The sequence below is a fragment of the Epilithonimonas tenax DSM 16811 genome (genome assembly GCF_000428485.1).
GTDB lineage: Bacteria > Bacteroidota > Bacteroidia > Flavobacteriales > Weeksellaceae > Epilithonimonas > Epilithonimonas tenax.
On record NZ_AUAA01000008.1, the window covers coordinates 1 to 115343 of the forward strand.

A 115343-nucleotide genomic window follows, 5' to 3' on the forward strand; every position below is an offset into this window, starting at 1 on the left:
ATTTAAATCTTTCTCAGTACTCAGGAAAACCATAATGATCCATTACAAAGACATTCTCAATTATTTTGAGAGAAGAAGTACCAATGCTTCCGCCGAGTCATTCAATGCTAAAATAAAAAACTTCAGATTACAATTAAGAGGTGTACGCGATAAAGCATTTTTCCTGTTCAGGTTGTATAAACTTTTTGCTTAGTCCCCAAGTTTTGGGATTGATCCCTGAAATTTCCATTTCCAATCATTTTTACATTTAAAAGGCATACAAAAAAGGAACACCATTGTTAGCCTCATCAATTCTCTTACAAATGAATTCTATTAAAATAGTATTTGTATTAGATATAGCAAAGTCTAATATCAAAGGTTTAGCTCCTTTAAGATGTAGGATGACATTGATGCGAGCAATAAACCTCTTTCTTTTCTGATGGTTTCTGCTCCGCAATCCTTATCCATCACTCTTCATAATTAGGTCGGGAATCACGTATTAAATGGGGTCGTAAAAACCTCTTTAAAAAGTGCGCAAAAGCATTGAAAAAGTCAAATTTCTAGACATCTATACCTACACTTTTATCCCAAACTTCTTCAGCTTCAACAAAGACTCAAAAGCTTTCATCAAAGATTGCTCTTTTATTTGGTCATTTTTCGCCAAGACTAATTGTATTGATTTTACATTGCCCAATTCCGGTATGGTGAAAATTCTGGTTTGATTGGCCAAGTCGATTATTTTTTTCCAATCGTCTTTTGAAAGGAGTTTTAATCTATCAAACATAAATTTAATTTCTACAGATTCTTGGTTTTCAAATTTAGATAAAGCTTTTGTTTCCTCTAAAAACGAAGGATTTTCGGCAACATACTGAATCACTTTTTTGCCGACAGTAATATCTCGAGGCAATAGATTTTTATTTTTCTGAATAGCCTTTAAAACTTCTTCCACCGAATGTCTACTAAAATCTTCAAGCGAATATTTGGCTAGATAAATACAAAAGCCATCCCAGAATTTCAATCCAAACTTGTGAATTTCACTGATGATGAAAAGACGGTTTTTTTCATTATTAGTGTCAATTTCCTTTTCATTTTCTCGGTTTTCTTTTTCTTCGCTAGAAATTAAATAGGTTGCTACAACTTCCTGTACATCTTCACTGTAAGGCGATTCTTTCAGTTTGTTCCAAGAAGATTCTCTTTTGGCATATTCGGAAATCAAACTGTTGTTGGCCTCTTTTACCAAATGATCGTACACAAAAACTAAAAGCTTTTTGAAATGATTCGTCAGTGCATCATCTATTTTTTGGTGTTCATAGATTTTCCATAAATCCAATCGATTATCTGTCAAATAATGAAAATAGGAAAGTGTGTAAGCAACGGCAAATGATTTTAAGTTGGTATCGCCTATGGCATCTACATTTTTGCGTCCGAATAATTTATCTATCGACTTGAATAAAATGGCATTGGCAATCAATTTTTTGTAGAGATTTTCGCCAGGCAACTTATTTTTACTTACTAAAATATTAATTTTTTTAGTGAAATGAATGAAATTTTTCTGCGAACCTTGCGACACAAAATGCGGCTCCAATTCCCAAAGATTAATAAACTTAGCAACGTCTGACTTTACAAATTTAAGATGAGAAGGATTTTGTTCCTTGAATTTTTTCTGCAGACTTGGTGTTTGTTTGTTTAGCGTTTCTCGGTATTGTCCGTTTGCACGTTCAAAAAACCAAAGCAATGATTGGTTTTTATTTTCCGGATTTACTACATATTTCTTTCTAGAAAGATTTTCTATTTGTGCAAAATATGGATTATTGGAAGACAAATCCAATTCGGAAACTTTATTTTGACTATTTGCAAAGCGTGAAATATTGGGAACTTCAATGTTTTTCTGCTCTTTGTCTTTGATAACCGTGAGTTTCATCTGAACAAAAATTTTGCTCAAATCTGCTTCTTTGTATTTTTTCTGCGTGTGATAAAGCGAAGCCGTAGTTTGTCCGCCATTCACGATTTGAAAATCATTCAGTCTTGTGATAACCAGTTGCCCGTCTACAGATTTTGTTTCAACGCTTTCGGCGGTTGCAGTGATTCCGTTGTTGTAAGGCAAAAACATTTGCGGTTTTGTACGAATAGTATCCCGAATTCCCTTATTAAATTTTCCAGCCTGACCGAGAAATGCACGAACGTTGCTTTCTAGTAATTCGTTAGAAAAGACGTTATTTAAATAGAAAAGACGAGACTTTTGCATCCATCCAATTAAAATAGCTTATAAATAATTTAAAATTTTCTTTGTTTGGAATTAATGCTTTTGGAATTATATCTTGGTGGGTTTGGGATTTTGTTCAATGGTTTGTTATAACTATATAGTTTTAAATCCAATACTTCTCAAATACTCAAAAGTGGGATCATAAAAATCAGGATGTCTCGTATGATCTTCCGTATTACCTTCAGGGATCACGATGATCATTCCTTGTCGCGCCCTTGTCAACAAAACACGATAAGCGTTGAGAAGATATTTTTTTCTTACTTCTTTATGAATATTTTGCCATTTGCTTCCGACAAAAGAGTAAGATTTCCATTCATTATTAACATACCTTAAATCCCCATCCCAAATTACGCAAGCCCAGTCCAATTCAAGCCCTTGTACTTGGAACTCTGTTGCAACATCTTCTAAGAAATAGCTTGATCTAATGTCATCTTTACCATCTAAAAACCAATTTACGTGATTAATTTGTGATTTTACATCGATAGCTAAAGGCTTTAAGCGATAAGCTTGTGATGAAACTACTAATCCATATCGTTCAGAACCCCTGGCTTTTTCTTTCAACCATTTTTTTGCTTTGATTAAATCTCGCGTTAAAATGACGGGGTATTTATCCTGAAGTTCAATTAATGTTTGTTTCGCATCTTGGTCAATGTCAAGGATTTGCTTTACAAGTTTTGATAAGTGCTCTGCTCGAAAAGAGCGCATTGAAACAGAAAGATGCAAATCCGGGTTATAAACAATCGAGTTCGATTGACTCAATAATTCAATTGCTGATTGTGCTGAATATTCGTGATCGAAAAGATTTGGAGAAATACGAGTTTCCCAATATGGAAATTTGTTTTTGACAGCATTAAGCCATTCTGAAATTCCTGCTTCCCCAGTATTAATTTCTTGCCCTCCCCCAACAAGACAAATTACAACCGCCCAATCCTCGTGCCTATTTAAACAAGAAATTAAAAATTCAGGCTCAGAATATTGAAAATCATAAATTCCTTTTTTCTGTTGCATAAACTTCACTGTTTGTTCTTTGGTCCAAGCTCGTTGAGCCTCATCAAAAATTGCAACGTGATCGTATGGCGCCTTTTGATCTCTTAAATATTCGTCTCTATAATGGTGAATGATTTGAATAAATGTTTTTACACTTTCTCTTACTTGTTTTTTTATTATTTTATTTCCTTTCAGCTTTTCCTGAATTACTCTATCTCTAGTAAGCGCTTCTTGTAAAATATCAACTAACGGTTTGTTTCCTGAAAGAAAAACGCTTGAATTTCCTTTTTCTTTATCTAAGTGTTCCGCAGCTACTTTTAATCCAACAAGAGTTTTACCAGCGCCAGGAACTCCAGTGACAAAACATATAATTTTTTTGCCATTATTTTTTGCAAATTCAATTGTTTCAGATATGTAACCTGTAGTTATTCTTAAATTCTTTGCATCAGCATCGCTTCTTGTGATATTTTCAACATTGTGATTATTATATAAACTAACTGCTGCTTCAATAATAGTCGGTGTTGGTGAATAACTTCCATTAACATACTTATCACTATCGACAAAGTCATTTGAAGAAAAGAAATTCAAAACTAAATCTATTGTCTTTTTTAAATCTACCGCATTTGTTCTTAATGGATTTACAAGATTATCTTGATGGCTGTTGCTGATGATTTCAATATTAGAAGAATTAGCTTGTGTAGCTACTAAAACGGGAACAAGAAGTAATTGATGACTTGGTTGGTGAAAGTTCTTCAAATCTAAAGCATAATCCCATACTTGTTCAATATTGTGATTTAAAAATTCTTTTTCGCCAACTTTAAACTCAATTATAAAAACTATATTTTTGATTATTAATAAACAATCAACTCTCTTTCCCATTCTAGGGATCGAAAACTCGAAGAATAACTGGCCTTCGTAATCTGCAAGAATTTCTTGTAGTAAATTAATCTGAAATTCCCAAGCAAAAAGTTCTGTGTTAATATGTCCCAATCGTCCGTTTACTGAAATTTCTCCAATTATAGTAGGTAAAGACTTTTGAATAAAATTATGGATGGAGTCCGAGTAGTAATAATTGAGCATAATAAAGGTAAAAATAAATTTATGTTAAGCAGCTATCGAGCGGTTTTGATGAATATCTGGATGTATATAATAATGTCCATCTGCACAAATATGTGCCACCACGGTATGCGAAACACCTTCGTGATTCACAACTTGAAAACGGTTGGTAAAAGTTTTCACATTATTATGTTTTATAAGACGTTCTGGTAATTCCCCATAGTTTAAGCGTTTACCTTGGTTAACCCATTTATCAACAGCAATTCTGTAAATCTCCAGATCGTTTTCGTTATTAAAACGAGAAATGTGTTGTGTAGTAAAATCAATTTCCTTGCGAATTCCAGAAAATTCTAAGTATTCATTGGTTCGTTTTGTATATTTTGATACACCCCAATTTCCTTGTCCACTTTTAATTTTAGGTAAGTCCGAAAAAAGATGTTTTGCGATCTGAAACTGCATTTCCATTTTTTTAAACTCTGGATATTCTAAATTCAAATCATTTCGCCAACCGATAATAATAACTCTTTTCCTGTCTTGCAATACTCCAAAATCTCTTGCGTTTAAAACCTGTTTATCCAGTTTATATCCTGCCTCTCGTACTGCATCAAAAATCAATTGTAAATACTCACCATTTTTGGCAGAAAGAATTCCAGGCACGTTTTCAAAGACAAACATTTTGGGTTGGTACTTTTTCAAAAACTCAACATAATGTTTGTATAAGTGGTTTCGTGGGTCATTCGTCATATCTTTTCTCACTCTTCCCGCTACAGAATACGCTTGGCAAGGCGGACCTCCAATCACTAAATCGACTTTCTTTGTCCCCAATTCTGCATCAATTTGCTCAAAAATTATGGGCAAAGTGTCTTCAGAAATTTCTTTATTGATGACCGATTTTATGAGATGATCTGGGATTTTATTCCAAAGTTCGTCTCTGGTGATTGTTCCTTTCAGGTAATCATAATATTCTTCCTCCCGACCTTTCTCTTTCAACCAATGAAAAGCGGTTCGTGTTCTTAAAGTATCGCAAGCATCTTTATTCATTTCCACGTGTGCAACAGGCGTAAAACCTGCTTTCACAAACCCTTCCGAGAGTCCGCCAGCACCTGCAAATAAGTCGATGAATTTTATTTTTGGCATAAAAATATTTTGTGAAATCAGCATCCATTACGATGCTATATCCTAGTTTACTGTTTTCAAAAATACAGATTCCATAATTTTATTAATCATAAAATCTATATAATGATTGAAATACTTTCCTTCGGTAAAGTTAGGCATAGTCATTTATTAAAAAATACGGGTTTCCGTAAAAACAAAATTTAAGTATAAATGACTGATAGACATACGTAATCTTCCGAAAACAAGATCATTTAAAATCAGTATACCAAAATCACCACCCTATTTAAACCTTTGACCTGATTGCCCTTAGTCGCTTATTTCTTATTCTTTTCCTCAATCCAGCGGCTCATATATTTTGTCGAATTCAGTTGATGGTGCTGAAGGATTTTCCCAAGATGATTTTCGGTTCTATGATGATCCAGGTTTTCAGAAATTTCCCAGACTTTATTGATGAAAGATTTCGCGAACAGATCTTTTCTAAAAACCGAATCCACAATCTCATAGCCGTTTTCCTGCGCCTGATCCCAAAGATTTTCTTCCTGATAAAGATCAACAGCCCTCTGGACAAACTCCGCGTCAGAATCAGTTACAAATCCATTCCAGGGCAAACCGCCGTGCATCGCTTCTGCACCAATTGAGCTTGTAACATTGGGCAATCCAAACTTCATACTTTCCCAGAGTTTTCCCTTCAAGCCCGCACCAAAAGGAATAGGCGCCAGCAAAACCTTATATCTGCGAAAGAGCTCTTCCACAGAATCCGCTCTTCCCTTCACCAGAAAACTTTCTTTCTCGTTATTGAGTTCCAACACCTTTTGGCCCGCATAAGCGCCATAAATATGAAGTTCGGCTTCCGGAAGTTTCTTTTTGATGGATTTCCAAATCTGTTTCAATTTCACCACCGTCTGCCAATTTGGTTCGTGCAGGAAGTTTCCGATGCTGACAAAATGTTTTCTATCCTCGAATGGTGTTTTGCTTTCCTCAAAATGATCGGTCAGAAAAGGAATATAAAACAACAGATTAGGATCGATCTTAAAATCATTGACCAACAGTCCAAATTCGAATTCCGAAATAATCAGGGACAGATCACAACGCAGAATGGCCGCCATTTCTCGCACAAAAACACCATTAATCAAATCTCGCTTCTCAGCAGTTCTCTTTTCAACAAAAGCTTTCCTTCTCGCTTCTCTCAGAAAATGAAGATCTTCTGTATCGATAATTTTCACAGCGTCCGGACAGTTTTCAGACACACGCCAGCCAAATTGTTCCTCGGTCACATAACGGTCAAAAAGAACCACATCAGGCTTCAGATCTCTGATCTTTTCATCAAAACGCTCATTGTTAATTTCAATTTTTTCAACCGCTATCTTCTCAGAAAATTCCACATTATGAGAAGCCGTCAAAAAAGTAATACTGTAATCGTTTTCAGAAAAAAGCCGGATCAACTGCATCATCCGATGGCCAGCCGCAGTAGAAGCTGGCTCGGGAATCACGAGACCGATAATAACAAGATGTTTCACAGAAACAAAAATAGAAATTCTTATTTGAATAGGTTGGGCAGCTTTTTCCGCCCTCCGTTCCCGCTATTTTTTTATGGCGAACAAGATGAGACACCAAAATGAACATTCCCACAATCGCAATAAAAAAATGAGCTCCACTCAGGTCGGGCTGCAGACTCAACATCAGAACAAGGTTTGGTCTCAAATCAAATTTTTAAGCCAAAACACCGCCTTTTTCAAAAAAAATTACATTAATTTTGAAGTATGCGAATAGAAAACGAAATCAAGTTAGGGTTCAAAGATGTGATGTTTCGTCCAAAACGATCCACACTCAAATCCCGGTCAGAAGTAACGATAGAAAGAGAATTCACTTTTCTGCACACCCAGAAAAAATGGAGCGGCGTTCCATTGATTGCTGCCAACATGGACACTGTGGGAACTTTCGAAATGGCAGAAGCCCTGTCCAAAGAAAAAATAATTACAGCCATTCACAAGCATTATTCTGTAGAACAATGGAACCAATTCCTGAGCGGAAGATCAGATGAATTCTACCAATACATCGCGCTCAGCACCGGAACAGGAAAAACGGACGAAGAAAAAATACAAACCATTCTGGATGCCAATCCAAAGATCCAGTTTCTTTGCATAGACGTTGCCAACGGCTATTCTGAGCATTTTGTTCAATTTGTAAAGAAGGCCAGAGAGCATTTCCCAGATAAAATCATCATCGCAGGAAACGTTGTCACCGGCGAAATGGTGGAAGAATTGATTTTGGCAGGAGCCGACATCATCAAAGTGGGAATTGGGCCAGGCTCGGTTTGTACCACGCGTGTAAAAACCGGCGTTGGCTATCCACAGCTTTCTGCCATCATAGAATGTGCAGATGCAGCGCACGGACTGGGCGGACAGATCATTGGCGACGGCGGCTGCAAAGTTCCTGGCGATGTGGCAAAAGCCTTTGGTGGTGGTTCAGATTTTGTAATGCTCGGCGGTATGTTTGCCGGACACGACGAAAGTGGCGGCGAAATTGTGGAGGAAAATGGCAAAACTTTCAGATTATTCTACGGAATGAGTTCTCAAACTGCAATGGATAAACATGCCGGCGGCGTTGCAGAATACCGCGCTTCCGAAGGGAAAACCGTGAAAGTAGCCTACAAAGGTCCCGTTTCTGATACTGTGAAAGATATTCTAGGTGGTGTAAGATCAACTTGTACTTATGTTGGCGCTTCAAAACTGAAAGAACTTTCCAAGAGAACAACTTTTATACGAGTTCAGGAGCAGGAAAATCAGGTTTTTGGCGGATAATTTCACTTCAATAAATGAAGAAAGTCATCTCCTTTTTTTGTGAGACGGTTTTTTTTGCGTGAAAGATGGTAGAAAAACCTCAACATAGCCCCGATAGTAGCGGCATCCTTTTTTGGCATTGCGATTGGGTAAAAGTTGAATGGATCACTTCGCGCCTGTCGCAATGGCAAAAAAGATACAGCGGATAGCGGGTTGGACTGTTGAAAAGAACTCGAATCTTGATGCTCCTAAAATCCTTAAAATAAAACTTTATCATCTTTCCTCAGTTCTTCCAGATGTTTGATCTGATCGTCTCTGTAGAACAGATTCATCGTCTCGAAAGGGATCATTTTCAGGTCTTTGTTGACGATGTGAACGCAGGATTTTTTGACCGCCCGGACATCGAAATCGTGCGCGTCCATAAAATTCATAATGATGATCCGGAACAGATTGTCATAGTCCAGATTGGGCGCAGAAACCTCTGGAAGACAACACAATAACTGATTAACTTTTGGCTGAACCTTATCTACTGAAATTCCTGTGCTGAAGATATCCAACAGCTGCATCTGAACGCCTTTATCTTGCTCGTAAACGATGGTGTTTTTGGTTTCGTTGTTGAGAAGATCGGCTGGATTGATGTATCTCGTCAAAGGAATAATTTCGTTTTCTAATTTCAGAATATAGCCCATCGCCAAAGAATCCGGATTGCAGGGAACGGGAATGATATCGTCGCCATTCAGAAGTGGAAACTGGTTGAGGATCTCCTGACGAACTTCCGTCAATGTAATCTTCTCGTGCGCAGAGTCGTCTCTGTTTCTGCCGGCGATCTCCACTGGCTGAAATGTGATACCTCGGACGCATTTCTGCTTCAGAGCAAACGCGATGATTTTTCCAATCTCATCTATGTTTTTGTCTTTTTGAAGGACAATGACGAGCGTTGTGGAAAGATTCAGTTCATTGAGTTTTTCCAGGGCTTTCATCCTTACATTGGTCAGATCTTTTCCTCGGAAATCTGCCAAGACTTCTGGTTTGAAAGAATCGAACTGAAGATAAATTTCAAATTCTGGGGCGTAAGTAGCGAGTTTTTCTGCAAAACCGGGATCATTGGCAATGCGGATTCCGTTGGTATTCAGCATCAGATGTTTGATGGGTTTGGACTTCGCAATATCCATTATTTTGAAAAATTCCGGATGGATTGTAGGTTCGCCTCCACTGATTTGTACCACATCTGGCTCGCCTTCGTTATGGACAATCGTATCAAACATGGCCTCGATCTCTTCCAGAGTTCTGTGACTTCCGTAATGCGGTGATGACATTGCATAACAAGTAGGACAGGTCAAATTGCAGCGATCTGTGACTTCTACGATAGAAAGACAGCTGTGCTGCTCGTGATCTACACAAAGTCCGCAATCATAAGGACAGCCATACTCTACATCTGTGCCGAAATGAACTGGCGTTTCCGAAGCTTTGTTGTAGTTTCTGATGTTTTTATAATAAGGAACATCGGTCGCAATTTTGGTCTTGAAAAAGCCGTGATCTGGACATCTTTTGGTCATAAAAACCGCATCATTTTCGATGATGATTTTGGCCCCAACTCTCTTCAGACATTCGGGGCAAAGGCTGATGGTATAATCGTAGTAGGTGTAATCTCTAACTGGCATAATTTTTATTTATAACATTCCGCCACACATCATTCCACTGATCAGTCCGCAAAGAAGAAGCGAAATCAGCACTGTCTGCCAAAACTGTTTGCTTGTGAATTTTCTATTGTCTTTGGATTCATAAACTGCTTTTATGATCATACTGATCACTAAAGATATAACAAGGGATCCTACGACCATAATTCCTATAATCATAGCAACCAGTCCTCCCAAATTTCCGACTTCTAAAAAGGTTAATGGTTTCATACAAGGATTGTCTTTTTAATATCTATCCAATTTCATCCACACAACATTCCCAATACTAGTGCGCACAGCAGGATAAAAAGAAGTGCACCCAGCGAAAAGACGGCAAACAAATTCAAAAATATAGATTGTGTAGAATTTTCTTTTTTCTTTTTTAAAACATTAAAAAGACTTAAAATACTAATTACTATAAAAATAATTAGAACCACTATTCCAAATAATAAAATCATTGAAATACCATTATCCATAATTTCCGGTAAAATTTTTCATCATTGTGACAGATCTTTTAATTTTATAAATATAGTAAAAAATCATTAGTAGACTTACAATCTGAATAGTGCCTAATTCTAAAATCAATTTTTCGTGCGGTTTTATAAAATCTAAAAAAAAACGAAACAGAAAATAATTCAGCATAAAAAATTGGAACAAAAATCCGGAAACATATTTTTTTGTTTCCTTCATCCTGAAAATTACAAAGCCTAATATAATTAAAAACACAATTTCGTAGAGTGCTACAGGATGCCTTAAGTAATTATCACCCAAATACATACCAAAAATTGAATGGGTTGGAAGTCCGTACGTTTCTTCATAAACACCTGTAAAAAAACAGCCGACTCTTCCTATACACATTGCGGTAATTAATGGGAAAATCATCAGATCACCTGTACTTTCTTTATGAACAACAATTTTTTTCGCAAGTTCTACACCTATCAAACCAAAAGCTAGTCCTCCAACAATTGTATTAGAAGTCCAGAACTTTAAAAATGTAAAATCGGGCGAAAAAATGTGGTTTGGATTTTCTAAGTTTCCTATTAGTTTCGAGCCCAGCAAAGCTCCTGCTGTAGCCCCGATGAGTATTGATAAGGAATTTACCAACGTCGTTTCGTCTTTGCTTTTTCTCTTCAAAAAGTAATACATCCTCATAGCTATAAAAATCCCGACGGATTCTAAAACAGGATGCAGGAGTACTTGGTTACCAAAAAAATCAAAAGTTACAGGAAAATGGATTGGCATATGATGAAACAAAAAATGCAGCTCTCACTGCATTTTATTTATTTTAAATTTTGATTAAGTCAACATTCCGCCGTCTACATTCAGGACTTGGCCGGAAACGTAGGATGACATATTACTTCCGAAGAACACGCAAGCGTTGGCTACATCTTCCGGTTGTCCGCCACGTTTCAATGGAATCCCGTCTCTCCAGCTTTGTACGGTTTTTTCGTCCAGTGCAGCGGTCATTTCGGTTTCTATAAAACCAGGTGCGATGGCATTGCAACGGATGTTTCTGGAACCTAACTCCAAAGCGATAGATTTAGTAAAACCTATAACACCAGCCTTGGAAGCGGCATAATTGGCTTGGCCGGCATTTCCTTTTACGCCAACCACGGAAGTCATATTGATGATGGAACCGGATTTTGCTTTCATCATTGGTTTGATCACCGCTTTGGTCAGGTTGAAAACGGAGTCCAAATTCACTTTGATGATCGTGTCCCAATCATCTTTTGACATTCTCATTAGCAAGTTATCACGTGTAATTCCGGCGTTGTTTACCAAAATATCAATCGCTCCGAATTCTGCCAAAACATCGTCTACCAATTTTTGAGCAGCATCATAATCTGACGCATCGGACTGATAACCTTTGATTTGAGTCGTCTTGCTCAATTCTGTTTCCAATTCTTTGGCTTTCTCAACAGAGCCGGCGTAAGTGAACGCAATCTTTGCTCCTTCTTTGGCAAAAACTTCAGCAATTCCTCTTCCGATTCCTCGGGTTGCACCTGTGATGATTGCAACTTTTCCTTCTAATAGTCCCATATAGTTGTATCGTATTTTCTATTTGTTATGGCAAAAATAGTATTTTAAGAATTATTCACAATCTTTTGGTTTCGTTTCTACGTGTTTTTGAAGCTCATCATTCCATTTATAGCAATGCGCTTTTACCAACTTCATCCGATTTTTTTCTACTTTGTAAATATTCTTGATGATGGATGCACCTGCGCAACATTGGTTGGTTTCGATGATTTCCTTTTTTTGAGAATCGAATTCTAAAGAAGTTCCGTAGAAATCACTTGCAAAAAATTGGTTCTTTTTTGAGTCGAATAAAAAATAAGTTTTGCTAGTATTGGGACCTGCGTAAGATTGTGTACAACTTGAAAAATCCTCGTAACCATCGAAATTATAATCATCCACCGCAACGTCATAAATGCCATCAAAACCACACTCCTCCATCTTCATTTTTTGAAAAACCTGATTGTCTTTTTTATTGATAATCAGAAGATAAGATTGTTCGTCTTCCTGAATTCCCCTGAAATAAAACTGCCTGGTACTTTCAGCCTGCAAGAAAGATTTTTGGTTTTCCTTTTTCTTTAAATGGATATTCAGCTTTGTTTTCGTTTTGAGATTTGTCCAAGTTCCAAAATATTTTTCTTTTGAGTCTTCGAAGTTTTCAAAAACGAATTTTCCTGTTTTAGTTTTTCCTTTAGATTCAAACAAAACAAGATTTCTATTTTTGAGTTTTCCTGCGATAGAAATTGGTTGATTATATTTTGAATACATATAAACTCCATTTGTAGAATTCTCTTCAACATTCAAAACCATTTCGACGGGATAATCTCCAATTTTCCCTTCGTAGCTAATTTGAGCAAGGAAAAAGGTAGGAATCAACAGAAAAAAGAATCTTAGCAAATTCATCTTTAGATAGAATTATTCACAATCAAAACAATCTCGCCTTTCAAAGTTTTGCTTTTTGAGAATGCAATCAACTCATCAATATTGCCGCGTTTTGTTTCCTCGAATTTTTTGGAAATCTCTCTGCTCAGGCTCACTTTGGTTGCATCGCCAAAGAATTCTTTGATTTGTTCCAAAGTTGTATTGATTTTATGCGGACTTTCGTAAAGAATAATCGTTTTCTTCTCTTCTGCCAGTTGTTTCAGTTTGGTTTGTCGTCCTTTTTTCTGTGGAAGAAAACCTGCAAAATAGAAATCGTGATTCGGCAATCCTGAAACTACAAGCGCCGGAACAAAGGCTGTTGCGCCTGGTAAACATATCATTTCCAAATCTTTATCTGCACAAGCTTTCGCCAAAAGATAACCTGGGTCAGAAATTCCTGGCGTTCCAGCATCCGTGATGATCGCAATCGTTTGGCCGTTTTCCAAATCATTAATGACTTTCTCCGTCATATTATGCTCATTGTGCAAATGATAGGACTTCAAAGGTTTTGAAATCTCGTAATGCTTCAGAAGAAATCCCGAAGTTCTGGTGTCTTCGCACAAAATATAATCTACTTCTTTCAGCACTTTGACCGCACGGAAGGTCATATCTTCCAGATTCCCGATTGGTGTTGGTACGAAATATAAAATTCCACTCATTTATAAAAATCTATTTTCAACCAAAGTCCACAATCTCTGCGCATAGCTATCCACTTTTTTCCAATCTCTTTCGTAATAGATATCACTCAGGAATTCCTGCGCTTTATCAAGAGAGGTAAAGGAATTAAGAACTGTAACCACTTGATTTAACTCACTTTGACTGCCATCAAAAAGATGCTGAGAAAACGCAATCCTGTCATTCAAATCAAGTTTGAATTCTGGTTTTGGTTTCGGCGCTTCCATATAATCTGTCGGCACATTATTTTTCAAAAGACTTCCTGAGTCTTGTTTTGGATGATGTTGTTCCATAGCTTCCAAATGATCGTCATCAAAAAGTGATTTGGCAATTTTTAATCCTTTGATATTTGCCAATTTGAATTTCTTATCGTGAAGATCCTCATTTTGAGATAGATACTGTTCTTTTGGCTTTTCGTGAGTTGTTGTATTTTCTCTGGACAATTCTACAATTTGTCTTCTTTTTTCTTCAAGCTCTTTTAGCTTGGCTTCCTTTTCTGCAAGTCTTGCTTCATAGTCATCTTCTTTCGGCGCTTGAATTTCTTCTCTATCCATCGCGAAAGAAAACTGGCTGTCCTGCATTGGTTCTAATTTCTGAGAACTGTCTTGCAGTAGGTGTTCCTCGATTTCAGAAACAAATTCGTTTTCTTCAATTTTTTCCTCCACTTTATTTTCTTCAGAATTAATTTCGTTAAAATTCGAAACAGATTCTTTTTCCACGATTTGAGAATCTTCAGCTTGAATTTCTTCCTCAATCTGCTCTTCTTCAGAGTCGATTTCAGCGAAGTTTGAAACTTCTTCTACAAATTCACTTTCGTCAGAGTCAATTTCATCAAAACTGGAAACTTCCGCTACAGATTCATCTTCTGAAACTAAAATTTCTTCAGACTGAAATTCCTCTTCAACTTGATTTTCTTCTGATTCAATGGCGGCAAAATCAGAAACTTCGTCGATCACATTTTCCTGAGAATGCTCTTGCGCATCAATGTCCTTAAATGAATGAACCTCTTCCACCTCCGGAACATCATCAAAAATATCGTGAACTTCACTTTCTTCAACAATAATCTCTTCTACCTTGCTTCCATCCTTATATTCCTCAACATCAATCAAATTAGAATCAATGTTTGTCTCCTGACTTTCAATCACTTCTAAAGCTTCAACAGTGGTTGACGACAAACCAAATTCATTAGAAATTTTCAAGAAAGAGAATTTTTGATAAAGCTGATTGAGCTGATTTTCCTTGGTTAAGAGATTTTCATAAGAGTCAGAATTCGACAATTCTGACAAAATAATCTTAATATCATCGAAAATTTCTCCGTACGAATGTTGCAAGTTTTGCATAATAAATCTTATTAATTTTTACTTAAATTTGATGTTTATAAATTTAAGAACAATTTTGTTCTGTCAATGGTTTTGCTACAATTATTTTATTTGGATGAATGTTGTAAAATTTAAAACGCAAAGTCGCCTATTATTTATAATTAATGCGCTTTAAGTCGCAAAAGTTTGATAAACCCAGTGTCCATTTGCGACTTACGATGTGTTTGTAGAAAGTAACTTTTTACCTTTGCGTTAGGAACAACAATTTTAAAACAATTTTTTGCTAAATTAATAATGTTTTTAGAAAATACAATCAATCATTCCAAACAAAGTGGTTGGATGGAGGTTATTTGTGGGTCGATGTTTTCCGGCAAAACGGAGGAACTCATCCGAAGGCTTCGCCGTGCCGAAATGGCTGGTCAAATTGTGGAAATCTTCAAGCCGAAAATAGACACACGATATTCTGACGAAGACGTGGTCTCTCACAACCAGAACAAAATCAGAAGTACGGCGGTCGAAAGTCCTTCAGAGATTCTCTTATTGGGTTCCAATTGTCACGTGGTGGCGATTGATGAAGCTCAGTTTTTTGACGACAGTATTGTGGAGGTTGCTAATCAATTGGCAAACAATGGCATAAGAGTTGTGATTGCCGGTTTGGACATGGATTTCCTGGGACGACCTTTTGGACCAATGCCGAATCTGATGGCAACCGCGGAATATGTGACCAAAGTTCACGCGATTTGCCGACGAACAGGTAATTTAGCCAATTACTCTATGAGAACTTCTGCTGGGCAAGATCTTGTAGAATTGGGCGAAACGGAAGCTTATGATGCCGTGAGCAGACGTGTGTTTGTGGAAGAAGTTTTAGAAAAAAATAAATAGTTTATTCTTTGTCAAACAATGAATTATACCATCAAAGAAATTGCAGATCTTACCAATTCCAAAGTGATCGGAAATGGTGATATCAAAATCAAAAATATTGCTTTTGACAGTAGAACGATTTACTCTACGAAGCATACTGCGTTTCTTGCCATCAACACCAAGAAAAATTCGGGTCAGAAATATATTGATTCTGTTATCGAAAAGGGAATTGCTACGATTGTTACTGAACATCAGATTGAAAATTCTTCTGTCAATCAAATCATAACAGACAATTGTGTCCAGTTTTTGCAGACTTTAGCCAAATACCATTTTGAACATTCTGATATCAATTCGATTGGTATTACGGGAAGCAATGGTAAAACGATCCTGAAAGAATGGCTGTATCAATGTCTGGCTAATGAGTTCGTGACTGTAAAAAGTCCGAAGAGTTTTAATTCTCAAATCGGTTTGCCCTTATCATTACTTCAAATCGATAAAAAACACGAGTTGGGAATCTTTGAAGTTGGAATTTCCAAACCTCTGGAAATGGACAATCAAGAACATATTTTCCATCCAAAGATTGGTTTGTTGACGCATATGGGCTCGGCGCACTCGGCGAATTTTGCTTCAGAAGAGGAACTGATCCGTGAAAAATTAAAGCTTTTTAAAAATGCTGATGTTATCTTTTACAATGCCGACAATGCATTGACAGATCATACCATCAAGCACTTATACGCCAGTAAAAAATTAACATCATACGGCCTGAAAAACAATAATGACATTCATATCATTTCTGACGTTTATGATCGAAAAAAAGACATTTCGATCCAGTATTTTGATGAAGTGATCGTCCTTCCTATCAGTCAAAGAGATGAGGCCACGCTTACTAATGTTTTGGCTCTTATTGGAATTTTAAAAGAACTGAAAATCTCCAATTCTGACATCAAAGAAAAAATTGATGCGCTAAAGGCCATAGAAATGCGTCTTGAAAGTATAGAAGGCATCAAAAACAATCTGATTATCAATGATTCATATAATTTGGATTTGGACTCTTTGAAGATCGCTTTTCAGTTTGTTGGGGAATACAACAAGCCAAAAAAATCTTTGATCCTAACGGATATTCTTGATTCAAATGAAAATTCGGGTGAATTATATTCCGAAGTTGCTGAGTTAGTCAATGAACAAAAATTCGATAAAGTTTTTTTAATTGGCGAAGAAATCAGTTCGTTTTATGAACTGTTTACATCTGAAACTTATACTTTTAATAATACAAATCAATTGATTGATAGTAAGACTATTAATGAAATTGAAAATCAAGTGATCCTTCTCAAAGGCGCAAGAAAATTTGAGATTGAAAAGGTAAAGGAGATCCTAGAACTCAGAAAACACGATACTGTTCTTGAAATCAATCTGAACGCCATTCTTCATAACATCAACTTCCATAAATCACTGCTAAAACCAGAAACTAAAATGATGGCCATGGTGAAAGCAAATGCCTATGGACTGGGCAGCTATGAGATATCCGAATTTCTACAGTTGCACCACATTGATTATCTTGGTGTTGCATTTGCAGATGAAGGTGTAGAATTGAGAAAGAAAGGAATCACCACGCCCATCATTGTGATGAATCCCGAACAACACAGCTACGACAGCATTATCGCGTATAATTTGGAGCCAGAAATCTACAGTTTACGCGTTTTAGAATTGTTTTATGAACAATTGATCAAATCTGGGAATCAGGAGAAATATCCGATTCACGTCAAACTGGAAACAGGAATGCATCGTCTTGGTTTTAAGGATTTTGAATTGGATCAATTAACTGATAAGTTGAATACGATGGATGTTAAAGTTCAGAGTATTTTCAGTCATTTATCTTCTTCTGATGTTCCAGATGAACAAGAATTTACATTGAATCAGATTAAAATTTTTGAGAAAAATTCAAGGTACCTCATTAATCAACTTGGTTACCAACCTTTGAGACATATTTTGAACTCAGCTGGTATTACGAATTTCGCTGCGCATCAATATGATATGGTAAGAATTGGCATTGGCATGATTGGTGAATCTTCTAATAAAAATATCAAAAAGCAACTTCAGGATTCTGTCAGTTTCAAGACAGTTGTATCTCAAATTTCTGAGGTGGAACAAGGAGAATCTGTTGGTTACAGTAGAAAATTCAGGGCAGAACATCACACCAAAATTGCGACAATTCCCGTAGGTTACGCAGATGGAATCCCGAGAATGTTGGGCAATAAGGTAGGAAGTGTTGGCATCAATAATACGCTTTGTCCCATCGTAGGAAATGTGTGTATGGATATGATGATGATCAATGTTGATAATGCGAATGTAAAGGAGGGCGATTCTGTTGTGATTTTCAATTCACATCCCACACTGGAAGAATTTGCAACCTATTGCAATACCATTACATATGAAGTTTTAACATCTATTTCTCCTAGAGTAAAAAGAATTTATATAAAAAATTAAAATGATTAAGAAACTCTTTTATCTTGTTACTTTTTTGGCTTATTTGATGGTTCATTCACAGATAAAGGACAATCTGATCATCCCTAAAAACCCGCGAATTGGCCTTTCGCTTTCAGGCGGCGGTGCCAAGGGATTTTCGCACGTTGGTGTGTTAAAAGTGATAGACTCATTGGGCATCAAGATCGATTATATCTCTGGTACCAGTATGGGCGCTATTGTCGGCGGTCTGTATGCATCGGGATATACGGGCAAAGACATTGAAAAAATCGTGATGGATACCGATTTCTATTCTTTGATCACTGACCCAAAAACCAGACAGGAAACCAGTTTTTTTAATAAAAGCGTGGACAAATATCTGTTGACAATCCCACTTAAAAATGGTAAAGTTTCTTTCCCATCATCCATTAGTACAGGTCAAAGAAATATTTATCTTCTTAAAGAGCTGATGAAGAACGTCTCTAACATTGATGATTTTTCCAAATTACCAATTCCTTTCCTCTGCGTTGCTACTAATATTGAAAGTGGTGAGATGAAGGTTTTTGAAAAAGGCGATTTGGTTTCCTCAATCTTGGCAAGTTCTGCTTTTCCTTCGCTTCTTGAGCCTGTTAAAATCGGCGACAGTATTTATGTGGATGGCGCTATGAGTGTCAATTATCCTTCGAAACCGCTTAAAGATAAAGGGATTGATATTGTAATTGGTGTTGATCTCAATCAGCCACTAACAAAGCGTGATAACCTGAACAGTGTTATTTCAATTCTAAATCAAGTCATTGACTTTGGCATACAGAAAGAAACAAAAAATCAGTACAAATACACAGATATCAACATCAAACCAGATCTTACCGGAATCACATCAACAAGCTATGACAACAAACGTCAAATCCTGGACAGTGGTTATGTGGAAGCGCTGAAATATGCGGATATCATGAAAGAACTGCCCAAAAGAAACTTTGAAAGGGTGCGATCTTCCATCAATCCCATTTTCTCTAATGTCTACAAAATAGACAGCCTCGTGGTAGAGAATGCCAAAATATACAGATCGAACTATATCCGTGGAAAAATGGGGCTCAAAATCCCTTCTATGCAGACCTATGGCAGCGTGAACAAAATGCTGGATAAGCTGTATGCAACCAACAATTACAAATTTCTCAATTACGACATCATTCAGGAAAACAATACCAACTATCTCAAGTTATATGTGACAGAAGATGATACAAGGCACTTCCTCAAGCTTGGATTGCATTATGATGAGATTTTCAAAACCGGATTGCTACTGAATTATTCTGCTAAGCGACTCTTATTCCAGAACTCAAGTTTATCATTAGATGTAGTCGTAGGTGATAGTCCGAGATATTATTTCAACTATTTTGTGGACAACGGTTACATCCCGGGCGTTGGATTATATTCATCAGGAATGAGTTTTGACCTCAAAAGTTCTGACAACAATACACTACAATCATGGGATTGGTTCAGAAACGAGATTTTTCTGCAATCTGTATGGAAAGATAAATTCGCAATGGGAGGAGGCCTTAGCTATGATTATTTTGAAAGTGACAGAAATGGAGCCGATAAAAAGAACGCCAAATATATGAACCCGTATATTTTCCTCAAAAGCGATACACAGAATGACAAGGATTTTCCTACAAAAGGATTCTATCTGAATGCCGAAGGGAAGATCATAGACCTTTTCAGCGATGAACTGGAAAAGAAACCGATCCTGATCAAGGCAGATATCAAAATGAACTTTTACATATCCAAACTTTTCACATACCGACTTAATTTGTATGGCGGTATCACTGTTGGCGATGTATTACCATCTTTCTACCAATACAGAATCGGGGGAATTTTTGAACAGAACATCGTCAACTTCAAAAGATTTGCAGGCTTTCAATTTGGTCTGCTCAATGACAACAATATTTTTCTTGCTTCCAATGACTTCCAGTTGCGATTCAACAAGAATTATTTTTTGACAGGTAACTTTAGTTTTGCCAATCTTTTCGACTCTATCAAATTTGAGGACGCTGTTAAATTAAATTACAGCTCCATCGGCTTAACGGCAGGTTACAAATCACCTTTCGGTCAGGTGAAACTCAATCTAAGCAAATCTCTTAATAACCACAAAGCCCTATTCAGTGTCATTTTAGGACATTGGTTTTAAACCTATGATAAACTACTTTTTCGAAAATATAGAAAAAAAAGACATCCAGCCCCAGACTTCTGACTGGCTAGAAAATCTGATCATTTCTGAGAACAAAAGACCAGGTGATATCAATTACATCTTTTGTGATGATGCCTATTTGCTGAAAATAAATCAGGATTATCTCTCGCACGATTACTATACAGACATCATCACGTTTGACTATGTTAAGGGTAAAACCATTTCGGGAGATATTTTCGTATCTTTGCCGCGCATTTTGGACAACGCTTCTACCCTATCCCAGGATTTTGAATCAGAATTTAGAAGAGTTTTGGCGCACGGGATTCTACACCTTTGCGGATACAAGGACAAAACAAACGAGGACGAATCTACAATGCGACAAAAAGAAGATTTTTATATCAATCGGTATTCAAATTTTTAGGAGCTTATTCCCGCTTTCCACTGCAATCTTTTTGCAAGTCCTTGGTTTTTCCCATCGCTTCTTACAAAAAGGATTTCCGTTGCAATCGGGGCTAATTACATCTCCATTTTTTTGAATTAAGTTTTGACAATGTTTCACGTGGAACATTCAATTAAATAAATAAAATGATTACAGAAACATATGACGTTATCGTCGTTGGTGCAGGTCACGCAGGTTGCGAAGCAGCAGCTGCAGCAGCCAACCTGGGTTCTAAAACCCTTCTGGTTACCATGAATATGCAGACCATTGGACAAATGAGCTGCAACCCGGCAATGGGCGGTATTGCAAAAGGACAGATCGTAAGAGAAATAGATGCAATGGGCGGATATTCCGGAATCATTGCAGACAAATCTGCGATCCAATTTAAGATGTTGAATCTTTCTAAAGGTCCAGCAATGTGGTCACCCAGAACACAAAATGACAGAATGCTATTTGCAGAAGAATGGCGATACGCATTGGAAAACACACCCAATCTAGACTTCTTTCAGGATATGGTAAAAAGCCTTATTATAGAAAATCATCAGGTTGTAGGCGTGATCACTTCTCTAGGGATCGAAATCAAATCAAAATCTGTTGTACTTACCAACGGAACATTCCTTAATGGTCTAATCCACGTTGGAGACAAACAATTAGGCGGCGGTAGAATGGGCGAACCAAGAGCATTCGGTATTACAGAACAACTGGTTTCTGTAGGTTTCGAATCGGGCAGAATGAAAACTGGAACACCGCCAAGAGTAGACGGTAGAAGTCTGGATTATTCTAAAATGGAAGAACAAAAAGGTGATGAAAATCCGCAGAAATTTAGTTACTTAGATACACCTAAGTTAACCAAACAATTAAGCTGCCATATCGTTTATACCAACGAAACTGTACACGATATTTTACGTGAAGGTTTTGATAGAAGCCCCATGTTCAACGGCACTATTCAAAGTACAGGACCAAGATATTGTCCAAGTATCGAGGATAAAATCAACCGTTTTGCCGAGCGAAACAGACATCAGCTCTTCGTAGAACCTGAAGGTTGGAAAACCGTGGAAATCTATGTAAATGGTTTCAGTTCTTCTCTTCCGGAAGATGTGCAAATCAAAGCGATGAGACATATTCCAGGCTTTGAAAATGTAAAAGTTTTCCGTCCTGGTTACGCCATAGAGTATGACTACTTCCCTCCTACCCAGCTTTACCACACCTTAGAAACTAAACTCATACAAAACCTTTATTTCGCTGGTCAAATCAACGGAACGACTGGTTATGAGGAAGCAGCCGGCCAAGGCTTAATGGCTGGTATTAATGCACACAATAAGGTCCACGACAGAGGTGAGTTTATCCTTAACAGAGATGAGGCTTACATCGGCGTTTTGATAGATGATTTGATAACAAAAGGTACTGAAGAACCTTACAGAATGTTCACCTCCCGTGCAGAATACCGATTACTCCTAAGACAAGACAATGCAGACATTCGATTAACCGAAAAGGCTTATAAATTAGGTCTAGCGAAAGAGGAAAGATTGATAAACGTGACGGAAAAAATCACCAAGAGCGATGAATTGGAAGCTTATTTGAAGGAAACTTCTATCAAACCTGGTGCAATCAATCCTATACTAGAATCTATAGAATCTTCACCAGTGGATCAGGCTTACAGAGCTTCTCATTACTTAACACGCCCGAATATGACGCTAGAGAAATTAGAAGAAATCCAGGCAATCAAAGATATCACTGCAACTTACAAAGACGAGGTAAGAGAACAGGCAGAAATCAACATCAAATACAAGGGTTACATAGAAAAAGAAAAGGAAAATGTGGCTAAACTCAACCGTTTGGAAACATTTAAAATCCCAGCAGATTTTGATTATTCCAAAATAGCATCTTTATCTACAGAAGCGAGACAGAAAATGACCAAAGTAAAACCCGTTACTATTGCACAAGCTGGCAGAATAAGTGGTGTTTCACCTTCAGATATCAATGTTTTACTCATCTACCTTGGAAGATAATATCTAATGTTCCACGTGGAACATCTAATACTAAAAGTCCAAGATTTAAAGTTGATTACAATGAATTTTGGACTTCAAACTTTTAATTAATATATGAAAATAAAAGACCATTTTCTTTCGCAGGAGGAATTCGAACTTATAGATACCGACACACAAGGTGTTCTAAAAACCTCTCCTATCCCGTCCAATATTTCAAAATATTACGAGAGTGAAAAATATATTTCGCATCACCAGGACACTGGAAGTTTGAAAGAAAAAGTGTACAAATTCCTACAAACATTCAACCTTCAGTACAAGAAAACAATCCTTCTGGACAGAGTAAAAAAGAATTCTAAAGTTTTAGATTACGGATGCGGCGCCGGCGAATTTGCAAAATATATTGAAAATGATTTCGAAACTTTTGGTTATGAACCAAATTTTGCTGCCAGAAATGCAGCCAAAAGTAAGACTTCCAAAGCTACAATCATTGATGATATAAGTTCAATAGCACCTCAAAGCCTGGACGCCATTACGCTATGGCACGTCTTCGAACATATCGAAAATCAAAAAGAAATGTTGGATCTATTTCATTCCAAATTAACAGAAAAAGGTTTGTTAATTATTGCAGTCCCAAATCCTACTTCTTACGATGCAAAGCATTACAAGGAATTTTGGGCAGCTTACGATGTACCAAGGCACATCTATCATTTTTCAAAAAACGGAATGGAAAATCTGATTGCTAAAAATCCAGATTGGAAACTAAGAAAAATCAAACCGCTTCTACTCGATTCATTTTATATCTCGATGTTGAGTGAAAAATACAAAAAATCTCCGCTTTTTTGGCTCAAAGCAGTACTTCATGGAACGATTTCTAACGTAAAAGCGCTTTTTAACACCGAATTTTCTAGTTTGATATATATTATCGAAAAAAGATAGAAGATCGATTTTTGAGCGCTTTATGAAGGTCGATTTTTGGCATTTTTGCTCAAAAATTGTTGATAACTACAAAATTTTTACAATTTGAGTCGAATTATAATTCTACACCAAGCTGTTTGAGAATCGCTTAAAAATTTCAATTGAGGAATAATTCAGGTACACGCAAAAATAAAACCGACAAATCACTTCGTCGGTTTTTATCATTAAAAATAAAATTACTTACTATTTATTGATTGCTGCAACCCCTGGAAGTTCCAAACCTTCCAAACTTTCCAACATTGCTCCACCACCTGTGGAAACATAGCTTACTTTGTCAGAATATCCAAATTGTTTTACAAAAGCCACACTGTCTCCACCTCCTACTAATGAGAATGCTCCAAGCTTGGTAGCTTCAGCAATACTTTCACCTAAAGCAATAGTTCCAGCTGCAAAATTTGGCATTTCAAAAACACCTATCGGGCCATTCCAAAGAATCGTTCTAGAATTCAATAAAACATCATTAAAGATCGCTCTTGACTTTGGACCTGCATCCAAACCTTGCCAATCTTCAGGGATTTCTCTGATGTCGCATTCTTTTCTATCCGCTTCATTGTTGAAATCATCTGCAATGATGACATCTGTAGGCAGGTAAACTTCTACATTATGTTCTTTTGCTTTCTCCAATATCTCAAGAGCAAGGCTCAATTTATCATCTTCAACAATAGACTTTCCAATTTTTCCGCCCAATGCTTTTATGAAGGTGAAAGACATCCCACCACCAATAATCAAGTTGTCAATTGCCGGAAGAATATTTTCTATAATTGTAATTTTTGTAGAAACTTTAGAACCTCCAAGTATCGCAGTGACAGGCTTTTCACCGGATTTTAAAACTTTATCGATGGCAATTAATTCATTTTCCATCAGTAAACCGAAAAATTTAGTAGAAGGAAAAAATTCAGCAATAACAGCTGTAGAAGCGTGCGCTCTGTGTGCAGTTCCGAAGGCATCATTCACATAAGCATCACCTAATTTTGATAACTTCTCAGCAAAAGCCTCATCACCTTTTTCTTCCTCATTATGAAAACGAAGATTCTCCAACAAAAGAATTTCACCAGGTTGAAGTTCAGCAGAAGCTTGCTCAGCCTTCTCTCCTATTGATTCATCCACAAATTTCACTTCTCTGCCAAGAACTGAAGAAACTTCATCCAGAATATTTTTAAGAGAATATTTGTCGTTTACTTCGCCTTTTGGTCTTCCAAGGTGCGTCATTAGGATTACAGAACCGCCATCAGCAAGGATTTTATCAACAGTTGGTTTTACAGAAACAATTCTGGTATTGTCCGTCACTTTCAGATTTTCGTCCTGAGGAACATTGAAGTCAACGCGTACTAAGGCTTTTTTGTTTTTAAAATCGAAATCTTTTATAGTTTTCATTAAATAATATTTTTAAAGTTTTTATTAAAAAGAACAGAAAAAATCCTGCCCTCTTTGTTTCACAAATTTAAAACTAATTCTTCCCTTTCAAAAATTTAATTTGCAAAAAGAATCCACAAATCTTCATTACAATATGATACATCTCTTTTTCTTTTTATAAAAAAATAATATTGTAGTGTATTGTTGTAGTGCGGTAGTATGCGGAGAAATAAAAACCAATTATTTCATCACACGAAATGTGGATTAATGAGTAGGTTTTTAACATTAATTTAATATTGATAATCAAATAATTAAGATTGTTATCAACAAATGTTTGTAATTATTCAGAACGATCAATATTCAAAACCTTTCTGGGGATAAAGTTGGGTGAAGTGAACCAAAAGTAATTTGAAATAAAGAATTGGACTGGTCAGGAAATAGTCCATTACTAAAAATAATCAGTTATAAAAAGAAATACTTGACAGAAGTTATCCACAGGTTTTCTAACAATTTCTAACATTCTATTATCTTTTTATTAATGGTTGAATCATTTGATTATTGATTATATTACAACAATGTTATATCATTGATATGTAAATAATTAAATTGGGATATTATTAGTAATTTTATTAAGATCCTGTGTCAACATTAATAAAATATGTATTAATTTTATCAATGAAATCAATCAATCAATTAAAAGTAATGAAAAAGATAGCTATAGCCGCAGATCATGCTGGTTTTGAGTATAAAGAACTAATCAAAAAATACCTTGAAGGTAAGTATGATGTGCAGGATTTTGGGACCTACTCTACTGATTCTGTTGATTATCCGGACTTTGTGCATCCAGCTGCAACGTCTGTGGAAAACGGAGAAAATGAATTGGGAATTCTCATCTGCGGCAGTGGAAACGGCGTTCAAATCACCGCTAACAAACACCACAAGATAAGATGCGCGCTATGCTGGATGCCGGAAATAGCATCATTGGCAAGACAACACAACGATGCGAATATGATTGCGATTCCTGCGAGATTCATTTCTAAAGAATTGGCTTTCGAGATTGTAGATAAGTTCCTGACGACGGATTTTGAAGGCGGAAGACATCAGAACAGAGTCGATAAAATCGTATTTTGCTAAACATCAAAAGCCTGTAATGTTATCAATTACAGGCTTTATTTTTAAAGTTATATCTTTGCAACGCATTTCACAGAGAAAGTTCTTTCTCACGAAACCATAAATTAATACAAAGGTTTCCCAAACTCTCCTATTTTATTTTATCTTTATTAAAAATTAAATCCACATTTTTGGATTAATTAAAACAATGCAAGAAATATCTTTACTAATTTCCAAAATTGGAGAAACTCAAATTTTCTTCAAAAACCAGGCTCAAAGACAGGTGAATGTAGCACTGACTTTGAGAAACTGGTTAATTGGTTTTTATATTTCTGAGTATGAGCTTAATGGAAATGACAGAGCGGAATATGGCAAGAATTTGTACAAGGAAATTGCAAAAAAATGTAAGAATATTGCTGGATTATCGGAAAGAAATCTTTATTGGTTTTCCACATTTTATAAAACCTACCAAAACATTTTGCATACACCGACCGCAAAATTATATTTACCTGAAAATCAGTACACTGAAATTCTGCAGACACTGTGTGCAAAATCAGTAGAGTTTGAAAATTCTAATGATGTAAATGATATATGGAAGATAGAATCTAACAAATTAATCAAACACTTAAGCTTCTCGCATATTGTAGAATTTCTAAAGCTAGATGATTTAACCAAAAGAACTTTCTACGAAACAGAATCTATCAGAAATAATTGGTCTGTCCGGGAATTGCAGAGAGCCATCAATTCTATGCTTTTTGAAAGAACAGGTCTCAGCAAAAACAAGCAAAAAGTCTTGGAGGAACATCAAAAATCAGAGAAACCCATAGCAGAAAACTTTTTCAGAAGCCCTTATATTTTGGAATTTTTGGGTCTGAAAGAAGAAACCTCTTACTCCGAAAATCAATTAGAACTCAGTATTATCAATCATTTGCAAACTTTTCTTTTAGAAATGGGCAAAGGTTTTTGTTTCGAAGCACGGCAGAAAAGAATCACGTTTGATAACACGCATTATTATATAGATTTGGTTTTTTATCACAGGATTTTGCGCTGTAATATTTTGATAGACTTAAAGTTGGGCGAGTTTTCTCACGCCGATGCGGGACAAATGAATGTTTATCTCAATTATTACAATGAAAACGAGAAAAACGAAGGCGATAATCCACCTATAGGAATTACTCTTTGCGCCAACAAGAACGAATCTTTAGTAAAATATGCTACCACAGGACTTTCTCAGCAGATTTTTGTGAACAAATATTTGGTAAGCCTTCCAAAAGAAGAAGACCTGAAAAGGATTATTGATGAGGAACAGGAAAAATTTTAGATGAATTTAAAACATCTTAACAAACAATTAAAATTAAAATGAAAAACAAAAAAAATACATCTCATAAAAACGAACAGAAACTTCTGGATCTCGGAAGAACAATCCTTCGTTTTATGAATCAGAAAACATCCAAAATTTATAATTACAAACAGATTTCGGATGGCATAGATTACAAGAATCCAAGACAAAGAGAGCTTGTAATCCAGGCGCTTCACAGATTGCAGGCGCTACAGAAAATTAAAGAAACCGAGAAAGGTAAATACATCGTCAATGTCAATATAGAAGGGACATTGACTGGTGTGATAGACTTCAACCAGTCCGGAAATGCTTACGTAAAAGTAGAAGGGATGCCGGATGATATCTTTATACACCAGAAAAATGTGAAAGATGCTCTGCAAGGCGACAAAGTGCTTTTGGTTACCTATAATTTCAAAGGTAAAAAAGTAGAAGGCTCTGTTGTAGAGGTTTTGGAACGTGCAAAAGACACTTTTGTAGGGATTTTCCAAAAGATTGCAGACAAAGATTTCGGATTTGTGGTTTTTGAAAAGAGAACGATGAACACAGATATGTTCATTTCTAAAAATCACTTCAACCAGGCAGAAGATGGCGATAAGGTCATCGTCAAAATGCGCGAATGGCGACCGGGAAGTAAGAATCCAGAAGGCGAGATCATCCAGGTTCTTGGAACGCCGGGCGACCACGAAACAGAAATCCATGCGATTCTAGCAGAATACGGTTTGCCTTACAACTTCGAACCAGAAGTGGAGCACGACGCTGACCAAATCGACCGAAGCATCAACACCGAAGAAGTCGCCAAACGTTGGGATATGCGTGATATTTGCACCTTCACGATTGACCCGAAAGATGCGAAAGATTTCGATGATGCCTTATCCATTCAGAAATTAGAAAACGGATTGTGGCAAATTGGCGTTCACATCGCAGACGTTTCGCATTACGTGAAACCGGGAACTATTCTGGACGATGAAGCGTACAAAAGAGCAACGTCGGTGTATCTCGTCGATAGAGTAGTGCCGATGCTTCCGGAGGTTTTGAGTAATGACGTTTGTTCACTGCGACCAAATGAAGATAAATTCACATTCTCAGCCGTTTTTGAACTGGATGAAGATGCGAAAATACATAAACAATGGTTCGGAAGAACGGTAATCCATTCCGACAGAAGATTCTCTTACGAAGAAGCACAGGAAAGAATCGAAACTCAGGAAGGCGATTTGACGACAGAAATCCTTCAATTAGATAAATTAGCCAAAATCCTAAGAGCCGAAAGAATCCGAAATGGTGCGATTACATTTGACAGAAGCGAAGTAAGATTCAACCTAGATGAGAACAGCAAACCTATTGGCGTTTACTTCAAAGTCAGCAAAGATTCCAACCATTTGATTGAGGAATTTATGCTCTTGGCCAACAAAAAAGTATCCGAATTTATTTCATTAAACAAAAGAAACGAGCCAACAGGAAACACTTTCATTTACCGTATTCACGATGATCCGGATCCAGCAAAATTGACCGCTTTAAGGGATTTCGTAGGAACTTTCGGTTACAAAATGGACTTGGCAAATACGCAAACCGTTGCGCAATCATTAAACAGATTATTGAGCGATGTCAAAGGCAAAGGCGAAGAAAATATGATTGAAACCCTGGCAATGCGAAGTATGAGCAAGGCTGTTTATTCCACAAACCCTATTGGACATTACGGACTTGGCTTCGAATATTATTCACATTTCACATCGCCCATCCGCCGTTATCCCGATCTCATTGCGCACAGATTGCTTCAGCATTATTTAGACGGTGGAAAATCGCCTAACAAAGAAGAAGTGGAAACGCAGTCCAAACATTGTTCAGCAATGGAAAGACTGGCTTCTGAAGCGGAAAGAGAAAGTATCAAATTTATGCAGGTCAAATTTATGGAAGAACACGTGGGCGAAGTTTTCACAGGCGTTATTTCCGGCGTTTCCGACTACGGTTTCTGGGTAGAAATCCCTGAAAATGGAGCAGAAGGAATGATCAAACTCCGCGATTTGGTCGATGATTCTTATTCTCTGGATGCCAAGAATTATGCGATTATAGGTTCACGAACAGGCAATACTTTCCAACTGGGAGACCAGGTTAAGATCAAAGTGGTGAAGGCCAATCTGATTGCCAAACAACTCGATTTTAAAATTGTGGAATAACTATATAGAAACATAAAATTAAAAGCTAAAGTAGACTCTCTATTTTAGCTTTTTCATTTTAAAATATGTCCTATATGGTTGAAGATTTTAAGTTTATATAGTCAGATAACATTAATTAAAAAGTAAAATGTATTTTTGTCTTCGTCTTTTAAGTAGAAATTCATCATTAAAAACATTGATTTGATGTTATTTGATTGATAATAAAATAAATAGCCAAAAGCTAACTGCAATAAGCTACTTACAAGATACATTTTGCTTTTCACAAAAAACTAAGAATGTTAGAACTCATTTTATACGCAGTCGGCCTAGGAATTATGCTGAGTTTGGTGTTCATCGGACCCATATTTTTCCTGCTCATAGAAACCAGTTTTTCCAGAGGTCCCAGACACGCGATTGCCTTGGATATTGGCGTGGTGACTGCGGATTTACTTTGCATAGTTGTCAGTTATTATGCGAGTGCAGACCTCGTTAGCCTCATCGATAAACATCCTGGATTTTACCGGATTTCCGCTTTTCTGATTCTCATTTATGCCATTTATATGCTCCTTTCGAGGACCAAAATGCACATCGAAGGCGAAGAAAAACTCATCGACCAAAATTATATCAAGACCTTTCTCAACGGATTTTTACTCAATTTACTGAATATCGGTGTCGTTCTTTTCTGGCTCGTAACGGTCGTTTCCGTCCGAAATGCCTATCCAAGAGTGGAGGATTTCGTTCTTTACATTGGGATTGTGATTGGAACTTATTTATTGATAGATTTGTCAAAAATCATCTTAGCAAAACAATTTCACGACAGACTCAACCAGCGTATTGCCAACAAGATTAGAAAAGCAGTTGGTTGTATCTTGATGCTTTTCAGTATCTTTATATTTATGCAAAGCTTCAAAAAGTTCAATAAGTTTGAAGAAAAATTGGAAAAAGCAGAGAAACAGAAACCGAAGATTAAGTAATGTTTTTTTGGCCGCCTTTATCCGCCTGTAGTTTATCCTGAGCTTGTCGAAGGGTTCCCGCTTTTTTGTGCCAATGCTTTTCCAATGCTTACAAAAAGAGCTCCACTCAGGTCGGGGCGCGCTTCGCAAAGTTGAAGATTTGTCATCAATCGACACTTACTACAAATATTCAATTTTGTTAATCATTAAAATCAACACAAATTTGTCATTCCGCAGGAATCTAGGCTGTTGAGATTCCTACGGAATGACAAAATTCTTTACAGTCACATTTCTTTGATGAGTTTTACGTCTTTGCGAATCTTAAAATATTTTCAATAAAATAAAAAAAATCTTTGCGACCTTTGCGTTAAAATAAAGCCCACACAAATGCAAAACACCATTTTTCCAAAATCCCTAAAAAAAGGAGACAAAATCGCTATTATTTCCCCAGCTGGTTCTGTTGAAGAAACTCAATTAGAGAAAACTTTAGCATTAATTAGAAGCAAAGGTTACGAAGCTGTTTTAGGCGAAAATCTCTACACAAAATTCCAAAATGGCTATTCATATGCCGGAACAGAAGAACAAAGGATTAAGGACCTGAATTGGGCTCTGAACGATCCTGAGATTTCTGCAATCTGGGCTTCGAGAGGTGGTTATGGTTGCCAACATTTGGTTCAGCATTTGGATTTGAAAGCATTCAAGAAAAATCCAAAATGGTACATCGGATATTCTGACAATACGGTAATCCAAAGTTATCTGTTGAAAAAAGGTTTTGCATCCATCCAAGGACAGACGATTAAAACGTCAAGCTTTGGCGTAAACGAAGAAAGTTATGACTTAACCTTCGATATTCTGAAAGGGAAATTCCCAAACTATAAAATAGAATCTACAGAACACAATAGAGTAGGAGAGGCTTTCGGAACTTTGGTTGGTGGAAATCTGGCGCTGATCTACGCGCTTTTGGGAACCAAATATTCATTCGGTTTTCAGGATAAGATTTTATTCATAGAAGACATTGGTGAGAATTTCTACGCGCTGGACCGAATGATTATGAGTCTGGAACTTGCAGGCGTTTTCAAGAAAATTAAAGGACTCATCATTGGCGGAATGACCAATATGGGAAAAGAAGGCGAGAACAAAAGCTACGAAGAATCCTTCGACCCATTCGTCAACCAACAGATTGCAAACAGAGTTTCTAAATATGATTTTCCAACAGCTTTCAATTTCCCAAACGGACATATTTTCGACAACAGGCCTTTGATTATCGGTTCAGAAATGACGATGAAAGTCGGCAAAGATGTGATTATTAAGTTTTAAATAATATTTGAGATGGCAGACCACAACGACTTTGGAAAAATAGCAGAAGACTTGGCGGTAGATTTTTTGATGAAGGCAAATTATAAAATTCTTGCCCGCAATTTCCGATATCTGAAGGCCGAAGTTGATATCATCGCCGAGTTTGAAAATCAAATTATTATAATTGAAGTCAAAGCGAGACACACAGATGCATTTTTAGAACCTCAGGAAGCAGTTAATAAAAAGAAAATCAAGTTGTTAATATCAGCCACCAACTATTACATCGAAGAAAATAACATCGATAAAGAAGTGCGTTTCGACATCATTTCTGTCCTTCCCAACAAAGAAAAAACTTTGGAAATCACTCATATTATTGATGCTTTCCAAAGTTTTGAAATATGATTTTTTTTGAGTAGGAAATCATACACTGATAGATCATAAGCATAGCATGCAGAACCGGTGATCATTTGAAAACACTAAGATCCATTTCGACTTTTCCATTTTTCTCAGTAAAATTAGCAGTTTTCTGTGTTTTTGTGTGAGACTTTGGAGGCACCATTTATTGTTTAGAAACCGTTTGACAAGATGCAATAGTAAAGTCCTGAAAGACCAAGACGTCTTAGATTTTTCATAGGTAAAGTTGATTAAACTATTTTTGAGCTTGATGTGCAATCGTGGCTTTATAGATGTAAGCTGGTAGCGGATTGCTATTCCACAGATTTAAAGGTATTTGATTGTATTGGTTTCTAACAATTTTAAATCCAGTGCGATAAAAAAAATGTTTTACGTGAAACATCCAACGATTGAGTGGTGAAAAATTACATTTCAGTCAAATTAAATTTAATTTTACAATTCGCTAAAATACCTTTGGATAAAATTAAACTATATGAAACTTCAACGCAGAATATTAGGATTATTAGCAATTTTGATGAGCATCAGTATTTGGTCACAGATTACCATTTCCGGGAAAGTCACTTTCAGAAACAAATCTTTAAAAGATATCAATATCACATTAAAAGATACATATGATGGCGCAACTTCTGATGAAAACGGAAATTATTCTTTTACAACCACAGAATCTGGAGACAAAATTCTGGTTTTTTCGGGAAGCAATTATGAAGAAGTAGAAATTCCCGTAAAACTGGAAGGGAAGGATCTCAACGTTCCCGCAAGTGTCAAAGCTCAGATCAATGAGATCAATGCGGTCGTAATCACCGCCGGAAGCATAGAAGCAAGTGATAAAAAACGCGCTGCAGCTTTGCTCTCTCCATTAGATATTTATACTACAGCTGGCGCAAACGGACAAATAACTTCAGCGTTGGGTTATTTGCCAGGCGTTCAGAAAGTGGGAGAGAGCGAAGGTTTGTTTGTAAGAGGCGGAACTGGTGCAGAAACCAAGATCTTTATGGATGGAAATCTCATTAATAATTATTTTAGCAGTTCTGTTCCGGGCATTGCGGGTAGAGATAGATTCAATACGTCTTTGTTTAAAGGAAATATATTTTCAAGCGGTGGATATTCTGCAGTTTATGGTCAGGCTTTGTCATCTGTTTTGATTTTGGAAAGTGTAGATCTGCCGGAAACGACTTCTTTTGATTTCGGTGTTTCCCCGATTTTCCTGAGTGCCAATTATCAGAAACTGAATAAAGAGAAAACAGCATCTTGGGGTGTGGCAGGAAGTTATTCTAATCTTGGACTCATGGGAAAACTACTTAATTTTAATACAGATTTTGGAAAATATCCGCAAGGTTACGGATTTGACGGAAATTTCAGAATTAAAACCAAAAAAGGAGGATTCATCAAGTATTACGGCAGCATAGATCAAAACGAAATGTCTGTAGGATCGCAAAGCTTGGAGGCAAATTATGACCGAAACCAAGTGGATCTGAAGGGTAATAACACCTATCACAATTTGTCTTATAGAGAAAAGTTCGGTAAATATCTGGTGAATATGGGTGCTTCTTCTTCCTATAATTCTAACAATCTTGACTTTTCAAATCTCAAAAATGATATTGTAATTAATAATACCAAAATCCACAGCATTTCCAATTATATCAATGGAAAATTGGTTGTTGAAAGAAAAGTGGGGAGAAACACGGTTAGAGGTGGATTAGAAATTAATCATTCTGATGAAAATATGAAGTACGGCACTTCCGAAAGACATTATAAAGATCTTATTTCATCTGCTTTTGCAGAAACCGATTTGATTTTCACTAATGACTTATCTGCAAAAATAGGCGCAAGAACAGAACATTCATCTTATCTCGACCAATGGAATTTTTCGCCCAGAGCGGCCTTAGCTTATCGGATCTCAAAAGAATGGACAACATCTCTGGCATACGGCATATTTTACCAAAATCCGGAAAGCAAATACCTGATGTCTAACAATTTTGATTTTCAAAGAGCGGATCATTATATTTTTCAGGTTCAGAAAAACGCAGAAGGGAGAAATCTAAGATTCGAAGCGTTTTACAAAAAATACGATCAACTGATTAAAACTTCTTCTGCCGGAGGTTCCTCTACAAGTAATTCATATTCTCAGTTTGCAGACAATAGTAACGGAAGTGGTTTTACCAAGGGACTAGAGCTATTCTGGAGAGACAAAAAGACCTTCAAAAACATAGATTATTGGGTGACTTATTCTTATCTGGATTCCAAAAGGGATTTTTTAAACTATCCTTTTAGTTTAACGCCTAATTTTGCTTCGAAACATACCATCAATGCTGTTGCCAAAAAATTTGTGATGGATTGGAAAACCGGGTTTAATCTTTCTTATACTTATGCAAAGGGCCGTCCTTATTATGATATTATTTCCCAGAATGGGCAAAACGCTTTCCGCCAGGAGGGTGGAAGGCTCAAAGATTACAGCGGACTCAACTTCAGCGTGAATTATGTGCCTAGTATTGGTAAAAAAGACTCAAAATCCTTCACCGTGTTCGTTCTCAGCATCAATAATATCTTGGGAAATAAGAACATCTATGGATACAATTTTTCATCAGACCCAGGCAATTTTTCCAGATCTGCGGTACGACCACCGGTTAATACCTTTGTGTTCGTGGGAGCTTTCATAAGCTTTGGCGTTGATAAGACAGATGATGCGATTAATAATAATTTATAACCTTTCAGTTACCAAAAATGACAACTCAGCAGAATAAAATTTAATTCAATTACAAGTCATTCTATCTTTGAATCAGAAATTAAAACAAACAAATAAACAACTCCTATGAAAAAATTAATCTTAACCTTCGGCCTTTCTTTATTAGGTTTCGCAGCATTTGCTCAAACTGCTTATGAGAAGACAATGACAGAGAAAATAAGCAAGATAGAAGCTTCCAAAACAACTGAAGAATTAACAGCGCTGGCCAACGATTTTGATAGGATCGGAACCAAAGAAAATGCGCAGTGGTTGCCTTATTATTATGCCGCTTATGCCACGATACAGAAAGGAAGAGTGCTAATGAGATCTGGAAAAACCACGGAACTGGATCCGGTTGCAGAACAGGCAGAAAAATACATTGCGAAGGCAGAAACACTGAGCCCGAACAATGCCGAGATCTTCATCCTGAAAAAGATCACCAGTGGATTCAGGATGATGGTAGATCCAATGTCCCGTTATATGCAGGAATCACCAATTGCTCAGAATGCATTGGCAAAAGCTATAGAACTGGATCCGGAAAATCCTAGGATCACGGTGCTCTTGGCAGAAGATGCATATTTCACACCAGAACAATACGGCGGCAGCAAGCCAAAAGGTGTAGAATTATTCAAAAAATCTTTGGAACAATTTGCAGTTTATAAATCGAAAACGGCCTTGGATCCGAATTGGGGAAAAGCCGAGGCTGAATATTTCATTAGTCAGAAATAAAACACAAACATTCACGTTTCATATTGTTCCTTCGTCTTTGGCGAGGGAATTTTTTTTGGTCCGAACAAGTTGTAGGAAGCAAAAGCATTTTGTGTTTTAGTCTAAACAAGTTGTTTAGAGAAAAAACAACTTGTGATTTGGTCCAAACAAGTTGCGGGAGACCAAACAACTACAAACACACTTGCGACAGACTTTGGAAGTTTTTATTTTTTTGTATTTTTGAGAAAACCTTTATCAATGAATATTAAACTGCTATGTATAACGGCTGGAGTCTTATTTTCAGCCACTATCTATTCTCAAAAAATGAAGTATCCTGAAGCTGAAAAAGATGATCACGTTGACACATATTTTGGTGTTAAAGTTCCAGATCCATATCGTTATTTAGAAAATGATGTTGATGCAACCAAAGTTTGGATTGATGATCAGGTTGAATTCAGTCAAAATTATCTTTCAAAAATCCCTTTCAGAGAGCAGATCAAAGATCAACTGAGAACGATCTGGAACTATGAAAAAATCTCCGCGCCGTTCAAAGAAGGCGACTATACCTATTTCTATAAAAACAACGGTCTGCAGGCACAATCTGTGATTTACAGAACCGGACCTAAAACCAAAAACATCGAGGTTTTCTTGGATCCAAATCTTTTCTCAGACAAAGGAACCACCTCGCTTTCCAATCTTTCATTCAACAAAAAAGGAAATCTTGCCGCTTATTCTATCTCCGAAGGCGGAAGTGACTGGAACAAGATCATCATCATTGATGCCATTACAAAAAAACAAATCGATGAGACGATTGTGGATGTGAAATTCAGTGGGATCTCGTGGCAGGGCGACGATGGTTTCTATTACTCCAGCTACGACAAACCTAAGGAAGGAACCGTTCTTTCCGGAATGACAGACAAACACAAAGTGTATTACCACAAATTAGGCACAAAGCAATCGGAGGATCAATTGATCTTCGGAGGTGAAAAAACACCTAGAAGATATCTTTCTGCAGGCGTTTCAGAAGATCAGAGATTCCTGATCATTTCAGGCGCCAATGCGACCAACGGAAATGAACTTTATATTAAAGATCTGAAGAACGGAGGTGATTTTGTCCAGATCAACAAAGGATTTGACATCAATGCCGATATTGTGGACACGCAAGGTGATGACCTTTTCATCTTCACAGACAAAGACGCTCCCAATATGCGATTGGTAAAGGTGAACATTCAAAATCCAAGTCCAGAAAACTGGAAAGATGTGATCCCGCAAAGTGAAAATGTGTTGGGAATCTCAAACGGTGGCGGTTATTTTTTTGCTACATATATGAAAGATGCGATAGATATTGTTAAGCAATTTGATAAAACAGGAAAACTCATCAGAGAAATTTCGCTTCCGGGCAAAGGAAACATTTCGGGATTCAATGGGAAGGAACAAGAGAAAGACCTCTACTATTCTTTCACCAATTATATTACACCAGGAACCACTTACAAGTTTAATGTAGATTCCGGAAAATCTGAAGTTTATCAGAAACCAAATGTGAAATTCAATCCCGGAGATTACGTCTCTGAGCAGGTTTTCTACACCTCAAAAGATGGTACGAAAATTCCAATGATGATCAATTATAAAAAAGGAACGAAACTCAACGGTAAAAACCCAACAATCCTTTATTCTTACGGCGGCTTCAACATCAGTTTACAGCCTGCATTTTCTGTAGTGAATGCCATCTGGATGGAGAATGGCGGCATCTACGCAGTTCCTAACATCCGTGGCGGTGGAGAATATGGAAAGAAGTGGCACGATGCCGGAACAAAACAGCAGAAGAAAAACGTGTTTGAAGACTTCATAGCGGCTGGAGAATATCTACAGTCAAAAGGTTACACTTCCAAGGAATTTATGGCGCTTTCTGGCCGTTCCAATGGTGGACTTCTGGTTGGCGCAACAATGACGATGCGTCCGGATCTGGCAAAAGTAGCTTTCCCCGGTGTTGGTGTTTTGGATATGCTGAGGTATAACAAATTTACGGCTGGTGCAGGCTGGTCTTACGACTACGGAACAGCTGAAGACAGCAAAGAAATGTTCGAGTATTTGAAGTCGTATTCGCCGGTTCACCAGGTGAAAGCAGGCACTTGTTATCCATCGACAATGATCATCACCAGTGATCACGATGATAGAGTAGTACCGGCGCATTCATTCAAATTCGGGGCAGAATTGCAGGAGAAACAAAGCTGTAACAACCCGATTTTGTTAAGAATCGAGAAAAATGCCGGTCACGGCGCAGGACGTTCTACAGAACAAGTGATTGGCGAAAATGCCGATCTCTTAAGTTTTGCCTTGTTCGAAATGGGCATCAAAGCTTTGAAGAAATAATTTAATAAATTTTATAATTAAAATCCTGAAATTCGTTTCGGGATTTTTTGTATTTGGAAAACTATTTGATAGATTAAAACGTTATAATTTAAAACTCTTTTAACGATGAAAACAAATATTCTAATTTTCGGATCCATTGCTGTTGCTTTGGTATGCTGCAAGAAAAATGAAGACAGCAAAATGATGAAGCAGACCTATTCCACAGACACGACAATCGTGGACAACAATGGAACAATAGACAGCGCAACCACGACTTCAATGGAAAAAGAAGTGAACGGTAAAAAGACAACGATGGTTTCCTATCCTTACAAAGCGAGCGACGGAAGCCGTGCAAAAGCCACATTCATAGAGAATGACCAGTCAAAAACCATCACCATAGAAGCAAATAATATGAAGTATGTTCTGGACTTCAAAAAAGCAACAACAGCCGGTGAACTTTACGAAAGAAACAGTATTTCTGCAGAGACAACAACCGATTCATTATTTATTTCGCAAGGTGATAATGTCATCCATTTGGGAAAAGTGAAGTAACATACTATAAAATTTTATAAAAAACCCGACAATTATTTGCCGGGTTTTTATGGGATACTTTATTTTCAAACCAAGTATCTGTAAGAATTTAAGGAAGTCTTTGTATATTTAAGATATAGATGCAAAGCTAATCGCTACTTAAATCAATTATTTTTTGATGAATTTTCTGGAAACCACCTTGTTATTAACTTTTGCTTTCAGAAAATAAACACCAGATTTAAGCTTACTAACGTCTATTTTTTTACTTAGAGAAGGAAGCTTAACTACTTTACCATCTGCAGTATAAATTTCCACAGCATTAAGTACGTATTTTGTTTCTAAATTTATAAAGTCATTTGCCATTGTGGGAAAAATAGTGAAGTCATTTTCTTTGACTTCATCTGTAGCCAATGCGTCAAGTGAAATTTTGACAACTTTCCCATTGGAAACCACAGCACAGTATAAATTGTTATTATAGACAGCAAGCCCATTCGTATAATTTAAACCTGACACAAAGACATCTGCTGCCATATCTGTTTCACCAGCGCCATATTTGTAAATTTCGCCTCTGTAATCTGTTGATATGTATAAATTACCAATTGCATCAAATGCAAGATATTGTGGATTTGGAATATTATCAACAAAAGTAGTGATGACTCCAGCGGGAGTTATCTTAACAACTTCATTAGCAGTTCCGGCTGTGGCAATATAAATATTTCCGGCTGCATCTTTCGCCATTCCTTTCGGACTTGTAAGGACATAAGGAAGTTCTGTCATACTTACTGTGGTTTTGTCGTACCGAACAAGCTTTCCGTTTGACTGGGTGAAAAATATAAAATTGGTGCCACTGTCCAAAATTCCAAATGGTGATGTTGCAGGAAATGAAGTTGATACACCAGTAGAAGGATTGATTTCTTTTATACTAGATAAAGCCTGAAAAGATCCCCATAACTTGTTGTTACTATCTAAAATAATTTGTCTCGGCTGTCCGTTCATTCCTGTTTTGACTGTGGAGAGTGTTCCAGAGGAGAATTTTTTAATCGCATAATTGCTTTCATCTCCAATAAAAAGGTTTCCTGCGGAATCAAAAACGATTCCAGTTGGGTTTCCTGCTCCTGTAACGTAATCTGTAACCGTTTGCGCTTGTACCATACTACAAGCAAACGCCAAAGCGAATAAAGTTTTTTTCATTTTAAAAATTTATGTTTTTTTTTGCAAAAATAAGTATATTGTGTGTTGTTTCCTAATATTACATTACAAAAAAAACGCAGTAAAACAATTACTGCGTTTTTTATACTGAAGATAGTTAATTTAAATCTTTGCAAGCAAATTCCTAAAACTTGTTTTCTCATCAATAATTCTTCGAAGATCTGCCACAGCAACTCTCTCCTGTTTCATTGTATCACGATCTCTGATGGTTACAGTATTGTCCACCAAACTGTCGTGATCGATCGTGATACAAAGTGGCGTTCCGATGGCATCTTGTCTTCTGTAACGTTTTCCGATCGCATCTTTTTCTTCGTAGAACAAGTTGAAATCATACTTCAGGTCATTGAAGATCGTTTCAGCGTATTCTGCCAGACCATCTTTTTTCATTAATGGAAGAATCGCTGCTTTTACCGGCGCCAAGGCTGGAGGTAAACTTAGAACAGTTCTTTCAGAGCCATCTTCCAAAACTTCATCCTTAAGACAAGTGGAGAACAAGGCAAGGAACAATCTGTCCAAACCAACCGAAGTTTCTACCACGTAAGGCACATAATTCTCGTTTCTTTCCGGATCAAAATACTGTAATTTTCTACCAGAATGTTTCTCGTGAGCCTTCAAATCAAAGTCAGTTCTGGAATGGATTCCTTCCAATTCTTTGAATCCAAATGGGAAATTAAACTCAATATCAGACGCTGCATTCGCATAATGCGCCAATTTCTCGTGATCGTGGAAACGGTAATTTTCAGAACCCAATCCAAGAGCCAAATGCCAGTTAAGACGTTTTGTTTTCCATTGTTCGTAGAACTCTAACTCCGTTCCTGGCGCCACAAAATATTGCATTTCCATCTGCTCAAATTCTCTCATTCGGAAGATGAACTGTCTCGCAACAATCTCATTTCTAAATGCTTTTCCAATCTGCGCAATCCCGAAAGGTAATTTATGTCTTGACGTTTTTTGAACGTTAAGATAATTCACAAAAATCCCCTGAGCCGTTTCTGGTCTCAAATAGAGGTCGGTCGCTGTATCAGCAGAAGCACCCAATTTGGTCCCAAACATCAGGTTGAATTGTCTCACTTCCGTCCAGTTTTTAGAACCAGTATCAGGATCAGCAATTTCCAGTTCCTCGATTAGTGCTTTTACATCAGCTAGGTTTTCTGTCTCCAGAGATTTTGCCAATCTTGTAAGAATTGCCGCTCTTTTCGCACGATATTCCAGCACTTTTGGATTCGTAGCTTCAAATTCAGCTTTATTGAAAGCGTCACCAAATCGCTTGGCCGCTTTTTCTATTTCTTTATTTTCTTTATCTTCAATTTTCAGGCAGTAATCTTCTACCAAAACATCCGCGCGGAATCTTTTTTTAGAATCCTTATTGTCAATCAATGGATCGTTGAACGCGTCCACGTGTCCGGAAGCTTTCCAGATCGTTGGGTGCATAAAGATGGCAGAGTCGATGCCCACGATGTTTTCGTTCAGCTGAACCATCGCTTTCCACCAGTATTGTTTGATGTTGTTTTTCAGTTCCGCACCGTTTTGTCCGTAATCGTAGATCGCCGAAAGTCCGTCATAGATCTCAGAACTTGGGAAAATAAAACCATATTCCTTCGCGTGAGAAATCACTTTCTTGAAAACATCTTCTTGCTTTGCCATATTTCGTTTAATTGAAGTGCAAAAATAAGGAAAATACAGGAAGTTGGAAGCCGGAACACGCAACTTTTTAAAAACCACGGAAAATTTTACATTGATTTGGAATTTAATCAAATCATCAGGAGCCGGGAACCTGCTGTCCGTTGCAATCTTTTTTGCATTACGTTTGTCAGGCTGAGGTTCTCGAAGCCAACGCAAAAAAGGATTTCCACTACCATCAGGGCTAGTTACGTTTTCAGTTTTGAAGAACGTTTCCTTAATTGTTCAGGTCTTTCTCAATCAATTCCAAAGAGTCAATGACTTTTGAGATTTTCGCATTCTGTTTTTTGATCTGTCTCGGTCTTAGAAAAAACCACGCAATGGCGAGCCACAAAAATGTTAATCCATAGGCCATTGTTGCTCCTAGTGTGGACATTCTGAGCGCAAATTCATAGAAATAAAAAGCAAAACCAGCAGTTAATAAAACATAATAAATACTGATTCCCTTGGTCTGCATATAAATTTGCTGATGCTGTAATTTTTTCAGAGAAGCCAAATATGCCTGATTGCTGATGGACGGATTGATCTTCCGGATCACATTGATATTCTGAGAATAAAGATAAATGTAAAGTGCTAATGCAATCAGAATCAAAATAATTCCTAAACTGGTTGTCAACATTTTAAAATCAATGACACACCATATAAAAATAATTCCGAAAGCAGTACCAAGAAGACAAAACATCTGACAAACTGTTGCAGCCAATTGTTTTTTTCTGTATTTGTCTGCGGCGGATTTAATCTCTTGGATGTTAGGAATATCTGCACTTTTCTTGTTCCAGATGTCTTGGAAATTAATATGTTTAGTTGGCATAATTCTTAAATTTTTCAGTTAACTTTTCTTTGATTCTGTGTATTTTGACTCTCACATTGGCTGGCGAGATTCCAACGACTTCAGCAATGTCTGCCTGCTTCATTTCTTCCAGTTCAAGGGAAATAATGATCCTCTCCAGTTCCGGTAATTCTGAGATGCATTGGTAAAGAAAGTCTGTCATTTTATCCTGCTCCAGCTTGTATTCTTTCTCGGAATGATCTTTTATTTGATAAGGCAACTCACTTTTAGGCATTCGCTTTTCAATGTGGATCTGCCTTAGACAAATATTGGTCGCAATTCTGTAAATCCAGGTTCCGACTGCAGCTTCCTGCCGGAACTTTGGCAGTTGCCGGAAAACCGCAACAAAGGTTTCCTGACAAAGATCCTTAGCCAGATCATCGTCATTCACATAACCCATACACAGACGAAAGATCCGTTTCCAGTAATCGTGGTATATTGCTTCGAAGTTTAAAACCTGCATGTCTGTTTTTAGAATTTAGAGTGTAAGTAACAGAAAATGTTACATATTTAAAACAAAAAAAGCGTCTCAAAATTGACGGACGCGTTTCAAATCATGAAAAGACTTTGGCAAATGGTTTTTATTTTCAGAAAGCACCGATTGACGAATAGTGATATCCACCATTGGTAAAATTGAAATGGGGTTGTCTGTTATTACGCATCATGCCGATTTTTAACACCAGGTTCACACTGTTTTTTTTAAACTACCAACCGTTTGATGACCCACAAAGGCGTAAACTTAGCGAAGAATACAAAGGGTTTTCATTGAGGGCGGATTTGCGGACAATCATTAAATCCAAAAACACAAAAACAAAACGTATTACTTAAAAATAGTTTTCAGGCTAGGAAAACGCTGTGATTTTTCAAAGTGGATTGCCTTAAAAAAATGGGTGCTTTTAGAATTGATTATGATGTCCTGCTATTTTTCGAAATTTTATTTGATCATTGTGTAATAGGTTATCATTACAAAAACTTAAATTTGTAAAACTTTTCTCCGATGTACAAACGCATTATTCGCCCCATTCTTTTCAAATTCGATCCAGAAGAAATCCACTACTTTAGCTTTGCGGCTCTCAGGAATTTTGGTTTTCTGACCAAATTATTTTTACCAAAACCAATGGTTGATAAACGTCTGGAACGGGAAGTTTTCGGACTGAAATTCAAAAATCCAGTTGGTCTCGCTGCTGGTTTTGATAAGGACGCCAAGTGCTTCAATGAGCTTTCTGAGCTTGGATTTGGTTTCATAGAAATTGGAACTTTGACACCGAAACCTCAAGCTGGAAACGATAAAAAAAGATTGTTCCGATTGAAGGAAGATGAGGCAATCATCAACAGAATGGGTTTCAATAATGGCGGCGTGGACGACGCGATTGAAAGATTAAAGAACAATAAAAACGTTCTCATCGGCGGAAACATTGGCAAGAACAAAGGGACGCCCAACGAAGAAGCCGTCAACGATTACAAAATCTGTTTCGAGAAATTGTTTCCGCACGTGGATTATTTTGTCGTGAATGTCAGCTCGCCAAATACACCCAATCTAAGAGAACTTCAGGACAAAAAACCTTTGACAGAATTGTTATCAACACTTCAAAAACTCAATCTCAAAAGGCCAAAACAAAAGCCAATTCTTCTGAAAATCGCACCAGATTTGACAGATGAGCAACTTTTGGATATTATTGATATCGTAAAAGAAACGCAGATTGCAGGCGTCATCGCAACCAATACGACTTTGTCAAGAGAAAATTTGGTCTCAGAGAACAAAACCGAAACTGGCGGACTGTCCGGAAAACCATTGACAAAACGTTCGACAGAAGTTATCAGATTTCTCTCCGAAGAAAGTGGAAAAGCATTCCCAATTATCGGCGTTGGCGGAATTCACACCGCAGAAGATGCCATTGAAAAATTAGAAGCTGGCGCGAGTCTTGTTCAGCTCTACACAGGATTCATCTACGAAGGACCGGAATTGATTAATGAAATCAATCAGGCAATTCTCAAACAATTATAGGAATGGAATTAATTACACTCAAAATATTCAACACAGAAATAGAAGCGGAAATGCTCAAGATTTTCTTAGAAACCAACGAAGTTGAAGCTTTTGTCTTCGGCAATATTTTAGCCAATACTTATAATTTATTCAATACAACAAGTGGCGGCGTTCAGCTGAAAGTTTCAGAAAATGACTTGGAAAAGGCCAATGAACTGATGACCGAATTTTATCATAAAGACAGTCAATAAAAACAAAAAACCTCGCCAAACACTTAATTTGGCGAGGTTTTATAGTCATATCCCGGAAGGATTTAAAACTTAAAATCCACACCAATGTAGAAATTCTGCTGCATCACCGGCGCATAAACCATTCCGCCATCAAAGTCATTTCCGAATGGATTGGCAGCGTCCAAAATCGCAATTTTCTGCTGATAACCAGTCAAGTTCTCGCCACCCAAATAAACCCGGATCTTCTCAGAAAAGTTTCTTGAAATCTGGGCGTTCAAAGTAGAATAACTCGGCGAATAATCTCCAATTTGGAATTCCGCAGGATTTGATTTTGTGCTTGGAAGTCTTTGTTTTCCAACTAAATTTAAAGTTGTGTCGAAGCTCCAAAACGCGCCTTTATCGGTTTTGTTGGTAGAATAAGCCACGTTTGCAAATCCACGATGTTTTGCCATAAACGGTACTTTTTTCAGTCCGCTCAAGTAATCCAAAGCTACATCGTAATATTTGTAAGCAACGCGGAACTCCAGATTTTTCACCGGCTGAAAATCCCATTGTGTCTGGAAACTGTTCGCAAACGATTTTCCCTCAAGATTATAAAACAATATTTTCTGCGCAGATTCATCCAAATCTGTGACCACTTGATTTTGGAAATCGGTTCTGAAAAAGTCTGCTAAAACAGTCGATTTTCTTCCAAACAATTTGAATTCCTGCTGAAGGCTGATACCGTAGTTCCACGCAATTTCTGGTTTCAAACCGTAGATTTTGCCACCATTATTCAGTATTTCAATTTTTCGGTTGGAAGCAAAATAGGCCTGACTTTCCGCAAAAACATTCGCAGTTCTGAAACCTTTTCCGGCCGAGATTCTTAAAATCGTTGTCGGCGTCAAATCATATTTGAAGTTCATTCTCGGCGTAAACTGTGTTCCTGCCAGGTTATGAAAATCCACACGAGCGCCAGTCACCAAAGTGAATTTTTCGCCTGTTAAAGTGTATTCCGCAAACAAGCCTGGAACGGTTTCGGTTCTTTTGTAATTGTCCAAAAGGTAATCTTCGTCGTATTTATCATAAAGGAAACTCGCGCCCACTTTATATTTGTTGTTCGTATTTCCGATGATGCTTTCAAAAATCAAATTCGAATAATAAGAAGTTTCTTTTCCAAAATAATTTCTCAATCCGAAAAAGCTATCTTGCTGATGGTAAGTCAGTTGGTTCATCCAGCCCAAACTCTGATAGGGTTTCCCCTCGAAAACATAACCCGTTTTGTTCCACAGTTGCAATCTCGAAATGTCAATCCCAACGCCATAAAGCGATTGGTCTTTCTGCGGCATCTTTTTATTAAATCCGATTTGTCCTGCAGTTCGCTCATCTTTCAAGAAATTAATCCCGAAATGCGAACCGAATCCAGAACCTTGCAAATCATTGTAATTCAATAAATAAGCGACATTTAATTGATTCCCTTTTGGTCTGTCGAGGAAACCGTCATCATTCATATCTGTATCACCGAAAGTTCCGTTTCCGTGAAGCAATACACTTTGAGTCCATTTGTCAGAAATGGGAGAAGTGCTTGTCACATTCGCTTCCACACGACCATTGTTATCAGAGAACAGATTAATTTCTGTCTCTGTTTTTTTTGCGTCGTCTTTGGTTTTCAGAAGTTCTGTGTTGATCTGTCCTGTGATGCTTTCGTAGCCGTTCACCACGGTGCTTCCGCCTTTCGTCAATTGGATTCCGCCAATCCATTTTCCGGGAATGAAGTTCAAACCATAAGCCGAAGCCAAACCACGGATTTCAGGCAGTTGTTCTTTTGTAAGAAGGGTGTATTTTTGGTCAAGTCCCAGCATCTTCAGTTGCTTGGTTCCAGTCACCGCATTACTGAACGAAACGTCCACGGTTGCATTGGTTTCAAAGCTTTCGGAAAGGTTGCAGCACGCGGCTTTCAGCAATTCTTTGGAACTGATATTGAAAATTAATCCTGCTTCTTTTTTGCTGATGGCAGTTGCTTCTTTTTCTCTCGTCAGTTTTACACCTTCAATCTGATTCGTTTTTTGATCAGAATCAGAATCTTCGTGATTGTTTTCATTTTTATCTGAACCTCTCGTGTACAAGCAACAAGCTGGTAGGGCTTTGTAAACGCCGTCTGGTGCTTTAAATTTCTCGTTGTCGTGTCCGGCTTCTGCCACTTGTTTTAGAATCGTGTCGCAAGTGACTTTGGATTCGTCCAAAACCATTGTCAAGGTTTGGTTTTCTGCGCTCCAGTTGGCAGAGATTGCGCCAGCTTTTACAGCAGTTGTTTCTATTCTGGCTTTGCACATATTGCAGTTTCCTTTGACCAAAAACTGTTCTGTCACAGCTTGTGCAAATGAAAAAACAGACGTCAGCAACAGCACAAAAAACATCAGTTTTTTACTTAAATTGTTCATCGTTAAAAATTGAAGTTAATTACTTAAGCTCGCAAACTTGTTTGGTGTCGGTATTTTTCCCCATCTTTTTGCTGTTGTCCGGACGGTCATACTGGCAGCAAGAGTCCAAATCGTCATAGACTTTGTCTGATGCACGGAACATCTCGTTGTCATGTCCTGCTTCGGCTACGCTTTTAAGGATGGCTTTCTTGTCCGTTTTAGAAGTGTCATAACTTACGGTCAGGACTTTTTTTGTCATACTCCAGTGGGCTGACTTTACGTGTTTGTCTGCTTTTACAGCCGTTTCGATGCGTTCTTTGCACATTCCACAATTACCTTCTACTTTGGCTTTGAAGGTTTTTGTCTGCGCAGAAAAATTGGAAAATAGAAATATAGAGAGGAATAAAATGCCTGATTTTATGATTGTATTCATTTTGATTAATTTTAATTTGTTTGATGAGAAGCTCTTCGACTCCGCTAAGAGTGACATCTCAAAAATTGTACTTGTCAGTCCCGAGTTTGAAGCTATCAACTTGTCAGTCTGAGGCTCTCGAAGACTATATAAAGATAAAATTCAATAAAAATTAACCAAGTTTAGGCGGTTGCCAAATGATGAATGCTCGTGCTAATGGCGATTGAGAATCATAAGAATATTGATTTTCGATTTGGAAAATTGGCGTTCTCAATTTGTTATCGAAGTTATTCAAAACAACCGAAAATACGAATCCGGAACTGCAGGTTTTGCAAGTGTTACAATTGTCTTTACAATCTTTTTCGTTTTTGGAATCGTGATTGCAGGATTTTGATGATGCATCTTCTTTCGCACAACAGTCAGAAGTTTGAGTCTGATATTCACAGCAAGAACTCTGAGCAACTTGCGCATTGAAATTCTGCTTCGGAAATACAAAAATCCCCAAACAGAAAATCACCATCAAAAGTTGCAGTTTTCTCAACATCGTTTTGCAAAATTATGAAATTTAAATTACTCAAACGCAAAGGCGCAATTATTTTATTCTGACACTGATAAAAGTAGCAAAGTTTTAATTTGCGACTTTTAAACGCCAAATATTAAATTTTACTGCGCCTTTGCGATGTAAAACTTATTTCTCAGTTTTTACAAAAGGTTTTCTTCTCCAAAAATAAAAAACCAATCCTCCAAACAAAACAAGTGGCCAAATCGAAATCAGAAAAACAAAAATCTGCTGAATCAGATAAAATCCTTCTACAATAGCATTTTTCGCATCGAAGAAGAAATTGTATTTGTACTCGTTATCAACATTTTTTGTGTTCGCCACTGGGATTTTTGCGACACTTGTTTTTGGCTCTTTGATGGCAAGATCAACGGTTGAAAACTTGAGATGATCATCAAGAATTTCATCAGCGTATTTCTGAATATTCGCTTCAGAACTATGGCTGTCGTCAAGATTGATCTTATCTTTCCCTAATTTCATCTGCGAGATTTGAGCTTTCGTTTTTGCCTGTCTTTCAGATTCCAGTTTGGCTAATCGAATGCCGGCCGAAACGTCTTCTGCAGAGATGACTCTGGAATTGAGGAACACTTTTTTATCATTAATAAAACCCAAAAATTCGCCCAGTTTTTCAGTCGGAACCCGCACCTGCATACGGTTCTGATTCTGAAATTTTCTGATCAACATCGCAGATTCATCAGAAATGTTAAAAGTTTTTTCCGACAAAGTTTGCGCTTCCATCCTGCTTTGCGTTACAAATCCACCTAAAGAAACTAAATGTTTTTCTATGGAGATGGTGGCATCATAGACATTTTTAACTTCCATATCCACCTCTGCTGTTCTTACAAATTGTCTGTCTTTGATGTTTTGCGTCGCAACCATAGAAATGCTATCGGAAACAACTGCTGAGCTGTCAGGAGCATAGTTGGTGGTGGCATAGGCAGATTCTATCATTTCAGATTTTTTGCAGGCAACTAGAGTCAAAGCAATTAAGCTTATGGATAACCATTTTGTTTTCATAATAGATGATTGTTTGGGGTTAAGATTCCAAAATTGATCATTAAAATAAAAGTTATTCTGCAAATCGAAGTGATATTACTTGTAAATCTAATTTTCAGTTTTAAATAGTTGATAATGAGTATTTTGTAAAATTAATCTTATGTCAGTATTTGGGTTGAATCAATTTTAAGATTTAATATTTGATGAAAATCGTTAAATTCGATAAATTTTTTTTTATGAACACGTATCGTTGTGTAATTGTGGATGACAATGAATTGGATCGACTGACGATAACGAGTTATCTGTCCAGATTTGATGATCTGGAAATCGTAAAAGTGTGTTCAAACGCCACAGATGCGCTCGTCGCAACTGATAATAATGAAGTGGATATTTTGTTTCTCGACATCGATATGCCCAATATGAGCGGATTGGAACTTCGAAAAAAAGCGAAACAAGTCCCGATCTGTATTTTTGCAACAGATCATCCGGAATTTGCTTTGGAAAGTTTTGAGCTGGAAACTTTGGATTATTTGCTGAAACCGTACTCTTTTGAGCGTTTTTCTTTGTGCGTAAATAGAATCCGAGAATATATGCGGATCCGGACAAAAGCTATTCAATACGAATTTGAAGAAGAAAGAAATGTTTTCTACGTCAAAGAAGGTCACAAAAAAGTGAAAATTTTTCTGAATGATGTTTTATACCTGAATGCTTTTCAAAATTATACATTGATAGTGACTTTAACGGATAAACATTACGTTTTAATGAGCCTTGGATCTCTCCTGAAGGAAGTGAACTTTCAAGAATTTTTGCGTGTCCACAAAAGTTACGCGGTAAATCCGGATTATATAACTTCTATCAAGACAAAGGAAATTATTTTAAAATCTGAAACACCAATTCCAATTGGAAGATCTTACAAAGAAAATCTAAATCATTTTAAATGAAAAACTGCCCAATCATATTGGACAGTTTAACTTTAAAATTAAAAAATGAAGAAATTATTTTTTGATAATTTTATGGGTCGTGGATTTGTTCTCTTTATCATAAACTCTGAGAATATAATTTCCTGGAGTTAAGTTTTTTAGATCTACGGATTTTTTTTTAGATGTTTCTATATTTACTAATTTTCCGGCAATATCATATAGTTCTACTTTCTTAATCTCGTTCTTAGCACTTTGAATATATAGAATGTCAGTTGTTGGATTGGGATAGACGCTGACTTTAAGCTTGCTGCTCTCTGTGGTGCTTAAAATTTTATCTTCAAGTTTTACAAGCCATAAATCTCCTAGACCGTAATTGTCCGTAACATCGTTGCCTGCTGCTGTGTTGTGTCCAAAAACTAAAATATTTTCGTTATCAAGATATAATGCATCTCTGCTGCTTTCGGTGCCAGAACTACCAAGATTTTTTTGCCATATCATGTTACCCTGCTGATTGATTTTAACAATCCAGATGTCAAAATTTCCATAGTTGTTGGTAACATCATTGTCATTGGATATGCTGCTTCCAATAAGTAAAAAATTATTATCTGGCGTAGCGATCATATTAAACAAATTATCATTAGCTGTTCCGCCATATTTTTTCTGCCATTGTATATTACGTTGGGCATCCAGTTTCACTACATAAAAATCTACTACGCCAAAAGTGGTGGGAGTCACGGTTCCGTTATTTCCTAGAGCCACACCTCCGACTAACAGTCCGCCATCACCGGTAGGCAATACTTTCCATGCATTATCGTTGGAAGAGCTGCCGTAAGATTTTTGCCAAACGATATCGCCAGCCGGATTGAATTCTACCAGCCAAATGTCAGAATCCATGCCTGGTGTGCCATTATGATTGGTTACATCGCCGTCGCCGGAATAGGTTCTTCCGGACACAATGTAATTCCAGTTTGGTAACATTTGTATACTGTACGCCTCATCCAGAGAGCTTCCTCCATAAGTTCTTGAAGATAATAAATTTCCGGCATTATCCATTTTTACAACCCAAAGATCAGAATTTCCTTTTAATGGTGTAGTGATATCACCATCTTCAGAATTGGTAGTACCAACCATTATAAGATTACCATTTTGATCTTTCGTAATGCTTCTCAGAAATTCACCTTTCAATCCACCAACTGCTCTTGCCCATTGTTTGTTTCCATCCTTATCTACTTTTACTACCCAAGCATCACCATAATAATCATTGGGATCACCGTGATTATCGGTAACGTCAAAATCATATGAATCTGTATAGGCAATCATTACATATCCGCCATCTGTAGTTTGAGTCATATCATAAAAATCATCAAAGCCAGTTCCTCCAAAAGTTTTTGCCCAAGTAATATTGTAGTTTGCATCAAGCTTTACAAGCCAAAGATCATTAATTGGTGTTTCTGGGTTTCCTGCATGAGTACCAACAACATCACCGTCTAGGGAAGATGATTGCCCTCCCAAAATATATCCACCATCTGCGGTTTTTTCAATTCTGTAGCCTATATCATCATCACTTCCTCCAAAATGTTTATCCCAAATTTTTGTAGGAGCAGTTTGCGCATCTATAAAAGATAACCCCGAGCAGAGTGCCAAACCTAAAAGTAGAATTTTTTTCATAAAATCAATATTTATTTAATGTAATATTAGATGGTGATTTTTGATTGACAAAATATAATTGACAAACGACTTTTATAATTGATGAACAACAAAAGAAATGATATCATATTACTCATATAAAACTATATTTCTGACTATTAATAAGTATTTTTACAAGTAAATGATAAAAACTCTAAGATTATAACAAAATGTATTATCTAATGATTAATAAAATTTTGATCTTGTTTTTTCTAACGGCATTTTTTTTTTCTGATGCTCAGGATTGGGAAAAAATGACCCAATCTTTACAGTTAAAACTAAGTCAGAGCAAGTCGGAAAAGGAAAAAGTCGATTTGATGAATAAAATTGCTGGTAATCTTAGATATAATCAGATAGAAAAAGGATTAGGATACGGAAAACAAGCATTGTCATCTGCCAATAGAATTGCTTACAAGGAAGGCGCTGCAAAAGCATTGCATAATATTGGTCTTTTATATTATTATAAAGGAGATTACATAATGGCTTTGGAATATTATCTCCGAGCAAAAAATGTTTTTGATCAAATAAAAAATATAAATGGAACTTCTGATACAGAGTCTTCCATTGGATCTGTTTATTTTAGTCTCGGTCAGTACAAAAAAGCGTTGGAAATTTACAATTCTGCTTTAAAAAAATATGAAGAGAGTGGGAACTTAATTGGCACTGCACAAGTAAAAGATAATATTGGAACACTTCATTATTATCTTAATGACAAAAAGAAATCATTGAAATATAATCTGGAAGCCATCACTTTATTTCAGGAAGCTGCTTACACAGAAAATACGTCTTATTCTACATCTTTAACTAATCTTGGGGTCAATTATTTTGAAAATGGTGATCTGAAAAATGCTGAAAAATATTATAAAAAGTCAATGCTCATCAATCAAAAAATAGGAAACCAATACTTGTTGGCAAAAAACTATTGTAGTTTGGGAGATATTTTCTTCAAACTAAAAAATACAGAAAAGTCAGAGTCCTATCATCGTTCTGCATTAGAACTTGGAAAAAAAATTGGTAACCAGGAAGTGATCGCATATTCCAATGGGGACTTGGGAAAAACCTATCTGTTAAAAAGCCAGCAAGAATCTATTCAGCAAAAGAGAGAATTATTTGGAACAATAGCCATAGATTTCTTGGAAAAATCTGTCGCAGTCTTCAAAAAAACAAAAAACCTTCAGGCTTATCAGGAATATATGAAAGACTTGTCGGAAGCTTATACGGAACAAGGTCTTTACAAAACGGCGCTGAAGGCTTTTAAAGAACATTCTTTTTACAAGGATAGTTTATTCAACCAAGAAAAACTGAAAGAGTTCACCCGCAAAGAAATGGGTTTCGAATTTACAAAAAGAGAAGACTCTCTCAAGATGCTCAATGACAAAAAGATAGCAGTGAAAGATGCCACGCTAAAGGAGAATAAGAAGAAAATTTGGTTGTACATATCCGGAATATTTTTGTTATCGATTATTGGCGGAATGTTGATTTTTCAGAATAGAAATCAAAAGAAAAACAACCAAAAATTATCAAAATTAAATAAAGATCTACAAGCTGCCAATGACGTTAAAAATAAGTTTTTCAATATCCTGAATCACGATTTACGAGCACCAATCTCTAACGTTATCAAATTGTTGAAACTGTCGCAAAATCAAGAATTTGCTTTGGATAAAAAGACAAAATTACGATTGGAATCTCAAACGGTAGATGTCGCAGAAAATCTCCTTGTCACAATGGAAGATCTTCTTTTGTGGAGTAAAGGACAAATGCAGAATTTCAAATTGGATATTGATAAAGTGAGGCTTAATCTACTTTTTGCAGACTTGATGCAACATTACAACATAGAAGGCGAAGAAAAAATCGTTGTAGATATTCCGGATGATATCTCATTAATGACCGATGAAAATTATCTGAAAACAATCATTAGAAATCTAACTTCCAATGCCATAAAAGCGACCAATAATATTGAAAATTCAAATATTAGATGGACCGCTTTTTGCACCGAAAAATCTGTTATTCTAAAAATTATGGATAATGGAAAAGGGGCGGAAAAGTCAGATTTCAATGCCCTGTTTTCAGATGAGAAAGATTTGAGCGTGAAGTCCGGATTAGGATTGAGGCTTGTAAGAGAAATGGCGCTTGCAATTGATTGCAGAATAAAAGTAAATACAACTCTTAATCAAGGAACAGAAATAGTTTTGGAGTTTCCTAAAGCTGTGTAAAACCTTTTTTTTAGGAATATTAATTGCATTCTACAGAAAAACAAAATCTATGAACAGCACCATCTCCAAGATTAAAGGAATTTTCAAGCTTTTGAAACATATCGATATTGATCAGATTGCGAAGATCTCACAAAAAGTGGATCTTCCAAAACTGATGAATCAGTTCTCCAAACTGGATGAAAATCAAATCAATGGTTTGACGAAAATGCTGGATTCATCAGGTAAGAAAAAAGAATTGCCGCCCATCAATGGCGATTTTTATGAGCTACATTTGAAATTAACAGATGAACAAAGAGCCATCCAGCTTAAGGTGCGTGAGTTTATGGAAAAAGAGGCAAAGCCGCTGGTCAACGACTATTGGCTGCACGATGATTTCCCACACGAACTCATCCCGAAATTCAAAAAACTGAATCTTTGCGGTGTAACCTACGATGGGTACGGTTGCCCGAATTTACCATTCCTGATGGAAGGCATCATCGCAATGGAAATTGCCAGAGTTGATGCTTCATTGGCTACATTTTTCGGTGTTCAATCCGGTTTGTCAATGGGCTCCATTTATATGTGCGGTTCCGAGGAACAAAAACAAAAATACCTCCCAGGAATGCAGCAATTTGATTTGATTGGCGCATTTGGACTCACAGAGCCAGAGGTTGGTTCCGGAGCAGCAGGCGGACTCACCACAACCTGCAAAAAAGTTGAAGGCGGATGGATTCTTAATGGGCAAAAAAAGTGGATTGGAAATGCCACGTTCGCTGACGTTATTATCATTTGGGCAAGAGATGTAGACGATAATCAGGTGAAGGGTTTTATTGTAGAAAAAAATACGCCCGGATTTTCCGTTGAGAAGATCAGAGGAAAAATGGCACTCAGAATTGTCCAAAACGGATTGATCACAATGACAGAGTGTTTCATCGCAGATTCCCAGAAAATGGAGCACGCCAACAGTTTCAAAGACACCGCAAAAGTCCTGCAAATGACGAGAGCCGGCGTTGCGTGGATGGCTACTGGTTGCGCAAGAGGTGCTTATGAAAGTGCTTTGGACTACACCAGAAAACGAGAACAGTTCGGAAAACCGATTGCTTCTTTCCAGCTCATCCAAGGACATTTGGTAGAAATGCTGTCCAATCTTACGGCGATGCAGACTTTGGTTTTCAGATTGTCGGAAATGCAAGACCAAGATATGCTGAAAGATGAGCACGCTTCATTAGCAAAAGTCTTTTGTAGCCTTAGAACGCGTGACGTTGTAGCCCAGGCACGGGAAGTGATGGGCGGAAACGGCATTCTTCTGGAACATGATGTGGCCAGGTTTGTCGCCGATGCAGAAGCCATCTATTCCTATGAAGGAACGAAAGAAATCAATTCTTTGATTGTCGGCCGTTCGATTACGGGAATGAGTGCGTTTGTTTAACTAACTTATGATAATGGAATCTAATATTAGATTTCGTAAATTTACTCAGATGAAAAAATTAGTTTTTTTAATATTAATGACCTTATTTTTGCAGCAATGTGCGCAGAAAAAAGTGGACTTAACCAAACAACCAGAACAGAAAACAATGGAAGATCACACACACCAAAACAATCCTTACTACTCAAGAACCGATAAAACCAAACTCACGGTCTCTAATGAAGAATGGAAAAAAATCCTTCCGGCAGAGGTTTACGCCATCTCAAGAGAAGCCAATACAGAATATCCATTCACCGGAAAATACAACGAGTTTGATGAACTCGGCGAATATTACTGCGCTGTTTGTGGTAATCACTTGTTCAGATCCAGCTCCAAATTTGCAAGCACTTGTGGCTGGCCAAGTTTCTTTGAAGCGGACAAGGAAGGCGTGAGCTACAAACGAGATTCCACCCACGGAATGGAAAGAATCGAAGTTCTTTGCAAACGCTGCGATTCGCATTTAGGGCACGTCTTCAATGATGGTCCGCCACCGACTGGAACTAGATTCTGTATGAATTCTGTAAGTTTGGATTTTCAGCCAGATAGTAAAAAGTAGAATTATTTTGGTAGCTATTGACTTTGTCGAAAGCAATCTTAATTTTTTTATGGCAGCTTTTCCGCCTTCCACTCCCAATCTTTTTTGCAGACGATTTTCAGTTTAATAGAACTTGTTACCACGCAAAAAAGGATTTCCGCTCAAGTCGGGCTGCGAATCATTCGACATTTTAAAAGACTAAAAATCCTGAAACTATTTCGGGATTTTTTATTTGACAATGAACCCAAAATTTGCTCAATCTGCGAGAAAATTATCACCAAGAAATTAGCTGAATTAAACTTAATCATCCTTAATTTTGTACTTCTAAATCTTAATAAAATTGAAAACAATATTCATCACCGGAGCCACTTCCGGAATAGGAAAAGCAACCGCCATTCTCTTGGCAAAACAAAAAAACAGAATCATTCTCTGCGGAAGAAACAAAACCGTTCTCGAGGAATTGAAAACTGAATTATCAAAAGAAACGGAAGTGTACACTTTAAGTTTTGACGTCAGAAATTCTGATGAGGTTTTTGAAGCCATCAACGCACTACCCGAAGATTGGAAAAATATTGATGTTCTCATCAACAACGCAGGAAATGCCCACGGATTAGATTCTATCGCAGACGGAAATCCCGACGACTGGAATGCAATGATGGACGGAAATGTGAAAGGTCTGCTCTACGTTTCCCAGCCAATCATTAAATTAATGAAAGAAAAGCAAAACGGACAGATCATCAATATCAGTTCGGTGGCAGCAAGGCAGACTTACGCCAACGGTGTGGTTTATTGTGCTTCGAAAAGAGCCGTCGATGTGATCTCGGAAGGGATGAGACTGGAGCTGACAGAATTCGGGATCCGTGTGACCAACATCCAACCTGGCGCTGTGGAAACTGATTTTTCCAAAGTACGATTCAAAGGAGATGATGACAGAGCTGCTACTGTTTATGCAGGTTACGAACCATTAATTGCGGAAGATATTGCTGATGCGATTGCATATTGCATCAATGTTCCGGAACGTGTTTCGATTGCAGAATTTACTATCTATCCAAAAGCGCAGGCAGAACCAAGAACGATTTACAGGAAATAATGAAAGCATTTTTCAGTTTTCTATTTCTCGTTTGTTTCGTCTTCGGATTTTCTCAAAATAATTCAAAGCAGGTAAAAGCATTATTAAGTCAAGTTTCAAAGCTTGATGCGCTGATGCAGAATAATGATTCCCAAATTCTGGATTTGTTTTCTGAAGATGTTTCGTTCGGGCATTCCAACGGCTGGGTTCAAAATTACCAGAATTTCAAAGCAGATTTCGAGTCCGGAAAAGTGAAATATCAGTCTGTCAATCAATCCGAATTAAAGGAATTTAAAATCAAGAATAAATTCGCAAACGTCAGAAGAATCATCGCTGTAAAAGGACTTTACAAAAATGAAATCTTCGAAATGAAACTTTCCGTTCTGGAATTCTGGATCCACCAAAAAGGAATCTGGAAATTGTGGAGCAGGCAAAGTGTGACAATTAAAGTTTAGATTTTATATTGATACATTTCTAAATTGTTAAATTAGCGGAATGAAAATTCTCCACATAGAAACCTCCTCCAAAAACTGCTCCGTTGCCATTTCCGATGGTGAAAAATTGTTGTGTCTTTGCGAAGAAGTTTCCGATAATTACAAACAGTCAGAAAGTCTTCACAGTTTTGTAGAATGGGCTTTGGAAGGCGCAGAGATTTCTCTGAAGGATTTGGATGCGATTTCTCTTGGGAAAGGTCCGGGCTCTTACACAGGTCTTAGGATTGGTGCTGCTTCGGCAAAAGGGTTTTGCTATGGTTTAAAACTTCCGTTGATTGCGATTAATTCCTTGGATTCTATGGTAGAAGAATTTGTAAATCAAGGTTTCGAATTGATTATTCCGTTGATTGATGCCAGAAGAATGGAAGTGTACACCGCATTTTTTGATGGAACTTCCGGCGAAATGATAAAGGAAACGGAGGCTAAAGTCCTGGACGAAAATTCGTTTTCAGAATTGTCTGAGAAGAAAGTGCTGTTCATCGGCGACGGCGCAAAAAAAGCACAAGAAATTCTTAATCTTCCAAATGCAGCATTCAAATCCGATATTTTCCCTTCTGCAAAAGGATTAATTAAAAAATCAGTAGAGAAATTCAATCAAAAATATTTTGAAGATACCGCTTATTTTGAACCGTTTTATTTGAAAGATTTCCAAGGGATTAAGAAGGCAGACCGCATAAAAAAATCCTGATTGGGTCAGGATTTTTAAGTTTATTTCTTAGAAACTTTATAGAGTTTGCCACTGTCGGTTATTCCATAAAGATTCCCATCCATTCCGTTCAAAACATCCCGGAATCTTTCGTTTTGATCCAGAAGCAAACGTTCTTCGCCCACTACTTTATTGTCTTTGATGACGATTCTGTTGATGTGCTCGCCACTAAGGCAACCAATGAATAGGTTGTTCTTCCATTCCTCAATATTTCCTGTGTAGAAAGTCACACCGCTTGGCGAAACCACAGGATCCCAATAGTAAACGGGCTGTTCTGTTCCGGCTTTCTGTGTGGTTCCGTTGTTGATTTTTCCGCCGGTATATTCGATTCCGTAAGATACATCGCCCCAACCGTAATTTTTCCCAGGTTGGATCAGGTTGATTTCGTCGCCACCTCTTGGCCCCATTTCGATATCCCAAAGCTGTCCTTTTTCATCAAGAGCCATTCCTTGTGGATTTCGGATTCCGTAAGCATAGATCTCAGGTTTATATCCTTCTTTTCCGATGAATGGATTTCCGGGTGCCGGTTTTCCGTCTTTTGTTATTTTTAAAATTTTGCCGAGATAGTTATCCGTTTTCTGAGCGTAAACTCTCGTTTGTTTGTCTGATCTTTCGCCAGTACTCACGAAAATATTTCCGTCTTTATCAAAAACCAGACGGCTTCCGTAATGTTTGTCTCCGTCATACGTTGGCGTGGCGCGGAAAATTACTTTGACTTCAGCAATGCTTGTGAGATCCGAAGATAATTTTCCCTTGGCAACAGCTGTATGATTGCCATCCTGATAGGGTTCTGAAAAGCTAAAATAGATGATTTTATTCGTTTTGAAATCCGGATCCAGAGCCACATCCAACATGCCGCCTTGACCCTTGTCGTCCACTTTTGGAAATCCATTGATTTTGAAAACTTGTTTTCCGTCTGCTGAAACCACGTTCATAAAACCGGATTTTTCTGTGATTAAGAATCTTCCATCCGGCAAATTAATAATTCCCCATGGTTTGCCGAGTGCGGTACTCAGGACTTCTACATCGTAAGGCGTTACCGTTTTGACAGGTGCACTTCTGGTTTGACCAGCAAAAGCCGGTTTGTAATTTGTGTTGGGCTTTTCTTCCTGTGCAGTTGGTTTACTAGGCTGTCCTTTCCATTGGCAAGAATACAAAAGGAAGAAACAGGAAAAAAGTGTTGGTAATGTTGATTTTAGCATAAGATTTATTTTGTTGAAGAAGATGAAAAAATAATGCCACCAAATGGGAAGTGCAGTCAAATCTCTTTGCGTTCTCATTATAATGGATAAAGTAGCTTTTCTCTGGATCATTAGATTATCGATATTTGTTATAAATTAGACATATCGTTGTGTTTTGTTTATTTTTTTAATAAAAAAAATATATTTTTGATTAAAATTTGACAGATGAATAAAGGAATTAAAAAAATAAGCGTGATTTTCTTTTTAGGAGCTACGACACTTTATTTTGCACAAACTACAAAAGATAGCCTTTCTGGAGAGACATCAGTGGATGAAGTTACCATTATAGGATCCCGTAATAAAAAGAGAACGGTTACCAATACTGCTGTTCCTGTAGACGTGATAGATGTGAAGCAGATCAGCCAATCTACGGGTCAGGTAGATGTCAATCAACTTTTGCAGTTTGCTGCACCATCTTTCAACTCCAACAAACAGTCAGGATCCGATGGAGCAGACGCGGTAGATCCCGCAACTTTAAGAGGTTTGGGCCCAGATCAAACCTTGCTATTACTGAATGGAAAAAGATACCATCAGTCATCATTAGTCAATATTTTTGGAACTAGAGGTCGCGGAAATAGTGGTTCGGATCTCAACACAATTCCTGTGGGTGCCATAAAAAGAGTAGAGATTCTAAGAGACGGTGCTTCTGCACAATATGGTTCTGATGCGATTGCCGGTGTGATCAATGTGGTTCTGAATGATAGAAACCACGGTTTTGAAGGTAGCGCTTTCTATGGCGCCAATCTTTTTAAAAGTCCAGGAGATAATGATGTTGTTTCTGATAAAAAAATAGATGGCAATACCTTTGATTTCAGCGGAAACCTTGGAACAAAAATAGGAACCAAAGGCGGTTTTGGAAACTTTACGCTAGAACTTATCAATAAAGATTATGCCATCAGAAATGCCAATCCTGAAAAACATGACGCACCCAGACAACGCTTTGGTGATGCAAAATCAAACAACATCTACTTCTTTGGAAATGTAGAAGTTCCAGTAACAGATGGCGTGACATTCTATTCACAGCCCGGATTTTCTTACCGTAATACCAAAGCTTACGCCTGGACAAGAACGGCAGATGCAGATGGCAATATTCCTGAAATATATCCTGATGGATTCAACCCGATCCAGAATACTAAGATCTCAGATTTTACTTTTGACAATGGTTTGAAGTTCAAATGGGGCGATTGGGATTTTGATTTTTATAATGCATTTGGTAATAACAGATTTATCTACCAGATTGATAATACCATCAATGCGACTCTTGGGGTAAAATCACCGACGAGTTTTGACGCAGGTGGGCACTCGCTTTCTCAAAACGTGACAGGACTTAGTACCACCAAAGCATTTGATTTTTTAGAAGGGTTTAACCTTGCAATGGGAACAGAATTCCGCTCTGAGAAATTCAATATCATAAAAGGACAGGAGAGTTCTTACGCCAGTTATGACATCAATGGAAATGTGGCCACAGCAAATACGCCTAAAAATCTTCTGGTACAAGTTCCTGGAAGTGGGACAGATCCGGATACCAACCCTGTCCGATATCGGCCTGGTGGTTCTCAGGGTTTTCCCGGCTATTCTACCGAGTTAGGCAAAAGCAGGAATAACTTTGCCGCTTATGTAGACACCGAACTTGATATCACAAAAAACTGGATGATTAGCGCAGCCGTTAGGTTCGAGAATTACAGTGATTTTGGAAGTACTTTGAACGGAAAGTTTGCAACCAGATATAACATAACCCCACAATTTGCACTCAGAGGTTCTGTTTCTACAGGATTCCGGGCGCCTTCTCTGGTTCAGAAATATTACAGTTTACAGTTTACGAACTTTCAGGGCGGAAACCTAGTGACCGTTCAGCTGGCTTCCAATGACAGCGAATTAGCACAAAAGGCATACATTCCCCAACTGAAACAGGAGACTTCTCTTAATGGAAGCGCCGGATTTACCTTTAATACAGGAAAATTTACCGCTACAGTGGATGGATATTACATCAAAGTAAAAGACAGAATTGTTTTAACAGGAACATTTGATACCGACGATGATGTTATTGGCGAAACGCTTACAGAGATGAAAGTAGACCAAGCTCAGTTTTTCAGCAACGCTGTGGATACAAAATCCCAAGGTGTCGATGTTATTCTGACATATACCACAGATTTAGGTCCGGGCAAATTATCCACAACATTGGCCGGCAATTACAACAAAATGGAAATTACCGATGTTCATACACCGCCGCAATTGGCAGGAAAAGAAGATGTATTTCTTAGTCCAAGGGAAAGGGCTTTTATTTTGGCATCTGCCCCGAAAACGAAAATCAACCTGAATCTAAATTATAAAATTAAAAAATTCAATGCCAATCTGCAATTGGTAAGGTTTGATAAAGTGACTTTGGTAGGCTACAATGGTCCGGATGATTTCCAAATTTATACACCAAGAGTGACCACAGATTTTTCCGTAGGTTATGAATTTACAAAAAATCTATCTTGGACCATCGGAGGCAAAAACGTCTTCAACAGATATGCAACATTGCAGTATGGTGCTGTTTCTGATGGAAATACAGAGTCTGGAGGTATTTTTGATCCAGTTCAGATGGGCTTCTCCGGAAGACAGATCTTCACGCGAGTGAATTTTAAATTTTAATACAACGAACTAACTACTTCTTGGAAAGGATTCAATTTTTATTGAGTCCTTTTTTGATATTAATGCTATCCGTTTTGTTACTGTCTTTGTAATAAGTTTTGATGTATTCCAATTTCCCATTATCATCATAAAATTTCCATTTCCCGTGATAATACCAAAGTATTGACTGATGATCTTCTATCGTTTTGGAAACGCCTTTTTTTAGAATTTTACCATTTGGATAATAGAATTTTGTGCGTGTGATGCTGTCTTTGAATTTGTCTTTTTGATAAAGCGCACCATTAAGATAAACTTTCCAAACTCCGGTTTTTTCTCCCTTTTTATATTTTCCGATACTCACATACTTTTGATCAGGATAATCGTCTTTTTCCACCCACTTTCCAGTTTTCAACTTAACATTTTTTCTGACGGTTTGGTATTGATTCACTTCGTTTTTACAGGAAATTAGAGTCAAAAAAAAGAACATAAATAATTTTTTCATCAATTTTTTTTCAAAGATAACATAATTTCAAATTTTAATTCTACATTTGTAGAACAAAATACATATTTGTAGAATGAACGAGCAAAAACTGACAGACACCGAAATCATCTTAATGGAAATCCTCTGGAAAAAAGAAAAGGTTTTTATGAAAGATATTTTGGAAGATTATGCAGACCCGAAACCTGCCTCAACAACCATCGCAACCTTGTTGAAAAGAATGCAGAACAAAGATCTGGTAGGCTACAAACTTTACGGAAATTCAAGAGAATATTTCCCAAAAGTGAAGAAAGAAGATTATTTCCAAGGCGAAATGACTTCTATGATTGACCGTTTTTTCAACAGTTCCGTGAGCCAGTTTGCATCATTTTTCACATCCAATTCCAAACTTTCTCAGAAACAACTGAAAGAACTTAGAGATATTATCGACAAAGAAATAGAACCGTAATGGAAACTGTTGTTTTAAAAATGATTCTTTGTTCATCGTTATTGATTGCGATTTACTTTTTGTTTTTACAAAGAGAAAAGATGTTCCGTTTCAATCGGTTTTACCTTTTGTTTGCCGTGATTTTTTCTTACACAATTCCTTTTGTTAAGATCACTTTGCCTGCGATTTCAGAAAAGAAGAATCAATTAATTTTCGAAGAAATCACAACGCAGCAATTGATTCAGAAAACAAATCAAGCTTCGGATTTTAACTGGATGAATTTGATCTTAATAGCTTACATTTTTGTTTCAATTGTTTTGATTATCAGATTATTATTGTCAATTCGTAAAATTATCAAATTAAAAGGAACTGATTTGAATTATCAAAATCAAAAAGTAAAATTAATTGAAAAAGATCTACCGCCATTCAGTTTTTGGGACAAGATCTATCTTAATAAGAAACATTTTAAGGATCGGATAGACCACCGGATTTTCTTACACGAGAAAACGCATTTGATTCAAAAACACTCTTTGGATTTGATATTTATAGAAATCCTTCAGGTGATTTCTTGGTTCAATCCCGCCCTTTATTTTTACAAAAAAGCCATCAAAGACAACCACGAATTCCTGGCTGATGAGGTTATCGTCGAGACACAATTCAATATCAAAGATTATCAGAATCTGATTCTGTCTGAGGTTTTGACTGCTCAGAATCAATCATTAATCAACCAATTTAATTTTAGCAACACCAAAAAACGATTTATTATGATGACCACCAAAAGATCAAAATTAGAAAAGTTCAAAAAGCTGTTTGCCATTTCTGCCTTTGCAGGACTGAGTATTCTGTTTGTCCAAAAAGTGTATGCATCAGAAGTTACAGAGCAGAAAGAAAATGAGAAGCCAGACGTTGCAACTCTTGTTGATGAGAAAGATTACACTGAAAGTGACAGAAGAATGATGGAGATGTATAAGAGTGAGCTTAAAAAAGAAAGAATACCTCGTGCCGAGACTGTTGCAGAAGTAGTTGTAATGGATACAATTCCAGCCAATAAAACATCGAAAACAAGAAAACTTAAAGAAAACGAATTACCAATTCCACCACCTCCACCGCCGGCAAGCAAGAGTATAGCGGCTCAATTTCCGGAAGGAATCAATAGCCTTAGAATGAGTTTTTCGAATATTTTTGATTCATCAACATTTAAGGGAAAAGAAACGCTGAAAACTCACATTTATATAACAATCGATGAAAACGGCAAAACAACTGACATCAAAGCGGAAGGACCTAATCAAGCTTTCAATGATGAAGCTGTCAGAAGTATGAAAATTTCTACCGCTGACAAAGTTTGGAAACCAGCAATGGAAGATGAAAAACCCGTTGCCACAGTTTTCCAGCTTCCGATCACAATGAGTTTTCAATAAGTTAAAAGAAATACTTACGGTACTAAAACGTTCCTGATTTGGAACGTTTTTTCGTATTTTTGTGTTATGCAATTCAAACTTCAATCAGAATATCAACCCACTGGAGATCAGCCAAAAGCCATCGAGAAATTGGTGGAAGGCATTAATATTGGGGAAAAATATCAGACGCTTTTAGGTGTTACTGGTTCCGGAAAAACTTTTACGGTGGCTAATGTTGTGAATCAGGTTCAAAAACCGACTTTGGTTTTGGCGCACAATAAAACTTTGGCTGCCCAGCTTTTTATGGAGTTCAAGGAGTTTTTTCCGGACAACGCGGTGGAATATTTTGTGAGTTATTACGACTATTATCAGCCGGAGGCCTTCATCGCTTCGACTAACACTTATATCGAGAAAGATCTCAGCATCAATGAAGAAGTGGAGAAACTGAGACTATCGGCCTCAGCCAGTTTGCTTTCCGGAAGAAGGGATGTTTTGATTGTGGCTTCGGTTTCCTGTATCTATGGTGTGGGAAATCCGAAGGAGTTCGAAAAATCACTGATTACGATTACGAAAAGCGAAAAAATCTCCAGAACCAGATTGCTTAATTCATTGGTCAGTGCTCTGTATTCCAGAGCTCTGAATGAATTCCAAAGAGGAACTTTCCGCGTAAAAGGCGACGTCATCGATGTTTATCCGGCTTATGCGGACACTGCTATCAGACTTCAGTTTTTTGGTGATGAGATAGAAACGATCCAGAGTTTTGATCCGGTTTCCGGAAACGTGACTTCTAATTTTGATACCATTAATATTTATCCGGCCAATCTTTTCGTAACCACGCCTGAGACGATGCAAGGTGCGATCCGTCAGATTCAGGACGATATGGTAAAACAAGTGGATTTTTTCAGGGAAATCGAAAAGCCTTTGGAGGCCAAACGTCTGGAAGAAAGAACAGAGCTGGATCTCGAAATGATCCGTGAATTGGGATATTGCTCCGGAATCGAAAATTATTCCCGGTATATGGACGGCCGTTTGCCGGGTTCCAGGCCTTTCTGTCTGTTGGATTATTTCCCGAAAGATTATCTGATGGTGATTGATGAAAGTCACGTGACGATTCCGCAGGTCCACGCGATGTATGGAGGCGACAGAAGCCGTAAAGAAGTCTTGGTAGAACACGGTTTCCGTTTGCCAGCAGCGATGGACAACAGACCGCTGAAATTTCCTGAGTTTGAGGATATGCAGAATCAGGTGATCTATGTTTCCGCAACGCCTGCAGATTATGAATTGGAGAAATCCGGTGGGACATATATTGAGCAGATTATCCGTCCCACAGGTCTCTTGGATCCAGTTATAGAAGTGCGTCCAACGATGAATCAGATTGATGATTTGATTGAGGAAATCCATAAAAGAGAGGAAGCAGATGAGCGTGTGCTGATCACGACATTAACCAAAAAAATGGCGGAAGAGCTGACCAAATATTTTACGAAAGTGGGCATCCGTACAAGATACATCCACTCCGATGTGGAGACTTTGGAAAGAATCCAGATTATGCAGGATCTACGTCTTGGTCTGTTTGATGTTTTGGTAGGTGTCAATCTTTTGAGAGAAGGTCTTGATCTACCAGAAGTGTCTCTCGTAGCGATCCTAGATGCAGACAAAGAAGGAATGTTGCGTTCCCGAAGATCGATGATCCAAACGGTGGGCAGAGCGGCGAGAAACCTGAACGGAAGAGCTATTTTGTATGCCGACAAGATGACAAAATCTATGCAGGCTGCGATAGACGAAACGCTTTATCGCCGAGAAAAACAGATGCAGTATAATACAGATCACGGCAAAGTACCAATGGCGCTGAACAAGAAAATCAGTGAAAATCTGGTAGGACGCAGCAAAGATTTTCCGGACGAAAAATACACACAAAAAGTTTTGATGAAGGAAGTGGCAGAGACCAAAGCCAACTACGGAAGCGAAGATATCGAGAAAATAGTGGTCGCCAAACAGAAAGAGATGGAAGCCGCTGCAAAAAACCTGGATTTCATAAAAGCAGCAAAATTACGAGACGAAATTGCGGCGTTGAAAGCTTAGTTTTTCAGAAAGAATTTATAAAATTTCAACATATTTTTAGCTTTGCGTTTAAAGGCTTTTTTGTTGGTAAAATCAACGATCTTTTTCAGACAGAATTGATACGTATTTCCTGATAAGCGGGCATATTCTGCGCTGATGATCTTGATGATTTCCAGATCATTGGTGAGTCTTTCAAAATTGATAAGTCTTTTGCTAATGTCGATTTCTTCGTAAAAATTCATCCGGTTGAGGTCCACCAGATAAAAGCGGTAATTGCCATTTACCTTTTTGATGAGGAAGTTTCCGGAAGCATTATCAATAAAGATGATTCCGTTCTCGTGCAGCTGGAAAATCAGTTGCGTGTAGAGTCTGATGATCTCTTCCCGGTCTGTGAAATTAGGGTTGTAGAGCGCGTCGCCTAAGGTAAAAACATCTTCTAATTGCTCGCTGACATAATAGCTGGAGGTGACACCAATCAAATCGTGATTCTCAACAAAGGCGATTGGTTTGGGTGTGTGGAAACCTTTTTCAATCAGCATCTGAGCATATTCGTACGAACGCCTTGACTTGGATTTTCTGTAGTATTTGTAAACGTGACGGTTGATAATATTATGCTGTTTGAATGATTTAAAATTAAATTTCAAACCGTTGATAATGAAATATTTAACTACATTTCTGTTTCCGTGACCAACTACAACACCTTCATTTTTAAAATGTTTTAAAATATTTAAAATATCGTTTTTATATTGAGAATAATCTCCAGAAAGAACAAAGTTCATAGTGATGGTATTGTCGTTTGTAAGAAAGCAGAGTGGTATTATGGTAAAGACGTTTTGATAAGGTCTATTACTTTATCCAGATCTACATTATTTGTATTGATAGAGAAACTTTTGTCGTTGTAGGGGCCATAAACCGTTTCGTCCGTGACTTGGAAAAGTCCTACTGTTGGTACATTTACAGCGCTGGCTAGATGCATTACGCCATTATCTGCAGCAATGAACAGTGCACAATTTGCTAAAAATCCGCCCATTTCCCGGATGTCTGTACTGTAGAAATTCGGAATTTTAAAATTTAATTTTGAAATATTTTCTACGGGCAAAAGTTCTATGATGTTGTACTCTGGGAAGGCTGTTTTGAGTCTGTCATAGAAAGTATGCCACCATTCTTCGGAATAGATTTTGGCGCCGGTGGCATTGGTAAAAAGACAGATCGTTTTTTTATCGTTTTGGACGATTTTCTGAAGGTTCTGTTTGCCAGTTGCGAGTTCCTGTTGGTCTAAAATGATCTTTAATGACGGGATTTTAGATGTATTTTCAGGAAAATCTAATTCTGTCAAAAATTGCCTCAAATTGTAAATGGTTTTTTTTGCATCGTGGTTGTAATCCGGGTATTTTTCATTAAGTTCTTCATCGTGTTCTCCAAAAAACTTGTAAGTAGAGTTGGTTGCAAGAATGGATAATCGGCCAGAAGATGAGCCTGGGTTGGAATTGATCGCCAGATCGTATTTCCGAAACTTGAGCCGAAACCAACCTTTGATATATTGACCCAAACTGCTGAACGGCTTTTTGGGAAGCTGGTTATATCGATGGATGTTTTTGTAGTTTTTATAGATAATTGGTGTCACGCCGCCTTTTACAAAAAGATCAATTTTACTGTCCGGAAAAGTGTTGATAACTTCCTGAACCAGTGGTGTTAAAAGCAGAAGATTCCCTAATCTGTGGTTGGGTCTGGATATGAGAATTCTTTGAATTTTAACATCTTTTTTTTGCTTGAAGTCTGCAGACGATTTACCAATGTTTTTGGTCAGTCTTCGCATCAGTGATCTTCTGGCAGTATTTATTTTTTTCTTAATTTTCATAACAATATTTGCTAATTAGCTATCTTATAAATAAATGAAATTATGCCAAAAAGCCCCACAAAAATAATAAAAATTGAAAGAATTCTTAAGATAAAGACAGTTGTATATTTTGCGAGAAACCGTCTTAAAAAATTATTAGCGTCTTCTTTTTCACGATCTAAGATTTCGGGAGAATATTTAAATAATCCAACTCCAAGCAGAATAATTATTATACTATAAACCAGCATTATAATTTAAAACTTATAAACCTTATTTGCAGGCTTCTGATTTTTAATTTGTCCACGGATTGGAATCAATAATTCCATCAGACCATTGATTTTGATTTCGTAGATCGTAGACAGCTGCATTCCCAGCTTTCCTTTCGGCATTCCCTGGCTTTGAAACCATTCTAGGTAGCTGATTGGAAGATCTGCGAGAATCATATCTTTATGTTTTCCAAATGGCATTCTGACTTCGCAGATTTCCTTCAGGATGTCAGGATTCAAACCTTCCATTTTATACGATTAAATTTATTTTTTGATCAAGCTCTTCATTATCATTTGGTATCTGTAATGGTGGCGGTGTATCTTCATCAGAAAACTCATCACGGTAAACCTGTATCAGTAGTACTGTAATGGACATCAAAATAGGACCGAAAATCAATCCCATAAACCCGAAAATATTCATCCCCAATATAATCCCAAAAACGGTAACCAAAGGGTGGATGTCTTCCAATTTTTTCAGTAATGTGAATCTCAGCAGATTATCCGTAAGTCCTACGACCACAAGTCCATAGATCAAAACGCCAATCCCAGGTCCGGAATTGCCTTCTGCGATCATAAATATCCCAACAGGAACATACACTATGGCGGCCCCAACAACCGGAAGCATAGATGCGACGGCAGTCAGCGCAAAGAGAAGCATTGCACTTGGTGCTCCAAATATCCAGTAACCAATCAGTGCGACAACGCCTTGTCCTAGTGCTACCACAGGAATCCCGATGGCGTTTGCCAGTACCAGCTTTCTGAATTTGTCACCCAGCATTTTGGTATTGGCTCTTTTGAAAGGGATTGCTTTCGAGACGATTTTTTCAAATAATCTCGCTTTTACAAACATAAAGTAGAGAATAAAATACATCGATACAATCACGGTAAAAGTATTGACAGTGGTGCTCAAAGCTTTGGTGGACAGTGTTCCGGCAAAATTGGTCACCTTTGTGATGTTCTCTTTGCTTAGGATGTCAAATCCAACTTTGGAATAGATGAACTGATGGATCTTTTCCAGAAATATATTGAATTTCTCCATATAAGCCTGCGCGTTTCCAGCTTTGGCAACCAGCATATCTACGATAAAGTAAACTGGGAGAATGAGAATAATCAATGAGGCCAGCATCAGAACCAATGCCGCCAACCAGGGTTTCCAGTTTTTTTCTTCAACCAGATAATGATTGTATTTTCTACAGACGATATACAGCGTGACTGCTCCTAGAACCGAAGGGAGAAACAATGCTAGATTCCAACAAATCAAGCCGACTAAAACACATATTAATATAATTAGAGCGATCTGCTTTATTACTACAGAATCTATTGGTTTTCCGGAATCTGACATATTTTAATTGTAAGTTTTTATTTATAATTGCCTTGGAGCTCCCAGATAAGCGCAGTAAGCAGAATACATTGCAATGTAAAAAAACGGAATAGTAAGGTAAATTCCAACACAACATACGACAATGCCTGCAATACTTATAAGAGCTGCTAAAAGTGCAGTAAGCAAAAGCGTGCCATAATTTTCTTGAGCGATGTTAAACGATTTTTTGAGCGCATCAATTGCACCGGCATTTTCGAAAATCAAAATTGGATAACCCAAAAAGAAAAACGGAAGAACCAGTATAGCAGGCAAAAAACACATCAAAAAGGCAATCGTAAGAACAATCTGTGTGATTATGCATAAATGAAAATATGGACAAAATTTTGTCTGTAAGCAAAAAATAAATCAGATACCGTGATGGTCTTACGGAAATTCGATTTGTTGGCGATGTAAATCAATCCTACAAATATTGGTGCCAGCAGTAATCCCACAAAAAAAGATACGCCACCATAAGCTACGACGCCGGGCGTTGCTATCAGATCGTTGTAACTGTAACCGTTTCCTCTTTCTTTTATCTCTTCCATCAGCATCGTCGAGTTAAAACCGGTCACAGGCTGGATGAGATAACTTAATAAGAAATAGATGACAACGGCAAGGAAACAATACAAAAATGTATTCTTGAAAATTTCTAATGCGTGGGAAATGATGCTACCTGCTTCCTTCGAGGGAATATTGGCAGGGGTTTCGAATTCAGTAAAATTGTCCATAGTGATTTAAGTTTGAAGTTTATAATCAAATCTACATAAAAAAAATTTGACATAAATTAACTCATCATCAATTATTCCTCAAAATCAGCGATTAAGTGTTTGTAAAGCACATAGATCATCGCATTCCAAAACGGAAAAGTCAGGAAGATTCCAAAGAAAAACAGCACAAATCCACAGTACGAAAATAGGATAGAAACCATTGTTGCGATGAAGATCAAAATAAAATGCTTCTGAAAAGTCTGAACACTGATCTGAAACGACTGAAAATAATTAAACCCTTTGAAAAACATCAATGCCGGAATAAAAAGCATCATCGGAATCCAGATCAAAGTAAAAACCGAAAGAAAATTATTGATCATACTCCAAGCCAAAGAATAGATCACAAACAGAAAGAAATAGTGACCCTGGAAACCCGCAAAAAGATCACCCGTTTCCGGTTTCTCTCCAAGATCCAGTTTTCTGTAGATTTTCAGAAAACCAATATTCAGCGGGAAAATTACTGCTTTTATGACGATCATCACCTGCAAAAACAAAACCGCATTATCGGTCTGCATGAGTGCTGTATATTTGGTCAAAAAAGCTTGACTATCAGAATAGAACAAACCCTGAAACTTCTGGATCTCTTCAAAAAGTCCGTAATACCGGAAAGCAAAAGAGCCCGCAAACATGGTCACAGAAAAATAAATCACCGTAAACAAAAACTGAAAAGGCAAAGTTCTCATCCAATATTGATAGGCTTCTGTCAGTAATTTCCCGATCTCTGGTTTTGGCATTGTCATTCTAAAAATTTTTGCAAAAATAGAGGATTGCAACAGATAATCCATATTTTAAGTCTTTTATCTTTTCTCTATCATCTTTTCTCTACTTTTGTTTTATGTTTCAGAATTCGCAGTTTCAAAGAATGGATGACTTATCAGAAAGAAAAGAACCCTTTTTTTTTCTGATCAGTTTTTTGATGGATGAGGTTCGTATTTTTACTCAAAACGAAATTGAAAATAATAGGTTGTTGATTGATTTTCCGAGTGTTACAAATGTGAGTAATGGCCACGCAATAACTCCAAACTTCGATTGGAAATCATTTCCCGAAACTTTGGAAGATTATCAAAAAGGATTCGACATAGTTCAAGGAAATTTAAAAAAAGGAAACTCCTATCTCACGAATTATACCAGAAAAACCAACATCGAAACCAGCCTGACTTTGGACGAGATCTTCCGGCTGTCAAACGCCAAATATAAAATTCTGCTTCCAGATGAATTCGTCTGTTTCTCACCGGAAACCTTCGTAGAGATCGTGGATCATAAGATCTTCACACATCCAATGAAGGGCACAATTGATGCGGAAATTGTAGATGCAGAGAACATCCTGAAAAATGATGTGAAAGAAAAAGCGGAACATTATACAGTTGTCGATTTGTTGAGAAACGATCTCAGCATGGTTGCCAATCAAGTGAAAGTCAAGGATTTCCAAAGGATTGATTATCTTAAAACCAAACAGAAAAATCTACTCGCTATGAGTTCTGAGGTCGAAGGCGAGATAAAACCGGAATTCCAGAACAAAGTAGGATCTATTCTTCAAAAATTATTGCCAGCGGGATCTATTCTCGGTGCTCCCAAACCAAAAACTTTGGAGATCATCTTGCAAGCTGAACAATACGACCGTGGTTTTTACACCGGAGTTGCAGGTTATTTTGATGGTGAGAATCTGGATTCCTGCGTGATGATCAGATTTATTGAAAATGAAAACGGTAAGCTTTTTTTCAAAAGTGGCGGCGGAATCACACATCAAAGCGAGCTAAGCAGTGAATACGAAGAAATGAAAAACAAAATCTATGTCCCGATTTATTGAAAGCATCAAGGTTGAAGATCAGAAGATCTTCCTGACAGAACTTCATCAGAAAAGAATGAATGCCACTTTTTCCAATTTCGGAAAGCTGTGTCAAATTGATATTCACAGCCTGTTCCTCAACTTGGAACACGATGAAGACGGTCTTTACAAATTCCGGATAGAATATGATTTGGAAAACAGTTTCAAAACGCAGATTATGCCTTACGCTATTTCTGATCACGATGATTTCGAATTGGTTATTGGTAATGAAATTGATTATGCTTTTAAATCTGCAGACAGAACTGAGTTCCAGAAAATGAAAAAAAATAGTGATGCAGACGAGATTATTATTGTGAAACAAAACCAGATGACAGACAGCTCTTATTCCAATCTTCTGTTCCTGAAAGATAAAACCTGGTTCACACCCAAAACTTATCTTTTGAATGGCGTGATGCGACAAAGTCTATTAGCCTCGAAAAAAATCAAAGAAACCGACATTACAATGGGTAATATCAAAGAATTTTCGCATTTTCAATTGATTAATGCACTGAATGATTTTGATGAAATGTTCATTTATCCTATCGAGAAAATCATCAATCTACCGAAAGATGAATCGGATTTGGATTTTTGAGTTCGTGCCCGCAAAGGCCGCAGAATTTGATGAAAAAACAACAAAAAAGCAACTCACTTCTTGCAACGGTACTCATTTTTACGACTAAATGCCTTTAGCGACTTTTCGATAAAAATCACTTCAACGCTGCAAAATACTGCTTCAGAATATCCGCATTATTACATTCGGACGTCATGACTTCCAAAATTTTCGGTTTCGGATTGGACTTGAAAAAGTTGGGTAAAACCCGATCCAACGTAATTTCATCTTCCACTTTCGTGTAATCAAAACCGAAATTCTTTGCCAATAATTCTGCGTTTCTGTGATGCGTGGTGGCGATAAACTCGTCCAAGGCATTGGTGCCACTTGGTCCGGGAATGATTTTAAAAATGTTGCCTTCACCATTATTAAAGATCACAATCCTCGTGTAAGGCGGTATGTATTGATTCCAAAGTCCATTAATGTCATAGAAAAATGACAAATCTCCGGTAATCAAAATCGTAGGTTCATCTTCCATCATCGCAAATCCCATCGCCGTAGAAGTACAGCCGTCTATGCCGCTGGTTCCGCGGTTACAATAAACATCATGGGTTTGAAAAACAAATAATTGTGCATATCGGATGGCAGAACTGTTGGAGAAATGAATTCTGTAATTCTCTGGAGTATGATTTGATAATTGGCGGAAAAGATAAAAGTCTGAAAAAGGTGCTTTGTTCAGATACTCCTCGTGTTTCGCGTCTTTTTTGTCCTTCAGAACATCCCAAAGATTGAAGAAAGGTCTTGGCTCCAGATTGATGGATTTCAATAACTTGGAGAAAAAAATCTCCGCTTTTGTTTCAATTTTTTGGGTTAAAGCAAAATAAGTATCTGGCTGCCAATATTCATCGATGTGCCAGTGCTGTGCAGGTTTTGCTTTTCGGAGGAATTGTTTCACCCTTTTGGAAACGACATTCTGTCCGATGGTAATCAGCAAATCTGGCGCATATGTTCTGTAATCTTCCTCGGTAAAATCTGTAATATAACGATCAATATGAGCAAAGAATTTCTCGTGCTGGAGATTGGAGCCCATTTCTGTTAAAACTACAACTGTATGGTTTTTAACCAATTGGGCAAGTTGTGCATCCAACTCTGCGTTGGGTGCTAATGTGCCAGTAAGGATGAGTATTCTTTTGGAAATGTGCCAGTCTGCAATCAGGTTGGATGGGATTTCGTACGCTTTTTTCTGAATTGTCTTTTCGACAGCCGGCAAAACAGGCAATTCATCTACCAGATTGTAAAGAGGCTCATTCAGAGGAATATTGATGTGAACAGGGCCGCTTTTTTCGATGCAAAGTTCGACCGCTTTTTTAATCGTTTCAAAATTATGGTCTTCTGCACCATCTTTTTCGTCTTCCAACAGTTCAAAGTCACCATAAGAATGCTGTTGGAAAAGGTTTTTTTGGCGAATCGTTTGTCCGTCAAAAATATCCACAAAATCCGCAGGTCTGTCCGCAGTCAAGACCAGTAGCGGCACATTCTGATAAAATGCCTCTACAACTGCAGGATAATAATTGGTGGCCGCAGAACCACTTGTACAGGTAATGGCAACAGGCTTTTTGATCGATTTTGAAATGCCCAATGCTACAAAAGCCGCCGCTCTCTCGTCCACAATACTGTAACACTGGAACGCATCGATCTCTGAAAAATGGATTGACAAAGGCGCATTTCTAGAACCTGGCGAAATGATAATCTTATGGATGCCGTATTGTTCAAGAATATGGGCTAGAATCTGGATGCTGCGTTTTGCGGAATATTGCTTCATTGTAAAAATTTACTGAGAAATAAATCAGTTTGCAAATTTAATAAAAACCTTTGGGCAAGGTGTTGTAATTTATCGCAAAGGTGCAATTTAAAATTTAATTCGGTTCTTATGAAGTCGCAAAATTTGATACTTATAAGCGTTAAAATTTCGGAATGTAATTCACAAAAAAATCCGGCTCTTGAGAACCGGAAATTTGTATAATTAAATAGGGTGTGTCATAAAAATGCGTCTAACTCTACGCCGTCATCCGCAGCTGCATAGGGATTTCTCTTGGCGTTCCCGAATAAGTGATGGTGGTCAGCATAATCGCTGTTATAAACTCTGTTTCTTACATATTTTCTTACCACCAAAACGCCCAGAACAGCTGCTGTCCCAAAGATTCCGGCAAAGATGATTTCTACGTTTCTCTTCATATCATTAAAGATTAATATTTTTTCCTCAGCAAAAGATGTTCCTTTTTGAATAGGAAACCTCAATCTTATCAAAAATTTAAGATTCTGAAGGACACTTTTTACAGTTCAGTCGGTTTTTTTAACAATTCGGTCATATATAATTGCAGAAGCTTAGTAGGTAAGCTAATTTTGGACTCAGAAATTATTATAATGCAAAAGAAAAACATCATATCACTATTTTGGGTCGGTTTTGGCGTCAATATCTTTTTTTTCATCATTACTACAGATGACAAAACGATAGAGAATTTTTTCTACGGACTTTTAATTTGTCTTGTGTATTCTTTTTTTCTGGGGATTGGAAACGCGATGACGAATGAGCTTTTGAATAAAAAATTCTCCTGGACAGAGCAAACCAGAGCGAGAACAATTTTTGGGATTATTGCACTTGTTTTCATTAATGTTATCATCAGTTATCTATGCGGATATCTCAATTTTGTGGTCATTCAGCAAAAAGCAACAACGGCAGCGTTCTTTTCAGAAAAATACAATATGGTTAATTGGTTTACAATTAATATCTCTTTGATGATTTCGGCTTTCCTTCACGCCAAAGGCTTTATGGAAGAGTTGAAAAAAAATACCAAAAAAGAAGTGGTAGAGCAGAAACTGATTGCAAAATCTGCCAATGCCCAATTCGAATCTCTGAAGAACCAATTGGATCCGCATTTTCTCTTCAACTCTTTGAATGTCTTAACCGCTTTGATTGATGAGAATCCTGAACAGGCGCAGAAATTCACCACATCGATGTCAAAAATCTACCGTTACGTTTTGGAGCAAAAAGACAAAGAAATAGTGAAAGTGGAAGATGAGATAGAGTTTGCCAAGATATATTGCAACTTATTGAAAACCAGATTTGAAGACAGTGTCAGTTTTAATTTTGATATCAATCCTGATGATCTGCAAAAACTGGTAGTGCCACTCTCCTTACAATTGTTACTGGAAAACTGCATCAAACACAACTTTGCAACATCATCCAAACCGTTGAATGTCAGAATCTTCACAGAAGGAAAATTTCTCTGTATCGAAAATAACCTCCAGGTGCGGGAACAACTCAAAGAAAGTGCGGGAATAGGTTTGTCAAATATCGTTCAGCGTTATGCGCTGCTTACCAGGGATCATGTTTTTATAGAAAAATCAGAACAGACTTTCAAAGTGAAAATACCAATACTAACGGAAAAAATTGCTAAAAAAATGGATACCTACACAGCACCAGACACAGAAAATATCGCTTACCATAGAGCGGCAAAAAGAGTAAAAGAACTCAAAAGTTTTTATGGAAATCTGATCTCCTATTGCATTGTTATTCCATTTCTGACGATCTTTAATCTGCTTACCTCGCCAGGACAACTGTGGTTTTATTGGCCGATGCTGGGCTGGGGAATTGGTCTGACAGCACACGCGATGAACGTTTTCGCGATAGGAAAAAATTGGGAAGAAAAGAAAATACAGGAAATACTTAATAAAGAAAATCAAAAATAATCATGGAAAATAACAACAGCAGGATCCACTACGAGATAGCGGTGGAAAGAGTAAAAAACATCAGAAAATTTTATACCAGTGTAGTGGTCTTTATCATCATATTTGGAGTCATCTATGGCATCAGATTTTTCAAATACGGGTTTTCAAACTTAGATCACATTCAGGTTTCATGGATCTTCATTATCTGGGGATTGCTACTGGCTATAAGAGGTTTCAAGTTATTTTTCCTGAACTCGGATTGGGAAAAAGAGATGATTAATAAAGAACTTAAAAAACAAAACAATGGAAATTATTCAAGATAAAAACGGTATCGAATATCGCGAAGCCGTAAAAAAAGTAAAACGCCTCAAAGGTTTTTACACCCATTTGACCATCTATACCTTGGTCAATCTATTCCTTATTTTTGCCAACTGGAGCGAGATCCGCGAAGAACACAGCTTCTGGAGCTGGGAGATTTGGGCAACACCAGTTTTCTGGGGAATAGGATTGGTAGCGCACGGCGCGGGTGTTTTTTGTCCCGGATATTTTTTAGGAAAAGATTGGGAAGATAGAAAAACGAAAGAATTAATGGAAAAGTATAAATAATACGACTAAAATTTAGTCAATGGAAAATCGAAAGTTAGAAAATAACTCAGATGAAAAACTTCGTTATCTGAATGCGCAAAAAAGAGTCAGAGAAATTAGAGGCTTCTATGCTCATTTAATTGCTTACGTTGCTGTAAATGTTGTAGTGATAATTTTCAATATTCTTTATCACGAGCTAGGCTATATGAGGATAAAAGTAAATCAATTTTACAGCCTTATAATTTGGGGAATATTAATTATGATTCACGCTGGATTTGTTTTCTTAGGCAAGGAATGGGAAGAAAGGAAAATTCGCAAATTAATGGACAAAGAAAAATAATATTTTACCTAATTTCGAATTCAATAAAATAAACTATAAAAATGATAAGAACGATAATCATCGAAGACGAAAAACCGGCAGTCAGACGACTTGAGAAATTATTGGGTTTGTTTTCTGATTTAGAAGTAGTTGCGAGCCTCAATTCTGTGGAGGAATCAGTCGATTGGTTTCAAGAAAATGAACATCCGCAACTGATTTTTTCGGACATCGTTCTTGGTGACGGATTGTCATTTGATATTTTTGATAAAGTTGCTACCAAGGCATTTATCATTTATACCACCGCTTTTGACCAATATACTTTGAAAGCCTTCAAGCTCAATAGCATCGATTACCTTTTGAAACCAATCGAAGCGGAAGATCTGGCAAAGGCGATAGAAAAATTCAAATCGTTCTTACCCGAACAAGGTGCTGTCAACTCGCAGGAAATCAGACAAATCGTTAAAAAAGAACAAGCAACACTTTCCCGGATTTTGGTGAAAATAGGGTATAATCTGAAAGTCGTTTCCATCAATGAGGTCAGCTGTTTCTACAGTGAGAATAAGATCGTCTATCTGCAAACCAAGGAAAGGAATTTCCCAACAGATTTTACGCTAGACGAACTGGAAAATGTCTTGGAAGAGAGCAAATTTTTCCGTGTCAACAGACAATTCATCATCAGCTCAGATTACATCAAAAACATTCACACTTCGCCCAATTATAAAGTTGATTTGGAATTCCAGCCGGATGAAGAAATTACGGTGAGTAGGGATAGAGTGAAGGATTTTAAGGATTGGCTGGCTGGAAACTAAAACAAAACAGGCTTTACGAAATCTTCGCAAAGCCTGTTCATTTATTTAATTTCAGTTTATTTTTAAGCAATCACGCCGCTTCCAATCAATTCATCCTCCAAATACCAAGCCGCAAATTGCCCTTCAGCAATCGCAGACTGCGGGTTTTCAAACTCCATATAAAATCCACTTTCAAATTGATGAATCGTAGCTTTTTCCAAAGTTTGTCTGTAACGGATTCTCGCCATCACTTCCATAGATTCGCCGTTTTTCAATCTCAAATCCTCACGAACCCAATGTAGTTCAGCATTTTCAATTTTCAAAGCTTTGCGGAAAAGTCCAGGGAAATGTTTGCCTTCGCCCACAAAAATAATGTTGTTTTCCATCTCTCTGCAAATGATGAAACAAGATTCCTTGTGACCACCAATGCCCAAACCTTTACTCTGACCGATGGTGAAAAACTGCGCACCTTGGTGCTTACCAATCACTTTTCCGTCTTCTTTTTTATAATTGATTTTCGCAGAAAGATATTCCAGCTCTTCTAATTTTGAATTAAAAGTTGGCGTTTCTCTATGAAATTCTGCAAAGTCGTTGAAGATTTCTACAATTTCGCCTTCCTTGGGAACCAGTTGCTGCTGAAGAAAAGTGGGTAAACTCACTTTCCCGATGAAACAAAGTCCCTGAGAATCTTTCTTGTCTGCCGTTACCAAGCCGATTTCTTTAGCAATTTCCCGCACTTCCGGTTTCGTCAATTCCCCGATGGGGAACAACGCTTTCGACAATTGATCTTGGCTCAACTGACAGAGAAAATAACTTTGGTCTTTGTTGTTATCTTTCCCAGCCAACAGATGAAAAATTTCCTTTCCATTGTCGTCAACGGTAGAAGTCACGCGCGCATAATGACCTGTTGCCACTTTCTCCGCACCAAGCGATAAAGCCGTTTTCATAAACACATCGAATTTCACTTCACGGTTGCAAAGCACATCCGGATTTGGCGTTCTTCCTTTCTGATATTCGTCAAACATATAATCCACAATCCGCTCTTTGTAGAGCTCGCTCATATCAATGACCTGATAAGGAATTCCTAATTTTTGTGCAACAAGAAGCGCATCATTACTATCTTCGATCCACGGGCATTCATCTTCCAATGTGACGGATGCATCGTTCCAGTTTCGCATAAAAAGTGCGATAACCTCGTGACCTTGCTGTTGCAAAAGATAAGCTGTCACGCTAGAATCTACGCCTCCGGAGAGGCCAACTACTATTTTCATTTGATTTCAATTTTTACGAAACTCTTGACGGGAGTTCTTAGTTTGAGGATGCAAAAATACGGTTAAAAGTTTCGCAAAAAAACCATAATTTTAAACATTGATAAAAACGATTGTATCAAAGACAATAATTTTGGCAGCTAGATCCGTCCTCCGTTCCCGCTTTTTTCTTTTTTTTGAGAAAAAAGAAAAAGAGCTCCACTCAGGCCGGGCTGCGTGTCATTCGATTTTTTTTAAACTATAAAACACACTTATTATGAAAAAAATGTTTAGTCTTTTCTTAGTTCCAATTAGCTTGCTTAGCTTTTCTCAAATAGCAATGAGTGCCGGCACTCCATCCAACCGCTGGACTTTCGGTGGCGGATTGGGTGTTGGTTTCGGGAGCAACAGTTACTTTAATCTTCAAGTTTCGCCGAGAGTGGGGTACAAGATCACAGATCAGTTGGAAGGCGGCCTTATAGGCAACGTGTCCTGGCAGACATCAGATTTTTACAAATCGACAATCTTTGGTGTGGGTCCGTTTATGAATTATTATTTTGCACGTTCTTTCTTTGTAGGCGCTCATCTTCAGCAATATTTCATCAGTTCCCAAGAAAAATTCACGGGTTACAAATTCAATACAGACGAGACTGCCCTATATTTGGGCGGCGGTTACATGCAGGCTTTGGGAAATCATGCGTTTGTGCAGTTTGGATTGATGTATAATGTTCTTTGGAAAGAGAACAGCAGTATATTTGGTGCCGGATTTGTCCCAAGTGTTGGCTTTGTGGTGGGATTATAAAAAAATAAAGCCCTCTATCAATCATCCTTGCTTGGCGTTCTGTAAGTTTTAGAGGGCTTCATTAATATGTACAATCTGCCATAATGATATAAAAAAGCCACCTTTTGGAGGTGGCCTATATCGTTTTAAATATGATTATTTGACAATCTGGTCTTCTTTAACAGTTTCTCCTTGCAAGCCATCTTTGGCTTCATTGATGCTTAGGACAACCGTTTCTCCCTCCGTGAATTGCTTATTAACCAGCATTTCTGCTAACAAATCTTCTATATACTTCTGGATGGCGCGTTTCAGCGGTCTCGCTCCAAAGTCTTTGTCCCAACCTTTTTCAGATATGAAATCTTTGGCATCCTCGCTCAATTCAACTTTATAGCCTAATTTATCCAATCTGCTGTACAATTTGGACAGTTCCAAATCGATGATCTTTTTGATATCCTGCTGTTGTAGAGAGTTAAAGATAATGATATCATCAATTCTGTTCAGAAATTCTGGGGCAAATGCCTTTTTCAAAGCGTTTTCGATGGTAGATCTTGCTCTTGCATCGGTATTGGTTTTCTTGGCATTGGTTCCGAATCCTACACCATCACCGAAGTCTTTTAGATCTCTGGTTCCGATATTGGAAGTCAAGATGATGATCGTATTTCTAAAATCAATTTTTCTTCCAAGAGAATCTGTGACAAATCCTTCGTCCAGAATCTGCAACAAAATGTTGAAAACATCTGGATGCGCTTTCTCAATCTCGTCAAGAAGAACGACTGCATAAGGTTTTCTTCTGACGGCTTCCGTCAATTGTCCACCTTCTTCATATCCAACATATCCTGGAGGCGCTCCAACCAATCTGGAAACCGCAAATTTCTCCATATACTCACTCATATCAATTCTGATCAGAGCTTCGTCCGAGTCGAATAATTCGCGCGCCATGACTTTCGCCAATTCTGTTTTACCAACACCGGTAGTTCCAAGGAAGATGAATGTTCCGATTGGTCTGTTCGGATCTTTAAGGCCTGCTCTGTTTCTTTGGATGGCTTTTACCACTTTTTTCACAGCGTCTTCCTGGCCTATTACCTTTCCGTTCAGTTTATCATCCATTTGGGCCAGTTTGTCTAGCTCGTTTTTACCTACTTTGGTCACCGGAACGCCACTCATCATAGAAACCACTTCCGCAACACTTTCTTCTGTTACTTCTTCTTTTTTCTCTTTGACATCTTTGTCCCACTGTTCTTGGGCGAGATTCAGTTCGATCTGAAGTCTTTCTTCCTCATCTTTCAGTTTTCTGGCTTCGAGGTAATCTTGTGCTTTTACCGCTTGCTGCTTCAATTCCTTCACTTCTTCGATTCTTTCTTCGTGCTCGATGATTTCGGAAGGAACTTTCATATTCTTGATATAAACTCTTGATCCTGCTTCATCCATTGCATCAATGGCTTTGTCTGGAAGGAATCTGTCTGTGATGTATCTTGCCGTTAAGTTGACACACGCGGTGATCGCTTCATCTGTGTAATGAACGTTGTGGTGGTCCTCGTATTTATCTTTGATCTGGTGAAGGATCTGGATTGTTTCGTCAACCGTAGTTGGTTCTACCATCACCTTTTGGAAACGACGTTCCAAAGCGCCATCTTTCTCGATGTACTGTCTGTACTCGTCTAGCGTCGTAGCACCAATACATTGGATCTCGCCTCTTGCCAATGCCGGTTTGAACATGTTGGAAGCGTCCAAACTTCCTGTAGAACTTCCCGCTCCAACGATGGTGTGTAACTCATCGATGAAAAGGATGACATCACGGTTTTTCTCCAGTTCTGTCATGATCGCTTTCATTCTTTCTTCAAATTGTCCACGGTATTTGGTTCCCGCAACCAAACTTGCAAGATCCAGAGTGATTACTCTTTTACCATAAAGAACTCTCGACACTTTTTTCTGCTGAATTCTCAAAGCCAGACCTTCTGCAATGGCGGATTTACCAACACCTGGTTCACCTATCAAAAGGGGGTTGTTTTTCTTTCTTCTTGATAAGATCTGAGAAACCCTTTCGATCTCTTTTTCACGACCGATAACGGGATCTAGTTTTCCATCTCTTGCGAGAGAAGTAAGATCACGGCCGAAGTTATCCAAGGTTGGGGTTTTACTTTTCTGAGCACCCAGATTTCCGGTCGGCTTTTTCATTTGGCTGTACGGCTCTTCTTTTTCCTCATCATCATCGTAAGCACTATTTTGTGGCAGCTGATCTGTATTTTTCAGCATGGTTCTGTACTCTTTCTGCACAGCGTCATAATCAATATCATAAGCCTGAAGAATGTTAGCCGTCGGATCTTCCTGTTTGTAAAGAACACCTAGTAAAAGGTGCACCGTATTGATATCAGAAGATTGGTATTGTCGGCATTCTAGTTCGGACCTTTTCACGGCTTGATCTGCCATTTTTGTGAAAGAAATACTGCCCATATTCGCGGTAAACGGATTTGAGTTTACAGAGCTCAGGCTTTCTATTTTTCTCTTTATCTGGGTAAGATCCGCACTTAGACTTTCGAGGATCTCTTTTGCAGAATTTTCAGTTTTGATGATTCCTAAAAGGAAATGTTCAGTATTCAGAAATTCACTCTGCAAACGCCTTGCTTCATTTTTGCTTTGTTTGAACACGCGGTTCAAACCGTCTGAAAATTTATAATCCATAATTAAAAATTATACACTAAGTTATGTTTTTTATGATAAATCCTACAATTAATTATTGTAAAATTTAAATATTTGTTTGCAAATAGATTGCCATCAAAAAAAACGGACTTTATGACTTGATTTTTTATAAAATTGTTTAGGTTTGTAATTCTTAAAAAGTGCTCATGAATAATTGGTCAGAATATGTAGGTTACTTGGCTTCTGTTTTCGTGGTAGTTAGCTTTCTCCTGAAAGATATCAAAACGATAAGAACCATTAATTTATTGGGCTGTATTTGTTTCGTGATCTACGGAATATACAGCGGAATGCTTTGGCCAATCATCATTCCCAATGCAGTTCTTACTTTGATTCAACTTTATAATATTTTAAAAAAGACTTAGATGAAAGTGATCGTAAGTGTTTTCAACAATCTATATACCGACCAGCGTGTGGAGAAGGTGTGTAAAACGCTTTACGATAATGGATACGAACCTATTCTAATTGGTTGCAATTGGCTTGGAGCACCAGAAATGGAACGGCCTTATGCTTTTTTCAGGATTGATTTAAAATCGAAAATTTTAAGGTTAGCTTATATAGAATTCCAGAGAAAACTCTACCAAGAACTCATAAAACGTGCTGACAATAAGACCATTTTATTAGCCAATGATTTGGAAACGCTTATGCCAAATTATCTGATTTCTAGGAAACGCAACATCCCGATTATCTTTGACAGCCACGAGATTTTTACAGAAATGCCAACCATCCAGGGCCGTTGGGTAAAACACGTTTGGAAAAAAATCGAAAAGACTTTTGTCCCGAAAATCAAACGAATGATAACGGCAAGTCATTCTTACGCCAACTGGTTTGTTAAGGAATATGACATCAATAAGCCTTTGGTAATTAGTAATTTACCAAGGAAAATTGAATTCACTGGAGCCAAAGAAAATTCAAAAAAAATAATTCTTTACCAAGGGTGGCTCAACTATTCCCGAGGCATTGATAAAGCCATCCTGGCCATGGAATTGATAGATAATGCGGAGCTTTGGATTGCTGGCGGCGGCCCTTTGGAAGCAGAATTCTGCACTTTGGCAAAGCAGTCAGGAGTGGAGGGAAAGATCAAATTCCTTGGAAAACTATCGCCACAAAACCTTCGTGAGATCACACCAAAAGCAGATGTGGGATTGAGTATCGAAGAGAACAATGGACTCAGTTACTATTATTCTTTACCAAATAAAATTTCGGATTACATCCAGTCAAGAGTGCCTGTTGTGGTTTCCAATTTCCCTGAGATGACAAATATTATCAATTCTTTTGGAGTAGGAGAGATCATAGAAAATCATTCACCACAGCATCTTGCAGAGAAAATAAATCTGGTGTTGGCCAATGGCAAAGCCTTCTATCTTCACAACCTGAATGTGGCTTCTGATGAGCTCTGTTGGGAAAACGAAGAAGATAAGATCCTGAAACTTTTCAGCGATTCCAGAAAAGAATTAGAGCACAACCATTAACCTTTTGGTTTTTATTGCATCTAAAAGGTGCATCATTCTGGATGTATTAACTTGATAAAATTATGAAAATGAAATCCTTAGTATTAATATTCAGTATCGCTTTGCTGACGATCAGTTGCGGAAGTCAAACTTATTTAGATCCAACAAGCTTGAGCTCTGTGGTTCAAAACAAAGAATTTGATTTCAATGCAACCAAAGCTTTTCCAACCAACTATGATGTCATCAATGTGATGAACTCGATGCCGGGTTCTACCGGGACTCGGATTTTGAATCTTGATCCAGGCAATGGTTTTAATTTAAAAAAAGATTTGTTTAGCGTATCCTTACCTTATTTTGGAAGAGCTTTCAATGCAAGTCCTGGTGATGCAAATAATGGCGGAATCAGATTTGAGTCTAAAGAATTCACGGTCAAACAAGCCTCCACAAAAAAAGGAAATACACTTTTTGTGATCGCGCCAAGAGACCAACGAGAGAATTATGTTTTCAATCTGGAGGTTTTCAAAAATGGAAGTGCTTTTCTATCTGTGAATTCAAATAACAGACAGCCCATCAGTTTTGATGGCCATCTTTCAGCTGCGAAATAATTAATCAAATAACTTCTTGACAAATTCCCGGGCTTCAGAACTGGAATTTGAGTTGAGATCCCATGAGTTTTTCTTGTGTTCCAAGTATAAATTTTCTAAGGAATGATCCCGTTTTGCTTTCTCTAGAATATACTCCTTGACCCAAAATTCGAATCTCTTTTCGGCCTGATCTTTCCGGTCTTCTTGGAAAGTTCCATTCTTCTTTTTAAGTGAAATGAAACTTTCTATCTTTTCGAAAGTGTCTGTCAGGCCTTCATTCTCTAAGGCTGAACCTAATATGATGGGGACTCTCCAGCCTTTTTCTTTGGCCGTGATCAATTGCAACGCTCTTGATAATTCGGTTTTCGTGAGTTTGGCTTTGGATAGATTTTCGGAATTGACTTTATTAATGAAAATCAGATCTGCCATTTCCATTATACCACGTTTGATCCCTTGCAGTTCATCGCCGCCGCCAATTATTTTCAGAAAAAGAAAAACATCGGTAATATCATTGACCAGAGTCTCACTTTGCCCAACCCCGACGGTTTCTATCAGAATATAGTCGTAACCTGCCGCTTCGCAAATTAATAAGCTTTCATAAGTCGTGTTCGCAATGCCACCAAGAAAGCCGGAACTGGGACTTGGGCGGATAAAAGCATTGGGATCTTTTGCCAATTCTTCCATTCTGGTTTTGTCGCCAAGAATACTTCCTTTGTTGATAGACGAGCTTGGATCAACAGCCAAAACTGCGACTTTTTTTCCTTTTTCGATCGCCATTTTTCCAAAAGATTCTATAAAAGTAGATTTTCCAGCGCCGGGAACGCCCGTAATTCCAATTCTGACAGATTTTCCGGTAAAAGGAATAATGCGTTTCAAAAGTTGATCCGCAAGGTCCCGATGTTCAGATTTCTTACTTTCAATCAGGGTAATGGCCTTGCCAAGGATCCTTTTGTCAGACGCTTTGATCCCTGCGATGTAATCATCGATACCGAATTGCTTTGCCATATTTGGAATTGTTACAAATTAGAACCTGTTGCACGAAGCTGTTTCAAATTAATTATTTTTGATGAGAATCAAATTCAAAAATAATGAAAAAATACATATATAGTCTGTTTCTTCTTGGTGTGATCGTCTATTCTTGCAAAACTCAGCAAGCAACTCCTGCTACAGTATCGACTGAAACTTCTGCTCCAATGGCAAATCTTAGCAAAGAAGAAATGCTTAAAAAAGGAGAAGATCTATTTAATTTAAAATGTGGAAGATGCCACGGATTGCCTTCACCTTCACAGTTCACGATAGCAGACTGGCAGCCGATTATGGCAGCAATGGCACCTAAAGCAAAATTAAATGCGGACGAAACCAATTGGGTTTTGGCTTACGTGAATGCGAATGCGAAGAAATAACTATTCTTCTTTAACAATAAGGTCCTGGGAATTTTATTTTTTAATTATTTTTAAACACACTCAAAAGCTTAGTTTTAAATTATTCTAACATTTTTTCCAAAATATCCACCGCACTTTTCGGCAAATTAGTTCCCGGACCGAAAATATGATGAGCGCCATTTTGATACAAAAATTCATAATCCTGTTGCGGTATTACACCTCCAACGACGATTGTGATATCATCTGCTCCCAATTTTTTCAGTTCCTCCACCACTTGCGGAACCAACGTTTTGTGACCAGCCGCCAAAGACGAAACGCCTAATATGTGAATGTCATTTTCCACAGCTTGTATCGCCACTTCTTCCGGCGTTTGGAAAAGCGGTGCAACATCCACATCAAATCCCATATCGGCAAATGCAGTTGCTACGACTTTTGCGCCACGGTCGTGACCATCTTGTCCCATTTTTGCGACCATAATTCGTGGTCGTCTTCCTTCCTGGTCTTCGAATTTCTGGCTTAAAGCAACTGCTTTTTCAAAGTATTCATTTTTTCCTGCATTCATTGCGTAAACTCCTGATATGGTTCTGATATTGGCTTTGTAACGTCCGAAACTCTCTTCCATCGCATCGCTCATTTCGCCTAATGTAACTCTTCTGCGAGCGGCTTCTATGCAAATTTCCAGAAGGTTGCCGCTTCCGGATTTGGCACACTTCCGAATTTCATCTAAAATTTGGTTCACCGCCACGGTGTTTCTACTTGATTTTATTGAGTCTAATCTTTCAATTTGTTTTCTGCGGACTTCTGTATTATCAATATCAAGGATTTCGATTTCGGTTTGTTTTAAATCTGATTTGAAGGAATTGATGCCGATGATAAATTCTTCGCCATTGTCTATTTTTGCTTGTTTAATGGCTGACGCTTCTTCAATTCTCATTTTTGGGATTCCGGCTTCGATGGCTTTGGTCATTCCGCCTTCTTTTTCCACTTCATCTATGAATTTCATTGCTTCCTCAATCATTTGTTGGGTTAAAGTCTCAATCAAGTGACTTCCGCCCATCGGGTCGACAACGTCGCAGATTCCGCTTTCCTGCTGAAGAATAATCTGCGTATTTCTTGCAATTTTTGCTGAATAGTCTGTTGGTAAAGCGATTGCCTCATCCAAAGCATTCGTGTGAAGAGATTGCGTTCCGCCTAAAGCTGAAGACAAAGCTTCAATTGTAGTTCGAGTGATATTATTGAAAGGTTCTTGTTCTGTCAAGCTCCAGCCAGAAGTTTGGGAATGCGTTCTTAAAGCTAAAGATTTTGGATTCTGCGGATTGAATTGTTTTAGAAGATTCGCCCAAATATAGCGAGCGGCGCGCATCTTGGCGATTTCCATAAAATGATTCATTCCGATTGCCCAAAAGAATGATAATCTTGGGGCAAAATCATCGACGTTCATTCCAGCTTTGATTCCGGTTCTTACGTATTCCAAACCGTCTGCTAAGGTGTAGGCCATTTCCAAAACCGGTGTTGCGCCAGCTTCCTGCATATGATATCCCGAAATCGAAATCGAGTTGAATTTCGGAATGTTCTTAGAAGTATATTCGAAAATATCGGCAATGATTTTCATTGATGGTGTTGGCGGATAGATGTAAGTATTTCGCACCATAAATTCCTTCAGAATGTCATTCTGAATGGTTCCGGAAAGCTTGTCCATCGATACGCCTTGTTCTTCTGCAGCTATAATGTAAAATGATAAAACCGGTAAAACGGCACCGTTCATCGTCATTGAAACTGAGATTTCGTCGAGTGGAATTTGATCAAACAAAATCTTCATATCTTCCACAGAATCAATTGCAACGCCTGCTTTTCCAACGTCGCCGACGACTCTTGCATGGTCGGAATCATAACCGCGGTGTGTTGCCAAATCAAATGCTACCGACAGGCCTTTTTGTCCGGCCTGGAGATTTCTTCGATAAAAAGCATTAGACTCTTCTGCGGTGGAAAATCCTGCATATTGACGGATGGTCCACGGTTTCTGAACATACATCGTAGAATAGGGACCACGTAGGAAAGGCGCAATGCCTGCCGAGCCAGCTTTGATGTCTTTGTTTTTGACATCTTCGCTGGTGTATTTTGATTTCAGTTCCAAACCGTCTTTTTCAAAAGTGTAATTTTCTGAATTGGAATCTAAGGTAATGGTCTTGAAATCAGGGTTTTGATTTTGTATTTTGTGGCGCATTTTGTTTTAGTCTTGTGGAAAGTAAATGTAAGGAATTTTGGGAAAGGTTTTGAACCACAAAAGGCACAAAAGTTTTTTACACTTAAATAAAATGAGTTAATCCTAAACCCAAATAAAGAACACATAAGTTTATAGGTGAGCACTTCGACTCCGCTCAGTGTGACAACTCTAATATAGTCTGCGCAATTTTAACAGTGTCAGTCTGAGCGGAGTCGAAGACTTTTCTATTAGAGACATCATCGTAAGCGACAATTTGTCATCAATTGTTGGATGGTCTTTTTTTTGTGAAATCTTGATGGACTGTGGAAACCCGCGACAGGGATAGTAGTGGAAATCCTTTTGCTTGGGAAATGTGTCAATCAGTGACAAATCGTGAAAAGCAAAAGATTGCAACGGATAGCCCGGTGACAAAATAGCGTGGGTAAAGCTTTGGCTTTTGGCAGTCGCCCAAATAGATGTGAGAGTTTAGATGTTAGAAATTAGATTGATTCTGATGTTTAGATTTTAGGTAATTAATAAAACAAAAAAATAATATAAATATGTCAACAGGAAGTATTAATGTGTCGGTGGAGAATATTTTTCCGCTGATCAAGAAGTTTCTCTACAGTGATCACGAGATTTTTCTTCGTGAATTGATCTCGAACGCGACAGATGCAACGACGAAGTTGAAACATCTGACGGTGATTGGTGAAGCGAAAGTGGATTATGGCAATCCGATCATCGAGGTAAAAATTGATAAAGAGGCGAAAACGCTTACAATTAAAGACCAAGGTCTTGGGATGACGGGCGAGGAAGTGGAGAAATACATCAACCAGGTTGCATTTTCCGGTGCGGAGGAATTCCTTGAAAAATATAAGGATTCTGCGAAAGATGCAGGAATTATCGGCCATTTTGGTCTTGGATTTTATTCGGCGTTTATGGTGGCGGAGAAAGTGGAAATTTTCACTAAATCTTATAAAGATGACTCCAAAGCAGTGCGTTGGATCTGCGACGGAAGTCCGGAATATACTTTGGAAGAAACGGAAAAATCTGACAGAGGAACGGAAATCGTGCTTCATATTGCAGAAGATTCTTTGGAGTTTTTGGAAGAATCCAAGATCCGTGAGCTTTTGACGAAATATAACAAGTTCAATCAAATTGCGATTAAATTTGGAACGAAAACTGAGACTTTGCCTTTGCCAGAAGGTTCGGCGGAAGATGCAAAACCTGAAACGGTTGAGGTAGATCATATCATTAATAATCCAAATCCTGCCTGGACAAAAGCGCCGAGTGAGCTGAAAGCGGAAGATTATAACCAATTCTACAGAGAATTGTATCCGATGCAGTTTGAAGATCCGTTGTTCCACATCCATTTGAACGTGGATTATCCATTCAATTTGACAGGTGTTTTGTTCTTCCCGAAATTGGCGAATAACCTTAATATTGAGAAAGATAAAATTCAATTGTATCAAAATCAGGTCTATGTGACGGATGAGGTGAAAGGCATTGTGCCGGATTTCCTAATGTTGCTGAGAGGTGTGATCGATTCTCCGGATATTCCGTTGAACGTTTCGCGTTCTTACTTGCAGGCTGATGGCGCGGTGAAAAAGATCTCGTCTTACATCACGAAAAAAGTGGCGGACAAGATGGTGTCTCTCTTTAATGAAAACCGCAAAGATTACGAACAGAAATGGAATGACATCAAGATCGTGATCGAGTACGGAATGATCTCTGAGGATAAATTCTACGAAAAATCTGACAAATTTGCACTTTACCCAACAACGGAAGGTCAATATTATCTTTGGAATGAATTGGTTGAGAAGATCAAACCTGTTCAAACGGATAAAGATGGCAAAACGGTCATTCTGTATGCAACCAACGCTGATGAGCAGCACAGCTACATAACGTCTGCGAAGGACAAAGGTTATGAAGTTCTCTTGTTGGATTCCCCAATTGTGCCGCACTTGATCCAGAAATTGGAAGGTTCTAAGGACAATGTTTCTTTTGCCAGAGTGGATGCGGATCACATCAATAACTTGATCAAAAAAGATGAACCTGTTATTTCTAAATTGAATGAAACGGATAAAGAAACTTTGAAGAAAAACATCGAAGAATCAATTAATGATACGAAGTTTACAGTTCAGCTGGAAGATCTGGATTCTACAGATGCACCCTTTACATTGACTCAGCCGGAGTTTTTCAGAAGGATGAAAGATATGCAGGCCACTGGCGGCGGTGGCATGTTCGCAATGGGCGGTTTCCCGGAGATGTACAATCTGGTGGTGAATTCTAATTCAGAGTTCGCTGGGGAATTACTGAAAAAAGAGAGTGCTGAGGAGAAAACTGCGATGATCAACCAAGCTTTGGATCTTGCAAAACTGTCTCAGAATCTATTGAAAGGAAAAGAACTGACAGACTTTATCAAACGCAGTTTTGAGAGTTTGAAATAGTATAAAAACCATTGTCATTCCTACACCAAAAAGGCGTCCTGAGATTTTTCAAGACGCCTTTTTATATCAAATTCGCAACGGTGTAGATCATCAAACCTACCAGACCACCCACGATAGTACCGTTGATCCGGATAAACTGAAGGTCTTTTCCAACTTCCAATTCCAACTTTCGGCTGAGTTCTTTGCCTTCCCAATTTCCGACCGTGGTGCTTATCAATTCGCCGAAACCTTTTATGTTTTTTAGGATGTATTGATAAGCGGTGACTTGCACCCAGTGGTCAATCCGGTTTTGGAATTGCGCATCATGCTGAAGATTGAAAACAAACCCGTCCAGATTTTTTTTGATATAAGACTTCAGTTTAGAATCCTGATCTGTTAACTCTTTCAGAAGTGTGGATTTTAAAGATTGCCAGATGTCACTGGAATATTGATGCAGCTTTTCGCCCTGCAGGAATTCTGATTTTATATTTTCGAATTCAGATTCCCACCTTGGATCTTCTTTCAGTTCCTTAGAAAATTCGAAGATTTTATTGGTGATTTCAGCTCTTAGGGCGTGATTCACATCCTCTTCCACTTCCCGAAAATAATCGCTCAACCCTTTCGTTATTTTTTCAGAAATTTTGGAATCGACTGATTTTGGGATGAAGAAAAAACTTTCCTTTTCTACTCTTTCTGTCACCAACTGCTGATTTTCAAGGATGTAATTTTTGATTTGAGAACTGAGTGCCGTGATCAATCTCTGATGGTCATTTTTTGTCAAAATATAATCGATGCCGTTTCCAATGATCGAATTTAATTTGACCGAGTCGGTCATTTCTTCCGCTTTGCTGGTGATGAATTTTACCACCGTTTCGTCTTCCAGCTTGGTCATAATATTAATTAAAATGGATGACAGTTCAGTCATCAGAAGATGCTTATTTTTCTCTTTGGCAAGCCAATCACCAGCGTAAACCGAAACTTTTAGTTTTTGAATGTATGGCCTTATATTCTGGGGTGAAAGAAAATTCTCTACCACGAAGTTTCCTAAGTTGTCTCCAATTTTTTCTTTAGAATTCTCAATCAAATTGGTGTGCGGAATTCTGATTCCAAGAGGATAATGAAAAAGTGCTGTCACAGCAAACCAATCCGCCAATGCACCCACCATTGCTGCCTCAGAAAATGCCCGAATATAACCAATCCAATGCCCATGATCTTGCTTCTGGAGAATCGTTGTTACCACAAAAATAATGACCATGAGAACAAATAATCCTGTCGCCAAGAGTTTGTGGTTGCGCAGCTGTTGTTTTTTTAATTCATCATTCATAAGTCAGGAAAATCGAAAATCATTCCAAACAAATTTATCGTTATTTGCGGAAAATAAATTTATTTTTACAAGAAAGTATTTTGCGATGTTGAAAAAACCTTTGAATATATTTCTTTTACTAATGGCCGCCATAATCCTGATCATTTACATGTCCGGCTACAATTATCTTTTCAAAGGCATCAGACTGACTTATCTTAAGGGCGAGTCAAGCTCTACGATAGCGGATGGGACATATTTCCCCTCTCACATTATTTCTAAAGGAAACCCAAAACCTTGGCCTGCAGATATCAATTATAACAAAAAGCCGCTATCTCAGGAATTGGAAAAACACCTAAAAGATACAGAGTCTGTTTCTTTTCTGGTCATACAGCACGGGAAACTTCTGCAGGAGCATTATTGGGATCATTATAAAAGAAGCACCGCCAGCAATTCTTTCTCTATGGCCAAAACAGTGACGGTTTTACTTTTGGGGAAGGCAATTGATGACGGTAGAATCATGAATGTGAATCAGAAATTTACTGATTTCTATCCCGAGTTTTCTGAGAAAGAATTTGGAAGTCAACTCACGCTGGAGCATCTAGCTTCTATGGAAGCCGGTTTGGATTGGAAAGAGAATTATAAGAATCCCTTCGGCCCCAATGCAGCCTCTTATTACGGGTTTGCTTTAGCCGATGTTGTTTTTCAGAAAAAGTTCAAACAGAATCCAGGGGAAAAATTTGAATACCAAAGTGGCGCCACTCAACTTCTGGGATTTGCGGTGGGAAGAGCCGTGGGAATGCCATTGGCCGATTATGCCTCGGCGAAGCTCTGGAAGCCGCTGGGAATGGAGCAAAACGCAGCGTGGTCAACAGATGAGACAGGCGTAGAAAAAACCTTTTGCTGCATCCAGTCCAATGCAAGAGATTTTGCCAAATTGGGATCTCTTCTTCTCAATAAAGGAAAGTTCGAAAATATGCCTTTGATTGATGAAAATTTTATCGGTAAAATGATCACACCTGCGGAACAGTCCAATGGTGCTTACGGCTTAGGAATATGGATCAACTATGACACCCACATCCATCACTACTATCTTTACGGACTTTATGGCCAATATGTGATCGTAGTGCCGGAATATGATATGATTGTGGTAAGATTAGGACACAAGGAAGGCGAAAAAAAAGATTCTAAAAGCCGCCCCAAAGAAGTTGAATTTTACATCAGTGAAGCCCTCAAACTCGCAGAGAAATAATTATTCTGCATCGTAATCCAACAGCGCAAAAACACTTAACAGAATGCTGCTCCTCAGTTTTTGCTCTGCTTCTTTCATATACTGCGCCTCGTTGGTTGCGGGAATGTAAAGTTCATAAAAACTTCGGTTTCGGATGACAAAAAGGGTAGAACCAATGATCATCGTCAAAACATCTTCCGATTTTGGCGCATTGTGAAAAACACCCGAGACAATTCCTTTTTTGACAAGGTCATCCAACCTGGCCACGCAGATCTGATAGAACTCGAGAAGATCATCCTTGACATTATCCTGCGTTCTGATCTCCTGGGTTATAAAACCGTGGAAATAGCTGTATTTGAAAAGCAGCGAGACGATATAATTGATGATCTCCTTCATCTGCATTTCTGGTTTTCCCTCTTTGATCGTCTGTGCAAACTCAGAAAAGCTCTCCTTGGTACGCTGTACACGGTACTGATACAGATAAGACATCATCTTTTCCTTAGAACCGAAGTAATAAGAGATCATCGCCACATTGATGTTGGCTTTGGTACAGATATCCCTTACAGAAGTCCCATCGAAGCCTTTTTTGGCAATCAATTCCTCTGCAACATCTAGGATTTTTATCTGCTTATCAGTAAATTTTTTTTTCATTTATTTTGAACGATAGAATGTAAAATTAATACTTATTTTGGTTAATTACAATAGATTATTATGCAATGCTTTGTATCCGATTTTAAATAAAATTTGTACCATTGTAACCGTCCTCAGTTGCCGCTACTTTGCCAAAAGATTTCACGGTTACTACAGACATCTGTAATCATAAAAAACCAGCTCCGCAAAGAGGGTTTATGCTAAATGAAGTTGGAGTAAGCTGCTTTACTTCGACTTTCCAAAAAACTTTAATTTCTTATCTTTGACTATGGATTTTTTAGATTTTCATCACCATCAACGGGGAAAAAACGGAATTTATAATTTGAATGTGAATGAGGAATTGCCGAGTGGAAAATTCTCTGCAGGTTTGCACCCAAAAGATATCACGCAAAACTGGAAATCCGATTTTGAAAAAATAAAAACGATCTCGTCTTTAGAAAGCTGCCTTGCCATTGGCGAGTGTGGACTGGACGGATTGATTGCCGTCAATGAAGATCTCCAGAATGAAGTTTTTAAAACGCATATGACCTGGGCAGAAGAGATCAAAAAGCCAATCATTATCCATTGTGTGAGGCGCTTTTCCCAAATTTTGCATTATAAAAGTGCCAAAGTTCCTCTGGTGGTCCATGGTTTCAATAAAAAAGAAAACGTTGCAAAAGAACTTGGAGATGCAGGCTTTTACCTCAGTTTTGGAAAAGCAGCATTAGAAAACTTATCTTTGCAAAAAGTAATTAAGACTTTTCCCATCCAAAGATTATTTATGGAAACGGATGATGCTGATTTTGAAATCACTAAGCTCTATGAGAAAGTAGCCGAGATCAAGTCAATCTCTTTGGAAAACCTAAAAGATCAAATGTGGGAAAATCTAGATCAAATTGTGAGTAATGGATAAATTTTGGCTGGAACGCACCGAGTTATTGATCAAGGAAGAAGGCATCGAAAAACTTCAGAACGCTAAAGTTTTGGTGGTAGGTCTGGGCGGTGTTGGGTCTTTCGCAGCAGAATTTTTGGCGAGAGCCGGCATTGGAAAAATGGTCATTGTAGATGGCGATGTGGTAGATATTACCAATATCAACCGCCAGTTACCAGCATTACACTCAACGGTAGGACAGCATAAAGTGGAGTTGGTTGGAGACCGTTTGATGGACATCAATCCAAGACTTGATCTGACTAAACTTAATGAGTTTCTGGAGCCGGAAAGGATGAATGAACTCATCCGATCCGAAAAATTCGATTATGTGTTGGATTGTATTGATTCCTTAACTCCAAAAATCGCGTTGATCATTGCTTGCCGAAGAACCAAAACCAAACTGGTTTCATCTATGGGCGCTGGCGGAAAGTCTGATCCCAGCAAAGTGATGGTACGTGATATTCATAAAACCAACAACTGCCTGCTGGCAAGACAGGTGAGGAAACGCCTGAAAAAAGAGAAAATTGACAAGGGTTTCCGATGTGTTTTCTCTACAGAATTACAGGATGAAGACAGCTTGAAAATGACGGACGGTACCAATTTTAAAAGGTCATTTTATGGAACCATTAGTTTTATCCCTGCCATTTTCGGACTGTATGCCGCAGCTGAAGTCATTAATTATTTAACTGGAAGAGAATAATGTTTTGATGAAAATAAACAGTTTCCCCACCCACGAAAAACTGAAACGGAAATCAGAAATAGACCATCTTTTTAAGAAAGGTAAGTGGCTGACTGTGGATAATATCCGGGTAATTCATATTAAATCTTCTGAAAGTTTTTCTGTTCCTAATCATCGAGTTGGTGTTTCTGTTGGGAAGAAGTTTTTCAAAAGGGCGGTAGATCGTAATCGCATAAAACGCTTGCTAAGAGAGTCTTATCGGCTAAACAGATCTGTTTATCTGGAAGCTTTCGGTGAAAAATCTATTGTGATGCTTTTCTGGGCCTCAAAGGAAATGCCGGAGAATTTTTCTGTCGTGGAAAAACAGTTTCTGAATCTCTGCAAAAAGAAATCCGAATCTTAAAGAGTCGCTAGATGTGAGATTAGAAGTTAGATTTTAACTAATTCTGACTTTGCATCTGTTTTTATTTGTAATTTTATTCTCAAACAATATTACAAATGGCTGAGATTTTACCTTACTTACTGAGCACTTTTATCGGAATTGGATTGGCTGCGGCTTCTGGTTTCCGGGTTTTTCTACCCTTATTTGCTGTGAGTCTTGCTTCTTATTTGGGATTGATACCAATGAGTGACAACTTCGAATGGCTTTCCGGATTAGCAACTCTTATTACCACTGGCGTTGCCACGGTAATAGAGATTCTGGCTTATTATATTCCTGTCGTTGACAACTTCCTTGATACATTATCTATTCCTTTGGCGACGATTGCTGGATCTGTTTTATTTGCCAGTCAGTTTATGGAATTGGGAACTTTTCCACAATGGGCTTTGGCATTGATTGCTGGTGGCGGAACGGCTGCGACGATAGCATCAGGCTTTGCAGGAACACGAGCCGCGTCCACAGCCACCACTGGCGGAATAGGGAATAATGTGGTTGCGACTACTGAAACAATGGGTGCTGGACTGATGTCTGTACTATCTATCTTTCTGCCTGTGATTGCTTTTATATTCGCTATTGCATTAATTGTTCTCGTTTTGTTTTTTGGAAGGAGACTTTGGCGGAAGATGAAAACGCAGAATTCTGGCATATTTTAAAACAGAAAAGACCGCGAGTGGCGGTCTTTTCTGTACTTATTTTAATAGTGATTACTCTATTTTAATATTGTCTATCTGTAAGTCATAAACTCCAGCAGAACCTGTTTTGATGGCAAACATATCTTTACCAGAAGCTAAGTTAATACCCGTAACACCTACGAGGTTTATTTCAATCAATTTCCATTCGCCGTTGGTATTGATAGATCCTGTATATTGATTGGCATCTGCAACGTTCAGTATCGTGCTGTTTGTAAACACGCCTAGGTTATAGGTGTAGTAAGCCGGTGTTCCTGTTGTTTTATAAACATTAAATGAAAGTGACTTACCTGTTGCTGTTCCCTTGATATACATCGTAATTCTTTTTGGATTAGTAGGTAAACCGGCTGCTGCTGTGGAGGTAAATACATAGTCATTGGCCGTTGGCGTTCCTTTAAGCTGTAAAGAGTTCGTTCCATTGAATCCAAGTCCTACACCTTGCGTTGCATAAGGTTTTAAACCAAAATTATTAACACTAGAGATGAAAGTAGCCCAATTTTCAAAGTCAGAACCTGGGAAAAGATTGACTGCAGTAGTAGAAGGGTTTTCTGGTCCTCCTGGATTTCCAGGTGTTGTAGCAAATCGATCTTTTGTGAAATTAACGTCGTTGGTATTTCTGATTAACATTTGGAAATTAGCATTATATCGACTAACAACAAAAGTCAAGTCTCCACTTTTCACTGGAACTAGAGTAGATCCGAAGGTAGAGAAGCCAGAGTTTCTAATAATGGTTGTGTTACCGTTTTTACCTTCAATATTTCTGTCTGTATCTTGTCCCACTCCGGCAACGTAGTTGATATATGCAGGCGGTTTTGTAGGATCATCTAATGTAAATTGAACATCAGAAACCTGAACTAGGGTGTTGATGTATTTTTCTGCTTTTGCGGCATTCAAGTTGGCCAATTTTGTAGGAACAAGGGTTGCAACATCCAGTCCATTGCTTCCATTACATACGCCCGCAAGATATCTTGTCAAAAGAATGCTTGGAATTCTGCCGATAGCATAGGTAGGATCTAGAGATCCTATTTTGATGGTTCCTCTGTCCCATCCAACAACCAATCCGTTTGCTTTGATACGCACGTGTGCTCCTACAGGAAAATCTGCGTAGTTCGAAGCTTTATCAACTTCCATTTGCAAACCAATGGTTGGATTTTCGGTTTTATCTTGGAATGAGATTGTTTTGTAAAAATTACCACTCTCATCGGAAGATACAATATAGCCATCAAAGATCACAGGTGCTCCAGTAGCAGGAACTTTGTAGGTACTGCCAGTGGCCGCTGCAGGAGCTAATGCTGCAAATGCTGCCATCGTAGTTGTAGGTGTGTCAAACCTATTGTTACAAGTGATTTCTGGCGTATTCCAGTCATCATCTTTGACGCACGAAGTCAAGGTTACTGCAACAATTGCAGAAAAAACCAATGTTTTGATTGTAGTATATGTTTTCATTATTTTAAATTTTTAAAATCTTACTTGTAAATTTACGAAATAGGAACGCCCTTGTGTATACCAATACTTCGGACCAAATAGTGTTTGACTTCTATTAAAATCTTCCTGGAAACCATCAAACTTAACATTTCTAGTTTGTTCGAAACCTCCTGTAATATATTTAGTATTGTCAAAAATATTATTTACACTCGCTGAGATTAATAAATAATATTTGCCAATCAACCAAGACTTACCAACGTTTGCATTAATGAAATATGCAGCTGGCAATTTATTTGGTGCCAATAATCTTCTCAATTCTGCATCATCCGCACCTACATAAGGCGTACCGGAGTTGCTGTTCTGTAGAAAACTCTGTGATCTTAGCAAAGCGGAAGGATCCAGGTAGTTGTTGTCCAGGTAGTTCCAGTTTGCTCCAACCCACCAGTATTTTGGAGAGCTGTATCTGAATCCCGCAGAGAATGCCATCTGAGGTGTTCCTCCTTGTTTGTAATCTTTGAGATTCGATTTCCCGAAATCTACAAAAGACTGTCCGTTTCCAAAAACCCCGATCGCATCAGATGCAAAGTAAACATTCGGATCGTTGCGATACGTGTATTGTCCGTAGCTGGCAACACCTTGTAAAGATAGAGTTGGTAACAATTTATAATCTACTCCAAGTTCTGCCCCGATATTTCTTTTCTCAACATTAGACATTACCTGAGTTACAAAAGCACTCTGTATATACTGTCCGCCCGTGTTACTATCTGTGGTACCTCCAGTTATAGAATTGTCAATCTGAATACCATCTGCAAAGAATCTCTGAACACTTGTTTCGTTTTGAGTATCAATCAAATAGACGGAAGCTCTGATTTTGAACAGTGGCGAATTGATGACATAACTCAAATCATTGGCGTTAACAACCGTATTTTTGATATTAGGAGCAATAGATGCGTTAAGTCTAGGATTGATGAAAAGATCCTCTAGATATGGTGCTTGAGAAAAGAAAGAACCATTATAAACCAAGAAGTTTCTTCCATTGATTTTATAAATAATCTGACCTTTCAGCCCAAAATTCCAGAAGTCAAAATCCTTACTTTTTCCGAATGAGTCCTTGTAGAGATAATGCTTGAATAATCCTTCTCTGCTGGAAGTTGAGTAACCTGCAAGACCTGATACAAACACATCAAATTTACCTTCTGAGAATTTGAAACCAGGATTTACTTTTACTTCCTGCCTTCTGAAGATATAGTTATACAGCAATCGATCGCCTTCTTTTTTAGCAATATCCGTTTCTCCTTCATTGTATAATGCAGAAGTACCAGGATTATTAGTTGCTGCAAAAGGATCTCTATTGAGTACAAAATCTGCTCCTAGTAGATCATTCACCTCTCTGTAAAGCTCAGATCTGTAGTTCTGATATGAGATGTTCAACATGAACTTGGACTTGTCTGTAAAATTATAGGTGTAGTGCGTTGCCGCGTTCCAAATCTTATCGTCGCTTACGTCATTAACCTGATAATAAAGTGCTCTTTTGCCCGTTACACCATATTGCGAAATAGGAGCCTGTCCCTTATTTGCTGCATAGAGTCTGTTCCAGTTGATTTGCGTTACATTTGGGTCGCCATTTTGCCAAGCCGCTTTTGAGGTCTGGTAAGCATCTCCTGCTGCAAGATAATTGTTGGAATTAGGATCCCAGACGAATGCCTCGGGATTCAAAGATCCGAAATAACTTGGAAGGTTTCTGTAATAGGTAGGGGAAGGATTTGGTACACTTTGCCAATCTAGCCTAGATCCTTTGTCTTTACCAAACTGGTAAGAAACGGAAGTCCATAGATTGGAATTTTTATTGATCTTCAGAAAATCCTGTAATTGGAAAAGAGGTTGAAATGTTTTTCTAACTCTTTCATTCCTTTTTTCACCATCTTGCCAACCCCAGTAAGAATTGTAATGTACACCTCTGTAATCGTAAACTTCTTGTGTGTTTGGACTAGAAGTGGATCTTCTCGTAGGTGCTGCAAAAGCGTTGAAAGTAATGGTGTGTCTGTCGCTGATTTTTTTCTCGACACCCAAGTAGGTTCCATAAGCATCATAGAAAGTACCTTCTTGGATCCCTTCTTCTGCCCATCTTTTTGCTCCCATTAATGTGAAAGCCCATCCGCTTTTTGACATCCCAGACGTGTATCTCAAAGAGACTCTTTGTCTGTAATTTCTATTGGTAATAGAATAAACCGCCTGGAAGCCTTTTCTGTACTCGCTGGCTTTTGTGTTTTTATAAACCACACCGCTAGATCCTCCAAATGCATACTCTGATGGAGAATGGTTGGAAGCAATCTCCGGGTATCTTACAATTTCATTAAGACCGCCCCAGTTAGAAAAATCTACATTGCCATTATCAGATTTTACCATAGAAACACCATTCAGCATGTTTTCAGAAGTTCTTCCGTCTACACCTCTCGGTCGGAACCAATAGGCACCTAGGTCAAAACTTGCAATTCTGTTGAAAACATCCTGAGAAGATTGTAATAATCCAACTGTTGAAGATTGGCCTCCGCCTTCTTCATCGCCATTGTCTAGGATTGCAAGCCCTTGATCAGCACCGGTTAATGAAGAATAAAGGGTAATGACCCCCAAGTCTTTTCTTTTCTCTGTGGTGATATCAAATTCCAAAGTTTTCGTTTCGAAATTGGATTTTGATACCACAATCTGATAATGTCCGGTTTTCAAATCTACAAACTGGAAATATCCAATTTTGTCTGCCGAAACACCATTACCTTCTCCTTTTAGATCTACTTGTGCTTTCTCGATAGGTTTCCCATCAGCATCTTTCAGGTATGCAAAAACCGTAGTCTGCGCATAATAAAATGATGCTGGAAGCATTGTGAATAAGGAGATTAATGATAGTTTTTTAATCATAAATCAATTAGGTTTTGTTTGCTCTTTTTTCTAATATACAGTCCGTTATACACGGAAGGCAAATGTAAATAAATTTTAGATAATTAATACTTTTTAACATTTTATTTATTTTAACAAATTATCAATTATTTGCAACATCACTGCTCATCAATAAAAACTTATCATTTTTATTTTGCGACAATCCAAAAAAAATTACTTTTGTACCCTACATGTTTTATTTATGAAACCGCCCTGTTTTGCAAAAATCGAACCTTATTTGGAACTGTCGGCGGTGCCATAAGACTATAAAAAAACAATAAAATTTGCTTATGAAAAATATTTTACGCTTGATTACTATTCTTAGTATCTCCTTAGTAGCTGCACAACAAAAAAAGCAAGTGCGTGCTGCTACCGTAGGATTTCTGAATGTTGAAAACCTGTGGGACACCGTTCGATCCGCTGATTATATAGATGGGACAAAGGATATCAGCAACCCTGCTTTCCACAGAAGTGTGCCATTGGACTCTATCAAATATCTGGAGGTTACAGAAAAAGATTATGCAGGCCCTTGGAACGACGAAGCTCTTAAAGGTAAAAAAGTGGTAAGAATCCAAGGTGGTTCTGAGGAGTTCACCCCGAAAAGTAGCAAAAACTACGATGATAAGATCTATAAACAAAAACTGGCAAACGAGGCAAAAGTCATCTCAGAAATGGGAAGAGCTTACACCAACACGGCGCCTGTGGTGATCGGTTTGATAGAAGTAGAAAACCGTCAGGTGATGGAAGATCTTGTAAAAGAACCGGCCCTTGCAAAATATGATTACGGCGTTGTTCATTATAATTCTTATGATTACAGAGGTATAGATGTGGGCTTCATCTATCAGAAAAGAAGATTTTCCCCATCCAAATCTTGGAAAAAAGAAGTGAAGATCTTTGGAAGCGAAGGAAAAAGAGAGTACACCAGAGACATTGTGGTAATGACAGGTTTTCTAGACAACGAGAAAGTCGCATTTTTTATCAATCACTGGCCATCCAGAAGAGGTGGAGAAGCCGCTTCACTACCAAAACGTAACGCTGCTGCTGCAACATTGAAGCAAGTGATGGACAGCGTAAAAGCCTTAGATCCTTCTACCAAAATGTTTGCAATGGGAGATTTCAATGATGATCCCGTGAGCCCAAGTTTGAAAAACTACCTGAAAGCTGTAGGTAACCCAAAAGATCTTTCAGAAGAAAACCATTACCTGAATCTGATGTATCCTTTATATAAAAATGGTGTAGCATCTCTGGCCTACCAGGATTCGCCCAACCTGTTTGATCAGATCATCGTTTCGTCCAACTTATATGCACCAAAAAAAGAAGTAAGAAAAGATTACACCGTTTTCAAAGCAGAGGTATATGCGCCGGCTTATCTCATTACAAAAGAAGGCAATTTCAAAGGATATCCGTTCCGTTCTTGGAGTGGCGACCAGTTCACTGGCGGTTATTCCGATCACTTTCCGGCATTTGTTGTCTTGCAAAAAGACCCAACACCTTAATACCATTTATTTAATATATAAACCGTTTCAAATTTTTGGAACGGTTTTTTTTGTTGAATCAAGGTTGTATTTTTTAGAGCAGCTATTTGACTTTGTCGAAACTGCTTTTTGAAAATGGATATGCCCGCTTTTCCGCCTGTAGTTGATCCTGAGCTGAGCGAAGTGGAAGGGTTTTCGCTCATTTTTCGCCACAGCTTTCCCTTAAAAAAAATGAACTCTACCCAGCTCGGGCTGCGAGAGATTCGACTTTCAAAGCCCAGTTTTAAAATAACTTACGTAACTTAGACATTCTCAGACTTTACAAATTAGTTTCGGTAAGAATATGCTGAATTTAGAACATTAGTAAAAAAAATTAAAATACCAATAAACATATCTTGACCATGAAAAATATAATCGCCATCGCCATATTTTCTGCCTTCACGTGGTCCTGCGCAACAAGCTCAAAACAGCCAGCAGTAGACCAAAAACCAGCCATCGCTGCCCAAAAGAAGGCAGACTCTGCTGACGAGTGGGAAGTTACCGTTTTCGATGCTGGGTATGAGACCTTTGTTGCAACAAGAGTGCAACCCATATCGATGTTTACAGAAAGCAGCCTGAAAGCCAGGAATGTGATTTTGGTTAACGAGTGGAATTCCAGATTCTATGCCGGAATCAACCGTAATTTTTACGAAGTCGCTATAGATTATGATCCTTCGGAAAAATACGGCTTGGATTTCGAATACAGGATGTACCAATTCTTTGCCTATTGTAATTGGAAGTACGGCATCCAATTCACCGGATTACGTGGCATTGATAAAGTTAAATAGTAAAAGGTTCAATGAGAATTTTCATTGAACCTTTTACCTGTCATTTCAAATTAAATGTGTTGATTTAATTTCTAACGTCTAAAATCTAAATTAAGAGATGCCTTCTTCCTCTCCTTTTAGCTTTTCAGCATTTTCTGCCATGATGACCGCGTCTATCATTTCAGAAATATCACCATTCATGTAAGCATCCAAATTGTACATAGACTTGTTGATCCTGTGATCTGTGACCCTTCCTTGTGGGTAATTGTATGTTTTGATCTTTGCAGAACGGTCACCTGTAGAAACCATCGATTTACGTTGAGCCGCAATATCACCAACAGATTTTTGAACTTCGATATCATATAACTTGGTTCGCAGCATTTCCATCGCCAACTCTCTGTTTGCCAACTGAGAACGTGCCTGCTGACAAACAACGACCATCCCGGATGGTTTGTGTGTCAACTGGACTTTTGTTTCTACCTTGTTGACGTTTTGTCCACCAGCACCTCCGGAACGGGAGGTTTGCATCTCGATATCTGCGGGATTCAGTTCAAAATCAATTTCTTCTGCTTCCGGCAAAACAGCAATCGTAATAGCCGATGTATGCACACGTCCCTGAGATTCTGTTTCCGGAACACGCTGAACACGGTGAACGCCGGATTCAAATTTCATAATCCCATAAACGCCTTCGCCTTCCACTTTCAGGATCAGTTCTTTGTAGCCCTTTGTAGATTCGCTAGAATCTGTGATCTCGTGCTTCCATCCTTTGGTTTTGAAATACATCGCATAGGCTCTGTAAACGTCTTCTACAAAAATCGCCGCTTCATCACCACCAGTTCCTGCACGAAGTTCGACAATGACGTTTTTGTCATCGGTAGGGTCTTTCGGGATCAGGAGAAACTTTAGCTGTTCTTCAAATTCTGGAAGTTTATCCATGGCTTCATACTTCTCCTGCTTGGCCATTTCTACGAATTCTTTGTCAGAACCGTCTGCTATGATCTCGTCAGATTCTGCAATCGTATCAAGGGCACCTTTGTATAAATCAAATACTTTGACAATCTTTCCCAGATCGCTGTATTCTTTGTTGAGTGTGGAATATCTTTTTTGGTCCGTGATCACATCTGGCTGGATGATGAGTTCTGCAACCTCATTATATCGTTGTTTTATCGCTTCCAATTTTGGAATTAATGACTTAGACATATAAAAATTTTAAAGTGCAAAGATAGCTTTTTGATATTATTAATGTAAACAAACTGTTATCAGCTTTTCAGTGAGTCAAAAAATTAAGTTGCCGAAGCATTTTCTTTGATGATTGCCAATAATTTTTCTGCACTCAGAATGCCCATTTCCAATCCGCTGTGTTTTTCATATTCGAAGAGCGGATGAAGATACGGCGGGATAACACCCTCACTGATGGCTACCACTTTTTTCTGCGTGAGATCAATGTTCCTCATTTGCAACACCGGATTGAGCCCAAGGAGTGTTTCGTCACTCATTGCAAAAAAACCGTCGATCTTTTCCAAACCATCGGTTTCCAGTAATTTTTCTTTTGTTTTATAGGAAGAATCAGCGAAAATGTAATCGTAAGAAATTGTAGGATATGCACGGATGATTCTCTCAAATCCTTTTTTCCGGTTGATGGTAATGTCCAGCTGCTCATCACCATATATAGCCAAAATGTTTTTGCAGCCATATGTGACTAATTTTTCTGCACATTGCATAGCTGTTTGTTCACTATCAAAGATGACCTGCGGATACTGATCCTGAGAAAGGCTTTTATCAAAAAGAACGATAGGGATCTTCAAGTCATTGGCAACGCAGAGGTGATCCAAATTTTTGGTGTTTTTGCTGACAGATATCAAGATGCCTTCTACGTTGGAGTTACAGCAGATCTCCATATTTTCTTTCTCCTTATCAAGGGATTCTTCTGAGGACAAGATAAAAACCTTAAAACCTGCTTTCGCGAGTGTTTTTGAAATCCCTTCTATCACTGCCGGTATAAAAAAGAGAGACATCTGCGGGATGATGAGACCAATTGTTTTTGATGATCTTTTTCTAAAATTGACAGCAAAATCGTTTGGACGATAATTTAGTAATTCTGCGGCTTCCTTGACTCGTAGCTTTACTGCATTGCTAATATCCGGATGATTACTGAGTGCTCTGGACACTGTAGAAATGTTAATTTGGAGCATTTCTGCTAGATCTTTTATCGTAACTCTTTTCATTTTGGCATTTGAAAGTAAAATTCGGGAAAATATAGTGATATTATTAGGATAAAATTTTGTTAATAAATGTTAAATTAAAAGCTTGTAAAAGTTAAATTTTGTTAATTATTTTAAAAACTTACCAACCGCAAACGTTTGTGCAAACGATTGAAATTAATCTTAAGTTCATACAGGGTTTACAAAAGATTTTTATGTAGCCAAATAAAATACTTTTAGCAAAACAAAACTCACCATTATGAAAATAAATATGACTAAAAAGTTATTGATTTTCGGGACATTCAATGTTGCTGCATTTATGTTTTCCCAAACTACTGGTAATGATACTATTTCAAAAGACAAAACCATTGATGAAATTGTTATTACAGGAAACTCCAACCCCAAATCGTCTATCAAGACCAGCACCTCCATTTCTACATTGAAAATGAAGGATATCCAAAATGCTGCTCCCAGAACAACAGCAGAAATCTTCAGGACGATCCCAGGAATACGGTCAGAATCTTCTGGAGGAGAAGGCAACTCCAACATCACGGTAAGAGGCGTTCCTGTTTCTGCGGGTGGTTCCAGATATCTATTGATCCAGGAAGATGGGCTGCCTGTGATGCAATTTGGAGATATTGCGTTTGGCACCCAGGATCAGTTTACAAGATTTGATTCCTTCGTTTCTAAAGTAGAGGCTTTGAGAGGTGGTTCTGCTTCTGTCTTTGCGAGTAACTCACCTGCGGGAATCATCAATTTTATTACAAAAACCGGTGAGATACAAGGTGGTAGTCTTACGCAACAGGTTGGACTCAATTATAAAAACTTCCGCACAGATTTTGATTATGGTACATCTGTAGGAAATGATACTTTTATCAGTGTCGGTGGGTTTTACAGAGTGGGCGACGGTCCGAGAAAAACAGGATTCAACTCCAATAGTGGGGGACAGTTCAGGATGTCTCTTCTTAAAAAATTCGAAAAAGGAAGCTTCCGGGTCTATACAAAACTTCTGGATGACAGAACAGCGGCATATATGCCAATGCCTGTTGGTGTATCCGGAACGGACAGCGATCCAAATTGGAATTCTCTTTCTAATTATAATATCCTCACAGGTGCCTTGCAAACCATCAATCTGATGAAAGACAGAACCATGGGCGGCGATGGTAATATCTTGGATAGCAATATTTCCGATGGGATGCATTCTGTTTCCAAAGCTATTGGTGCAGAACTGAATTATGATCTTGGAGAAGGTTGGAAGCTTGAAGAAAAAGCAAGATATACTGCAAATAACGGACAGTTTATTGCGCCTTTCCCGGCAAATGTTGGCAGCGGGACAGACATATTATCCACCGTTACAGGATTCGCCAAAGCGTTCTACGCAGGAACCAATACGGCTGTTGATATGAATGCGAATTACATGAAGATCCATTTGTTCAATGTGAAACTGAATAATTTTAACAACTTCTTTAATGATTTTAATATCAGCAAAAAGTGGGATGGCATCAAGTTGAACGCAGGTTTGTACAAAGGGATTCAAAACATAAACATGTCTTGGAACTGGAATACCTACTTGCAGGAAGTGAATGACAAGGATGCAAGACTGGTAGATGTCGTAGATGCCTCCGGAAAGTATCTGACAGATCACGGACTTCTTAATTATGGGGTGCCGGCCTGGGGTAATCTTAATCGAAATTATGATACGAAATATGATGTAACAGCTCCTCACGCCCAGATCGAAATCACAGCTGTCGACAAGCTAACTTTTGATCTTGGAGCTAGATACGATTTCGGAAAGGTCAATGGTACATTTTCAGGAGCTACAAATACCAGTGCCCCTATTGATATCAACGGAAATGGCGTTATAGATGCACCGGAAATGAGCGTTGCGACGAATGATAATATCAATATCCCGGTGAATTACAAATACGGAATTTTCGGTTATTCTGTTGGCGCAAATTACACGCTTAACAACCGCAATGCAATTTTTGCAAGAATAAGTCAGGGAGGAAGTGCTTCTGCGGACAGGATCCTATTCTCCGGATATAATTACACCAATAATAGCGACCCATCTCTGGATGCTGTGAAAGTGAATAAGGTCAACCAATTCGAGGCTGGCTATAAACTCAGAGGTGCAAACTATTTCCTAAACTCGACATTCTTCTATGCAAAAACAGTTGAAGCCAATTATGAAGTGACCACACAGAAGAAGACAGAAAACAAATACCAATCGCTAGGTCTGGAACTAGACGGATTTTATAAAATCAGCAATACCTTTGATATAAAAGCAGGTCTTACCTATACACACGCAGAAATTAAAAATGCACTGGACCAAACGATCATTGGAAATACGCCGAGAAGAACGCCCAAATTGATGTATTCTGTCAATCCAAACTTTAATGTGGAAAAACTAAGCCTAGGTCTATACCTCATCGGTAATACAAAAGCATATACTCAGGATTCTAATAAATTGACAATGCCTGGATATGTTGCAGTGAACCCATATATCTCCTATATGCTTCTGAAAAACATTTCCGTAAGCCTCAATGCAAACAATATTTTCAATACTATTGCAGTCACAGAAGCGGAGGAAGGCAGCATCACAGGTGGCAACGGCATCATCAGAGCAAGAACGCTGGCAGGTAGCAGCTATAGTATAAGTGTGAAGTTTGATCTTTAAAAAAACTGATTAAATAATTTTTTCTGTGGAATGAAAAAACCCGATTTTCTCATTCCACTTTTTTCACTAAAAAGAAGGATATATGTTGAGACATCAGGCTATTGAAATCATAAGAAAGGCCATTACCAAAGACGGGATTTTAGCATCATCAGAAAAGACAGACAACTATGCAAGAGTATGGTCCCGGGATGCTATGATGACAGGGTTTACAGGAATTCTTATTCAGGATCCAGAAATAACAGAAGCTCTGGAAAGGTCTATTCTTACCTTGGCAAAACATCAGGGACAAAGCGGCCAGATCCCTTCCAATGTCAATGTTGTGAATGATACCGCTAGCTATGGCAGTCTTGTTGGGCGCGTAGATGCTACAACCTGGTGGGTCGCCATAACTTGTGAATATTTAAAATACCGTAAAAATGATGCGCTGAAGCTGCAGCTCCGAAGCAATATAGAACTTGCTTTGAAATGTCTAGATTCATGGGAGTTTAATGCCCGTGGATTGATTTACACACCTCTTGGCGGGAATTGGGCAGATGAATATATCACTTCAGGTTATACTTTGTACGACAATGTCCTTCGCTATTGGGCAATTGCAAATGCAGCAAAAGTTTATGAAAACCTCTTATGGCAAACTCAGGCAAAAAACATTAAATTTTTAATAGAAACCAACTTTAAAAAGAATGATTCTGCCAGTTCGAAGTATCACGAGACAGCTTATGGAAAAGCGAGTGAGAAACCCTATCTGTGGGCTTCTCTCAACGCCAATGGTTACGACGAACGCTTTGACCTCGCGGGAAACGCCTTGGCAATTCTTCTTGATTTTGATGTTGATCTGGAACCATTCACCCACTTTCTGGATGGCTTAAACGCAGAGTTTCGGCATTGGATGTTGCCTGTTTTTTATCCTGTAGTTTTTCCACAAGATACAGACTGGAAACTGTTGGAAAATAACTACAGCTATCATTTTAAAAATAAACCTTATCATTTTCACAATGGTGGTTCGTGGCCTATTTTTCTTGGTTGGATATGTTACGCTTTATCCCGCAAAGATCTAAAAGACATCCCGGCAAAAATCCGATATCAGTACGAAGAACTACTGACCGCAAAGGGATCAACTTTCAAAGAATATTATACAACAGATGCACTTTTGCCATCAGGTACGGACAAACTTTGTTTTTCTGCTTCGGGATATCTATTGATGACCATTCCCCAGCCAACATAGAAGTTGAGCCTTCGTATTTGAAATTAATTAGTAAATCAAAAATAGACCAATACAGACATTTCAGTTTAGCAGAATGCCTCCAGTGAAATGTTTTGTCCCATATAAAATAATTTAGAAAATGATTGGAGATATCATACAGATCGATGAAAAACACCTGAGTACGGCAGAACAGATTTTCACTATTCTGAATACGAAAATCCCTTCTGGCAACCATAACAAATATGCCGTAGGAATTGCAGGCGAAAGTGGAAGTGGTAAGTCTGTAACCGCATACGCTGTTTCCAAGATTTTGGAAAAAAACAATATAAAAAGCGTTGTCATTCAGATGGATAATTATTTTAAGCTTCCTCCAAAATCCAATCACGAGAACCGGCTCGTCAGTATAGATAATGTAGGGACTCACGAGGTTAATCTGGACCTTCTGTCACAAAACATTCAAAGTTTTAAAACAGGAGCAGATTCTTTCGAGAAACCCTTGGTCAATTATCCTGAAAACTCTATCAGCACAGAGTTGATTTTCGCAAAAGACGTTCAGGTCGTTATTGTGGAAGGAACTTACATTCTGGAACTGGACGATTTCGATTTCAAAATATTCATCGATCGAAATTTTAAAAGCACCTACAAAAACAGGATGGAAAGAAACAGAGACGAGAAAAGCGATTTTGTAGAACAGGTTCTGCAGATAGAACATCAGATCATCAAAGCATATAAAAGCAAGGCTGATTTGATTTTGGATAATGATTATAAAGTCTTAATACCATCCGCACAATGATAAAAAAAATAATTCCAAGACTAAGTTTTTGGCAAATCTGGAATATGAATATCGGATTTTTTGGCATCCAGTACAGTTTCGGGTTGCAGCAAACCGCAATTAATCCAATTTATTCATTTTTAGGAGCGCATACAGATCAGCTCCCAATCCTTAACTTGGCAGGGCCTATTACAGGTTTGCTCATTCAGCCATTAATTGGCGCCATCAGCGACAAAACCTGGAGCCCAAAATGGGGACGCAGAAAACCATTCTTTTTAATCGGTGCTCTTTTCTGCAGTTTAGCATTGTTTGCATTTCCGTTTAGTTCTGCGATATGGATGGCTGTAGGTTTGCTGTGGATCCTGGATGCGGCTAATAATACAGCTATGGAACCCTACCGTGCTTTTATTGGCGACAAACTTCCGGAGGATCAGCAGACATTTGGTTTTCAGATGCAAAGTCTCTTTGTCGGCGCAGGAATCACATTGGCCAATCTATCTTTGTTTGTCTTTCAAAAATATTTTGGTGGTGAGAACAATCTTGGTGGTATCCCGGCCTGGGTGTATTATTCTTTCTTTCTAGGGTCATTCTGTTCCATCGTTTCTGTGGCTTGGTCTGTGTACAAAACGCCAGAGATCCCGCCAACCGATGAGGAACTAGCAACACTAAAATGGGAAAAAGAAAACAGCCATTATTTTTCACATATTACAGAGATCTTCTCATCTATCAATAAGATGCCCAAAGTCCTTTGGCAACTGGCGTTGGTCTATTTCTTCCAATGGTATGCGCTGTTTTGCTATTGGCAATTCATCACGCCAATGCTGAAAAAAACAGTCTATGGCGTCTCCGAAGCAGAGGAGCGAAAAGCCGCTGTATTTCTTGAACTCGCCCAAAAAGGCACTCATGTTTCAGAAGCCAGCCTCATGTGGGCAAAGAACATCTCACATCTTGTACAAACAGCTGTTGGACAAACCGGTTTGATGAACGGTACTTACAATTTGGTGACGATGATCACTGCTTTGATTTTGGTTCCTTTTGCAAATAGATTTTCAACCAAAAAAGTTTATACCTTTTGTCTGTTTGCAACAGCGCTGGCGCTGATGGTTTTACCATTGATCAAAAATGAATATCTGCTTCTCCTGCCTATGATTTTATTCGGAATAGGTTGGGCCGCAATTATGGGATTGCCGTATTCTATGGTCTCGCCAAGTATACCTCCGGAAAAAAGAGGCGTTTATATGGGTATTATCAATATGATGATTGTTGTCCCTATGCTGATACAGACGGTTACTTTTGGGACGATCTACAAAGAAATATTAGACAACAGCCCAGAGAAAGCCATTTTTACAGCAGGGATATTATTTGTTCTGGCAAGTATTTCTGTCAACTTTATGAATGTAAAGAAACAGTAACTACAAAAATATCAGGGAAATAAAAAATCCGCTTAAGAAAACTTAGGCGGATTTAAATATATATATTGTTTCGCTCTGAGTGCAATCTCTCACGAAAAGAAAATTGCCGAATTAATGGTGGTGTCCATGGCTTACTGGTTTTTCGCCAGCTGGTCTTTGATAGATGACCTCTACGCCTTCCTGCTCATACAGTTTTTTGTATCGCACTTCTTCTGGATCGAAATTCTTGTTGATCTTGCCGAAATATTCTGCAACACCTTCTGTTAACCAAAGTGGTACGATAAATCCGAAGAACATCAAAATACACCAAAATCCACACAAGAACATAGTGAAAAAGTAAACGGTCCATAGAAATTGGTAAGCTGGCCAAAATGCAGATAACATCATATCGCTGTATATTTTGAGCAAAAGTAGACGTTTTTATTTTATTTCACAAAATTTCTGGATTGATTTTTTTCATTTTGCTGAACTTTTAGTTTTTAGTAATTTCGTAAGGTTGTAAAAATCAGTTGAAAGTTGGTGGGAAAGATTGTAATACAAACAAATCCCCTAGCCCCGATTGCAGCGGTTACCCCACAACAAGCGTCGGGAAAAGCCTTGGCGTGAGGAGTAATAGCGAAAAGCGGGAAACAGCTCCTAAAAAAATAAATAAATATAATATAATGAGTTTCAGAATCGAAAAAGACACAATGGGCGACGTGCAAGTGCCTGCAGATAAATTTTGGGGTGCACAGACGGAGCGTTCCAGAAATAATTTCAAAATAGGGCCGGAAGGAAGTATGCCTCGTGAAATCATCGATGCATTTGCTTACCTGAAGAAAGCTGCCGCTTATACCAACGCAGAATTGGGCGTTCTTTCTAATGAAAAGAGAGATCTCATCGGAAAAGTCTGTGAAGAAATCCTTGAAGGTAAACTGTACGACCAATTCCCGTTGGTAATTTGGCAAACTGGTTCTGGCACACAATCCAATATGAATTTGAACGAGGTAGTTGCCAACAGATCTCACGTTTTGAACGGCGGAAATCTTGGTGAGAAAACTTTGGTTCACCCGAATGATGATGTGAACAAGTCTCAGTCTTCCAATGACACTTATCCAACAGCAATGCACATTGCAGCTTACACGAAAGTGGTGAAAGATACTTTGCCTGCTTTGGAAAAACTGAGAAATACGCTTGACGAGAAAGCGAAAAGATTCCAGAACATTGTGAAAATCGGGAGAACGCACCTGATGGATGCTACGCCTTTGACGCTTGGACAGGAGTTTTCCGGTTATGTAGCGCAATTGGATTACGCGAAAAAAGCGATCATTAATACTTTGGATCACCTGAAGGAATTGGCTCTTGGCGGAACTGCCGTAGGAACCGGACTCAACACACCAAAAGGTTATGATGTTTTGGTGGCTAAATATATTGCAGATTTCACCGGACTTCCTTTTGTAACGGCTCCGAATAAATTTGAAGCTTTGGCAGCGCACGACGGTATTGTGGAATCTCACGGTGCACTTAAGCAATTGGCGGTTTCGCTTTATAAAATTGCTCAGGACATTAGATTGTTGGCTTCCGGACCAAGATCTGGAATCGGCGAGATCCACATTCCGGAGAACGAGCCAGGTTCTTCTATCATGCCAGGTAAAGTGAATCCTACTCAGAACGAAGCCATCACCATGGTTTGCGCACAAGTTCTTGGAAATGACACCACGATTTCTTTTGCAGGAACGCAAGGGAATTATGAACTGAATGTTTTCAAACCTGTGATGGCGGCAAACTTCTTACAGTCTGCTCAGCTGTTGGCTGATTCTATGGTTTCTTTCAATGACCACTGTGCCGTTGGAATCGAGCCGAACGAACCGAGAATCAAGGAATTGGTTGACAAATCTCTTATGCTGGTGACAGCACTTAATACGCACATCGGTTACGAAAATGCGGCGAAAATTGCTAAAACTGCGCACAAAAACGGAACTACTTTGAAAGAAGAAGCCGTGAATCTTGGACTGTTGACAGCAGAACAGTTTGACGAATGGGTGAAACCAGAAGATATGGTTGGAAGCCTTAAATAGAAAATAGACTTTTAGACAAAAGATTATAGACAAACTCCGAGGTAATTTTCTCGGAGTTTTTATTTTTATTAAATTTCGTTGATGAATATTGATACAATTCTTGACCGCACATTTCCACTTCCAGAGCATTCGAAATCAGTTTTAAAGAATTTGATCTCTGAGATGGAGTTTCCGAAGGACAGCATCATCATCAAAGCCGGAAAAGTGGAAAAGACAATGTATTTTATTAAAAAAGGAATTGTAAGAGCTTTTGTTCCTCAAGAAAATCAAGATGTGACGTTTTGGTTTGGGAAAGAAGGTGATGTGGCTTTGCCAATGAAAAGCTATGTCGGGAACGATAATAATTATGAAAATATCCATCTTTTGGAAGATTCCGTTTTGTATCAATTGGAAATCTCAGCACTTCGGGAACTTTTCGAAACGGATATTCACATTGCGAACTGGGGAAGAAAATTGGCCGAAAAAGAATTGGTAAAAACTGAGGAACTCTTCATTTCCAGACAGTTTGGAACTGCTTCTCAACGATATCGCGAACTTTTACGAGAACAACCAGAAATTTTGCAGAGAGTTCAACTCGGTTACATTGCTTCATTTCTTGGGATTACACAAGTGAGTTTGAGCAGGACCCGAGCGGAAATTTAATTTTTTATCATTTGTATAAAAGGTTTTGGATTTCAAAAGTGAACTTTGCAGTCTTGGAATTTTTAATAAAATGAATTGGATTATTTTAATCATCGCAGGACTTTTTGAAGTCGGATTCACGTCTTGCCTAGGAAAAGCAAAAGAAACGAGCGGAACAGAATCCTATCTTTGGTATGGTGGATTTTTTATTTCCCTCATTGTGAGTATGGTTTTGCTGATGAAAGCGACGCAAAGTCTCCCGCTGGGAACAGCTTATGCGGTTTGGACAGGAATTGGCGCCGTTGGAACCGTTTTGGTTGGGATTTTTATCTTCAAAGAACCAGCAACATTTTGGCGAATCTTTTTTATTTTCACCTTAATTGGTTCTATTGTAGGACTGAAGGCGGTTTCTTCTCATTAACATAAATGCCTCAGAGATTTCTGAGGCATTTTTTTAGTTTGCTTTTTTTTAATCTTAAATGACCGAAACCTGGTCTGCAAAATATTGCTCCAGATCTCTCAAAGTTTCCGGAGAAGTTTGGATATCCCTTACCAATTCGCCTTTGTTGATGACCACGATTCTTTCGCAAACTTCTGTTGTGTGCGCCAGATCGTGACTGGAAATCAGGAATGTAGAATCCGAATTCTGAGACCAGTTTTTGATTAAATTTTTAAGTTTAATTTGAGTCGATGGATCCAGATTCGCAAAAGGTTCATCAAGAATAATAATTGGTGGCGTTCCGATCAAAGCACCAATGATGCCAACTTTTTTCATATTGCCTTTGGAAAGATCACGGATGTATTTTTTTGCATTCAGGATCTCACCGTTGAAGAAGTCGTTGAAGTTTTTCAGG

General features: G+C 38.0%; 103 protein-coding genes (1 of these 103 running past the window's edge). 58 read left to right on the forward strand and 45 right to left on the reverse strand.

Going from position 1 to position 115343, the window contains the following annotated elements; genetic code table 11:
• The coding region (locus F564_RS0105410; RefSeq protein WP_028121721.1) for a transposase at window positions 1-193 on the forward strand (193 nt) is incomplete at its 5' end.
• Between the two features lie 360 nt (window positions 194-553).
• On the opposite strand, the gene F564_RS18755 is transcribed toward F564_RS0105410, so the two are convergent.
• From F564_RS18755 to F564_RS0105435, 4 genes are all read right to left on the reverse strand, one after another.
• Window positions 554-2224 carry an AIPR family protein gene (locus tag F564_RS18755; protein ID WP_051259572.1) on the reverse strand — a complete coding sequence of 557 codons (1671 nt, stop codon included), beginning with the start codon at window positions 2222-2224 and terminating at the stop codon, window positions 554-556.
• 111 nt (window positions 2225-2335) lie between these two features.
• Window positions 2336-4309 carry a DUF2075 domain-containing protein gene (locus F564_RS0105425; RefSeq protein WP_028121722.1) on the reverse strand — a complete coding sequence of 658 codons (1974 nt, stop codon included), beginning with the start codon at window positions 4307-4309 and terminating at the stop codon, window positions 2336-2338.
• A 24-nt stretch (window positions 4310-4333) separates the two neighbouring features.
• A complete protein-coding gene (locus F564_RS18760; protein ID WP_228373864.1) occupies window positions 4334-5422 on the reverse strand; it encodes a DNA cytosine methyltransferase in 1089 nt (362 codons plus the stop codon).
• Between the two features lie 293 nt (window positions 5423-5715).
• Window positions 5716-6918, reverse strand: coding sequence for a glycosyltransferase (locus F564_RS0105435; protein WP_028121723.1), 1203 nt, complete (start codon window positions 6916-6918; stop codon window positions 5716-5718).
• A 243-nt stretch (window positions 6919-7161) separates the two neighbouring features.
• On the opposite strand from F564_RS0105435, the gene F564_RS0105445 reads away from it, so the two are divergent.
• Window positions 7162-8202, forward strand: a complete 1041-nt coding sequence (locus tag F564_RS0105445) for a GMP reductase (RefSeq protein WP_028121725.1) — start codon at window positions 7162-7164, stop codon at window positions 8200-8202.
• A 236-nt stretch (window positions 8203-8438) separates the two neighbouring features.
• Here the strand turns inward: F564_RS0105445 and F564_RS0105450 are convergent, their stop codons facing one another.
• The 7 genes from F564_RS0105450 to F564_RS0105485 form a co-directional block, all read right to left on the reverse strand.
• Window positions 8439-9842 carry a radical SAM protein gene (locus tag F564_RS0105450; RefSeq protein ID WP_028121726.1) on the reverse strand — a complete coding sequence of 468 codons (1404 nt, stop codon included), beginning with the start codon at window positions 9840-9842 and terminating at the stop codon, window positions 8439-8441.
• A gap of 9 nt (window positions 9843-9851) precedes the next feature.
• Window positions 9852-10088 (reverse strand): hypothetical protein, encoded by a 237-nt coding sequence (locus F564_RS0105455; RefSeq protein ID WP_028121727.1) that lies wholly within the window; start codon window positions 10086-10088, stop codon window positions 9852-9854.
• A gap of 237 nt (window positions 10089-10325) precedes the next feature.
• Entirely contained in the window at window positions 10326-11099 is a 774-nt protein-coding gene (locus F564_RS0105465) for a prolipoprotein diacylglyceryl transferase (RefSeq protein ID WP_034980840.1), read from the reverse strand.
• Window positions 11100-11153: 54 nt separating this feature from the next.
• Complete coding sequence (fabG, locus tag F564_RS0105470) at window positions 11154-11897, reverse strand: 3-oxoacyl-[acyl-carrier-protein] reductase (protein ID WP_028121730.1); 744 nt, start codon at window positions 11895-11897, stop codon at window positions 11154-11156.
• A gap of 51 nt (window positions 11898-11948) precedes the next feature.
• Entirely contained in the window at window positions 11949-12773 is an 825-nt protein-coding gene (locus tag F564_RS0105475) for an XAC2610-related protein (protein WP_028121731.1), read from the reverse strand.
• 2 nt (window positions 12774-12775) lie between these two features.
• Complete coding sequence (rsmI, locus tag F564_RS0105480) at window positions 12776-13450, reverse strand: 16S rRNA (cytidine(1402)-2'-O)-methyltransferase (protein ID WP_028121732.1); 675 nt, start codon at window positions 13448-13450, stop codon at window positions 12776-12778.
• On the reverse strand, window positions 13451-14806 hold the full coding sequence (locus F564_RS0105485) for a hypothetical protein (protein WP_028121733.1): 1356 nt from the start codon (window positions 14804-14806) through the stop codon (window positions 13451-13453).
• A 273-nt stretch (window positions 14807-15079) separates the two neighbouring features.
• Between F564_RS0105485 and F564_RS0105490 the strand changes: the two genes are divergently transcribed.
• From F564_RS0105490 to F564_RS0105520, 6 genes are all read left to right on the forward strand, one after another.
• The gene (locus tag F564_RS0105490; protein WP_028121734.1) at window positions 15080-15667 is read left to right on the forward strand and encodes a thymidine kinase; all 588 of its coding nucleotides are present in this window, start codon (window positions 15080-15082) and stop codon (window positions 15665-15667) included.
• Between the two features lie 18 nt (window positions 15668-15685).
• Window positions 15686-18130, forward strand: coding sequence for a bifunctional UDP-N-acetylmuramoyl-tripeptide:D-alanyl-D-alanine ligase/alanine racemase (locus tag F564_RS0105495; protein ID WP_028121735.1), 2445 nt, complete (start codon window positions 15686-15688; stop codon window positions 18128-18130).
• A gap of 1 nt (window position 18131) precedes the next feature.
• On the forward strand, window positions 18132-20288 hold the full coding sequence (locus tag F564_RS0105500) for a patatin-like phospholipase family protein (RefSeq protein ID WP_034980844.1): 2157 nt from the start codon (window positions 18132-18134) through the stop codon (window positions 20286-20288).
• A gap of 4 nt (window positions 20289-20292) precedes the next feature.
• Window positions 20293-20709, forward strand: a complete 417-nt coding sequence (ybeY, locus tag F564_RS0105505; protein WP_028121737.1) for an rRNA maturation RNase YbeY — start codon at window positions 20293-20295, stop codon at window positions 20707-20709.
• 164 nt (window positions 20710-20873) lie between these two features.
• Window positions 20874-22736, forward strand: a complete 1863-nt coding sequence (mnmG, locus tag F564_RS0105515; protein ID WP_028121738.1) for a tRNA uridine-5-carboxymethylaminomethyl(34) synthesis enzyme MnmG — start codon at window positions 20874-20876, stop codon at window positions 22734-22736.
• 93 nt (window positions 22737-22829) lie between these two features.
• Complete coding sequence (locus F564_RS0105520; protein WP_028121739.1) at window positions 22830-23651, forward strand: class I SAM-dependent methyltransferase; 822 nt, start codon at window positions 22830-22832, stop codon at window positions 23649-23651.
• A gap of 222 nt (window positions 23652-23873) precedes the next feature.
• Here the strand turns inward: F564_RS0105520 and F564_RS0105525 are convergent, their stop codons facing one another.
• Window positions 23874-25064 (reverse strand): phosphoglycerate kinase, encoded by a 1191-nt coding sequence (locus F564_RS0105525; RefSeq protein WP_028121740.1) that lies wholly within the window; start codon window positions 25062-25064, stop codon window positions 23874-23876.
• A gap of 681 nt (window positions 25065-25745) precedes the next feature.
• Here F564_RS0105525 and rpiB point away from each other — a divergent pair.
• From rpiB to F564_RS0105590, 10 genes are all read left to right on the forward strand, one after another.
• Window positions 25746-26177, forward strand: coding sequence for a ribose 5-phosphate isomerase B (rpiB, locus tag F564_RS0105530; protein ID WP_028121741.1), 432 nt, complete (start codon window positions 25746-25748; stop codon window positions 26175-26177).
• A gap of 184 nt (window positions 26178-26361) precedes the next feature.
• A complete protein-coding gene (locus tag F564_RS0105535) occupies window positions 26362-27474 on the forward strand; it encodes a PDDEXK nuclease domain-containing protein (protein WP_051259573.1) in 1113 nt (370 codons plus the stop codon).
• Between the two features lie 38 nt (window positions 27475-27512).
• Window positions 27513-29663 (forward strand): ribonuclease R, encoded by a 2151-nt coding sequence (rnr, locus tag F564_RS0105540; RefSeq protein ID WP_028121743.1) that lies wholly within the window; start codon window positions 27513-27515, stop codon window positions 29661-29663.
• 275 nt (window positions 29664-29938) lie between these two features.
• Entirely contained in the window at window positions 29939-30616 is a 678-nt protein-coding gene (locus tag F564_RS0105545) for a LysE family translocator (RefSeq protein ID WP_028121744.1), read from the forward strand.
• Between the two features lie 366 nt (window positions 30617-30982).
• Window positions 30983-31912, forward strand: coding sequence for a S66 peptidase family protein (locus F564_RS0105555; protein WP_028121745.1), 930 nt, complete (start codon window positions 30983-30985; stop codon window positions 31910-31912).
• 12 nt (window positions 31913-31924) lie between these two features.
• A complete protein-coding gene (locus F564_RS0105560) occupies window positions 31925-32293 on the forward strand; it encodes a YraN family protein (protein ID WP_028121746.1) in 369 nt (122 codons plus the stop codon).
• A 484-nt stretch (window positions 32294-32777) separates the two neighbouring features.
• On the forward strand, window positions 32778-35009 hold the full coding sequence (locus tag F564_RS0105575) for a TonB-dependent receptor (protein ID WP_028121747.1): 2232 nt from the start codon (window positions 32778-32780) through the stop codon (window positions 35007-35009).
• 105 nt (window positions 35010-35114) lie between these two features.
• The gene (locus F564_RS0105580) at window positions 35115-35756 is read left to right on the forward strand and encodes a tetratricopeptide repeat protein (RefSeq protein WP_028121748.1); all 642 of its coding nucleotides are present in this window, start codon (window positions 35115-35117) and stop codon (window positions 35754-35756) included.
• A gap of 303 nt (window positions 35757-36059) precedes the next feature.
• Window positions 36060-38105 (forward strand): prolyl oligopeptidase family serine peptidase, encoded by a 2046-nt coding sequence (locus F564_RS0105585; protein ID WP_394330626.1) that lies wholly within the window; start codon window positions 36060-36062, stop codon window positions 38103-38105.
• A gap of 105 nt (window positions 38106-38210) precedes the next feature.
• Window positions 38211-38636: a hypothetical protein gene (locus F564_RS0105590; protein WP_028121750.1), complete on the forward strand. Its 426-nt coding sequence runs from the start codon at window positions 38211-38213 to the stop codon at window positions 38634-38636.
• Between the two features lie 147 nt (window positions 38637-38783).
• Here the strand turns inward: F564_RS0105590 and F564_RS0105595 are convergent, their stop codons facing one another.
• The 4 genes from F564_RS0105595 to F564_RS0105610 all read right to left on the reverse strand — a co-directional run bounded on the left by F564_RS0105595 (window position 38784) and on the right by F564_RS0105610 (window position 42796).
• Window positions 38784-39806 carry a T9SS type A sorting domain-containing protein gene (locus F564_RS0105595; RefSeq protein WP_028121751.1) on the reverse strand — a complete coding sequence of 341 codons (1023 nt, stop codon included), beginning with the start codon at window positions 39804-39806 and terminating at the stop codon, window positions 38784-38786.
• Between the two features lie 120 nt (window positions 39807-39926).
• The gene (locus tag F564_RS0105600; RefSeq protein ID WP_028121752.1) at window positions 39927-41468 is read right to left on the reverse strand and encodes a glycine--tRNA ligase; all 1542 of its coding nucleotides are present in this window, start codon (window positions 41466-41468) and stop codon (window positions 39927-39929) included.
• A gap of 253 nt (window positions 41469-41721) precedes the next feature.
• Window positions 41722-42315, reverse strand: coding sequence for a hypothetical protein (locus tag F564_RS0105605; RefSeq protein ID WP_028121753.1), 594 nt, complete (start codon window positions 42313-42315; stop codon window positions 41722-41724).
• Window positions 42305-42796 (reverse strand): RNA polymerase sigma factor, encoded by a 492-nt coding sequence (locus F564_RS0105610; RefSeq protein ID WP_034980849.1) that lies wholly within the window; start codon window positions 42794-42796, stop codon window positions 42305-42307. Before F564_RS0105610 ends, F564_RS0105605 begins: the two co-directional genes overlap by 11 nt.
• Before the next feature lie 534 nt (window positions 42797-43330).
• On the opposite strand from F564_RS0105610, the gene F564_RS0105615 reads away from it, so the two are divergent.
• Together F564_RS0105615 and F564_RS18765 are read left to right on the forward strand one after the other, a co-directional pair.
• The gene (locus F564_RS0105615; RefSeq protein ID WP_028121755.1) at window positions 43331-44338 is read left to right on the forward strand and encodes a quinone-dependent dihydroorotate dehydrogenase; all 1008 of its coding nucleotides are present in this window, start codon (window positions 43331-43333) and stop codon (window positions 44336-44338) included.
• A 2-nt stretch (window positions 44339-44340) separates the two neighbouring features.
• On the forward strand, window positions 44341-44568 hold the full coding sequence (locus tag F564_RS18765) for a putative signal transducing protein (RefSeq protein WP_051259574.1): 228 nt from the start codon (window positions 44341-44343) through the stop codon (window positions 44566-44568).
• A 62-nt stretch (window positions 44569-44630) separates the two neighbouring features.
• Here F564_RS18765 and F564_RS0105625 read toward each other — a convergent pair whose 3' ends face one another.
• The 4 genes from F564_RS0105625 to F564_RS0105640 all read right to left on the reverse strand — a co-directional run bounded on the left by F564_RS0105625 (window position 44631) and on the right by F564_RS0105640 (window position 48934).
• Window positions 44631-46967, reverse strand: a complete 2337-nt coding sequence (locus F564_RS0105625) for a TonB-dependent receptor domain-containing protein (protein WP_028121756.1) — start codon at window positions 46965-46967, stop codon at window positions 44631-44633.
• 19 nt (window positions 46968-46986) lie between these two features.
• Window positions 46987-47379 (reverse strand): heavy-metal-associated domain-containing protein, encoded by a 393-nt coding sequence (locus F564_RS0105630; protein ID WP_028121757.1) that lies wholly within the window; start codon window positions 47377-47379, stop codon window positions 46987-46989.
• A 151-nt stretch (window positions 47380-47530) separates the two neighbouring features.
• Window positions 47531-47902 carry a hypothetical protein gene (locus F564_RS19835; protein WP_051259576.1) on the reverse strand — a complete coding sequence of 124 codons (372 nt, stop codon included), beginning with the start codon at window positions 47900-47902 and terminating at the stop codon, window positions 47531-47533.
• A 144-nt stretch (window positions 47903-48046) separates the two neighbouring features.
• On the reverse strand, window positions 48047-48934 hold the full coding sequence (locus F564_RS0105640) for a DUF4349 domain-containing protein (protein WP_028121758.1): 888 nt from the start codon (window positions 48932-48934) through the stop codon (window positions 48047-48049).
• Window positions 48935-49149: 215 nt separating this feature from the next.
• Here F564_RS0105640 and F564_RS0105645 point away from each other — a divergent pair, with 215 nt between their 5' ends.
• Complete coding sequence (locus F564_RS0105645) at window positions 49150-49854, forward strand: LytR/AlgR family response regulator transcription factor (protein WP_028121759.1); 705 nt, start codon at window positions 49150-49152, stop codon at window positions 49852-49854.
• 54 nt (window positions 49855-49908) lie between these two features.
• Here F564_RS0105645 and F564_RS0105650 read toward each other — a convergent pair whose 3' ends face one another.
• Window positions 49909-51501: a T9SS type A sorting domain-containing protein gene (locus F564_RS0105650; protein WP_028121760.1), complete on the reverse strand. Its 1593-nt coding sequence runs from the start codon at window positions 51499-51501 to the stop codon at window positions 49909-49911.
• Window positions 51502-51701: 200 nt separating this feature from the next.
• Between F564_RS0105650 and F564_RS0105655 the strand changes: the two genes are divergently transcribed.
• From F564_RS0105655 to tsaB, 6 genes are all read left to right on the forward strand, one after another.
• The gene (locus tag F564_RS0105655; RefSeq protein WP_161625928.1) at window positions 51702-53732 is read left to right on the forward strand and encodes a tetratricopeptide repeat-containing sensor histidine kinase; all 2031 of its coding nucleotides are present in this window, start codon (window positions 51702-51704) and stop codon (window positions 53730-53732) included.
• 49 nt (window positions 53733-53781) lie between these two features.
• Complete coding sequence (locus F564_RS0105660) at window positions 53782-55140, forward strand: acyl-CoA dehydrogenase family protein (protein ID WP_028121762.1); 1359 nt, start codon at window positions 53782-53784, stop codon at window positions 55138-55140.
• 49 nt (window positions 55141-55189) lie between these two features.
• Window positions 55190-55732 (forward strand): peptide-methionine (R)-S-oxide reductase MsrB, encoded by a 543-nt coding sequence (msrB, locus tag F564_RS0105665; protein WP_028121763.1) that lies wholly within the window; start codon window positions 55190-55192, stop codon window positions 55730-55732.
• Window positions 55733-56051: 319 nt separating this feature from the next.
• Window positions 56052-56801 (forward strand): SDR family NAD(P)-dependent oxidoreductase, encoded by a 750-nt coding sequence (locus F564_RS0105670; protein ID WP_028121764.1) that lies wholly within the window; start codon window positions 56052-56054, stop codon window positions 56799-56801.
• Complete coding sequence (locus F564_RS0105675; protein WP_028121765.1) at window positions 56801-57235, forward strand: nuclear transport factor 2 family protein; 435 nt, start codon at window positions 56801-56803, stop codon at window positions 57233-57235. Before F564_RS0105670 ends, F564_RS0105675 begins: the two co-directional genes overlap by 1 nt.
• A gap of 40 nt (window positions 57236-57275) precedes the next feature.
• Entirely contained in the window at window positions 57276-57962 is a 687-nt protein-coding gene (gene tsaB / locus F564_RS0105680) for a tRNA (adenosine(37)-N6)-threonylcarbamoyltransferase complex dimerization subunit type 1 TsaB (RefSeq protein ID WP_028121766.1), read from the forward strand.
• 20 nt (window positions 57963-57982) lie between these two features.
• Here tsaB and F564_RS0105685 read toward each other — a convergent pair whose 3' ends face one another.
• Window positions 57983-59182 (reverse strand): PQQ-dependent sugar dehydrogenase, encoded by a 1200-nt coding sequence (locus tag F564_RS0105685; RefSeq protein WP_028121767.1) that lies wholly within the window; start codon window positions 59180-59182, stop codon window positions 57983-57985.
• 204 nt (window positions 59183-59386) lie between these two features.
• Here F564_RS0105685 and F564_RS0105690 point away from each other — a divergent pair, with 204 nt between their 5' ends.
• Complete coding sequence (locus F564_RS0105690) at window positions 59387-61855, forward strand: TonB-dependent receptor plug domain-containing protein (RefSeq protein WP_028121768.1); 2469 nt, start codon at window positions 59387-59389, stop codon at window positions 61853-61855.
• A gap of 31 nt (window positions 61856-61886) precedes the next feature.
• On the opposite strand, the gene F564_RS19840 is transcribed toward F564_RS0105690, so the two are convergent.
• Window positions 61887-62336, reverse strand: a complete 450-nt coding sequence (locus tag F564_RS19840; RefSeq protein ID WP_051259577.1) for a hypothetical protein — start codon at window positions 62334-62336, stop codon at window positions 61887-61889.
• A 73-nt stretch (window positions 62337-62409) separates the two neighbouring features.
• Between F564_RS19840 and F564_RS0105700 the strand changes: the two genes are divergently transcribed.
• The 3 genes from F564_RS0105700 to uvrB all read left to right on the forward strand — a co-directional run bounded on the left by F564_RS0105700 (window position 62410) and on the right by uvrB (window position 66236).
• Window positions 62410-62781 (forward strand): BlaI/MecI/CopY family transcriptional regulator, encoded by a 372-nt coding sequence (locus tag F564_RS0105700; protein ID WP_028121769.1) that lies wholly within the window; start codon window positions 62410-62412, stop codon window positions 62779-62781.
• 20 nt (window positions 62782-62801) lie between these two features.
• On the forward strand, window positions 62802-64178 hold the full coding sequence (locus F564_RS0105705) for a M56 family metallopeptidase (RefSeq protein WP_228373866.1): 1377 nt from the start codon (window positions 62802-62804) through the stop codon (window positions 64176-64178).
• Window positions 64179-64244: 66 nt separating this feature from the next.
• Window positions 64245-66236 (forward strand): excinuclease ABC subunit UvrB, encoded by a 1992-nt coding sequence (gene uvrB, locus F564_RS0105710; protein WP_028121771.1) that lies wholly within the window; start codon window positions 64245-64247, stop codon window positions 66234-66236.
• On the opposite strand, the gene F564_RS0105715 is transcribed toward uvrB, so the two are convergent.
• The 7 genes from F564_RS0105715 to F564_RS0105745 all read right to left on the reverse strand — a co-directional run bounded on the left by F564_RS0105715 (window position 66233) and on the right by F564_RS0105745 (window position 71179).
• Window positions 66233-66994 carry a BUD32 family EKC/KEOPS complex subunit gene (locus F564_RS0105715; RefSeq protein WP_028121772.1) on the reverse strand — a complete coding sequence of 254 codons (762 nt, stop codon included), beginning with the start codon at window positions 66992-66994 and terminating at the stop codon, window positions 66233-66235. The genes uvrB and F564_RS0105715 overlap by 4 nt on opposite strands.
• Window positions 66995-67032: 38 nt before the next feature.
• Window positions 67033-68073, reverse strand: coding sequence for a glycosyltransferase family 9 protein (locus F564_RS0105720; RefSeq protein ID WP_028121773.1), 1041 nt, complete (start codon window positions 68071-68073; stop codon window positions 67033-67035).
• Between the two features lie 233 nt (window positions 68074-68306).
• Window positions 68307-68558, reverse strand: coding sequence for a DUF3820 family protein (locus F564_RS18780; protein WP_051259582.1), 252 nt, complete (start codon window positions 68556-68558; stop codon window positions 68307-68309).
• A gap of 10 nt (window positions 68559-68568) precedes the next feature.
• Window positions 68569-69660, reverse strand: coding sequence for an AI-2E family transporter (locus F564_RS0105735; protein ID WP_028121776.1), 1092 nt, complete (start codon window positions 69658-69660; stop codon window positions 68569-68571).
• A 21-nt stretch (window positions 69661-69681) separates the two neighbouring features.
• Window positions 69682-69903, reverse strand: a complete 222-nt coding sequence (locus F564_RS20910; RefSeq protein WP_228373867.1) for a hypothetical protein — start codon at window positions 69901-69903, stop codon at window positions 69682-69684.
• Between the two features lie 89 nt (window positions 69904-69992).
• The gene (locus F564_RS20915; RefSeq protein WP_051259579.1) at window positions 69993-70406 is read right to left on the reverse strand and encodes a hypothetical protein; all 414 of its coding nucleotides are present in this window, start codon (window positions 70404-70406) and stop codon (window positions 69993-69995) included.
• Window positions 70407-70477: 71 nt separating this feature from the next.
• The gene (locus tag F564_RS0105745; protein WP_051259580.1) at window positions 70478-71179 is read right to left on the reverse strand and encodes a hypothetical protein; all 702 of its coding nucleotides are present in this window, start codon (window positions 71177-71179) and stop codon (window positions 70478-70480) included.
• A 128-nt stretch (window positions 71180-71307) separates the two neighbouring features.
• Here F564_RS0105745 and F564_RS0105750 point away from each other — a divergent pair, with 128 nt between their 5' ends.
• Both F564_RS0105750 and F564_RS0105755 read left to right on the forward strand, forming a co-directional pair.
• Complete coding sequence (locus F564_RS0105750; protein WP_394330627.1) at window positions 71308-72252, forward strand: aminodeoxychorismate synthase component I; 945 nt, start codon at window positions 71308-71310, stop codon at window positions 72250-72252.
• Entirely contained in the window at window positions 72236-72862 is a 627-nt protein-coding gene (locus tag F564_RS0105755) for an aminotransferase class IV (protein ID WP_028121779.1), read from the forward strand. Before F564_RS0105750 ends, F564_RS0105755 begins: the two co-directional genes overlap by 17 nt.
• 115 nt (window positions 72863-72977) lie before the next feature.
• On the opposite strand, the gene menD is transcribed toward F564_RS0105755, so the two are convergent.
• Window positions 72978-74642, reverse strand: a complete 1665-nt coding sequence (menD, locus tag F564_RS0105760) for a 2-succinyl-5-enolpyruvyl-6-hydroxy-3-cyclohexene-1-carboxylic-acid synthase (protein WP_028121780.1) — start codon at window positions 74640-74642, stop codon at window positions 72978-72980.
• 215 nt (window positions 74643-74857) lie between these two features.
• On the reverse strand, window positions 74858-75055 hold the full coding sequence (locus F564_RS18790; RefSeq protein WP_028121781.1) for a hypothetical protein: 198 nt from the start codon (window positions 75053-75055) through the stop codon (window positions 74858-74860).
• Window positions 75056-75244: 189 nt separating this feature from the next.
• Here F564_RS18790 and F564_RS0105770 point away from each other — a divergent pair, with 189 nt between their 5' ends.
• Genes F564_RS0105770 through F564_RS0105790 form a run of 5 tightly spaced genes read left to right on the forward strand, consistent with a single transcriptional unit; the run spans window position 75245 to window position 78262 of the window.
• A complete protein-coding gene (locus F564_RS0105770; protein ID WP_028121782.1) occupies window positions 75245-76570 on the forward strand; it encodes a 2TM domain-containing protein in 1326 nt (441 codons plus the stop codon).
• A gap of 2 nt (window positions 76571-76572) precedes the next feature.
• Window positions 76573-76872, forward strand: coding sequence for a 2TM domain-containing protein (locus F564_RS0105775; protein ID WP_028121783.1), 300 nt, complete (start codon window positions 76573-76575; stop codon window positions 76870-76872).
• Window positions 76853-77155 (forward strand): 2TM domain-containing protein, encoded by a 303-nt coding sequence (locus F564_RS0105780; RefSeq protein WP_028121784.1) that lies wholly within the window; start codon window positions 76853-76855, stop codon window positions 77153-77155. The genes F564_RS0105775 and F564_RS0105780 overlap by 20 nt, the downstream gene beginning before the upstream one ends.
• A gap of 19 nt (window positions 77156-77174) precedes the next feature.
• Window positions 77175-77474, forward strand: a complete 300-nt coding sequence (locus tag F564_RS0105785) for a 2TM domain-containing protein (RefSeq protein ID WP_028121785.1) — start codon at window positions 77175-77177, stop codon at window positions 77472-77474.
• 41 nt (window positions 77475-77515) lie between these two features.
• Window positions 77516-78262, forward strand: a complete 747-nt coding sequence (locus F564_RS0105790; protein ID WP_084406776.1) for a LytR/AlgR family response regulator transcription factor — start codon at window positions 77516-77518, stop codon at window positions 78260-78262.
• A 62-nt stretch (window positions 78263-78324) separates the two neighbouring features.
• Here F564_RS0105790 and mnmA read toward each other — a convergent pair whose 3' ends face one another.
• The gene (gene mnmA / locus F564_RS0105795) at window positions 78325-79512 is read right to left on the reverse strand and encodes a tRNA 2-thiouridine(34) synthase MnmA (RefSeq protein WP_028121787.1); all 1188 of its coding nucleotides are present in this window, start codon (window positions 79510-79512) and stop codon (window positions 78325-78327) included.
• A gap of 253 nt (window positions 79513-79765) precedes the next feature.
• Between mnmA and F564_RS0105800 the strand changes: the two genes are divergently transcribed.
• Window positions 79766-80290 (forward strand): hypothetical protein, encoded by a 525-nt coding sequence (locus tag F564_RS0105800; RefSeq protein WP_028121788.1) that lies wholly within the window; start codon window positions 79766-79768, stop codon window positions 80288-80290.
• Between the two features lie 135 nt (window positions 80291-80425).
• Here the strand turns inward: F564_RS0105800 and F564_RS0105805 are convergent, their stop codons facing one another.
• Complete coding sequence (locus F564_RS0105805) at window positions 80426-82948, reverse strand: ATP-dependent Clp protease ATP-binding subunit (RefSeq protein ID WP_028121789.1); 2523 nt, start codon at window positions 82946-82948, stop codon at window positions 80426-80428.
• A 164-nt stretch (window positions 82949-83112) separates the two neighbouring features.
• Here F564_RS0105805 and F564_RS0105810 point away from each other — a divergent pair, with 164 nt between their 5' ends.
• From F564_RS0105810 to F564_RS0105820, 3 genes are all read left to right on the forward strand, one after another.
• Window positions 83113-83328, forward strand: a complete 216-nt coding sequence (locus tag F564_RS0105810; protein ID WP_028121790.1) for a hypothetical protein — start codon at window positions 83113-83115, stop codon at window positions 83326-83328.
• Complete coding sequence (locus tag F564_RS0105815; RefSeq protein WP_028121791.1) at window positions 83329-84435, forward strand: glycosyltransferase; 1107 nt, start codon at window positions 83329-83331, stop codon at window positions 84433-84435.
• 68 nt (window positions 84436-84503) lie between these two features.
• Complete coding sequence (locus tag F564_RS0105820; protein ID WP_228373868.1) at window positions 84504-85019, forward strand: DUF4251 domain-containing protein; 516 nt, start codon at window positions 84504-84506, stop codon at window positions 85017-85019.
• Here the strand turns inward: F564_RS0105820 and meaB are convergent, their stop codons facing one another.
• The gene (gene meaB, locus F564_RS0105825) at window positions 85020-86003 is read right to left on the reverse strand and encodes a methylmalonyl Co-A mutase-associated GTPase MeaB (protein ID WP_028121793.1); all 984 of its coding nucleotides are present in this window, start codon (window positions 86001-86003) and stop codon (window positions 85020-85022) included.
• Window positions 86004-86086: 83 nt separating this feature from the next.
• On the opposite strand from meaB, the gene F564_RS0105830 reads away from it, so the two are divergent.
• Window positions 86087-86401 carry a cytochrome c family protein gene (locus tag F564_RS0105830; RefSeq protein WP_028121794.1) on the forward strand — a complete coding sequence of 105 codons (315 nt, stop codon included), beginning with the start codon at window positions 86087-86089 and terminating at the stop codon, window positions 86399-86401.
• Window positions 86402-86480: 79 nt separating this feature from the next.
• Here F564_RS0105830 and scpA read toward each other — a convergent pair whose 3' ends face one another.
• Window positions 86481-88604 (reverse strand): methylmalonyl-CoA mutase, encoded by a 2124-nt coding sequence (scpA, locus tag F564_RS0105835; protein ID WP_028121795.1) that lies wholly within the window; start codon window positions 88602-88604, stop codon window positions 86481-86483.
• Window positions 88605-89143: 539 nt separating this feature from the next.
• On the opposite strand from scpA, the gene htpG reads away from it, so the two are divergent.
• Window positions 89144-91033, forward strand: coding sequence for a molecular chaperone HtpG (gene htpG / locus F564_RS0105840; protein WP_028121796.1), 1890 nt, complete (start codon window positions 89144-89146; stop codon window positions 91031-91033).
• Between the two features lie 61 nt (window positions 91034-91094).
• Here htpG and F564_RS0105845 read toward each other — a convergent pair whose 3' ends face one another.
• Window positions 91095-92336, reverse strand: a complete 1242-nt coding sequence (locus F564_RS0105845; RefSeq protein ID WP_028121797.1) for a DUF445 domain-containing protein — start codon at window positions 92334-92336, stop codon at window positions 91095-91097.
• A gap of 121 nt (window positions 92337-92457) precedes the next feature.
• On the opposite strand from F564_RS0105845, the gene F564_RS0105855 reads away from it, so the two are divergent.
• Entirely contained in the window at window positions 92458-93564 is a 1107-nt protein-coding gene (locus F564_RS0105855) for a serine hydrolase domain-containing protein (protein WP_028121798.1), read from the forward strand.
• On the opposite strand, the gene F564_RS0105860 is transcribed toward F564_RS0105855, so the two are convergent.
• Complete coding sequence (locus F564_RS0105860) at window positions 93565-94194, reverse strand: TetR/AcrR family transcriptional regulator (protein ID WP_028121799.1); 630 nt, start codon at window positions 94192-94194, stop codon at window positions 93565-93567.
• Window positions 94195-94462: 268 nt separating this feature from the next.
• Between F564_RS0105860 and F564_RS0105865 the strand changes: the two genes are divergently transcribed.
• The 4 genes from F564_RS0105865 to F564_RS0105880 all read left to right on the forward strand — a co-directional run bounded on the left by F564_RS0105865 (window position 94463) and on the right by F564_RS0105880 (window position 96875).
• Window positions 94463-95086 (forward strand): TatD family hydrolase, encoded by a 624-nt coding sequence (locus F564_RS0105865; protein ID WP_028121800.1) that lies wholly within the window; start codon window positions 94463-94465, stop codon window positions 95084-95086.
• Window positions 95079-95804 (forward strand): tRNA threonylcarbamoyladenosine dehydratase, encoded by a 726-nt coding sequence (locus tag F564_RS0105870; RefSeq protein WP_028121801.1) that lies wholly within the window; start codon window positions 95079-95081, stop codon window positions 95802-95804. Before F564_RS0105865 ends, F564_RS0105870 begins: the two co-directional genes overlap by 8 nt.
• A gap of 7 nt (window positions 95805-95811) precedes the next feature.
• Window positions 95812-96186, forward strand: coding sequence for a ribonuclease P protein component (gene rnpA / locus F564_RS0105875; protein ID WP_028121802.1), 375 nt, complete (start codon window positions 95812-95814; stop codon window positions 96184-96186).
• A 95-nt stretch (window positions 96187-96281) separates the two neighbouring features.
• Window positions 96282-96875, forward strand: coding sequence for a DUF4126 domain-containing protein (locus F564_RS0105880; RefSeq protein ID WP_034980862.1), 594 nt, complete (start codon window positions 96282-96284; stop codon window positions 96873-96875).
• Between the two features lie 51 nt (window positions 96876-96926).
• On the opposite strand, the gene F564_RS0105885 is transcribed toward F564_RS0105880, so the two are convergent.
• Complete coding sequence (locus tag F564_RS0105885; protein WP_028121804.1) at window positions 96927-98357, reverse strand: DUF5689 domain-containing protein; 1431 nt, start codon at window positions 98355-98357, stop codon at window positions 96927-96929.
• A gap of 12 nt (window positions 98358-98369) precedes the next feature.
• The gene (locus tag F564_RS0105890; protein WP_028121805.1) at window positions 98370-101249 is read right to left on the reverse strand and encodes a carboxypeptidase-like regulatory domain-containing protein; all 2880 of its coding nucleotides are present in this window, start codon (window positions 101247-101249) and stop codon (window positions 98370-98372) included.
• Window positions 101250-101557: 308 nt separating this feature from the next.
• Here F564_RS0105890 and F564_RS0105895 point away from each other — a divergent pair, with 308 nt between their 5' ends.
• Window positions 101558-102763 carry an endonuclease/exonuclease/phosphatase family protein gene (locus F564_RS0105895; protein WP_028121806.1) on the forward strand — a complete coding sequence of 402 codons (1206 nt, stop codon included), beginning with the start codon at window positions 101558-101560 and terminating at the stop codon, window positions 102761-102763.
• Here F564_RS0105895 and F564_RS0105900 read toward each other — a convergent pair.
• A complete protein-coding gene (locus tag F564_RS0105900) occupies window positions 102760-102945 on the reverse strand; it encodes a hypothetical protein (RefSeq protein WP_028121807.1) in 186 nt (61 codons plus the stop codon). The two genes, F564_RS0105895 and F564_RS0105900, sit on opposite strands and share 4 nt — an antisense overlap.
• Window positions 102946-103143: 198 nt before the next feature.
• Between F564_RS0105900 and F564_RS0105905 the strand changes: the two genes are divergently transcribed.
• Complete coding sequence (locus tag F564_RS0105905; protein WP_028121808.1) at window positions 103144-103569, forward strand: DUF6146 family protein; 426 nt, start codon at window positions 103144-103146, stop codon at window positions 103567-103569.
• Between the two features lie 90 nt (window positions 103570-103659).
• Here F564_RS0105905 and prfA read toward each other — a convergent pair whose 3' ends face one another.
• Complete coding sequence (prfA, locus tag F564_RS0105910; protein WP_028121809.1) at window positions 103660-104748, reverse strand: peptide chain release factor 1; 1089 nt, start codon at window positions 104746-104748, stop codon at window positions 103660-103662.
• 83 nt (window positions 104749-104831) lie between these two features.
• A complete protein-coding gene (locus F564_RS19855; RefSeq protein WP_051259581.1) occupies window positions 104832-105773 on the reverse strand; it encodes a LacI family DNA-binding transcriptional regulator in 942 nt (313 codons plus the stop codon).
• A 247-nt stretch (window positions 105774-106020) separates the two neighbouring features.
• Here F564_RS19855 and F564_RS0105920 point away from each other — a divergent pair, with 247 nt between their 5' ends.
• The 4 genes from F564_RS0105920 to F564_RS0105935 all read left to right on the forward strand — a co-directional run bounded on the left by F564_RS0105920 (window position 106021) and on the right by F564_RS0105935 (window position 111811).
• Window positions 106021-108426, forward strand: coding sequence for a TonB-dependent receptor (locus F564_RS0105920; protein WP_228373869.1), 2406 nt, complete (start codon window positions 106021-106023; stop codon window positions 108424-108426).
• Window positions 108427-108508: 82 nt separating this feature from the next.
• Window positions 108509-109648, forward strand: coding sequence for a glycoside hydrolase 100 family protein (locus tag F564_RS0105925; RefSeq protein ID WP_028121811.1), 1140 nt, complete (start codon window positions 108509-108511; stop codon window positions 109646-109648).
• 118 nt (window positions 109649-109766) lie between these two features.
• A complete protein-coding gene (locus F564_RS0105930) occupies window positions 109767-110420 on the forward strand; it encodes a uridine kinase family protein (protein ID WP_028121812.1) in 654 nt (217 codons plus the stop codon).
• Entirely contained in the window at window positions 110417-111811 is a 1395-nt protein-coding gene (locus tag F564_RS0105935; RefSeq protein ID WP_028121813.1) for an MFS transporter, read from the forward strand. The genes F564_RS0105930 and F564_RS0105935 overlap by 4 nt, the downstream gene beginning before the upstream one ends.
• Window positions 111812-111922: 111 nt before the next feature.
• Here F564_RS0105935 and F564_RS0105940 read toward each other — a convergent pair whose 3' ends face one another.
• Entirely contained in the window at window positions 111923-112198 is a 276-nt protein-coding gene (locus tag F564_RS0105940) for a hypothetical protein (RefSeq protein ID WP_028121814.1), read from the reverse strand.
• 275 nt (window positions 112199-112473) lie between these two features.
• Between F564_RS0105940 and fumC the strand changes: the two genes are divergently transcribed.
• From fumC to F564_RS0105955, 3 genes are all read left to right on the forward strand, one after another.
• Window positions 112474-113868, forward strand: a complete 1395-nt coding sequence (gene fumC, locus F564_RS0105945) for a class II fumarate hydratase (protein WP_028121815.1) — start codon at window positions 112474-112476, stop codon at window positions 113866-113868.
• A gap of 81 nt (window positions 113869-113949) precedes the next feature.
• The gene (locus tag F564_RS0105950; protein ID WP_028121816.1) at window positions 113950-114510 is read left to right on the forward strand and encodes a Crp/Fnr family transcriptional regulator; all 561 of its coding nucleotides are present in this window, start codon (window positions 113950-113952) and stop codon (window positions 114508-114510) included.
• A 70-nt stretch (window positions 114511-114580) separates the two neighbouring features.
• A complete protein-coding gene (locus F564_RS0105955) occupies window positions 114581-114910 on the forward strand; it encodes a DMT family transporter (protein WP_028121817.1) in 330 nt (109 codons plus the stop codon).
• A gap of 54 nt (window positions 114911-114964) precedes the next feature.
• Here the strand turns inward: F564_RS0105955 and F564_RS0105960 are convergent, their stop codons facing one another.
• A protein-coding gene (locus F564_RS0105960; RefSeq protein WP_028121818.1) for an ABC transporter ATP-binding protein crosses the window boundary here: on the reverse strand, window positions 114965-115343 show its 3' portion. It continues 332 nt past the right edge of the window; 379 of the gene's 711 nt are visible here — the last part of the coding sequence; the start codon falls outside the window, past its right edge; its stop codon occupies window positions 114965-114967.

Excerpts from the sequence above, each read along its gene's own strand:
- F564_RS18755 (WP_051259572.1), bottom strand. The coding sequence starts at position 2,224 with ATGCAAAAGTCTCGTCTTTTCTATTTAAATAACGTCTTTTCTAACGAA.
- F564_RS0105425 (WP_028121722.1), bottom strand. The coding sequence starts at position 4,309 with ATGCTCAATTATTACTACTCGGACTCCATCCATAATTTTATTCAAAAG.
- F564_RS18760 (WP_228373864.1), bottom strand. The coding sequence starts at position 5,422 with ATGCCAAAAATAAAATTCATCGACTTATTTGCAGGTGCTGGCGGACTC.
- F564_RS0105445 (WP_028121725.1), top strand. The coding sequence starts at position 7,162 with ATGCGAATAGAAAACGAAATCAAGTTAGGGTTCAAAGATGTGATGTTT.
- F564_RS0105450 (WP_028121726.1), bottom strand. The coding sequence starts at position 9,842 with ATGCCAGTTAGAGATTACACCTACTACGATTATACCATCAGCCTTTGC.
- F564_RS0105455 (WP_028121727.1), bottom strand. The coding sequence starts at position 10,088 with ATGAAACCATTAACCTTTTTAGAAGTCGGAAATTTGGGAGGACTGGTT.
- F564_RS0105465 (WP_034980840.1), bottom strand. The coding sequence starts at position 11,099 with ATGCCAATCCATTTTCCTGTAACTTTTGATTTTTTTGGTAACCAAGTA.
- fabG (WP_028121730.1), bottom strand. The coding sequence starts at position 11,897 with ATGGGACTATTAGAAGGAAAAGTTGCAATCATCACAGGTGCAACCCGA.
- F564_RS0105475 (WP_028121731.1), bottom strand. The coding sequence starts at position 12,773 with ATGAATTTGCTAAGATTCTTTTTTCTGTTGATTCCTACCTTTTTCCTT.
- rsmI (WP_028121732.1), bottom strand. The coding sequence starts at position 13,450 with ATGAGTGGAATTTTATATTTCGTACCAACACCAATCGGGAATCTGGAA.
- F564_RS0105485 (WP_028121733.1), bottom strand. The coding sequence starts at position 14,806 with ATGCAAAACTTGCAACATTCGTACGGAGAAATTTTCGATGATATTAAG.
- F564_RS0105490 (WP_028121734.1), top strand. The coding sequence starts at position 15,080 with ATGTTTTTAGAAAATACAATCAATCATTCCAAACAAAGTGGTTGGATG.
- F564_RS0105495 (WP_028121735.1), top strand. The coding sequence starts at position 15,686 with ATGAATTATACCATCAAAGAAATTGCAGATCTTACCAATTCCAAAGTG.
- F564_RS0105500 (WP_034980844.1), top strand. The coding sequence starts at position 18,132 with ATGATTAAGAAACTCTTTTATCTTGTTACTTTTTTGGCTTATTTGATG.
- ybeY (WP_028121737.1), top strand. The coding sequence starts at position 20,293 with ATGATAAACTACTTTTTCGAAAATATAGAAAAAAAAGACATCCAGCCC.
- mnmG (WP_028121738.1), top strand. The coding sequence starts at position 20,874 with ATGATTACAGAAACATATGACGTTATCGTCGTTGGTGCAGGTCACGCA.
- F564_RS0105520 (WP_028121739.1), top strand. The coding sequence starts at position 22,830 with ATGAAAATAAAAGACCATTTTCTTTCGCAGGAGGAATTCGAACTTATA.
- F564_RS0105525 (WP_028121740.1), bottom strand. The coding sequence starts at position 25,064 with ATGAAAACTATAAAAGATTTCGATTTTAAAAACAAAAAAGCCTTAGTA.
- rpiB (WP_028121741.1), top strand. The coding sequence starts at position 25,746 with ATGAAAAAGATAGCTATAGCCGCAGATCATGCTGGTTTTGAGTATAAA.
- F564_RS0105535 (WP_051259573.1), top strand. The coding sequence starts at position 26,362 with ATGCAAGAAATATCTTTACTAATTTCCAAAATTGGAGAAACTCAAATT.
- rnr (WP_028121743.1), top strand. The coding sequence starts at position 27,513 with ATGAAAAACAAAAAAAATACATCTCATAAAAACGAACAGAAACTTCTG.
- F564_RS0105545 (WP_028121744.1), top strand. The coding sequence starts at position 29,939 with ATGTTAGAACTCATTTTATACGCAGTCGGCCTAGGAATTATGCTGAGT.
- F564_RS0105555 (WP_028121745.1), top strand. The coding sequence starts at position 30,983 with ATGCAAAACACCATTTTTCCAAAATCCCTAAAAAAAGGAGACAAAATC.
- F564_RS0105560 (WP_028121746.1), top strand. The coding sequence starts at position 31,925 with ATGGCAGACCACAACGACTTTGGAAAAATAGCAGAAGACTTGGCGGTA.
- F564_RS0105575 (WP_028121747.1), top strand. The coding sequence starts at position 32,778 with ATGAAACTTCAACGCAGAATATTAGGATTATTAGCAATTTTGATGAGC.
- F564_RS0105580 (WP_028121748.1), top strand. The coding sequence starts at position 35,115 with ATGAAAAAATTAATCTTAACCTTCGGCCTTTCTTTATTAGGTTTCGCA.
- F564_RS0105585 (WP_394330626.1), top strand. The coding sequence starts at position 36,060 with ATGAAGTATCCTGAAGCTGAAAAAGATGATCACGTTGACACATATTTT.
- F564_RS0105590 (WP_028121750.1), top strand. The coding sequence starts at position 38,211 with ATGAAAACAAATATTCTAATTTTCGGATCCATTGCTGTTGCTTTGGTA.
- F564_RS0105595 (WP_028121751.1), bottom strand. The coding sequence starts at position 39,806 with ATGAAAAAAACTTTATTCGCTTTGGCGTTTGCTTGTAGTATGGTACAA.
- F564_RS0105600 (WP_028121752.1), bottom strand. The coding sequence starts at position 41,468 with ATGGCAAAGCAAGAAGATGTTTTCAAGAAAGTGATTTCTCACGCGAAG.
- F564_RS0105605 (WP_028121753.1), bottom strand. The coding sequence starts at position 42,315 with ATGCCAACTAAACATATTAATTTCCAAGACATCTGGAACAAGAAAAGT.
- F564_RS0105610 (WP_034980849.1), bottom strand. The coding sequence starts at position 42,796 with ATGCAGGTTTTAAACTTCGAAGCAATATACCACGATTACTGGAAACGG.
- F564_RS0105615 (WP_028121755.1), top strand. The coding sequence starts at position 43,331 with ATGTACAAACGCATTATTCGCCCCATTCTTTTCAAATTCGATCCAGAA.
- F564_RS18765 (WP_051259574.1), top strand. The coding sequence starts at position 44,341 with ATGGAATTAATTACACTCAAAATATTCAACACAGAAATAGAAGCGGAA.
- F564_RS0105625 (WP_028121756.1), bottom strand. The coding sequence starts at position 46,967 with ATGAACAATTTAAGTAAAAAACTGATGTTTTTTGTGCTGTTGCTGACG.
- F564_RS0105630 (WP_028121757.1), bottom strand. The coding sequence starts at position 47,379 with ATGAATACAATCATAAAATCAGGCATTTTATTCCTCTCTATATTTCTA.
- F564_RS19835 (WP_051259576.1), bottom strand. The coding sequence starts at position 47,902 with ATGTTGAGAAAACTGCAACTTTTGATGGTGATTTTCTGTTTGGGGATT.
- F564_RS0105640 (WP_028121758.1), bottom strand. The coding sequence starts at position 48,934 with ATGAAAACAAAATGGTTATCCATAAGCTTAATTGCTTTGACTCTAGTT.
- F564_RS0105645 (WP_028121759.1), top strand. The coding sequence starts at position 49,150 with ATGAACACGTATCGTTGTGTAATTGTGGATGACAATGAATTGGATCGA.
- F564_RS0105650 (WP_028121760.1), bottom strand. The coding sequence starts at position 51,501 with ATGAAAAAAATTCTACTTTTAGGTTTGGCACTCTGCTCGGGGTTATCT.
- F564_RS0105655 (WP_161625928.1), top strand. The coding sequence starts at position 51,702 with ATGATTAATAAAATTTTGATCTTGTTTTTTCTAACGGCATTTTTTTTT.
- F564_RS0105660 (WP_028121762.1), top strand. The coding sequence starts at position 53,782 with ATGAACAGCACCATCTCCAAGATTAAAGGAATTTTCAAGCTTTTGAAA.
- msrB (WP_028121763.1), top strand. The coding sequence starts at position 55,190 with ATGAAAAAATTAGTTTTTTTAATATTAATGACCTTATTTTTGCAGCAA.
- F564_RS0105675 (WP_028121765.1), top strand. The coding sequence starts at position 56,801 with ATGAAAGCATTTTTCAGTTTTCTATTTCTCGTTTGTTTCGTCTTCGGA.
- tsaB (WP_028121766.1), top strand. The coding sequence starts at position 57,276 with ATGAAAATTCTCCACATAGAAACCTCCTCCAAAAACTGCTCCGTTGCC.
- F564_RS0105685 (WP_028121767.1), bottom strand. The coding sequence starts at position 59,182 with ATGCTAAAATCAACATTACCAACACTTTTTTCCTGTTTCTTCCTTTTG.
- F564_RS0105690 (WP_028121768.1), top strand. The coding sequence starts at position 59,387 with ATGAATAAAGGAATTAAAAAAATAAGCGTGATTTTCTTTTTAGGAGCT.
- F564_RS19840 (WP_051259577.1), bottom strand. The coding sequence starts at position 62,336 with ATGAAAAAATTATTTATGTTCTTTTTTTTGACTCTAATTTCCTGTAAA.
- F564_RS0105700 (WP_028121769.1), top strand. The coding sequence starts at position 62,410 with ATGAACGAGCAAAAACTGACAGACACCGAAATCATCTTAATGGAAATC.
- F564_RS0105705 (WP_228373866.1), top strand. The coding sequence starts at position 62,802 with ATGATTCTTTGTTCATCGTTATTGATTGCGATTTACTTTTTGTTTTTA.
- uvrB (WP_028121771.1), top strand. The coding sequence starts at position 64,245 with ATGCAATTCAAACTTCAATCAGAATATCAACCCACTGGAGATCAGCCA.
- F564_RS0105715 (WP_028121772.1), bottom strand. The coding sequence starts at position 66,994 with ATGAACTTTGTTCTTTCTGGAGATTATTCTCAATATAAAAACGATATT.
- F564_RS0105720 (WP_028121773.1), bottom strand. The coding sequence starts at position 68,073 with ATGAAAATTAAGAAAAAAATAAATACTGCCAGAAGATCACTGATGCGA.
- F564_RS0105735 (WP_028121776.1), bottom strand. The coding sequence starts at position 69,660 with ATGTCAGATTCCGGAAAACCAATAGATTCTGTAGTAATAAAGCAGATC.
- F564_RS20915 (WP_051259579.1), bottom strand. The coding sequence starts at position 70,406 with ATGGACAATTTTACTGAATTCGAAACCCCTGCCAATATTCCCTCGAAG.
- F564_RS0105745 (WP_051259580.1), bottom strand. The coding sequence starts at position 71,179 with ATGCCAAAACCAGAGATCGGGAAATTACTGACAGAAGCCTATCAATAT.
- F564_RS0105750 (WP_394330627.1), top strand. The coding sequence starts at position 71,308 with ATGGATGACTTATCAGAAAGAAAAGAACCCTTTTTTTTTCTGATCAGT.
- F564_RS0105755 (WP_028121779.1), top strand. The coding sequence starts at position 72,236 with ATGTCCCGATTTATTGAAAGCATCAAGGTTGAAGATCAGAAGATCTTC.
- menD (WP_028121780.1), bottom strand. The coding sequence starts at position 74,642 with ATGAAGCAATATTCCGCAAAACGCAGCATCCAGATTCTAGCCCATATT.
- F564_RS18790 (WP_028121781.1), bottom strand. The coding sequence starts at position 75,055 with ATGAAGAGAAACGTAGAAATCATCTTTGCCGGAATCTTTGGGACAGCA.
- F564_RS0105770 (WP_028121782.1), top strand. The coding sequence starts at position 75,245 with ATGCAAAAGAAAAACATCATATCACTATTTTGGGTCGGTTTTGGCGTC.
- F564_RS0105775 (WP_028121783.1), top strand. The coding sequence starts at position 76,573 with ATGGAAAATAACAACAGCAGGATCCACTACGAGATAGCGGTGGAAAGA.
- F564_RS0105780 (WP_028121784.1), top strand. The coding sequence starts at position 76,853 with ATGGAAATTATTCAAGATAAAAACGGTATCGAATATCGCGAAGCCGTA.
- F564_RS0105785 (WP_028121785.1), top strand. The coding sequence starts at position 77,175 with ATGGAAAATCGAAAGTTAGAAAATAACTCAGATGAAAAACTTCGTTAT.
- F564_RS0105790 (WP_084406776.1), top strand. The coding sequence starts at position 77,516 with ATGATAAGAACGATAATCATCGAAGACGAAAAACCGGCAGTCAGACGA.
- mnmA (WP_028121787.1), bottom strand. The coding sequence starts at position 79,512 with ATGAAAATAGTAGTTGGCCTCTCCGGAGGCGTAGATTCTAGCGTGACA.
- F564_RS0105800 (WP_028121788.1), top strand. The coding sequence starts at position 79,766 with ATGAAAAAAATGTTTAGTCTTTTCTTAGTTCCAATTAGCTTGCTTAGC.
- F564_RS0105805 (WP_028121789.1), bottom strand. The coding sequence starts at position 82,948 with ATGGATTATAAATTTTCAGACGGTTTGAACCGCGTGTTCAAACAAAGC.
- F564_RS0105810 (WP_028121790.1), top strand. The coding sequence starts at position 83,113 with ATGAATAATTGGTCAGAATATGTAGGTTACTTGGCTTCTGTTTTCGTG.
- F564_RS0105815 (WP_028121791.1), top strand. The coding sequence starts at position 83,329 with ATGAAAGTGATCGTAAGTGTTTTCAACAATCTATATACCGACCAGCGT.
- F564_RS0105820 (WP_228373868.1), top strand. The coding sequence starts at position 84,504 with ATGAAATCCTTAGTATTAATATTCAGTATCGCTTTGCTGACGATCAGT.
- meaB (WP_028121793.1), bottom strand. The coding sequence starts at position 86,003 with ATGGCAAAGCAATTCGGTATCGATGATTACATCGCAGGGATCAAAGCG.
- F564_RS0105830 (WP_028121794.1), top strand. The coding sequence starts at position 86,087 with ATGAAAAAATACATATATAGTCTGTTTCTTCTTGGTGTGATCGTCTAT.
- scpA (WP_028121795.1), bottom strand. The coding sequence starts at position 88,604 with ATGCGCCACAAAATACAAAATCAAAACCCTGATTTCAAGACCATTACC.
- htpG (WP_028121796.1), top strand. The coding sequence starts at position 89,144 with ATGTCAACAGGAAGTATTAATGTGTCGGTGGAGAATATTTTTCCGCTG.
- F564_RS0105845 (WP_028121797.1), bottom strand. The coding sequence starts at position 92,336 with ATGAATGATGAATTAAAAAAACAACAGCTGCGCAACCACAAACTCTTG.
- F564_RS0105855 (WP_028121798.1), top strand. The coding sequence starts at position 92,458 with ATGGCCGCCATAATCCTGATCATTTACATGTCCGGCTACAATTATCTT.
- F564_RS0105860 (WP_028121799.1), bottom strand. The coding sequence starts at position 94,194 with ATGAAAAAAAAATTTACTGATAAGCAGATAAAAATCCTAGATGTTGCA.
- F564_RS0105865 (WP_028121800.1), top strand. The coding sequence starts at position 94,463 with ATGGATTTTTTAGATTTTCATCACCATCAACGGGGAAAAAACGGAATT.
- F564_RS0105870 (WP_028121801.1), top strand. The coding sequence starts at position 95,079 with ATGGATAAATTTTGGCTGGAACGCACCGAGTTATTGATCAAGGAAGAA.
- rnpA (WP_028121802.1), top strand. The coding sequence starts at position 95,812 with ATGAAAATAAACAGTTTCCCCACCCACGAAAAACTGAAACGGAAATCA.
- F564_RS0105880 (WP_034980862.1), top strand. The coding sequence starts at position 96,282 with ATGGCTGAGATTTTACCTTACTTACTGAGCACTTTTATCGGAATTGGA.
- F564_RS0105885 (WP_028121804.1), bottom strand. The coding sequence starts at position 98,357 with ATGAAAACATATACTACAATCAAAACATTGGTTTTTTCTGCAATTGTT.
- F564_RS0105890 (WP_028121805.1), bottom strand. The coding sequence starts at position 101,249 with ATGATTAAAAAACTATCATTAATCTCCTTATTCACAATGCTTCCAGCA.
- F564_RS0105895 (WP_028121806.1), top strand. The coding sequence starts at position 101,558 with ATGAAAAATATTTTACGCTTGATTACTATTCTTAGTATCTCCTTAGTA.
- F564_RS0105900 (WP_028121807.1), bottom strand. The coding sequence starts at position 102,945 with ATGAGCGAAAACCCTTCCACTTCGCTCAGCTCAGGATCAACTACAGGC.
- F564_RS0105905 (WP_028121808.1), top strand. The coding sequence starts at position 103,144 with ATGAAAAATATAATCGCCATCGCCATATTTTCTGCCTTCACGTGGTCC.
- prfA (WP_028121809.1), bottom strand. The coding sequence starts at position 104,748 with ATGTCTAAGTCATTAATTCCAAAATTGGAAGCGATAAAACAACGATAT.
- F564_RS19855 (WP_051259581.1), bottom strand. The coding sequence starts at position 105,773 with ATGAAAAGAGTTACGATAAAAGATCTAGCAGAAATGCTCCAAATTAAC.
- F564_RS0105920 (WP_228373869.1), top strand. The coding sequence starts at position 106,021 with ATGACTAAAAAGTTATTGATTTTCGGGACATTCAATGTTGCTGCATTT.
- F564_RS0105925 (WP_028121811.1), top strand. The coding sequence starts at position 108,509 with ATGTTGAGACATCAGGCTATTGAAATCATAAGAAAGGCCATTACCAAA.
- F564_RS0105930 (WP_028121812.1), top strand. The coding sequence starts at position 109,767 with ATGATTGGAGATATCATACAGATCGATGAAAAACACCTGAGTACGGCA.
- F564_RS0105935 (WP_028121813.1), top strand. The coding sequence starts at position 110,417 with ATGATAAAAAAAATAATTCCAAGACTAAGTTTTTGGCAAATCTGGAAT.
- F564_RS0105940 (WP_028121814.1), bottom strand. The coding sequence starts at position 112,198 with ATGATGTTATCTGCATTTTGGCCAGCTTACCAATTTCTATGGACCGTT.
- fumC (WP_028121815.1), top strand. The coding sequence starts at position 112,474 with ATGAGTTTCAGAATCGAAAAAGACACAATGGGCGACGTGCAAGTGCCT.
- F564_RS0105950 (WP_028121816.1), top strand. The coding sequence starts at position 113,950 with ATGAATATTGATACAATTCTTGACCGCACATTTCCACTTCCAGAGCAT.
- F564_RS0105955 (WP_028121817.1), top strand. The coding sequence starts at position 114,581 with ATGAATTGGATTATTTTAATCATCGCAGGACTTTTTGAAGTCGGATTC.